This is a genomic window from Lutibacter oceani (assembly GCF_003384935.1).
GTDB lineage: Bacteria > Bacteroidota > Bacteroidia > Flavobacteriales > Flavobacteriaceae > Lutibacter > Lutibacter oceani.
Window position 1 is genome coordinate 115344 of record NZ_QTTQ01000010.1, and the last position, 115343, is coordinate 230686.

Genomic DNA, 115343 nt, shown 5'->3' on the forward strand with positions numbered 1-115343 from the left:
CCAACTCTTTCAACCCTGCCATAATAATCATAATAAATAGGAATATTTTCTATTTGAATTATTGCTCCAAAGTCATCATATTGAACATATGCATCATAATTATAACCGGAGTTATAACTTATATTTATTCCATTTCCTTGATAACTGGCATTAAATCCGTTACGTGGGTTAATGTAAAAATCAAATTCCCCATTTTGAAAAACAGAAAATGTAACACCATTTTCAACAAAAGTGAATGAATTTCCATAATTATTATAATATGGATTTAAGGTTGTTGAATTTAAATTAGTTGTGTTTGAAGCTATAGCTCCTAAGCTTACTAATAAAAATGTTGCGAATAAAAATAATTTGTTTTTCATAATATTGGGTTTTAATTGTTAATACTAAATATGCTGGTTAGCATTATACATTTTTGTAATTACAAACAACGTGCCATAATTTTACTTAATTTTTAGTTGATTGAATATCAGCATTTTAAAATAATTTTAACTAAAAGTTGGAATTTTAAGGGTTTAAAATATTCAAATAATTATTTTTGTAGTAACTATTAAATCTATCAATTACCATTAATTATATAAACGTAATATTACCAATTCCACTTCAAAAGTTATTTACCTATAAAATAACTGAAGCAGAAGCAACTTTTTTAAAGCCTGGTATGCGTGTAGCTGTAGAATTTGGAAAATCAAAAATATTTACTGCATTAGTTTATGAAGTTCATAAAACAGCACCAATAGGTTATGAAGCCAAGGAAATTCATCAAATTTTAGATGAAACTCCAATAGTGAATGAAATTCAATTAAAACATTGGGATTGGATTGCGAGTTATTATATGTGCTCTTTAGGTGAAGTATTTAGAGCCGCATTGCCTTCTGCTTTTTTATTAGAAAGTGAAACAGAAATCCAATTAGTTACAGGTTTTTCTAAAGAAAATGAACTTTCCGATGATGAATTTTTAATTTTTGAAGCATTACAGCACCAATCTCAAATTTCTATTTTTAAAATTATTGAAATATTAGGTAAAAAATCTGTATTTCCCATTATTAAAGAGTTGATTGAAAAAAATGTAATTGTTGTAAAAGAACAAATTTATGAACAATATAAACCTAAATTAGTAAAATATATTCGTTTAACTGATAAGTGGAATTCAAATGATAAGCTTGCTGAATTATTAAATTTATTGAATAGAGCTAAAAAGCAACGAGCACTAATTTTAAGCTTTTTTCAATTGCAGTCGGCAAAGAAACCAATTAAAGTTTCTAAACTTCAAGACACCTCAAATTGTTCTATTGCAGTTATAAAATCTTTAGTTGATAAAGGTATTTTTGAATATTATTATATTCAGAAAGATAGAATTAATTTTAATGGGAAATCATCTGAAATAAAAGAGTTAACCAGCTATCAGGAAACTGCCTATTCAGAAATTAAAGATACTTTTAAAACAAAACAAGTAACACTATTAAAAGGAGTTACAAGTAGTGGTAAAACAGAAATATACGTAAAGTTAATTAAAGAATTACTTAAGGAAGGGAAACAAGTACTTTATCTACTTCCCGAAATTGCATTAACGGCACAATTAATAGAAAGATTACAATATTATTTTGGTGAATATTTATCTGTATTTCATTCAAAATATTCAATGAATGAACGTGTTGAAGTATGGAATAATGTTTTGGCAAATAAACAAAAAGCACAGCTTATTTTAGGTGCCAGATCGTCATTATTTTTACCTTTTTCTAATATTGGTTTAATTATAGTTGATGAAGAACACGAACCTTCATTTAAACAGTATGATCCTGCTCCACGTTATCATGCAAGAGACGCTGCAATTGTATTAGCAAAAGAATACAATGCAAAAGTTTTAGTTGGTTCGGCAACTCCAAGTATTGAAACGTATTTCAATGCCCAACAGGGAAAATATGGTTTGGTTGAGTTAAATAGGAGGTTCGGAGATGTTTTATTACCTGAAATTGAACTGGTGGATATAAAAGAAAAGCACCGAAAAAAAAGAATGAAAGGTCATTTTTCTGATCGTTTAATTGAAATGATTACGGATGCATTAAATGAAAAGGAACAAGTTATTTTATTTCAGAACAGGAGAGGATTTGCTCCTGTTGTGGAATGCGAAACATGTTGTGTTTCACCGCAATGTCCTCAGTGCGATGTAAGTTTAACTTTTCATAGCTTTAGAAATGAATTACGCTGCCATTATTGTGGTTATAAACAAGCAATGCCACATAATTGCAGAGCGTGTGGTAGTGAAAAATTAAATACCAAAGGTTTTGGAACGGAACAAATAGAGCTTGAATTACAGCAGTTATTTCCAGATTCCAATATTGGAAGGATGGATTTAGATACAACGCGTGGAAAGTATGGTTATCAAAAAATTATTGGTCAGTTTGAGGCTCAAGAAATTGACATTTTAGTAGGTACTCAAATGCTTTCTAAAGGATTGGATTTTGCAAATGTTTCGTTAGTTGGAATCTTAAACGCTGATAATATGCTAAATTTTCCTGACTTTAGATCACATGAACGCAGTTATCAATTAATGGTGCAAGTTGCAGGTAGGGCAGGTAGAGCACAAAAAAGAGGGAAAGTGGCAATACAAACCTTTAATCCTTACCATCAAATATTACAGCAGGTTTCAACAAATTCCTATGAGGAAATGTTTAAAGAGCAGCTTGATGAACGTTGGCAATATCATTATCCGCCTTTTTATAGAATAATTAAAATAATTTTACGACATAAAGATTTTAATAGAGTTGAAGAAGGTGCAAATTGGTTAGGTAAATCTTTAGTTTCAATATTTAAAGAGCATGTTTTAGGACCTACAACTCCTGGAATTTCTAAAATCCGTAATTATTACATCAGACATATTATTATTAAAATTCCACAAAAACAGTCCTTAGGAGTTACCAAAAATAACATTATTCGAGTTAAAAATTCATTCCAGGCTATTAAGGAATTCCGATCAATTAAGTTTAACATTGATGTTGATAATTATTAGTCTAAATGTATTCAAAAGATAAAATTTCACTCAATTACACACATAAATACCTGATAACTAATGCATGATACTAATTATTGTATTCAGGTGTTTTTTTACAAAATTAGTACTTGTCAATTAAGTAAATAACTGTATATTTGCACCCTTAAAAGTAAATTTAAAATAAACAATTATGAATCATTACGAAACTGTTTTCATTTTGAATCCCGTTTTATCTGATATCCAGATAAAGGAAACAGTAAAGAAGTTCGAAGACTATCTTGTTTCCAAAGGTGCCGAAATGATCTCAAAAGAAGATTGGGGGCTAAAAAAATTAGCTTACACAATTCAAAACAAAAAAAGTGGTTTTTATCACTTATTTGAGTACAAAGTTGATGGACAAACAATTAATCCATTTGAACTAGAATTTAGAAGAGATGATAGCGTTATGCGTTATTTAACTGTAAGTTTAGATAAACATGCAGTGGCTTGGGCTGAAAAAAGAAGAGAAAGAGTTAAATCAACATCTAAAAAATAAGAGCTATGTCTATAGAACAACAAGCAAAAGGAGGAAAACAAGGTGAGGTTCGTTACCTAACTCCATTAGATATTGACACTAAACAAGTAAAAAAATACTGTCGTTTTAAAAAGAACGGTATCAAATATATTGATTATAAAGATGCTGATTTCTTGTTATACTTAGTAAATGAACAAGGTAAAATTTTACCTCGTCGTTTAACAGGAACATCATTAAAATTTCAACGTAAAGTTTCTGTTGCTATTAAAAGAGCACGTCACTTAGCTTTAATGCCATACGTTGGCGATATGTTAAAATAAAACTGAAAGGAATCATGGAAATTATATTAAAACAAGACATAGAAAACTTAGGTTTTATAGATGATGTTGTTACTGTAAAAAATGGATACGGACGTAACTATTTAATTCCTCACGGATTTGCAGTATTAGCGACAAGTTCAGCAAAAAAAGTATTAGCAGAAACTTTAAAGCAACGTGCTTTTAAAGAAGAAAAGTTAATAAAAGATGCAACTAAAATTGCTGATGCAATAAAAGAATTAGAAATTAAAATCACTGCTAAAACTGGTGATGGTACAAAATTATTCGGTTCTGTAAATAACGGAAATGTATCAGAAGCATTAGCTGCTGCTGGTCATGAAGTTGATAAGAAATTTATTAAAGTTGAAGGTGGAAACATTAAAAGACTTGGAAAATACAACACTTCTATAAGATTGCATAGAGCAGTTGTTATAGAATTACCTATTGAAATTATAGCTGAAGCATAGTAATTAACAATAGAAAGTTAATAAACTTATTAAAAGCTCACTTATACAGTGAGCTTTTTTTTTATTTTTAATAATCAAAAATTAACTCAAATTTTAACAAAAAACAAATGAAAAAACAATTACTATTTACATTGTTAATCACTTTATTTTATGTTGCTACAGGTTTTTCACAAGTAACAACATCTAAAATTCAAGGTGTAGTTACTGATGACACTTCAGCCGGTTTATTTGGCGCAAATGTAGTTGCAAAACACGTTCCTACAGGTACAATTGCAGGTACAATGACATTGGAAGAAGGAAGATTTTCTTTACCAAACTTACGGGTAGGTGGACCCTATACCATAACTTTTAGTTTTGTTGGTTTTAAAACAGTAGAGTATACAGATGTTTATTTAGATTTAGGTAAAACATTTGACTTAAATGTAAAAATGACTAATGAAAGTGAACAATTAAGTGAAATTGTAATTACCGGTGGTAGAAATTCAACCTTTAATAATGATAGAACTGGAGCAGAAACTAGTGTTGGTAAAAGAGAATTAACTAATTTACCAACAATTTCAAGATCTGCTTCTGATTTTACACGTTTAGATCCTTCTGCTTCAGGTGGTTCGTTTGGTGGGAGAAACGATCAGTTTAATAATTTCACGTTAGATGGCTCAATTTTTAATAATCCTTTCGGATTAGATGCTGCAACTCCTGGTGGACAAACTGATGCTCAACCAATTTCATTAGATGCTATTGAACAAATTAGTGTTTCTACAGCTCCTTATGATGTAACTTTATCTGGTTTTACTGGTGCTTCAATTAATGCCGTTACAAAAAGTGGTACTAATAAAGTTTCAGGAACCGTATATGGTTTTTTTAGAAATCAGGATTTAACTGGTGGTAAAATTAAAGGCGAAAGTATATTTGTTCCAAAATTAGAACAAAAACAATACGGTTTTAGCATTGGTGCTCCAATTATAAAAGACAAATTATTTGTTTTTGCAAATTTTGAAAAAGATGAAAGATCAGATCTAGGTCAATCTTGGCTTCCAAATAGAAATACAGGTGCTATAAATGAATCTAGAGTTTCAGTTGACGATTTAATGACTGTTCAGTCTGCTTTAAGAAGTATTGGATATGAACCTGGTGAATATGAAGGTTATTTACACAACTCTGAGAGCACAAAAGGGATTCTAAAATTAGATTGGAATGTAAATGAAGACAATCGTTTAGCTATAATTTATAATTTTTTAGATGCTTCAAAAGATAAAACTGCGCACCCTACAGCTTTAGGATTTAGAGGTCCGAATTCTCAAATTTTACAATTTGAAAATGCGGGTTATGAAATAAACAATAAAATTCAATCATTACTGGTTGAATTAAATTCAACATTAGCTGATAATGTTACCAATAAATTACAAGTTGGTTATACGCATTTTGATGATTTTAGAAATGCAAAATCTACTCCAATGCCTGCTTTTAGAATTCAGGATGGTAGTGGAGGAAATTATATAGTTGCAGGGCACGAACCTTTTTCTATTCATAACACGTTAGATCAAAAAGTATTTCAATTAACCAATAATATGAATATTAGTAAAGGAAACCATAATTATACAATTGGTTTTTCTTTTGAAAAGTTTCAATTTGATAATTCATTTAATTTAGGAGCTTATGGATATGGAGATGCTAGAGGTTATGTAGGTGCTTTCTTTGGAGATTTTGCAAATATGGGAGCATTTAACGATGCTATTGCAAATGGGTTTTTAGCAGATGCAATGGCAGCTGCAGAAGGTATTTACGCTACAAATAACGCAAATGACTCTTGGGCTTTAGCTGAGACAAATGTTGGTCAAATGGCATTTTATTTACAAGATGAGTGGAATGTAAATGACAATTTTAAATTGGCTTATGGTGTAAGATTTGACAAACCTTTATTCTTTGATTCTGCTGAAAAGGCACAAGAAGTAATTGATAGAGGAGCAGTATATGTTCCAGAAATACCATACATTGATCCTGCAACAGGAGAAACTGTTTTCTTTGATTCAACAAAAATGCCAAATAATAATTTCTTAATTTCACCAAGAGCTGGATTTAATTGGGATGTTAATGGAGATAAAACAATGCAGTTAAGAGGAGGAACAGGTTTGTTTACAGGTCGTTTTCCTTTTGTATGGTTAGGAAACCAAATTGCTAACCCAAATGTTTATTATTATCAAGTTGTTGATCCAGATTTTAAATTTCCACAAGTTTGGAGAACTAGTTTAGGTGCAGATAAAAAATTAGAAAATGGTATAGTACTTACTACAGATTTGTCTTATACTAAAGATATTAATGGAGCACATGTTCAAAATTGGGGGTTAAACAATCCTTCTGGAACTCTTTCAGGTGTTGATAACAGAAGAGTATATACCGCTTCTGATAAAGGAAATACTGCGTATGTATTTACAAATTCAGATAAAGGAAGAACATTTAATGCAACGTTTAAAGCTCAAAAATCTTTTGTAAATGGTTTATATACAAGTTTAGCGTATAACTATTTAAATTCTAAAGACGTAAATTCTATTGAAGCTGAAATTACTGGAGATGCATTTGATTTTAACCCAGTTCTTAGTAATGCTAATGATGCTACTTTGGCTTATTCTAAATATGGAGATACGCATAGAGTTTTAGGGATTGTTAGTAAAAACTGGAAGTATGGTGCCGATGATAAATGGGGAACTACAATTTCTACTGTTTTTGAATATGCGCAAGGAGGAAGATTTAATTATACCTATGCAGGAGATATAAACAATGATGGATCTTCATTAAACGATTTAATATATGTACCAACTTCATCTGAAATTGGCCAAATGCAATTCTCTGGTGCTGGTCAAGCTGAAGCTTTTGAACAATTTATTCAACAAGATGATTATTTAAGTGGAATAAGAGGAGAATATGTTGAACGTTATGGTGCTTTAGCTCCTTGGAGAGGAAGATGGGATGTTAAAGTATTACAAGATTTAAAAGTTTCAGAAGATAATTCATTACAGTTTAGTATTGATATTTTGAATTTTGGTAATTTAATTAGTTCAGACTGGGGCTTAGTTCAACAGCCAAATGCTGTACAACCAATTGGTGTGTCTGTAGATGAAACAGGAACTCCAACATATACATTTAGTTCAGATTTAAAAGATACTTTTGTGTATGATGCTAGTTTATTATCTAGGTGGCAAGTGCAGTTTGGATTGCGTTATACGTTCTAAATTTAAAAAAATAGTATATTTGAACCGCCCAATTAGGGCGGTTTTTTTATTCCTTAAAATATGAAATACAGACAATTAACAAAAGAACAGCTTTTAGAATTACCCAAGGAATTTTCTGCATTTTTGGCAACTCAACAAATTGATGCAAAAGAGTGGGAAAGCATTAAAAAAGAGAAACCAACAATGGCTGAAGAAGAATTAAATATTTTTAGCGATGTTGTTTGGGAAGATGTTTTATCCAAAACGGAATATTTAGAGCATATTTCTGAAAATGACATTAATTTATTTAAATGTACTTCAAAAGAAATTATTAGAATTTACATTAAATTGAATGATAAATCAAGAAGCTTTTTAAATTATGAAGATTTTAAATGGTTTATTAATAATCCAATTAGTAATAGTATAGATTACTTTAAAGCTGCTAAAAAATATACAAAAGAGCGTAATTCAGAAATTTTTCAACTAATTGAAATGGGAAGTGTAATTTCTAAAGGGGAACTTTTTAAATCTATAAGTCAATTAATTCAGTAACTACTTTTACAACTCCAACAGAAGCTTTTTCAGCTAAAACAGTTAAGTTTTTGAAATAGTTTTTTTGTATTGATGGTTTTGGATCAATAAAATAAACGGGTATTTTGGGTTTTATAAAATGTATCAAATTTGCTGCAGGATAAACCTGCATAGAAGTTCCAATTATAATTAAAATATCTGCTTTTGAAGTTATTTCAATAGCATTATCAAATAGAGGTACAGCTTCACCAAACCATACAATATGAGGCCTTAATTGTGAATTTTCTTCGCAAAAATCACCTATTAATAAATCTTTTTCCCAATTATAAATTAACGCAGGATTTTTAATACTTCTAACCTTTAATAATTCTCCATGCAAATGTAATACGTTTTTACTACCAGCTCTTTCATGTAAATCATCAATATTTTGAGTAATTATATCTACCTGGTATTTTGCTTCCAGTTTTACCAAAGACTTGTGAGCTAAATTTGGTGAAACCTGAATTAATTGTTTTCTTCTTTTGTTATAAAAGTTTAATACTAATTGCTTGTTTTTTTGCCAACCAATTGGCGAAGCTACTTCCAAAATATCATGACCTTCCCATAGTCCATTTGCATCTCTAAAAGTGTTAATTCCACTTTCAGCGCTTATTCCTGCTCCGGTAAGTATTACAATCCTTTTCATTTAGATATATTTTCACCAACCTGTTTTTTTTAATTATTCATTTCGGTTGGAAGTATTTAATTTTTAAGAAATGCCCATTATATGCATTCATTAATCAAAAGTAAAATTTTATCTTTGAAAAAATACAATTTAAATGGTTGATCAAAAATATATTGAATTTTTAGAACAATTTGTAACTGAAAAAAGAAGAAATTTATTTCAAGAAGTTTTGGAAAATAGGACTAGACATTTTACGGTAGCAATAGAAGATATTTTTCAACCACATAATGCAAGTGCCATTGTAAGAAGTTGTGATGTGTTTGGTTTACAAGATTTACATGTTATTGAAAGTAAATATGAATTTTACGCTTCAAGGTTAGTTGCAAAAGGAGCTCAAAAATGGATAGATTTTAACATGTACAATCAAAAAGATACAAATAACACATTAAATTGTATAGATAATTTACGGTCAAAAGGGTATAAAATTATTGCGACAACACCACACAACGATTCTTGTTTGTTACAAGATTTTGATATTTCTCAAAAATCAGCTTTCTTTTTTGGAGTTGAAAAACAAGGACTTTCAAAAGATGTTATGGATAATGCAGATGGTTTTTTAAAAATTCCAATGGTTGGTTTTACTGAAAGTTTAAATATTTCAGTTGCCGCGGCAATTATTCTTCAAAATATGAATGAAAAGCTTAAAAAATCAGCTATAGATTGGAAACTTACAGAATATGAGCGAACTGAAAAATATCAGGAATGGCTAGAAAAATCAATAAAAAGTATCAAAAAAATTAAAGCAAAATATTATTACGAAATTTCTAGTTAATACTTATACTTTTAATTATTGCTGAAGAATTACAGTTAATTACTGTTAAAGTAATGTTTTTTAATTCCTTTTTTCCTTTTATATTATATTGGTATAAACAACTATCCAATTTTATTTTATTCATTAAATCTACATTTCCATTCTTAAGAATTTGTGAAATAATAACTGTATCAATTTCTGAAGAAGTATTTAAAATTTTAAGAGCATCTTCGGAGAAGATTCTTTCTTTAACTCTAAGGGTTTTTAGTACGCGAGCATTTGGACCATAATCAAAAGAAGTATTTTTTTTACCAAATACAAATATTACAATAATAATTCCAATAGTTAATCCGCCTAAAAAAAAAGGTAATCGTTGTTTAAAAGTCATATTACAAAAATAGTAAATTTATATCTCTAAATGGGATATTAAACCAGTCTGCAACTGTTTTATTAGTTAAAATTCCGTGGTAAAAATACATTCCTTTTTGCAAACTTTTGTCAAAACGCACAGCATTTTCAAATCCACCTTCTTCAGCTATATTTGAAAGGTAAGGAGTAAAAATATTACTTATTGATACAGAGGCAGTTCTGGAATATCTAGATGGTATATTTGGAACACAATAATGAATAACTCCATATTTTTCAATAGTTGGATTTTTATGTGTTGTAACTTCAGAAGTTTCAAAGCATCCACCTCTATCAATACTTACGTCAACAATTACGGATCCTGTTTTCATTTGTTCAACCATTTCTTCAGTAACAAGAACTGGGGAGCGAGAGTTTCCTCTTACAGCTCCAATAGCTATATCGCACCTCATTAATGCTTTTTGCAGGGTTTTAGGCTGTATTGTTGAAGTGTAAATTGGTCGCCCTAAATTATGTTGTAAACTTCTTAGTTTGGTTAAAGAGTTGTCGAAAACTTTTACATTTGCACCTAATCCAATTGCTGAACGAGCTGCAAACTCAGCAACAGTACCAGCGCCTAGAATTACAACTTCAGTAGGAGGAACCCCACTAATATTCCCTAATAGCAATCCATTTCCTGCATTATCTTTACTCATCATTTCTGCGGCAATTAAAATTGATGCAGTTCCGGCTATTTCACTTAAAGATTTTACAACTGAATAAATACCGTGTTCATCTCTAATATAATCAAACGCAACAGCTGTAATACGTTTGCTAGCAAGTGCTTCAAAATATTTTTTTGATTGTGTTTTTAGTTGAAGCGCTGAAAACAGTATACTTTGTGGATTTATTAATTTAATTTCATCTAAAGATGGCGGTTCTACTTTTAAAATAATATGGCATGCAAAGACTTCTTTAACATCATAAGAGATTTTTGCACCAGCTTCTGAATATTCATTATCAGAAAAATTTGCCCCTTCACCTGCACCAGTTTCTATAATAAATTTATGACCTTGATTGGTTAAAGCAGCAACTGCATCCGGAGTTAAACAAACTCGTTTTTCCTGATAATGTGTTTCTTTGGGTATACCAATAACAAGTTCTCCTTTTTGTTTAATAACTTCTAAGGTTTCCTCTTGTGGTATTAGCTCATGTTTGCTAAATGGTGAAGTAATTTTTTTACTCATTATTTATAACCTCTATAGTTCTTAGTTGATTGCTATTTTGTGTAATTGTAATATTTACTGACTTTAAAGGTACTAAATTTTCAACTTTATTTGGCCATTCTACTAAACACCAGTTATTACTATAAAAGTATTCTTCAATTCCCATATCCAAAGCCTCTTCTTCATTTTCAATTCTGTAAAAATCGAAATGAAATATTTTTTTATTTTCTGTAGTACAATATTCATTAACCAAAGAAAAAGTGGGTGAGCTAACGTTATCTAATACTCCTAACTGTTTAACTATTTCTTTAATAAGGGTGGTTTTTCCAACTCCCATTTCTCCATAAAAAAGCAATACTTTATGTTTTGAATAATTTATAACCTCTTTAGCAATTTCGGGTAATTGTTGTAAAGTGTAGTTTTTAATCATAAATAAACTATTTTGGTACAAATATAGCACAAGGAATTATCATTTCCTCTAAAGAAATACCACCATGTTGGTAGGTGTTTCTATAATATTTTACAAAATGATTATAATTATTAGGATATGCAAAAAAGTAATCTTCTTTTGCAAAAATAAAAGAACTATTCATATGCAGTGAAGGAAGTAAAATATCTTTTGGATTTTTAACTGCATATACTTCTTTTTCTTCAAACGAAAGGCTTTTACCTGTTTTGTATCTTAAATTTGAACTGATATTTTTGTCTCCAATTACTTTTGAAGGTGTTTTTGAATTAATGGTACCGTGGTCTGTTGTTATAATTAATTTTAAACCTAATTTTTGTGATTTTTGAATCATTTCTAATAAAGGTGAGTTTAAAAACCAACTATTTGTTAAAGATCTGTATGCTTTATCATCACTTGCTAATTCTTTAATAACTTCCATTTCTGTTTTTGCATGAGAAATCATATCAACAAAATTATAAACAATAACAGTTAAATCATTTTCTTTAATTGAATTGAAATTATCTGATAATTGTTTACCGGATTTTAAATTGGTAATTTTGTAATATTCAAATTTAAGAGGCTCTCTAAGTCGTTGTAATTGAGCTTCTAAAAATTCTTTTTCATATAAATTCTTACCACCTTCATCGGTATCATTTTTCCATAAATCAGGATGTTTTTGCTCCATTTCCAAAGGCATTAATCCAGAAAAAATTGAGTTTCTTGCATATTGGGTTGCAGTTGGTAAAATAGATAAATAAGGAACTTCAACTTGCTTTTTGTAATATTTATCAATGGTTTTTTCTATAATATTATATTGATCATAGCGTAAGTTATCAATTACAACTAAAAGTGTTCCTTTTGAATTTTTAACTTCAGGTAAAATTATTTCTTTAAATAAATTATTTGATAATACAGGAGCATCTTCAGCATTATGTATCCAATCTTGATAGTTCTTTTTAATGAATTTAAAAAACAGTGAATTTGCTTCTTGTTTTTGACTTTCAAGAATTTCAATCATTCCAGAGTCATTTATATTCTCAAGTTCCAACTCCCAGTATACAAGCTTTTTATAAATATCAATCCATTCTTCATAAGAATTTACCATTGCTAAATCCATAGCAATTTTTCTAAATTCCTGTTGATAATTTGAAGTTGTTTTTTCGGATACTAAACGAGAATGATCTAAATTCTTTTTTAAACTTAGTAAAATTTGATTCGGATTAACAGGTTTAATCAAGTAATCTGCTATTTTATTTCCAATAGCATCTTCCATAATATATTCTTCTTCACTTTTAGTAATCATAACAACTGGAAGATTTGCATGTTTACTTTTGATTTCAGATAATGTTTCTAAGCCACTTAAACCTGGCATATTTTCGTCTAAAAAAACAATATCATAATTATTTTCGTTACATAAATCAATAGCATCAGCGCCATTATTGCATTTTGTAACTGCATATCCTTTTTTTTCTAAAAATAAAATATGTGGTTTTAGTAAATCAATTTCATCATCCACCCATAAAATACTTATTTCACTCATATTGTTTGTTATCTTTGTAATACTATTAATAAATAAATTGTTTTGAACGAAAAAAAAACGAACAAACTTAAAATATTAAACGATCCAATCTACGGATTTATTTTGATTCCTAATGCTTTAATATTTGACTTGATTCAACATTCTTATTTTCAGCGTTTAAGAAGGATTTCACAAATGGGATTATCACATTTAGTATATCCAGGAGCGCATCATACAAGGTTTCATCATGCACTAGGATGTATGCATTTAATGCAAAAAGCAGTACGAATATTAAAATTTAAAGGTGTTGAAATTTCTGATGAAGAGGCAAATGCACTTTATATAGCCATTTTATTACATGATATTGGGCATGGACCGTTTTCACATGCATTAGAACAAAGTATTGCTACTGGAATTCATCATGAAGCTATTTCTTTGAAATTTATGGAGGCTTTAAACGAGGAATTTAAAGGTGAATTATCTTTAGCAATTACTATTTTTAAAGGTGAATATCATCGTAAGTTTTTATATCAATTAATTGCTAGTCAGTTAGATATGGATAGGTTAGATTATTTAAAGCGGGATAGTTTTTATACTGGAGTTTCTGAAGGAAATATTAATTCTGAACGTTTAATTACCATGTTAAATGTTGCGAATGATTATTTGGTTGTTGAAGAAAAAGGTATTTATTCAGTAGAAAAATTTATTGTAGCTCGTCGTTTAATGTATTGGCAGGTTTATTTACATAAAACAGGATTAGGTGCTGAAAAATTATTAGAAAAAGTGTTGGTTCGTGCAAAAGAATTAGTATTAAAAGGTACCAAATTACCAGTAAGCAAAGCCTTTGAATATTTTTTAACTAACCAGATAAATGAAGAGAATTTTACAGATAAAACATTAAAAATGTTTTCAAAGTTGGATGATTATGATGTTTTGGGCTCAATTAAGGAATGGATTTCAAATGATGATTTTATTCTCTCTACACTTTCTGAAAGTTTAATAAATAGAAAATTACCAAAAGTAGAATTACAAAATGAACCCTATTCAAAAGACGAAGTTTTAGCAATAAAAGAGGAAGTTAAAAAAAGGTTTAAGTTAAATAATTCAGAAGTTAATTACTTAGTTTATAATGGTAAAATTAGTAATCAAGCTTACGATTCAACACAAAATACTATAAAGTTGTTATTTAAAAACGGTGAAGTAAAAGATGTTATTAAAGCTTCTGATCACTTAAATATACAAGCACTTTCTAAACCTGTATATAAGTATTATATGTGTTATCCTAAGAAATAGGTATAGTTATTCTTTTTTTTTACTTTTGCAACAATGAAATTTACAGCAAATCAAATAGCGAAAATTTTAGATGGTGATATAGTTGGTAATGCAGATGTGGAAGTTTATAAACTTTCTAAAATTGAAGAAGGAGAACAAGGTTCTTTAACTTTCTTATCTAATCCAAAGTATACACCATATATATATTCTACAAAGGCTTCTATTGCAATTGTAGGCAAAAATTTTATTCCCGAAAAGGAATTTAATACAACACTAATTAAAGTTGATGATGCATATCAATCTTTTGCTTTATTATTAGAATATTATAATCAAGCAAAATCACAAAAAAATGGTATTGAAGAGCCTTCATATATTTCTGAAACCAGTGTAACTGGAGATGCAATTTATATTGGTGCTTTTGCTTATATTGGAGCGCAATCAATTATTGGAAATAATGTAAAAATATACCCCAATGTTTATATTGGAGATAATGTAAAAATTGGAGATAATACCATTATTTTTTCTGGAGCAAAGATATACTCTGAAACCGAAATTGGAGAAAATTGTGTAATAAATTCAGGTGCTATTATTGGTGCTGATGGTTTTGGTTTTGCACCTAGTGAAGATGGAACTTATGGAAAAGTTCCTCAAATAGGGAATGTAATTATTGAAGATTTTGTTGATATAGGAGCAGCCACAACAATTGATAGAGCTACGTTAGGATCAACAATAATAAGAAAGGGCGTAAAATTAGATAATCAAATTCAAGTTGCTCATAATGTTGAAATAGGAAAAAATACAGTAATTGCAGCTCAAACGGGAATTGCAGGTTCATCTAAAATTGGTGAAAACTGTATGATTGGTGGTCAAGTTGGGGTTGCAGGGCATTTAACTATTGGAAATAATGTTAGAATACAAGCGCAATCTGGTATTGCTAAAAATATAAAAGATGATGAAATTATTCAGGGAACGCCAGCATTTGGATATACCGATTTTAATAAATCATATGTATATTTTAAAAAATTACCTAGCCTAATGGCTACAATAAATATGTTAGAAAAAGAAGTTAAAGCTTTAAAGGAAAAATATGAGTACTAAACAAAAAACAATTAAGAATGAAGTAACCCTTTCTGGTGTTGGTTTACATACCGGAAATAAAGTTACTATGACTTTTAAACCTGCACCAATTAATCATGGGTATGCTTTTGTTAGAATTGATTTAGAAGGAGAACCTATAATTGAAGCAAGTGCTGAATACGTTGTAAACACCCAGCGAGGTACAAATTTAGAAAAAAGAGGTGTTTTTGTAAATACATCTGAGCACGTTTTGGCAGCAGTTGTTGCTTTAGATATTGATAATATTTGTATTGAAATTAATAGCGCAGAACCTCCAATAATGGATGGTTCATCTAAGCATTTTGTTGAGGCACTTGAAAAAGCAGGTATAAAAGAGCAAGATGCAGAAAGAGAAGAATATGTAGTAAAAGAAATTATTTCTTACAAAGATGAAGAAACAGGAAGTGAAATTATTTTAATGCCTTCAACTGAATACCAAATTACTGCAATGGTAGATTTTGGCACTAAAGTTTTAGGTACTCAAAATGCAACTTTAAATTCACTTAAAGATTTTAAAGATGAAATTTCTGATGCACGTACCTTTAGTTTTTTGCATGAATTAGAAATGTTGCTAGACAATAATTTAATAAAAGGTGGAGATCTAAATAATGCTATAGTTTATGTAGATAAGGAAATTTCTGAAGAAACTATGAACAAATTAAAGAAAGCTTTTAATAAAGATTCTTTAACAGTTAAACCAAATGGTATTTTAGATAATTTAACATTACGTTGGGCAAATGAAGCTGCAAGGCATAAATTGTTAGATGTAATAGGTGATTTAGCTTTAGTTGGCACAAGAATTAGAGGTAAGGTAATTGCTAATAAACCTGGACATTTGGTGAATACAGTTTTTGCAAAAAAACTTCAAAAAATAATAAAACAAGAGAAAAGAAACAAAGTACCTTCTTTTGATTTAAATCAGCCGCCATTAATGGATATTCATGAAATAATGAGTATTTTACCACACAGACCTCCATTCTTATTAATTGATAGAATTATTGAGCTTTCTGATAAGCATGTAGTTGGAATGAAAAATGTAACCATGAATGAAGACTTTTTTGTAGGACATTTTCCTGGTGCACCTGTAATGCCAGGTGTTTTACAAGTAGAAGCTATGGCGCAATGTGGTGGTGTTTTAGTGCTGAGTACTGTACCAGATCCAGAAAATTACCTGACATATTTTATGAAAATGGACAATGTTAAGTTTAAACAAAAAGTATTACCAGGCGATACACTTATTTTTAAAGCTGAATTAATATCTCCTATTAGAAGAGGAATTTGTCATATGCAATCTTATGGATATGCAAATGGAAAATTAGTAGTTGAAGCAGAATTAATGGCGCAAATAGCAAAAAAACCTAAAGAATAATGAATCAACCTTTAGCTTATATTCATCCCGGGGCAAAAATAGCTACCAATGTAGTTGTAGAACCTTTTACAACAATACATAATAATGTAATAATTGGTTCTGGAACCTGGATAGGTTCAAATGTAACAATTATGGAAGGCGCTAGAATTGGAAAAAATTGTAGAATTTTTCCAGGTGCTGTAATTTCAGCAATTCCGCAAGATTTAAAATTTGATGGAGAAGATTCTTTAGCAGTTATTGGAGACAATACTACTATTAGAGAATGTTGTACCATTAACAGAGGTACTAAAGCATTGGGTAAAACTCAAATTGGAGACAATTGCTTAATTATGGCAACATCGCATATTGCACATGATTGTATTATTGGTGATAACTGTATTTTGGCTAATGGATCTGTTATTGCAGGACATGTTACAGTTGGTGATTTTGCAATTTTAAGCGGATTGGTTGCCGTGCATCAATTTATTCATATTGGAGAACATGCAATGGTTTCAGGTGGTTCTTTGGTAAGAAAAGATGTACCTCCTTATGCAAAGGCTGGTAAAGAACCACTTTCATATATTGGTATTAACTCAATTGGATTAAGAAGAAGAGGGTTTGATACTGAAAAAATTAGAGAAATTCAGAACATTTTTAGAATATTATATCAAAAAAATTACAATACCACTCAGGCTTTAGAAAAAATTGAAGCTGAAATGGAGGCTACAAAAGAAAGAGATCAAATTATTCTTTTCATTAAAAATTCTCAGCGTGGAATTATGAAAGGATATCAAACAAGTTAATTAAACAAATTTTATGGCAACAACATCAGATATTAGAAACGGATTATGTATTAAACATAATAATGATATTTTTAAAGTAGTAGAATTTTTACACGTAAAACCTGGTAAAGGTCCTGCATTTGTGAGAACAAAACTAAAAAGTTTATCAACAGGAAAAGTACTTGATAATACATTTCCTGCAGGTAGAAAAATTGAAGATATTAGAGTTGAAACAAGAAAGTATCAATTTTTATATCCAGAAGGTGATATGTTTCACTTTATGAATACAGATGATTATAATCAAATTACCTTAAACAAGGAAACACTTGATACACCAGAACTTTTAAAGGAAGGAGAAATAGTAACGGTTATATTTAATACTGAAGATAGTATGCCTTTATCTGTTGATATGCCAACAAGTGTTATTTTAGAAGTAACACATACTGAACCTGGAGTTAAAGGTAATACAGCAACAAATGCAACCAAACCTGCAACAGTTGAAACAGGTGCACAAATTAATGTGCCTTTGTTTATTAATGAAGGAGACAAAATTAAAATTGACACTTCAAAAAGCTCTTATTTAGAACGAGTTAAAGAATAATGTTATGAAATTTCCCCGTAAATTCAGTTTACTAGAAATTGCAAAATTATTGGAAGTTGAGTATGTAGGATCAGAAAATTTTCCAATTTTAGGTTGTAATGAAATTCACGTTGTTGAAGAAGGAGATATCGTTTTTGTAGATCATCCAAAATATTATGATAAAGCTTTAAAATCTAAAGCTTCTGTAGTTTTAATCAATAAAAAAGTAGAATGTCCTGCTGGTAAAGCATTATTAATTTCAAAAGATCCTTTCACTGATTTTAATAAACTTACAACTCATTTCAATCCATTTAAGCAATCTAATTTATTAATTTCAGAATCAGCAAAAATTGGAAAGAATTGTATTATTCAACCTAATGTTTTTATTGGCAATAATGTTTCTATTGGTGAAAATTGTGTAATTCACCCAAATGTTACTATTTATGATGATTGTAAAATTGGCAATAATGTAACCATACATGCGGGTACAATTTTAGGAGCTGATGCTTTTTACTATAAAAAGCGCGATACAGGCTATGATAAATTATTATCTGGCGGAGGCATTATAATTAAAGATAATGTTGATATAGGTGCTTTATGTACAATTGATAGAGGTGTTTCTGGAAATACTACAATTAATAAAGGAACAAAAATTGACAATCAAGTTCAAATAGGCCATGATACTATTATTGGTAAAAATTGTTTAATTGCTTCTCAAACAGGTATAGCTGGTTGTGTAGTTGTGGAAGATAATGTTACAATTTGGGGACAAGTAGGTACTAATAGTGGAATTACTATTGGTGAAAAGGCAGTAATATTAGGTCAAACTGGTGTAACAAAATCAGTTAAAGGCGGTCATACTTATTTTGGAACACCTGTTGAAGAGTCTAGAAAAAAGTTAAAGGAAATGGCAGAAATTAAACAGCTTTTAAAAAATAAAAAAAAGTGAGTTTTTTTAATTTCAAACTTAGAAAAAAATTACTTTTGTAATAATTAAAGTCTTTAATATAAAAACATATATAAATGAGCGTATTAGTAAATAAAAATTCAAATATTATTGTACAGGGTTTTACAGGTAGTGAAGGTACTTTTCATGCTACTCAAATGATAGATTATGGCACCAATATAGTTGGTGGTGTTACTCCGGGTAAAGGAGGTCATTTTCATTTGGATAAGCCAGTTTTTAATACGGTTCAAGAAGCTGTTGATAAAGTATCAGCAGATACTTCAATTATATTTGTACCACCAGCATTTGCTGCAGATGCAATTATGGAAGCTGCCTCTGCTGGAATTAAAGTAATAATATGTATTACTGAAGGAATTCCAGTTGCAGATATGGTGAAAGTAAAAGCTTATATTGCAAATAAAGATTGTAGACTTGTAGGTCCAAATTGTCCTGGTGTTATTACTCCAGAAGAAGCTAAAGTAGGAATTATGCCAGGTTTTATTTTTAGAAAAGGAAATGTTGGTATTGTTTCAAAATCTGGAACTTTAACGTATGAGGCTGCCGACCAGGTAGTTAAAAAAGGTTATGGAATTACTACTGCAATTGGTATTGGTGGAGATCCAATTATAGGAACAACTACCAAAGATGCTGTTGAATTACTTATGAATGACGATGAAACTGAATGTATAGTTATGATTGGTGAAATTGGTGGTCAGTTAGAGGCAGAAGCAGCGCAATGGGTAAAAGCAACTGGGAATAAAAAACCAGTAATTGGTTTTATTGCTGGTCAAACAGCTCCAAAAGGTAGAACAATGGGACATGCAGGAGCTATTGTTGGAGGTAAAGATGATACTGCTCAAGCTAAAATGGCCATATTAAGAGAAAATGGAATTTATGTTGTTGAATCACCTGCAAAAATTGGAGATAAAGTTGCGGAAATTTTAGGCTAATTAATAGTATAAAAAAAATTATTAGATAATATTATTTAGAGCCTTTGATTTTAAAGGCTCTTTTTTTATTTTTAAATTGTAAGTAAAAGGAGTTATAAACAACTATTTCTTAAAAATAACATAATGAATTTAAAACTAAATAGAAAATCCATTTCAAATATTGTATTTGTAATAGCAGTAGTCGTATTATTATACCCACCATCTCGAGAATGGTTTATGCGTCAAATTGCTTTTGCTCCTTCAATTGAAAATTTGGAAAATTCAGAAAAAATTAATTCTTACAATTGGCAATTAAGAGGTTTAAATACTGAAAATATTAATTTTAATGAACTTGAAAATAAAGTAGTTTTTGTAAACTTTTGGGCAACTTGGTGTCCACCTTGCAGAGCCGAAATGCCAATGATTCAAGAATTATATAATGATTATAAAGATAAAATTGAATTCGTATTTGTTACAAGTGAAAGTTGGGAAACTGTAGAAAAGTTCTATGTAAAAAATAATTACAATTTGCCTAGCTATAATTCTATAAGTTTGCCTCCAGAAAAGTTTACAGAAACAAATAGTATCCCCGCAAGCTATTTAATTGACAAAAAAGGAAATATTTTAATCTCTAAAACAGGTTCAGCAAATTGGAACAGTGATAAAGTTAGAGATTTATTGGATGAATTAATTCTTAAATAATTACATTTTAAATTTTAATGTAGCGTTTTAAATTGTTTATACGTATTGAAATTAGAATAGGGTTAATAGCTTATTTAATTTAATAATAAATAAAACGTTTAAAATGAAAAAAAATACATTATTACTTTTAATATTAATTTTTACAATTTCCTGTAATTTAAGTAATGACTGTGGAGAATGCTTTACACCTCCAAGACAATTTAATTTTGATTTTGTTGATAAGGATACAGAAGAAAATTTGTTTGTAAATGATACTTTTGACAAGGATGCTGTAACTGTTTTTGATGAGAATGATGAAGATGTAAATTTTCAAATGGTATTTTATAACGAAAAATATATTTTATCCATTGCTGAAATAGGCTGGAACACAGAGCCTAAAACTTATACAATTAAATTAAGTGATGATGTGCTAATTGTGTTTGAATTAGATATGAGTACAGTTAGTTCAGATTGTTGCACTTATTTTGAAGTGGAAAATTTTACACTTCAAACTTATGAACATACAGAATCACCAACTACTGGAATTATTCAGGTTAAGATTTAGTGAAAATGAAAAAAATATTTTATACACTTTTATTACCAATTTTAATACTGCTTTTTAATGTATCATGCTCAAATGGTGGTGATAGTGTTGATGCATATCAATCACCAGGAGATCTTTTTTTAAACGATGCGCTTTCTGGTTCATCAACCTCAAATGCGGTATTAAGAATTAATAAAGATGTATTTGATACAATAAACAGTAATCGCTTAAATAATTTAAATGAAGGTGATTTTTACACAATAAATGAAGTAAATCGAGAGGGTGATTTTATTCAAATTAATTTATCCTATGCTGGGGGTTGTGAGCAACATGATTTTCAAATTATTTGGGATGGGATAGTATATACGGATAATCCTTGCCATATGAATTTATTATTAATTCATAATGCTAATAATGATTATTGTGAGGCTTTAATTACTCAGACTGTTTATATTAATTTAAAAGAATTGGTAGGCGAGGTTTCTTATAAAGATAGTTGTGCATATTATATTTTCAGCACTTTTAATTCAAGTGAAGAAGCGGACGCTATAATTAACTAATTATATGTTTAATTAAAATATTAAGTATGTATTTAGGTGAACCAAATTTAATTTGGAACGGGAGATAGATAAAAAAATAAATATTGAAAACCTTATAACCCAATGTAAAAAAGGTAATGTATTGCATCAAGAAATGTTATACAAGCATTTTTATGGCTATGCCTTAAGTATTTGCAGGTTATATACATATTCTAATGATGATGCTGTTAGTATTTTAAACGATAGTTTTTTAAAAGTTTTTTCTTCAATTGAAAAAAATGGATACAATAATTCAATACCATTTAAAAATTGGCTAAGAAGAATATTAATTAATACTGCAATTGATAATTATCGTAAAAATTCTAAACATTTATATCATTTGGAAATTGAAGAAACAAATAGTATTCAAGTAAATATAAATGCAATAGATAATTTAAATGCAGAAGATATTTTAAAACTATTAGATTTTTTACCTGAAATGCATCGATTTGTATTTAACTTATATGAAATTCAGGGTTTTAATCATAAAGAAATTTCTTTAAAATTAAATATAAGTGAAAGCACATCTCGCGTATTTTTAACAAGAGCAAAAAAGAAATTAAGAGTTTTATTTAATAAAAACTTTTAGGAGATATGGAAGATAAGTTTGATAAAATATTTAGTGCGAAGGTTAAGGAGGTAACTGAAAATAATGAGGCTCCTTACAATCCTGAACATTGGAATTTGCTATTAGCTAAAAAGAAGAAAAATAAGAGAAGAGTGCTGTTTTATTGGCCAGTAGCAGCCTTTTTAATAATTGCAGTTTTAGGTGGTTTAGGGAAATATTTCTTTAGTAATTCGGATTTAAAACAACAAATTAATCCAAAAATTATTTTAGATAGTAAAAATGATTCTTTGAGAATAGATTCTTTAAAAAATAATGATAAAATTTATATTTCATCAAGTGAATTTGATAGCCTAAATAATTCCAATACAATAATTAGTGAAATTGATACTGTAAATGCATATAGCAAGAATAAATCTACTAAAAACGGATATTCTAAGGCAAAGGAAGTAATTGTTTCTAATGAAATTAAAACCAAAGATGCTATTATTTTAAAAGATAAAATTTCAAAAAAAATAAACGATTCGGTAAATGTGGATATTCATAAAATTTTCAATAATCTAAATAATGAGAATAAACAAATAACTCAAATTATTGACAAAGAGTTGAATAATGATTCAATTACAAATAATAATGCTATTGTAATTACCAATCAAAAATTAAAAAAAGATTCATTAAACCTTAAAAAAGATATTTCATTACTTGAAGATAATGAGGTTATAACCGAAGCTAATAGTAAAAAACCTATTAAATTAGGTGTTGATTTAGCACCATCATACAATTATAATCAGGAAAGTGAAAGTTCTAATGTTGGGTTTGTTGGTGGTATTACCGTTGATATTCCAATTTCAAATAAGTTTGATATTAATACAGGTATACTTTATGCAGATCAAACAATTAATTTAAATAAACCAGCAAGTAATTTGTCTGATATTGTGAGTTCTAAAAGTTCCAGCCAAATAATTGAAAAACAAGCAATTATTAAGGGGATTGAAATACCATTTAATTTAAAATATAACTTTTCAATTGATAAAAAAGATTTATTTATAGCTGCAGGAATAACTTCAACTACCTATATTAAAGATAATATTGAAGAAATATATTTAGTTAATAATAGAGCTGAATCAAGCAGCTTAGATGCTTATGGAAATAATATTGTTAGGTATGAATTAATACAAACAAACAATAAAGTTGTTACACCAAATGATTCAAATAATTTTAATATTGCAAATATTCTAAATTTTTCTTTTGGTATAGAACTTCCAGTAAATATGAAACAGCAATCCATTATAATTGAGCCATATTTTAAATATTCATTAATGCCAGTTACAAAGCAAAATCTTGATTTTTCTAGTGTTGGTGTTCATTTACGTTATAATTTTAGTTTAAAAAATAAAAACTAAAATAAAAGTGTAGCGTTTTTTTAAGTTGTTACGTATAGAGGGTAATAGGTTATAATTTAAATTTACAATTTAATTGCATGTTATAAAATCTCACTGCTTATCTTGAAAAGGATAGGCAGCGGTTTTATAAATTTTTATCAATATATTTCTTGTAGCTAAAGATGCATAAACTGAAATGGCTATATAATGAAACTTGGTAAAAGTAAAAAACCTATAGAATTTTTTCTATAGGTTATAATTAAGTTTTCATAAGTGTAAATTTGATTTTTTAATAAGCGTATAATCCGTATCTTCTAAATCTGTCCCATTGTATTCTTTTTGTGTTTGTATAATTTACAATATGAGTTTTTTTCTTTTTTTGTTCTGGTGATGTTAAGTTTAAAGTTTTCATAATATTTGTTTTTAATTAGTTACTGTACACTTAAATGACGTCTATATTTAAGTTTTGTTACGCTATTGTGCATAACATAGTACTATATTAACAGATATTTAACAAATTGCTAGTAACTTTTTGTGCTTTTGTTAATAGAAAGTTAAGGTAAGTGGTTAGTAATCAGCTAAAACTTCGTTAAGTGATTCAATAATTATATTACAGCCTTTATAAAGTTCGTTATCAGAAATGGTTAGGGGAGGTGTTATTCTAATAGCTCTTCCTTCAAATAATAGCCAAAAAAGTAATAAACCTTTATTTAAACATTTTAAAATCACTTTAGAAGCAATTTCAGTAGTTTCAACTATAGCAGCTAACATTAAACCTTTTCCTCTAATTTCAGAAACTAATGGATGAATAAGTAATTTTCTAATTAATTTTTCTTTGGCTAAAGAGTCTTTAATTAAATTTGAATTCAATAACTCCTCTAAAGTAGCTTTTCCAGCAGCAGCAATTACTGGATGTCCGCCAAAGGTTGTTATATGACCTAATTTAGGATGTTTGGTTAAGCAGCTCATTATTTCAAAAGAAGCAATAAAAGCTCCTATAGGCATACCACCGCCTAAACCTTTTCCGGTAACAATAATATGAGGCACTACGTTGTAATTTTCAAAACCAAATAATTTTCCAGTTCTACCAATTCCAGATTGTATTTCGTCTAAAATTAGTAAAGCTCCAACAGCATCACATTTTTCCTTTACTTTTTTTAAATAATCATTTTTAGGTTCAATAAAACCAGCACCGCCTTGTATAGTTTCTAAAATAACTCCAGCAGTTTTGGTAGTAATTTTATCAATATCTACAAAATTATTGTATTCAATAAATTTTATTCCAGGAATTAAGGGTCTAAATGCACTATTCTGTACTTCAGCACCACAAACACTCATAGCGCCTTGTGTATTACCGTGATATCCATTTTTAGCAGCAATTATTTCACTTCTGCCAGTAAAACGTTTAGCTAATTTTAAAGCACCTTCTGTAGCTTCAGTTCCGGAGTTAGTTAAATAAACAGTTTTTAAATTTTCAGGTAAATTATCAGCAAGTATTTTGCAAAGCTCCAATTGTGGTTGTTGTATAAATTCTCCATACACCATTACATGTGTATATTTATCAACCTGATTTTTAATGGCTTGAGAAATTGTTGGATGATTATGCCCAAGTGTGTTGGCTGAAACTCCAGCAATAAAATCTAAATAAGCTTTTTTATTTGAATCGTACACATAAGAACCATTTGCATGTGAAATTTCTATTGCTAATGGGTATGGACTTGTTTGTGCTTGGTATTTAAAAAAATCTTCTTTCAAGTTAATTTTATTCTTTCTTTGGAATGATTTGTTTAGGTACTTTTTTTGAAATTGAATCAGTTCCTTTTAAAACTTCTTTTGAAGCTGTTTCTTTTATTTCTGAGGAAACTAATTCTTCGTCTTTAATAAAAATATCATCTTTAGTTAAAGGTCTTTCATCTTCTCGCCAAACAAATCCCTTTAAAGTTTTTTCGTTTTCTTTTAATTTTTCAAACTCAGAAGGTGGATATGTTTTTCCAGTTATCATATTATAATAATCGATGCTTTTTACATCGTTATTTTCTAAAAGGATTAAAATATGATCACTACATTGTTTTTTATCAATTCCAAAAAGTTTTTGTTTTTCATCTCTTAAGAAGAATAGCGTTTCACTATTTCCAATTGCATCTAAAGATTCTAAATTATTATTTTTAAACTTTCCATACATGTTTTTACCTTTTAATTGACTATAACCTGCAGAATCTTTTTGAACCATTAAACCATCATTCAAAATTTTTAAAGAATCAAGTTGTTCTGTTTCTGTATTTGATAAAAAATGTATTGTATCACCAGTAATTTGGTTTCCTTCAGCCCAAAGTACAGGATTTGTAAATAATTTAGTAAGTCCAGTTTTTTCTTCGGTTACCAAAGAATCACATTTTCCTTGTAAATCAGATTTAAAAATTTTCACACGTTTAAATGCTTTAATAATTCTTTCTTCTGGTTTACCTGTTACCATTAATTTATCGCCGTGAACATATATAGAATCATTTTCCATTTTTGAAATAGCAACAGCTCTATCTGTTATATATACAGAATCTTTTAATTTAAAATATTCTGCAAAGCCTCCTTTTATTACAGATTCGTTTACCGTATCTAAAACTATAATATTTCCTGTAGCAGCTGCATATTCAATATTTTTATTGTAATACAAGCTATCACCTTTAATAGTTCTATCACCATAATATATTTTTGAGTTTTTTAGAAAATGAGAAATATTAGTTTTAGAATTATGGTGACCTTTTTCGGTATAAATTGAATTTTCAGCACTAGTAATAGTTGAAGGTCCAAATAATTCGGCAATTCCTGTACTTGTATAATAATCTAAATGATCTGAAACTAATTTGCTATCCTTATTTACTACATCTACTTTATTAAAAGCTTGAAATTTATTTGTACGCAGGTAGTAATTACCTACTTTACTTTTAAGTAAATTTGTTGTGTCTTTAATTGTTCCCCAGCTTTTATAAAATAAATGTTGATTTTCTCTATCAAAATATAAAGTATCAGTTCTTAGGGTCATTAATTCATCCTTTAAAACGACATCACCCCAAGAAGTTGCTAATTTTTTTTCACCATCATAATCAACATATTTACTATATTGAATAATGGTATCACCTTGATTGATAATAACATTACCCATTGCTTTAATCATTTTAGTTTCTTGATAAATATATGCTTTATTACATCTTAAAGTGGCACCTTCATGTTCTACAAAAACATTTCCTAAAACAATTGTTGCACCTGGATATTCTTGTGGTTTTACAAATGTATTGTCAGCTTTTAAGATTTTAATTTTTTTTGATTGTGAAAACCCTAGAAGACTAAATAGTACAATTATTACAAATAAAGTATTTTTCAAGATTTATAAATTTAAACACAAAACTAACTAAAATGTAGTTTGTAAATTATAATATAGTGTTAAAAAAAAGCTTCAAATATTGAAGCTTTTTTAATGTTATCTCATTATTGTTTGTTTCCTATCAGGACCTACTGAAACAATTTTCACAGGTACTTCAACAAAGTCTTCAATAAATTTAATATAATCAGATAATTCTTTAGGTAATGTAGCTTCACTTGTCATAGTTGTTAAATCTTCTTTCCAACCTTTAAACTCAGTGTAAACAGGAGTTACATTATGTTCTTCAATATTATATGGTAAATGCTTAACTTCAGTTCCTTTATATATATATGAAGTACAAGCTTTTAAAGTATCAAATCCAGATAAAACATCTCCTTTCATCATCATTAATTGAGTTACACCATTAATATCAACAGCATATTTTAAAGCAACCAAATCTAACCAGCCACATCTTCTTGGTCTTCCTGTTGTTGCTCCAAATTCATGACCAACTTTAGACATTGTTTCACCATCTTCATCAAATAATTCAGTAGGGAATGGTCCAGATCCAACACGAGTTGTATATGCTTTAAAAATTCCAAAAACATCTCCTATTTTGTTTGGTGCTACACCTAAACCTGTACAAGCACCAGCTGCAGTAGTATTGGATGAAGTTACAAAAGGATAAGTTCCAAAATCAATATCTAATAATGAACCTTGTGCACCCTCTGCTAAAATAGTTTTACCATTTCTCATGGCATTGTTTAAATATTCTTCACTATCTATAAAAGTAAGTGCTTTTAATTCATCAATAGCTTCACAGAATTCAGCCTCCAATTCTTTTAAATCATATTCAATATCAACATCAAAAAAGTCAATCATTTTAATATGCTTTTCAGTTAAAGCTGCGTAACGTTCTTTCCAATCTTCAAGTTCTAAATCACCTACACGCATACCATTTCTACCAGTTTTATCCATATATGTAGGCCCAATTCCTTTTAATGTAGAACCGATTTTAGCTTTTCCTTTAGATGCTTCACTTGCAGCATCTAATAATCTATGGGTTGGTAAAATTAAATGTGCTTTTCTGGAAATCAATAATTTTGATTTAAAATCTAAGTTGAAATCTGCTAAATTATCTAATTCTTTTTTGAAAATAACAGGGTCAATTACAACACCATTACCAACTACATTTACAGCATTTTTATGAAAAATACCAGAAGGAATAGTATGTAATACATGTTTACGTCCATCAAAAATTAATGTATGCCCAGCGTTTGGTCCTCCTTGAAAACGAGCAATTATATCATAATTAGAGGTAAGAACGTCTACAATTTTACCTTTACCTTCGTCTCCCCATTGTAGTCCTAATAATAAATTTACAGCCATGTTGTATTGCTTAATAATTTTGTTAGTTGTTTTTTTGTTTTTTTATTCCGTAGAAATATAGTGAGTGATTTTGAATATCTATATTAAAAGTATCCTCAATCGTTTTTTTAATTATTTGAATTCGCGGATCACAAAACTCTATAACTTCACCTGTGTCAGTTAAAATTACGTGATCGTGTTGTTTGTCGAAGTAAGATTTTTCGTAATGTGCCTGACTTTGACCAAATTGATGTTTTCTAACTAATCCACATTCTAAAAGTAATTCTATAGTGTTATAAAGCGTTGCTCTACTTACTCTATAATTTTTATTTTTCATTTGTATATAAAGTGATTCTATATCAAAATGTTCATTTAAATCATAGATTTCTTGAAGAATTGCAAAACGTTCTGGTGTTTTTCTATGACTATTTGTTTCTAGAAATTTAACAAAAACGCTTTTTACAATTTTTTGATTTTCATTACTCATAAAAATGCTTATTTTAATAAAAAATTAAACAACAAAGTTAACTCTATTTTTTTTTAAAAATACTGGATATATTTATATTTATTAACTTTAATTGTGAATAAACTAGTGTTTGTATATTCTGTCAACTTTATCAATTCCTTCTATTTTTTTTATGCTGTCACTTAATTTATCAAGTTGAGTTTTATTTTTAACGCTTACTGTAATTTTACCTTCAAAAATTCCATCATTTCCTGAAATATTTAAAGTATGAATATTTACACTCATATTTTTTGAAATAACTTGTGTAATTTCATTTACTAAACCAACATGATCAACTCCATGAAGTTTTAAAATTGCTTTAAATTCTTGATTTGTAGAATCAATCCATTTTGCACTTAAAATTCGATACGCATAATTAGCTTGAAGACTTATTGCATTCGGACAATCTTTTTTATGCACTTTTATACCATCATTTATTGTTACAAAGCCAAATACTTTATCACCGGGAATAGGATTGCAACATTGCGACATTTTAAAATCCAAACGTTCTTCTTCAATTCCAAATACTAAGGAATCGTAGTTAGCAATTACTTCATCTTTATCTATGTTTTCTTGTTTATTAGCGCTTCTTTTAATTCTATTTTTAAAGAAACTAACAAAGGCGTTATTTCGTTGTGATACAAACTCTTTAAGCTGATTATTTTCTATAGAACCATTACCCATTCTAAAAAATAAATCTAAACTTGTTTTAAGTTTAAAAAAGACAACTAATTCATTTACAACTTTTTCGTTTAATGTAATTTTTAAATGTTTTAACTTTCTAGTTAAAACTTCTTTACCTTCTTCAGCAATTTTCTTTTGGTCTTCTTTTAAAGCGTTTTTAATACGTGTTCTTGCTCTTGAAGTAATTACAAAATCTAACCAGCCAATATTTGGTTTTTGGTTTTTTGCAGTAATAATTTCAACCTGATCACCACTAAATAATTCCTGACTGATAGGTTTTAATTTTCCATTAATTTTTGCACCTCTACAATTCATTCCTACTTGTGTATGAATTGAAAATGCAAAATCTAAGGCAGTAGCATTTTTAGGAAGTGCTTTTAAATCGCCATTTGGTGTAAAAATAAATATTTCTTTTGCATAGAGATTCAATTTAAAATCCTCAACAAAATCAATTGCATTTGCATCAGGATTTTCAAGTGATTCTTTTATTTTATTTAACCAATCATCTAATCCTGTTTCTCTCTCATTTTGGTTTTTATATCTGTAATGTGCAGCATATCCTTTTTCAGCAATTTCATCCATTCTTTCAGAACGAATTTGAACTTCTACCCATTTTCCTTTTGGTCCCATAACAGTAATATGGAGCGATTCGTATCCTGTAGATTTAGGTTGACTTATCCAATCTCGCAGTCTACTTGGGTTTGGTCTAAAATGATCTGTTACAATGGAATAGATTTTCCAGGCATCAAATTTTTCGTTTTTTAGTGTAGATTTATAAATAATTCTAATAGCAAACTTATCGTAAATTTCATCATAGGTAACACCTTGTGAAAGCATTTTTTTTCGAATAGAATAAATAGATTTTCTTCGACCTTTAATGTTATAAACAAAACCTTCTTTATCTAATGATTCGCGTATGATATTAGAAAAGGTTTCAATATAAATATTTTGCTCTTCTTTACTCTGAGTAATTTTATCTAAAATATCATTATAAACTTCAGGTTCGGTGTACTTTAATCCTAAGTTTTCAAGTTCAGATTTAATATTATAAAGCCCTAATCTATGTGCTAATGGAGCATAAATATATAAGGTTTCAGATGAAATTTTAATTTGTTTATCGTGCGGCATTGCATCCATAGTTTGCATATTATGCAACCTGTCAGCAATTTTTATCAAAATAACTCGTACATCATCATTTAAAGTTAATAACATTTTTCTAAAATTCTCAGCTTGCACCGAGGCATCCTGATCTTTTTTTAAGTGAGATATTTTAGTTAATCCATTTACAATTCGAGCTACGTTTTCACCAAATAAACGTTCTATATCCTCTAAAGTATAATCAGTATCTTCAACAACGTCATGTAATAATGCGGCAATAATAGAAGTAGTATCCAGCCCAATTTCATATGCAACAATTTTTGCAACAGCAATTGGATGAAATATATAAGGTTCTCCAGTTTTTCTTCTTTGAGAGCTGTGTGCTTCTAAGGCAATATCAAATGCTTTTCTAATTTCTTTTTTATCTGCATCTGTAAATGATTGGTACGCACCTTTTAGCAAACCTTTATATCGTTTTGCTATTTCTTTATTTTCTTCTTCTATGCTTAAATTATATGTCATCGCTTAAAAATAGTACTTTTAAATTGACTAAACAATGGATAAAGTTTATTTTTTTAGGTTTAAAATTCGTTGTAATAAAGTAGGGTGAGAGTAGTGAAATTTAACATATAAACTACTTGGTGTTAAGTTACTTAAGCTGTTTTTAGATAATTTTTTTAATGAAGTGATTAATGCATCTGCATTAAAATTATGTTTGGCATAATCATCGGCCTGATATTCAAATTTTCTAGATACTATATTCATAAGTATACTTGTTATTTCTGAAATAGGGCTGTATAAAATTCCGAAAGCTATTAAACCAATATGAAAACTTGTTATATTAACGCTTAATGCTTCTGAAAGTAAATTGTTACCAATTAATAATGATAAAATATAAAATGTAAAGCCAGTTAAACCTAAAGACATTATTAAATTGTAGATAATATGTTTTTTCTTATAATGTCCTATTTCGTGAGCTAAAACAGCTACAATTTCATCGGTTTCTAAATCATTAATTAGTGTGTCATATAAAGTAACTCTTTTTTGAGAACCGAATCCTGAAAAATACGCATTTGCTTTTGTAGAACGTTTTGAACCATCAATTATGTAAATATTATCTAATTTAAAACCTACTTTTTTCCCAAATGAATCTATTGCTGTTTTTAATTCTCCTTCTTCAAGTGGAGTCTGTTTATTAAATATTGGAACTATTAATTTTGAGTAAAATAGGTTCATAAATACTGTAAAAAAGGCAATTAACCCCCAAGCATATAACCAAAATTTAGTAGTTGTTAATTGATAAAACCAAGCTAATAAAGCTAATATTCCGCCTCCAATTATAAGCATCATTAGCCAACCTTTAACTTTATCAAAAATAAATGTTTTTACAGTTGATTTGTTAAAACCGTATTTATCTTCAATTACAAATGTTTTATAATAAGAGAATGGTAAGGTTAGTAAATCACTTGCAAATAAAATAATTCCAAAGAAAATCAAGGTAATTATTATTTCGTTGTTTGAAATATTTCTAGCAATCTGATCAACAAAAGCAAATCCTTCAAAAAGGAAAAACAAAATGGTTAGTAAAACCGAAAATGAACTGGTTAAAAGTGAAAATTTATAATTTTCTTTTTTGTATTCTTGAGATTTTTGATATTCTTCTTCATTATAAATGCCATTTAATTCTTTAGGAATTTTATCATTAAAATGTTTTGCATTATTGGCATCTAAAATTGTATCAAAAATAAATTTTGCAACAATTATTCCAATCAATAAATAAAATAGGATTTGTGGTGTCATTTTTAAAATTTAGAGGTTTCTTTGTCTTACAGCTTCAAAAAGTATAATGGCGGCACTTACGGAAACATTCATACTATCTATGGCACCGCGCATAGGAATAATTATATTTTTTGTGGTATTTTTTAACCATTCATCTGTTAACCCTGTTGCTTCTGTACCAACAATAATAGCGCTTGGTTGTTTATAATTTATTGTTTGATACTCAACTGAAGCAGTTAAAGCAGCTCCATAAATTTGAATATTTTTTTCCTTTAAAAAAGAAATTATCTCGGAAGTTGTACCGGTAGCAATAGTTGTAGTAAATAAACACCCAACACTAGATCTTATAATATTCGGATTGTAAAGATCTGTTTTTGGATTTGCAATAAAAACGGCATCAATTCCAGCAGCATCAGCTGTTCTTAACAAAGCGCCAATATTACCAGGCTTTTCCGGCGCTTCAGCAACTAAAATTAATGGATTCTCAGTTTTAAAATCAATGGATTCTAATGATAAATCCTTGGAGTTTGCAACTGCCAAAATCCCTTCGGTACTTTCTCTAATTGCCAGTTTTTTATATACATTATTCGAAATTTTAATAACTTCTATTTCTGATTTTGAAGATGTTAGTAAGCTTTCTATTTCAAGTTCTGTTATTTTTGAAAAATCAACTAAAATTGTTTTAATAGTATAATTGCCTGCAATTGCTAATGAAATTTCACGCAAACCTTCAATTAAAAAAGTATGAGTGCTTTTTCTAATCCGTGATTTTTCCTTTAACTGAAAAAGTTCTTTGATAAAGCTATTGCTGGGACTGGTAATTTCTTTGTACATTTTTTAAAAATAAACCACAAAGATAGTGATTAATAAAATCTTAAAAAACGTGAATTTTTCATGGAAAAGCTGTCTAAAAAGTATTGAAATCCTTCAACCTGAACTTGTTTCGGTTCCTTATACTAATTGATTATCAGTATGGTGAGATTCTGAAACTAGTTCAGAATGACAAAGATTTTATTTTTTAGACAGCCTTATGTAAATTTAGTTGTTTTTGTATTTTTCAGAATACCGTTTCCATAATTCCGTTTGATGCGTTTCTAAGCTAATCATTCTTCCATCTATAAAAGCATGGGTTAATTTATTAGTTCTCATGTCTAAAGCATCTCCTTCTGAAATAAATAAGGTTGCACTTTTACCAACTTCTAAGGTTCCGTAATTTGCATCTATTCCTAAGATTTTTGCTGTATTTGAAGTTATTAATTCCAGTGCTTTTTCTTTATCCAGACCTTGTCCAACAACCTGACCTGCATAAAATGGTAAATTTCTTGCCTGAAAATCAGAATTTGATCCATTTTGAATTCCAACTAAAACTCCGGCATCAACTAATAATTTTGCTAATTTATATGGAAAATCGTAATCATCGTCATTACTTGAAGGTAAACTTTGGGTGTGATTTACCAAAACAGGAATTTCTTGTTTTATTAACAAATCGGTAATTTTATTGGCCTGATAACCACCAACTATTACCATTTCTTTAATGGAATTATTCACTTTAAAATTAATAGCATCTATCATTCCTTTTTCATCATTCACATGTACATATAATTTTTTGGAACCATCAAAAAGACCAGTCATTGCTTCAAAAGGTAAATTTTTAATTGTCTTGTTTCCATAGTTATAAGCTTTAGATTCATTAATAAATAAATTAATTTTATCAATTTCTTCAGCATATTTTTTATTCACTTCTGTTGTTCCTGCTCTCCAATTTCTAGAAAAAGCATTTGGCCAATTTAAATGGATTCCATCATCAACTTTCACTGCAGCATCTTCCCAATTCCAAGCATCAAATTGAACAATACTTGAAGTACCAGAAATAACACCTCCTTTTGGTGAAATTTGGCCTAAAAGTACACCATTTGGTCTCATAGATTCCACTACTTTAGATTCAGCATTATATGCTATTAAACTTCTAACATGTGGAATCATATCTCCAATTTCGTCTTTGTCATCACTTGCTCTAACCGCTTCAATTTCAACCAAACCCATTGATGAATTTGTTGCAATAATCCCTGGGTACACATGTTTTCCTTCAGCATTGATAATTGTTCCCTTTAAAGAATTTGAATTGTTTGAATTTGAAATGCTTGTAATTTTTCCATTTTCAAAAATAATAGTGCAATTTGAGATCACTTCACCGTTACCAATATGGGCTGTTACTCCAGTTATTGTAATAGTTTCACTTTGTTTTGAAGCTGGTGTTTGTTGTGCTAAAATGGTTCCGAAAAAACATAAAAGCAGTACTGTTATTTTATATTTAACTATTTTCATAAGTTCAAGTTTATTAGTATAAGGTATCACAATGCAAAGCTTCTTTTACTCGTTTTTTAGCCGATTGTGTAGGAGCTCCATTCTTTTTTTCGTTTAACATCATATTCACTAATTCTGTTCGTTCCTTTTTTATAGAATTTCTCATTTCTAAGTCTTTTTCTAAATCAAAATAAACTTTACCTTCAATTAATGTTTTTTCTGCTTTCGCATAAACGGATAAAGGATGATTGTTCCATAAAACCAAATCGGCATCTTTTCCAACTTTAACGCTTCCTACTTTATCATCAATATGCAATAATTTTGCAGGATTTAAAGTAACAAACTTCCAGGCTTCTTCTTCAGAAACATCGCCATATTTAACGGTTTTTCCAGCTTCCTGATTTAACCTCCTGGACATTTCTCTGTCATCAGAATTTATAGCTACGGTAATACCAACATTGTGCATAATTGACGCATTGTACGGTATTGCATCATTAACTTCAAATTTATAAGCCCACCAATCGGAAAAAGTAGAACCTCCAACGCCGTGTTCCAACATTTTATCAGCTACTTTATAACCTTCTAAAATATGTGTAAAAGTGTTGATTCTAAAATTGAATTTATCAGCCACTTTCATTAACATATTTATTTCACTTTGAACGTAAGAATGACAACTGATAAAACGCTCTTTGTTTAAAATTTCAGCCAATGTTTCTAATTCTAAATCTTTTCTATAGGGCTTTCCACTTTTTTTAAGAATGTCATATTCTTTTGCTCTTTGAAAATAATCCGTAAAAACCTGTTCAACTCCCATTCTGGATTGTGGAAATCTGACTTTTTCAGCAGCTCCCCAATTAGATTGTTTTACATTTTCTCCTAAAGCGAATTTTATAAATTTTGGAGAATTTTTATAAATCATTTCCGGTCCAATCTCTCCCCATTTTAACTTAATTATTGCCGATCTACCACCAATAGGGTTTGCAGATCCGTGTAATATTTGCATAATGGTAACACCACCGGCTAAATTTCTATACAAGTTTATATCTTCATAATCTATGGTATCTTCCATTGTAACTTCTGCAGTAGAATTTTGCCCTACTTCATTTGAAGAAGTTGCAGCAATATGAGAATGTTCATCTATAATACCAGATGTTAAATGTTTTCCTGTGGCATCTATAACCGTTGCATTTCTATCTGATAAATTAGTTCCTATTTTTGCTATTTTACCATCTTTTACAAGTACATCTGTATTTGTTAAAATCCCTTCTCTTTCATTTGTCCAAACTGTGGCATTTTTAAATAGAATTGTTTCTTGATCTGGCTTTTCCTTAAATCCGTATCCAACGTTTGGAAACGTAAGCGGAACTATATTAAGCGCCGAAATTTCCTTGGCATCAGATTTGTCTTCATCCTTTTTTGGTTCCTCCTTTTTCTTGGCAGACCAATTTGCAAAATTTCCATCAGCAATAATGGCATTTCCACTTAAATTATCAGAATCATTTAAAATTCTTCCTTTTAATTTATACACACTATCAGATTCATTTATTATAATTCCAATCCAATTATCAGCATATTTAATTGAACCGGACAACTTTAAAGAGTCTTTTTTAACAACAATTTTATGTTTGCTAGGTTCTCCGGTAATTTCCATTGAAAATTGTTGATCTGCAATGGTTAATTCATAATTTCCTTTTAAATCTTTAACATTCATGTCTTCAATCACATTTTTTGTTCCCTGAACCCAGTTTTCAAAAAGTGTTGTTTTTTTATCAAAAATATCTCCTGAAGTTATTAAAAAGTTAGCTTGTTTCCCTTTTGATAATGTTCCAATTTCCGATTCTTTTCCTAAAATTTTAGCAGGAATAGTTGTAAGCGCCTCCAAGGCTTTTGTTTTGTCTAAGCCATATTTAATTGACTTTAAAACATTAGTTTTAAATGTTGACAGGGATTTTAATCCATAAGGTGTTAGTGAAAACTGAATCCCATTTTTGACTAAAACTCCTGGATTAGAAGGTGCTTGGTTCCAATATCTCATATCTTCCAAGCTAACATAATCAGCTTGAAAAGGGTTTTCAACATCAAAAGCTGCCGGGAAATTTATTGGAATAATTAAAGTAGCATTTGTTTTCTTTATTTCTGAAACCAGCTCATATTCATTTCCTCCACCAACAATGGTATATTGAATGTTAAATTCATCTCCAATTCTATCAGCTCTTAAAATATTTAATTTATCACCGGCATAAAAGAGTTGCTTTAAGTTTATATTATTGTTTAAAGCTTCCAGCGATAAATCTTTGTTTTCAGTAGCACCAGTTTTATACCAATTAGCATCTAAATAAACCTGTCTTAATAAAGCCATTGAACCCATTAATGAACTTGGATACACCTGATTTGATTTTGCGCTTTTTGAAAAAGATAGGTATTGCCCAGATTTGTCATTAAGCAATCTTTCAGAATTATTTCCTTTGGAATTTAATGCAACCAAAATTCCGGTTCCTCTCATAATTCCATCTTCTATATGAGTATTAACAACTCCAAATCCAGCTTTTCTTAATTCTGATGCTTTTTTCTCGTCAAATTTAAATTCATTTAAAGCATTGTTTTCAGGCATTATATGATCGTTCCAATAATAGCCTTCGCGTTTAGAATCGTATTGTGGACTCGCTGAACGTCTATTTGTTCTTTTTGGAGTTTCTATTCCAAAGTTAGAATAAGCATCTATAAAAGAAGGGTAGATACTTTTACCAGATAAATTAATGATGGTAACATTTTTTGGGATAGTTATTTTAGTTCCAACATCAATAATTTTTCCGTTTTTAATTAACAAAGTTCCGTTGTTAATTGTTTCAGTTGGACTTACAATTATTTTAGCGTTTTTAAAAGCTAAATAATTGGTATTTGTAGTTTTAACTCCAGTACTCACAGGAAAATATTCCTGTGAATAAATTGATATAGAGCATAATAAAACTAATGAAAGCAGTGTTTTTCTCATATTTTGTTAGTTAAATTAGTAAAAAACAAGTCAATTAAAATTGAATTATTTTTCTAAAAATAGTAATTAAAATGAAAATTTTTAAAAAAGTGTTAAATAAAACCCGAAATAAGATATTTTAGAAGAGGAAATAGTTAAAAAATTATAATTTTTCTGTTTTATAGTAATTTATTAATAGGGTAACCATTTTACTATAACCTTGAATACCATCTTGCTGTTTATTTGCTTTTAAATAGTTATCATAAAATGTTTTAAAGTATATTTCGGTCCAATTATTATAAGATTCCCAAAAATCCTGACTTTGCTGCATATCTTTTAAAATTCCTTTATTAATCATTTTTTTAAGTGCTTCAAATTGTTTTGGATCTTTTCTGTAAACTTCCGAAATACAATAGCGCAATGCCATTAAATAGCCTGAATAATTAAAATATTGATCTTTTGAATTTATGGATGCTAAAAAACCTACAAAATTGGCTTCACTTTCCGAAGCAATTCCAACCTGATGCGCAATTTCGTGACATACTGTTGCAGCATAATTATTTTTCGGAATTAATGAATTTACCTGTGCTTCATTTGTAATAGGGTTTAAATAACCCGCAAAACCCATAAATGTTAATGGTGTACTAAAAATTGAATATTTAACTTTTGGGTTTTTATAAGCAAATTGAGGATATTTTAGTTGTAATTGTTCATAAGCCAAGTGAGAGTCAGCATTAATTTCTTTTTTACTTAAGGGATTTTCAACTATTAAAGTGTCGTTTTTAGTAATTGAAGTTTGAGTTTCATTTGTTTTATAAATTAGTTTTTTAGTAAAATTTATAAGTTCATCATTTGTATAATTTTTATTTTTAATATTTAAAGTTTTGTATAAAGGCACTCTAAAATAATTTAGTCCCCAATTAAAATGGAAAAAGAAAAAAACTATAGAAATTATTCCTGCAATTTTAAAAATGGTGTTTTTTAGATTCAATTTTCTTTCTTTAAAAAACTTAAATATTGAGACAAGTATTAATACTATTAAAAAAATATATAAAATATCACCCATTGAAAAAGGAATCCAACCAAGTGTAATTCTCAAAAATCGTGAAACATACAAATACAATCCTTTTGAGTAGTAGGTTTCTATAAAGTTTGGATATTGGGCAATAATTTGTATAAATGCCCATTGCATTAGCAATAGAAGCGTAAGGATTTTATATGTTTTTTTTGTATTCATTCATCAAAAATATAAAATAAATAAGCAAAAATGATGCTAAAAAAAAGTTGTTAACAAGGTTTGGTTTATTTTTAACAAAATTTTGTTCAAAAAATAAATTTAAAATTTACATTATACTTTGTCTATTAAAAATTACATTTGCTTTTATCAAAAAAATAATCAAAATTTCATAATTTTATTTTATTAAAAATAGTTTTTTGAAATTTTAAGATTGTATATTTAAATCAATAAAATTACCTATAGTCCTGTGAAAAATTTACAACCAGTACCAGCTAAAAAATTTAAAAAAAGTGCAGTAATAAGTCTTGAAAAAGGTAAGTTACCACCGCAAGCACTTGATTTAGAGGAAGCTGTATTAGGAGCTATGATGATAGATAAAAAAGGTGTTGATGATGTAATTGACATTTTGCATCCAGAAGTTTTTTATAAAGAAACACATCAACATATTTATGAAGCTATTTATACATTGTTTCAAAATTCAGAACCAACAGATTTATTAACAGTTGCAAATCAATTACGTAAAACTGGTAATTTAGAATTAGTAGGTGGTGATTTTTATTTGGTAGGTTTAACACAGAAAGTATCTTCTTCAGCGCATATAGAATTTCACGCACGTATTATTCTTCAAAAATATATTCAACGTAAATTAATTTCAATTTCTGCAGAAATTATTGAAGAAGCTTATGATGAAACCGTTGATGTATTTGATTTGTTAGATGATGCTGAAACAAAACTTTTTGAAGTAACTCAAGGAAACCTTAAAAAAGGGTCTGAAGACGCCCAAGGGCTTGTTAGTCAGGCAATAAAAAAAATTCAGGAAATATCCAACAAACAGGGGATGAGTGGTGTTGCAACAGGTTTTAATCGTTTAGATGAGTTAACATCTGGATGGCAACCATCAGATTTAGTGATTTTAGCTGCGCGTCCTGGTATGGGAAAAACAGCATTTGTAATGTCTATGGCAAAAAATATGGCTATTGATTTTGATACGCCTGTTGCCATATTTTCATTAGAAATGTCATCAGTTCAGTTAATTACGCGTATGATTTCCAGTGAAACTGGAATTTCTTCTGGGAAGTTAAGAAAAGGAAATTTAGAACCACACGAATGGGAACAACTTAACGTTAAGGTAAAAAACTTATCAAAAGCACCTATTTTTATTGATGATACACCATCATTATCAATTTTTGATTTACGTGCAAAAGCGCGCCGTTTAGCATCGCAACACGGTATAAAAGTTATTGTAATTGATTATTTACAATTAATGACTGCTGGTAGTTCTTCTGGAGGAAATCGTGAACAAGAAATTTCAACCATTTCACGTAACTTAAAAGCACTCGCAAAAGAATTGGCTATTCCGGTTATTGCACTTTCTCAGTTATCCAGGGCAGTTGAAACGCGTGGTGGAAGTAAACGTCCATTATTATCCGATTTACGTGAATCTGGTGCAATTGAACAAGATGCTGACATTGTTTCCTTTATTTTTAGACCGGAATACTATGGTTTAACTGAATGGGATGATGAAGAAAGAACACCTTGTGAAGGACAAGCCGAATTTATTGTTGCAAAACATAGAAATGGTGGTTTAGAAAATATCAGGTTAAAATTTACTGGTCATTTAGCACAATTCAGCAATTTAGATGAGGATTTTGGAAACGAATTCCATTCTAAAATGAACAGTGCAATTTCTGCAGGAAATATGACCAGCCCACAAGATGCTTTTGGTGCACCAGATAATTTAGATGATGGTGATGTACCATTCTAAAACTTATAATATTTGAGAAAATTAAACGTATACATTTTCAAAAAAATAATAGTAATAATTGTATTGCTATGTACATCTTCAATATATGCATCTTTTATATTGATTCCTATGGATGCAATTACCCAAACAAATCATTTAAAAGCTTATGGAATAACCTATTGGTCACTTCAAAAAGGAAATACAGCAAAATGGTTATTAAATTATGAAGGTGGTTCTTTTTTATTGGAAGATAATGAAGCAACCAGAAATGAATGTAAAATTAGAGGTGTTACATACCAGGTAATTTCAGATACGCAAGCGGAAATTATTTTAGAAGAAATTAGTAGCCCTTCAAAAAATATGGAAGCTGTTTTACTTGAAAAAGCTCCAAAAATTGCAGTTTATTCACCAAAAGATAAAATGCCTTGGGATGATGCCGTAACAATGGTTTTAACTTATGCGGAAATTCCTTTTGATGTAGTTTATGATGAAGAAGTATTGGATGAAAAGCTATTGTTGTATGAGTGGTTACATTTACATCATGAAGATTTTACAGGGCAGTTTGGTAAATTTTATGGTTCATACCGAACAGCACCTTGGTATATTGAACAAAAAAAATCGGCTGAACAACTAGCAACCAAATTGGGCTACTCAAAAGTATCACAAGAAAAATTAGCAGTTTCATTAAAAATTAGAGACTTTGTAATTGGAGGAGGATTTATGTTTGCAATGTGCTCAGCTACGGATAGTTTTGATATTGCCTTAGCCGCTGAAGGAGTGGATATTTGTGAATCAATGTTTGATGGTGATCCTTCGGAAATTGATTATCAAAATAAAATAGATTTTAATAAAACCTTTGCTTTTAAAGATTTTACTCTAGTTAGAAATCCTGTAGAATATGAGTTTTCTTCAATTGATATGACTAGAAAAAGGCAACAAATTAAGCGTACAGCAGATTATTTTTCATTGAAAGAATATTCAGCAAAATGGGATCCAATTCCAACAATGTTATGTCAAAACCACACCCAATTGGTAAAGGGTTTCATGGGGCAAACAACCTCTTTTGATAGAGATGAAGTAAAGTCTAATGTGCTGGTAATGGGAGAGGTAACAGCTAACAGGGAAGCGCGTTATATCCACGGAGTAAAAGGAAAAGGAATGTTTACTTTTTACGGGGGTCACGATCCTGAAGATTATCAGCATAGAGTAGGTGACCCAAAAACAGAATTGGATTTACACCCAAATTCTCCAGGATACCGTTTAATATTAAATAATGTATTATTTCCTGCAGCAAAAAAGAAAAAACAAAAAACATAATAGTTGTTAATAACACACTAAAAACTTTATTAAAAAAAGTTATTGTTCCATAGCTCTAAAGTAGTATTTTTGCCCTTTAAATAAATAAATAATTAAGATGTCAACTACACAACAACTGCAAGATTTTGCACAACAAGTAAGAAGAGATATAGTTAGAATGGTACATGCTGTAAAATCTGGACATCCAGGTGGTTCTTTAGGATGTAATGAATTTTTAACTGTTCTGTTTCAAGAGGTAATGGAATATTCTACAGATTTTAAAATGGATGGAATTAATGAAGATTTGTTCTTTTTATCAAACGGACATATTTCACCAGTATATTATAGTGTTTTGGCAAGAAGTGGATATTTTCCAGTAAAGGAGCTAGCTACTTTTAGAATCTTAAATACTCGTTTACAAGGGCATCCAACTACACACGAAGGCTTACCTGGTGTTAGAATTGCTTCTGGATCTTTAGGTCAAGGTATGAGTGTTGCTTTAGGAGCAGCACAAGCTAAAAAATTAAACGGCGATACTAAATTAGTTTATTCTTTACACGGTGATGGTGAATTACAAGAAGGACAAAATTGGGAAGCTATAATGTATGCTGCTGGTAAAAATGTTGATAATTATATTGCTACTATTGATTATAATGGACAACAAATTGATGGTTCAACCGATCAGGTAATGCCAATGGGAGATTTAAAAGCTAAATTTGAAGCTTTTGGATGGATTGTTTTAGATATTGAAAAGGGAAATGACATTGAAAGTATTAAAAATGGATTAGCAGAAGCTAAATCTCTTACCGGACAAGGAAAACCTGTTTGTATTTTATTACACTCTGAAATGGGTAATGGTATAGATTTTATGATGCACACACACGCTTGGCATGGTAAAGCTCCAAGTGACGAACAATTAGAAGAAGCGCTTAGACAAAACCCTGAAACTTTAGGAGATTATTAATAATTAATGTTTATTATTTATTTAAACGTCTAATTGTTAGCTAGTTTAGTTTATAAAAAGATTTGAAAACCTCTTTCTTAAAATTTGAAAGAGGTTTTTTTATGATATATTTATAATTTTCAGTTCAGTTTATTGTAAGATTACTTTTATATTTACGTCTGTTCAATTATACATTTTAAAATTATTAAATGAAAATAGGAATTGTTTGTTATCCAACTTTTGGGGGAAGTGGAGTAGTAGCTACTGAATTAGGAATGGCATTGGCTCAAAAAGGGCATCACGTACATTTTATAACGTATAAACAGCCCGTTCGATTGGATTTTATTTCAAACGATATTCATTTTCATGAAGTTTTTGTAGAAGAATATCCTTTATTTCAATTTCAACCTTATGAATTAGCTTTATCAAGTAAAATGGTTGAAGTTGTTCAAATGTACAATTTAGAGATTTTACATGTTCATTATGCAATTCCACACGCATATGCTGCCTATATGGCAAAACAAATGCTGAAAGAAAAAGGGATTGACATTAAGGTTGTTACAACTTTACACGGAACAGATATCACGTTGGTTGGAAGTCATCCAAACTATAAAACAGCCGTTGAATTTAGCATTAATAATTCTGATGTAGTTACAACTGTTTCTGAAAGTTTAAAAAAGGATACCTTACGCTTATTTAATATTAGAAAAGAAATTCATGTAATTCATAATTTTATTGATTTTGAAAAATATCCACAAATAGAAGCACCTGAATGTCAAAGAAGTTCAATTGCAAAGGAGAATGAACGGATAATTACTCATGTTAGTAATTTACGCCCTGTTAAAAGAGCAGCTGATGTAATTGATATTTTTTATAAAATTCAAAAAAAAATACCATCAAAGTTGTTATTAGTTGGTGAAGGTCCAGATAGAGAACATATTGAGTGTCAGGCAAAAGATTTAGGAATATTAGATAAAATTCTTTTTTTAGGAAATAGCAATGAAGTTAATAAACTACTGTGTTATTCCGATTTATTTTTGTTGCCTTCAGAAACCGAAAGTTTTGGATTGGCCGCATTGGAAGCAATGGCTGCAAGAACTCCTGTTATATCAACAAATTCAGGTGGTTTACCAGAAGTTAATATAAATGGTGTTACTGGATTTTTAAGCAATGTTGGTGACACCGATGATATGGCTAAAAACGCAATTTATATTTTAGAAAGTGACGAACGGTTGCAGCAATTTAAAGAAAATGCGTTAAACCAAGCAAAACAGTTTAGTTTACAAAATGTGTTACCTGCATATAAAGAAGTATATAAAGAAGTTTTAGTAGGTTGTTGTTAAGAGTTATAAAAGTTTAAAGCTTCAATAAGTAAGTCTTTTTCAACTTTGCAATCTAATTTAAACATTTCAAAATCAGTTAGTAAAACAAAATTTACACGTCCGCCTACATTTTTTTTATCGTGAATTAATAATTCTATAATTGGGTTGTAATCAGATGTCTCAATCAACGTTTTACCGTATATTTCAATAATAAGTTTTTTAATTTCTTTTAACTTTTCAGAAGGAAAATTCAATAGTTTTTCTGAAATATAAGTTTCAGTAATCATTCCTATTGCAATGGCTTCACCATGAGTTAAATTTTCTTTGGAATCAGATTCTAAAAAATACGATTCAATTGCATGTCCTAAAGTATGTCCGAAGTTCAAAATTTTTCTTAATCCGTTTTCTTTAGGATCTTCAGTAACAACTTCATTTTTTATTTCAATTGATCTATGAATTAATGAACTTATATTTTTGGTATTAAGCTCATTAAAGCTGTTTATGTTATCCCATAGTTTAATGTCGTAAGATAAACCGTATTTAATAATTTCAGCCAATCCTGAACGAATTTCACGTTCAGTTACTGTATCTAAATAATGTGTATCAATAAGTACCATTTCAGGATCAGAAAACAATCCAATTTGATTTTTTAAAACTCCTAAATCAACTCCTGTTTTTCCGCCTACAGAAGCATCAACCATACTTAATAAAGTGGTAGGAATATTTATAAAAGCAATACCACGCTTAAAACAAGAAGCAACAAAACCTCCTAAATCGGTAATAACACCACCACCTAAATTAATGAGTAAACTTTTTCTATCAGCACCTAATTCTGTAAGCGCATGCCAAACGCCTGAACAAGTATCTAAATTTTTATTTTCCTCACCAGATTCAATTTCAATAATTTCAATATCTACAGTAGTTTCAAGAGTTTCCATTAAAATTGGTAAACAATGTTCATGGGTGTTTTCATCAACCAATACAAAAATCTTAGAAGGTGTATTTGAAGCTATGTATTCGTTCAATTTTGAATAAGCATCTTCTTGAAAGTTTACGTAGTAATTATTGGATAATATAGGTGTCATTTTGGATAATATTTTTGTGCAAATTAAAGGCAAAAATATGAGAAAATAAACTGTTTGTAATTATCTTTGATTAAATATATTGTACAATGGAAAATTTATTTGATAATACAGAAGTTGCTTTTGCAATTAAATCAAATTCAGAACTAGATAGAGCGTATTATTTGTTTGAAATGATAAAGCGCGAACCACTTGTTAAAATTGGTACAGCAGTTACCAAATTTGCCTTAAAAACACATTTACCTGTAGAAGGAATTATTAGAGCAACTGTTTTTGATCATTTTTGTGGTGGAGTAACAGAAAAAGATTGTATGCCTGTAATAGATAAAATGTATACCAAAAATGTACATTCCGTTTTAGACTATTCCGCTGAAGGAAAAGAAATTGAAGAGCAGTTTGATTTAGCAATGGAAAAAACATTAAACACCATTAAATTTGGTACTGAAAAGCCTAGTATTCCGTTTGCAGTATTTAAACCAACTGGTTTTGGTAAATTTAAAATATATCAAAAAGTTACAGAGGGTAAAAAATTAGATGCTCATGAAGAAGTAGAGTGGAAACGCATTAAAGAAAGGTATGACATTGTTAGTAAAGCTGCTTTTGACAGAAACGTACCCTTATTAATTGATGCTGAAGAAACTTGGATGCAAGAGGCCGCGGATGATTTAATTGAAGATATGATGCGTAAATACAATACAAAAAAAGTAATTGTATTTGGAACTTTACAGCTATACAGATGGGATAGATTGGATTATCTTAAAAAATTACACGAACGTGCTAAAAAAGAAGGCTTTAAAGTTGGTATGAAATTGGTGCGTGGTGCATATATGGAAAAAGAAAGAGAGCGTGCTAAGGAAAAAGGGTATAAAGATCCTATTTGTGTAGATAAAAAAGCTACCGATAAAATGTTTGATGATGTATTGAGATATATGTTTAAAAATATTGATGATATGGCTATTTTTGCAGGAACACATAACGAAGAAAGTAGTTATTTATTAATGGATTTAATTGCAAAATCAGGATTGGATAAAAATGATAAAAGATTGTGGTTTGGTCAACTTTATGGTATGAGTGATCATATAAGCTACAATTTGGCAAAATCTGGCTATAATGTTGCCAAATATTTACCATTTGGACCTGTACGTGATGTAATGCCTTATTTAATTAGACGTGCAGAGGAAAACACTTCAGTAGCAGGACAAACAAGCAGAGAACTAAGGTTATTAAAAGAAGAAAGAGAAAGACGAAAAGTATAATTTCTATTATTCTTAAATATAATGAATAAAAAAATCTAGGCTTTAACCTAGATTTTTTTTATTTTTATAAGACTACTTCTTAGTTATCGTTTTGCAACTTTTTCAGCTTTTTTACTTTCAGAATAATCATAAAAACCTTCACCTGTTTTTACACCAAGTTTGCCAGCTTTTACCATATTTACCAATAAAGGACAAGGAGCGTATTTAGGGTTTTTAAATCCGTCATACATCACATTTAAAATAGAAAGGCAAACATCTAAACCAATAAAATCTGCTAATTGAAGTGGCCCCATTGGATGTGCCATGCCTAATTTCATAACTGTATCTATTTCATAAACTCCGGCAACACCATTATAAAGTGTTTCTATAGCTTCATTTAGCATTGGCATTAAAATTCTGTTTGCTACAAAGCCAGGATAATCATTTACTTCTACAGGAACTTTTTTTAAGTTTTCTGAAAGTTTCATAATTGTTTTGGTAACTTCATCAGAAGTATTAAAACCTCTAATAATTTCAACTAGTTTCATTATTGGAACAGGATTCATAAAATGCATTCCAATAATTTTATCAGGTCTTTTGGTTACAGCAGCAATTTCAGTTATTGAAATTGAGGAAGTATTTGATGCTAAAATTGCCTTATCGGGAGCAGCGTCATCCAATTGCTTAAAAATTTTTAATTTTAAATCTACATTTTCAGTAGCAGCTTCAACCACCAAATCCACATTTTTAACACCTAAAGCAATGGATGTAAAAGTGTTAATATTATTTAATGTTTGTATTTTTATTTCGTCTGTAATTTTTTCCTTAACTAAAAGTCTGTCTAAGTTTTTAGTTATTGTCGCTAATCCTTTTTCTAGGGCTTCTTGCGAAATATCAATTAAATTTACATTATAATTGTTTTGTGCAAATACATGTGCAATACCATTTCCCATGGTTCCTGCTCCAATAACAGCTATATTTTTCATAATTAATTGTTTTATATAATTATTTTACCTTTTAAATAAGTTTTTGCCTGTCCACTCATTTCAACACGTTCATTTAAATAGGTGCACTTTAAAAAGCCACTTCTTTTTGAAAGTTGAATAGCTTCTAAGCTGTTTTTAACTAGCTTTTTAGCCCAGAAAGGAATTAATAAGGTATGTGCCGAACCTGTTACTGGATCTTCATTAATACCAATTTTAGGTGCAAAAAAGCGTGAAACAAAATCTGTTTTTGTTCCTTTTGAAGTTACAATAATACCAGGAGCTTCAAGTTCGGTTAATTTTGAAAAATTTGGTGTTAAATTTTTTACAACTTCTTCATTTTCCAATAAAACTAACAATTTCCATTTTCCTTTAAATGTTTTTAAAATAGAAACATTTAAGGCGTCTTTTAAAATTTGTGGTGTGATAATTTCTTTAATTTCTTCTGAAGGGAAGTTTAAGGTGTACCAATCTACATTTTTTTCAACAGTTAAAATACCGCTTTTTGAACTGAATGTTAAGGTTTTTTCTTTATAATTCAATTCAGTAAAAATTATATGAGCAGCTGCAAGTGTAGCGTGGCCGCACAAATCTATTTCACATGAGGGAGTAAACCATCGAATTTCGAATTGACTTTTATTATTTACAAAAAAAACAGTTTCAGATAAATTATTTTCTTCGGCAATAGCTTGCATTAAATCTTCAGAAATCCATTTTTTTAAAGGGCAAACGGCTGCTGGGTTTCCTTTAAATATTTCATTCGTAAAAGCATCAACCTGGTAAAGTTTCATTTTAAAAATCGTTTATTATCATATGTGCAACACGCAATGCTTCAGTTCCTTGTTCAAGGGTTACAATTGGCGTTGTATTATTTACAATTGCATCGGCAAATGTTTCTAATTCATCTAAAATAGCATTATTAGCTTCAATTTTAGGGTTTTCAAAATAAATCTGTTTTTTTACACCTTCAGCATTTTGTAAAATCATATCAAAATCTCCAGGAGTTTTTGGAGCATCTTTCATTTTTACCACTTCAGTTGCTTTTTCAAAAAAGTCCACAGCTATATAAGCATCTTTTTGAAAGAAACGAGATTTACGCATATTTTTTAATGAAATTCTACTTGCGGTTAAATTGGCTACACAACCGTTTTCAAATTCAATACGGGCATTTGCAATGTCTGGAGTATCACTAATTACTGATACACCACTTGCGTGAACACTTTTTACTTTTGAATTTACGACACTTAATATAACATCAATATCATGAATCATTAAATCTAATACAACAGGGACATCAGTTCCTCGAGGATTAAATTCAGCTAACCTGTGTGCTTCAATAAACATTGGAGTTTTTATAGAATTTTTAACAGCAGTAAAAGCTGGATTAAAACGTTCTACATGTCCAACTTGTCCTTTTACATTATGTTTTTTGGCTAATTTTATAATTGTTTCGGCTTCTTCAACTGTTTTTGTAATTGGTTTTTCAATAAAAATATGTTTGCCTTTTTCAATGGCTTCTTTTGCACAATCAAAATGAGAAAGAGTTGGTGTAACAATATCAATAACATCAACAGCATTAATTAATTCTTGTACTGAATTAAACTTTTTATATCCAAATTCTTCAGAAACTTTATTTGCGTTTTCTTCAATAGGATCAAAAAAACCTACTAATTCATATTTGTCTGATTGATTTAATAATTTTAAGTGAATTTTGCCAAGGTGACCGGCTCCTAATACTCCTGCTTTTAGCATCATAAGAAAGTTTATTTTTATGTAAACAAAAGTAACAATCTTTATGCATTTATTCCTATTTTTAGCATCTCAAATTTAAATTATTAGTGAAAGATACGCACAAACATCAAGGACTTAGAAATCAGTTAGTAAATATAATTGTAAAAAAAGGGATTAAAGATAAAAATGTATTAAAAGCTATTTCAGCAGTACCAAGACACTTATTTATGGATTCAGGTTTTGTTGATTTTGCGTATCAAGACAAAGCTTTTCCAATAGCAGCAGACCAAACAATTTCTCAACCTTATACAGTTGCTTTTCAAACGGAATTATTAGAGGTTAAACCCAACGATTCAATTTTAGAAATTGGTACAGGTTCCGGTTACCAAACAGCTGTATTACTTGAAATGGGAGCTAAAGTTTATACTATTGAACGTCAAAAAGAACTATTTAAAAAAACTAAATTATTTTTACCAAAATTAAATTACAAACCAAAGAAAATTATTTTTGGTGATGGTTATAAAGGGTTGCCTGAAAATGCTCCTTTTAATGGTATTATTGTAACTGCAGGTGCGCCTTTTGTTCCAAAACCATTGTTGGCACAATTAAAAGTAGGAGGGAGATTGGTAATTCCAATTGGTGATGAATTGCAAACAATGACGTTGTTTGTTAGAACAAGTGAAAAAGATTTTGAAAAACATGAATTGGGTGATTTTAAGTTTGTACCTATGTTAAAAGAGCGTAATTAAAAAATGAAAAAAATCCTCATATTTTTCTTTTTAAGTTCGTTCTGTTTTGCTCAAAATAATGAAAAATATGATGCTTTAAATTTTAGTCCTGAATTATTTTTCGGACAAACTTTTCAACCAAACAGCTGGTTTCCAAAATTGAAAAGTCATTATATGTTAGGGTTTAGTTTTGAGAAAAATAATAATATCTTTAAAAATAAGTGGAGTAATACTATAAATTTATCATCTACGGGAGTTGGTTTATATTTTTCCAGTTTAGGAAATCAAGAAGTTGTTGGAAATGCCATTTCTATACTTCCATTTGTTGAAATAAATTTAAACAAAAAAGAATCATTTTCTACCAAATTTGGATTGGGAACATCTTACTTTACTACTCAATACCATCCTGAAAACAACCCGTTAAATACAGCTGTTAGCACCAAACTTACTTGGGCTTTTCAAACTTTTGTTTATTATAAATTTCACTTAAAGAATAAACGAACATTAAAAATTGGTGCAGGATATTTTCATCATTCTAATGGTCATACTCAACTTCCTAATTCAGGTTTAAATACAGCATTAGCAAGTGTTTCTACTAGTTTTAAATTGAATAAAAAGCAATTTAAAGAGAATCATAATTTAACTACTGATTTTAAAAAATACAAGGCATTTTATGCTTTTAGATATGGACAAGGAATCCAAAAATTTATAGACCATGAAAGTACTGTAAAAGCTATTAATGCAATTGAATTTAAAGGAGGTTTTTTTTATAAAGATATATTAAAGTTTAGTGCGGGTATAACATATAATTTTTACCGTCATTACTATGATTATATTAAAGAAAATGAAGTAGATCCCTATTTTGAAAGACCTATTTTAAATGCTTCAAATATTTATTTATCAATTGGTGTGGAAGCCTTGTTTGGAAATATTGGTATAGATTGGGAGGGTGGTTTAAATGTTTATAAACCATTTTATAAAGAGCATTACATTTTACAAGATGAAACATTAAATAATATTTACAAGTTAAAAAAGTTATTTTTAGGGAGGTTAGGTTTAAAATTATACGTGATAAACACTTTAAAAAAACCTAAAAACAATTTTTATATTGGTGCACATATAAAATCTAATTTAAGCCAGGCAGATTTTACTGAATTAAGTATTGGATTTGTGCATAGAATTTTTAAATAGTTAACAGCAGTTAATCATATTTAGCATCAAATTGGCTGTTCCATTTACCTTGAACTTTTAATACTTGCTCAATTACATCACGAACACAACCAAGTCCACCTTTTTTTTGTGAAATATATAAAGAAATATTCTGAATTTCGGAAACAGCATCTTTAGGGCAAGCAGGTAAACCAACCTTTTTCATTACCTGATAATCTGGAATATCATCACCCATAAATAAAATATTTTCAGGGTTTAGATTATTTTCGGCCACATATTCCTCAAATTGTTCCATTTTATTGTGCGTTCCTAAATAAATATCTGTAACTCCTAAATTTTTTAATCTAACACGCACACCTTCATTACTTCCTCCAGAAATTACACATACCTTAAATCCTTGGTTTATGGCCGTTTTAAGAGCGTAACCATCTTTAATATTCATTACTCTTAGTAGTTCACCAGTAGTTGTAATAGTTATGTTTCCATTTGTTAAAACCCCATCTACATCAAACATAAACGTGGTTATTTGTGGCATAATTTCTTTATAGCTTTTTTCCATAGGTGGCATAAATTGATTTTGTTAGCAATGTATAAATTTCTTTTTGATGCTTAGTTAAAATTGTTTTATGATTTTTTATTGTTTTTAAATCGTTTCTTTTTGCAGGTCCTGTTTGAGCTTCAAAAGGAGATAAGGATTCAATTTTAACAGCTGTTTCTTTAATTATAGGTAATAATATTTCGAATGGAATATTATTTTTATCACAAATTTCATTTCCTATATAATATAAATGATTTACAAAATTATTTACAAATACGGCAGCTACATGTAATTTTTTACGTTGTTCAGAATTAATGTAATAGCAACTTTTTGAAATAGTTTTTGCAAGTTTTTCTAATAAAAGTAAGTTGCTTTTTGAATCAGCTTCAATACAAATTGGAATGCTAGAAAAATCTATTTTTTTATCTTTTGAAAATGTTTGTAAAGGGTAAAAAACACCTTTATATGATATAGATTTTAGTTCGTTTAAATTTGCAGCTCCAGAAGTGTGTACAACTAATTTGTTTTTTACATTTAATTGAGCAGAAATTTTAGAAATTGCATCGTCAGAAACAGCAATAATATAAATATCAGCTTCTTTTAACTCTTCTAAATTGTTTGTAATTAAAGTTTTACTTTTCAAATACTCAATTTTAGTAATACTTCTATTATAAACTTGAACCAATTGAATATTTTTAGTATCTAACAAACAATTTGTTAAATGAAATGCCAAATTACCTCCACCAAGCAGTATAACTTTTATCATAATGCGAAGATACTTTAATTGATGTATATAAAAAACCCATCTTTTTAAAAAGATGGGTTTAAATACTAATTAAAAAAACTATTTATGCTTGATTTTTAATTGATGCTTGAGCAGATGCTATACGTGCAATTGGAACTCTAAATGGAGAACAACTTACATAATTCATTCCGGTATTATAACAAAACTCTACTGAACTTGGCTCACCTCCATGTTCACCACAGATACCAACTTTTAAATTTGGTTTTGTACTTCTACCTTTTTCTGTACCCATTTTTACTAACTGGCCAACACCTTCTTGATCTAATACTTCAAAAGGATCTACTTTTAAAATACCTTTTTCAATATAAATTGGTAAGAATTTACCAGCATCATCTCTAGAATAACCAAATGCCATTTGAGTTAAATCATTTGTTCCAAATGAAAAGAATTCAGCTTTAGCAGCTATTAAATCTGCAGTTAAAGCAGCTCTAGGAATTTCAATCATTGTACCTACTAAATATTCAACAGAATCATTGTATTCTTCAAAAACCTTATTTGCAGTATCTCTAATTATTTTTTCTTGCATTTCAAATTCTTGAACTGTACCAATTAAAGGAACCATAATTTCTGGTTTCGCTTCAATTCCTCTTTTCTTTAAGTTTAATGCAGCTTCAATAATTGCTCTTGCTTGCATTTCAGTAATTTCAGGATATGTATTTCCTAATCTACAACCTCTATGGCCAAGCATTGGATTAAATTCTTCTAATTCAACAATTTTACTTTTAACAGCGTCTAAAGAAATATGCATTTCTTCTGCCAATTCTTTTTGTTGTGCTAAAGCGTGAGGTACAAACTCATGTAAAGGTGGATCTAATAAACGAACTGTAACTGGTAGGCCAGCCATTGCTTCAAAAATTCCTTCAAAATCTTCACGTTGCATTGGTAATAATTGATCTAATGCTTGTTTTCTACCTTTTACAGTATCAGATAAAATCATTTCACGCATTGCTTTAATACGATCAACTTCAAAGAACATATGTTCAGTTCTTGTTAAACCAATACCTTGCGCTCCAAAACTACGAGCTACTTTGGCATCTTTTGGAGAATCAGCATTTGTTCTAACTTGCATAGTTGCATATTTGTCTGACAACTCCATTATTTCGGCAAATTCACCGCTTAATTCTGGTTCAATAGTTGCAACTTTTCCTTCAATAATATTTCCTGTAGAACCGTTTAATGAAATCCAGTCACCTTCATGATATTCGTGACCATCAACAGTTAAAGTTCTATTTTTATAGTTGATTTTTAATGCACCAGCTCCAGAAACACAACATTTACCCATACCTCTAGCAACAACAGCTGCGTGAGAAGTCATACCACCACGAGCAGTTAAAATACCTTTAGCGATATTCATACCTTCTAAATCTTCAGGAGAAGTTTCTATACGAACTAAAATACTACTTTTGAATTTTGAAGCCTCATCAGCAAAAAATACAATTTGACCTGTTGCAGCACCAGGAGATGCAGGTAAACCTTGAGCTATTACATTTGAAGTTTTTAATGCTTTAGGGTCAAAAACAGGGTGTAATAATTCATCTAATTTATTTGGTTCAATACGTAGTATTGCTTCTTTTTCATCGATAGAACCTTCTTTTAATTTGTCCATTGCAATTTTAACCATTGCAGAACCAGTACGTTTACCATTTCTAGTTTGTAAAATCCAAAGTTTACCATCTTGCATAGTAAACTCCATATCTTGCATATCTTTATAATGATTTTCTAATTTTTGTTGGTAATCATTTAATTCATTATAAATAGCAGGCATTAATTCTTCAAGTGAAGGATAATTTGCCAACCTGTCTTCTTCTTCAACTTTAGCTAACTCAGCCCAACGTAAAGAACCAATTTTAGTAATTTGTTGTGGAGTTCTTGTTCCAGCAACAACATCTTCACCTTGTGCATTGATTAAATATTCTCCATTAAATAGGTTTTCTCCAGTTCCGGCATCACGCGTAAAACAAACTCCTGTTCCAGAATTGTCACCCATATTTCCATAAACCATAGCTTGAACGTTTACAGCAGTTCCCCATTCAGCAGGATACCCGTTCATATTACGATAATAAATTGCTCTTTCGCTATTCCAACTATTGAAAACTGCTACAACAGCACCCCAAAGTTGATCCCAAGGATTTGTTGGAAAATCATGTCCTGTTCTTTTTTTAACAGCATCTTTAAAATCGTACACTAAATCTTTTAAATCTTGAATTGTAAATTCTGTATCTAATTCAATATTTCTTTTATGTTTAAGAGCCTCCATTATTTCTTCAAATGGATCAATATCTTCTTTAGATTCTGGTTTCATGCCTAAAACAACATCTCCATACATTTGAATAAATCTTCTGTATGAATCCCAAGCAAAACGTTCGTTACCTGTTTTAGCTGCTAAACCTTCAACAACTTCGTCATTTAAACCTAAGTTTAAAACTGTATCCATCATACCTGGCATAGAAACTCTTGCTCCTGAACGAACAGATACTAATAATGGGTTTTCTTTGTCGCCAAATCCTGCGCCCATTATACTTTCAATATTTTCAATAGCTTGTTCTACTTCAGGAACTATCATACCAACTACGGCATCTTTTCCAAGTAAATTATATTCTGTACATACTTCTGTAGTAATTGTGAAGCCAGGAGGAACCGGGATTCCTATTAAACTCATTTCTGCTAAATTAGCACCTTTACCTCCTAAAAGGTTTTTCATTTTGCTATTACCATCCGCTGTTTTATTACCGAATTTGTAAACTCTGGTTTTGACTTCTTGTATCGTCTCCATCTTAATTAAATAATTTATTGTTTATCTTTAGTTTTAATGACAACAAATTTAAGTACAGTAATTTAAGTTTATTATGATTTTTGTCATTGAAATAGGCTATTTTTATAAAATGTAATTTTTGTTACTTAAAAAAATAATTTAATTCTATTTGTAACAATTTGTATATTTAGAAGTCTATTAATAAAAGTCTACACAATTTTTAAAACACTAATTTTAAATGTTTGATTTAGATCGCTGGCAAGAAATATTTGAAACTATTAGAAAAAATAAGCTTCGTACATTTCTAACAAGTATTTCTGTGGCATCTGGTATTTTTATTTTAGTTATTTTATTGGGTTTTGGTCAAGGAATGCAAAATGGTATTCAAAAAGAGTTTGAGGCTGATGCAACAAACCGTATTTGGGTTTGGAGTGAAGTTACAACAAAGGAATATAAAGGACTAAACCCTGGTAGAAGAATTCAATTTAGAAATGAAGATTATAATAATTTAACTTCAATATATAATAAGGAGATAGAGTATAAATCTGATTTATTTAGAGTTTTTGGGGTAACTATAAATTATAAAGAGGAAGTTGTTTCTTACGGAATTCAAGGGATTAGCCCAAATTATCAACAAATTGAAAATCAAAAAATAGTTTTAGGCCGTTATATTAATTATGCCGATTTAGAATCTAAAAATAAAGTAATTGTAATTAGTAATAAAATTAAAAATGAATTACTAAAAGGCGTTGAGAATCCATTAGAAGAATACCTGCAGCTATCAGGAATAAACTTTAAAATTATTGGAGTATATACGGATGAAGGTGGAGATCGTGAAGAAGATAGGGTGTTTATTCCAATAAGTACTGCTCAAAATATATTTAATGGCTCAAACAGAATTGCAAACTTGGCTTTTACATTAAAACCTGAAAAAGATTTTGAAACAGCTTTAGCAGTATCGAAGCAATTTACCGAAGAAATAAAACAATATTTAAAACAAGTACATACTGTTGCTCCAGATGATAGTGCTGTTAATGCATTTAATGTTATGGAAGAAGCCAAACGCTATTATACATTAACTAGTAATATTGCATTTTTTTTCTGGTTTGTTGGTATTTGTACCATTATTGCTGGTGTAGTTGGAGTTAGTAATATTATGCTAATAATAGTAAAAGAACGTACTCGCGAAATTGGCATACGAAAAGCCCTAGGAGCAAAACCTTGGTCTATAATTTGGATGATTATGCAAGAATCTATTTTTGTTACCTCTGTTGCTGGTTTTGCTGGCTTAATTTTAAGTATGGCATTATTAGAAGTTGTAGGGCCTAATATTGAAGTGGATTATGTATTAAACCCTTCAGTTAATTTTTCAATGGCAATTACTATGGTAATTGTTTTAATTGTAGCTGGAGCTTTGGCAGGTTTTTTCCCGGCTTGGAAAGCGGCAACAATTCAACCAATAAAAGCATTAAGTCACGAATAATATAATATATGTTTAGCAGAGACCGTTGGAACGAAATTTTAGAAGTACTCTCCAGTAATTGGGTGAGAACTGTATTAACGGCTTTTGGTGTATTTTGGGGAATATTTATTTTAATTTTATTACTTGCTGCTGGAAAAGGATTAGAAAATGGTATAAAACAAGATTTTGGTGATATTGCTACCAATACGATGTTTATGTGGACTCAAACTGTTACTAAATCTTATGAAGGTATGGTAAAAGGTAGGCGTTTTAGTTATGATTTAGATGATGTTGAGGACATACGAGAAAATGTCCCAAATTTAAGATTTGTTTCACCACGCAACCAGTTAGGTGGATTTAGAGGCGCAAACAATGTAGTGAGAGGTTTAAATGTAGGTGCTTTTAATGTTTATGGAGATTATCCTGAAATTATTAAACAAGAACCAATGGATATAACATCCGGTAGGTTTATTAATTATGCAGATATAAATGAGAAAAGAAAAGTAGCAATTATAGGAGAGGGAGTAAAAAGTAGTTTGTATAATATAGGTGAAGAAGTTATTGGAACTTATATAAAAATACAAGGTGTTAATTTTATGGTAATTGGAACCTATAAGAAAAAAACTACTGGCGGTGATGGTGAAGAAGATCAAAAACAAATTTATGTTCCATTTACTTCATTTTCACAGGCATTTAATAGAGGAGAACGTGTTGGTTGGATGGCAATTACAGCAAATGATGGAACTCCAATAACAGCCATTAAGAATGATATTTTTAATATTGTTAAAAAGAACCATAAAATTCACCCAGATGATACCAGGGCAGTAGGTCATTTCGATTTGTTTCAACAATACAACAGGGTGGAGTCGTTATTTATGGCGCTTAAAGTAATTGCTTATTTTGTTGGAACTTTGGTGTTGTTATCAGGAATAATTGGAGTTAGTAATATTATGCTAATAGTTGTAAAAGAACGTACAAAAGAAATTGGAATTAGAAGGGCTTTAGGTGCTTCACCAGGAAATATTAGGGGGCAAATTCTTACAGAATCAGTATTTTTAACAATTATATCAGGAATGGCAGGAATCGTTTTTGGTGCTTTATTTATATACCTTATTAATTACATAATTGTATTATCCGGGCCAATAGATATGTTTGCAAACCCTAGCGTTAATTTAGGAGTAATAATAACAGCATTAACAATATTAATAGTTTCAGGTTTGATGGCGGGCTTAATTCCAGCGCAAAATGCTATTAAATTAAAACCTGTTGAAGCTTTACGAAATGAATAAATATCAATTTAACAATACAAAAAATCAATGAAAAAATCAGTAACAATTTTTGTTTTAGTTTTTATAGTAATCACTTTTAGTGCTGCTATGTATTATTTATATCAAAAAAATGCAGAAGATCCAGTTGTTTATAAAACTGAAAAGGCTTCCTTTCAAAATATTGTTAAAAAAACAGTAGCTACTGGAAGTATTTTACCATTGGAAGAAGTGTTGATAAAACCTAATATTTCTGGAGTTATTGAGGAAATTTACGTAGAGGGTGGTGATCTATTAAAAGCAAATGATTTGATTGCTAAAATTAAAATAATTCCAAATTTATCTTCATTAAATAATGCTAAAAATGCCATTCAAACGGCAAAAATTTCTTTAGATAATGAAACACAAAATTACAATCGTCAGAAAGGGTTATTTGATAAAGGAGTTATATCAAAACAAGCTTTGGAAAGGGTAGAAGTTACTTACAATCAGGCAAAACAAACTTTTAAAGCTGCAAATCAAAATTACGATATTGTAAAAACAGGTTCAACAAGTGGTTTGGGGAATTCAGCAAATACATTAATTCGTTCAACAGTTTCAGGAATGGTTTTAGAAATGCCTGTTGAAGTTGGGAATCAAGTTATTGAAAGCAATAATTTTAATGAAGGAACTACAATTGCTGCATTGGCTGATGTTAATAAAATGATTTTTGAAGGAAAAGTTGATGAATCTGAAATTGGTAAAATTAAAGAAGGTTTACCATTAGAAATTACTGTTGGAGCTATTGAAAACACAAAATTTGATGCTGTTTTAGATTATATAGCTCCAAAGGGAAAATTAGAAAACGGTGCTGTTCAGTTTGAAATTAAAGGTACTTTAAGTAAAGAAGACACTACGTTTATTAGAGCTGGTTTAAGTGCAAACGCTTCTATAATTTTAGCAAAAGCAGATAGTGTATTGGCTATTAAAGAAGCTTTGGTACAGTTTGATCCGGAAACTAAAAACCCTTTTGTAGAAATAAAAAAAGGTGAAAAAGATTTTGAACGAAAAGATATTAAAACAGGTATAAGCAACGGAATTTATGTGCAAATAATTGAAGGAATTTCTTTAGAAGATGAAATAAAAGTTTGGAATGCAATTAAACCTCAAGGAGCTAATTAAAAATTAGTAATTTATTCACTAATAACTTAGGAATTGTTTATAATTTACTATAAAAAAAGCAACTTTTTGATAATATACAGCTAGAACACTTGGAGTTTTTAGACAAACACACTTTTGCATCGAAATCCAAAATTCCCCAGTTAATCTTTTTAATAGCAGTATGATTAACAACTTTTTTTGATAGTTCTTGTAAATAAGAATCACGCCTTATTTCCAATTTTTTTCTAGGACCAAAATACCTTTCTAAAACTCGCGCCATATTTACATCTAAAAGAGGCTTCGGTTTTTTAAAAATAAAAAGCTCTATAGCATTCGAAATATAGTTCCCTATTGCAGGTAATTTTTCAATTTCCGAACGATCTTTTGGAAATCTACCGTGAAGTTTATTCATTTCTTGTGCCAATTTATGCAATCCTGTTCCTCTTTGTTTATATAAGCCCAAAGGTTTTAAACAGTTTTGTAATTCTTGCTCTGTTGCATTTCCTAGCTGCTTCCAAGAAGGGTACTTTTTAATGAATGCATTGAAGAATTTTGATACTGTTTCAGCTTTAGTTCTTTGAAGTAAAATTTCAACAATTATAAGTTCGTAATTAGTTGCCGATTTCTTTCTCCAAGGAAAATACCTGCCATTTTCTTTATACCATTTCAATATTTTATTTTGAAATCTTTTTATTTCTTTATTTGAAATTTCAGTAGGCATATTACAAAGTTACTATAAACGGTCTAATAAATTTTTGTTAATATTAAAGTGTAACTTTTATTAAAATGAAAACTTTATACTAAAAAGTTACTTCTACAATGTTAATGAAATCGACTTTAGGAGATTCACAAGTACTTATTTAAAAAATAATAGAGTAGCGAGTAAACACTTTTTATGCGAAGCGACGTAGGAGGGAAGTGTAATGTGTGTGGAATGGATTTTATATTAACACTTATTCTACTTAGTAACAATAAAATGTTAAAAACTAATTCGTTAAAAGGTTAATTAATCTTTTTTAGTATTCTAAATTTGAAATAAAAAAATGAAAAAAAATAAACAAAACATTATTTCGACTTCTCCCTCTGAAAAAGATTCATTCATAAAAAGCTTTTTTTCTAAATTAAAAAGACTTCAATATAGTTTTGTACAAATATTTTTTAAAGAAAAAGAGAAACCTGAACAAATTTCTTCTTTAGCTGCAAAAGTTCTTAAATCTAAAAAAGAAATAGATAAAATTAGACCTTACCTAAATAGACTCAATAGTGCGCTTTCAAGCGAAGGTATAACAAACATTGCACTTACAGGAACATATGGCTCTGGTAAGAGCACGGTAATTAGGACTTTTCAAGATATACACAAGGCAGAAGACCCAAATAATGATTTTGATTATTTAAACATTTCTTTAGCGTCGTTTAAGGACGAAATAATAGACGAGGAGGAAAGTAAATCACAAGGAAATAACAATATTCATTTTCAACAAAGTCAAGATAACTTTGAAAGATTGTTAGAGGTTAGTATTCTACAACAAATGATTTATCATGTAAAACCGTCTAGAATTCCTGATTCTCGTTTTAAGAGAATAATAAATTTAACAAACAAAAAATTAATAGTTACTGCACTCGGTTTTGTTATATGGCTTATTTCTGCTTTATCTATGTGGAAATTTGGTGTTTTTAGTAAAATAAACCCTTTAACATGGACATTTTCGTTTAAAGACTTAGACTTTACTTCATTTCTAATAATTGGTATTTTTCTTAGTGGATTGGCTAATATTATTTTTAGGTTTATAAGAACGTTTGGTAATTCACGTATAAGTAAAATAAATATTAAGGGAGAGCTGGAACTTGGTGAAAATGTGGACAAGTCCATACTAAACCAACATCTAGACGAAATTATTTATTTCTTTCAAAAGACGAAATTTAATGTAGTAGTTATTGAGGACTTAGATAGATTTAGAAGTACGGAAATTTTCACCAAATTAAGGGAAATCAATTTGCTGTTAAATAATAGTGAGCTTATTCAAAGAAAAATTGTTTTTGTTTATGCTATCAGAGACGACATGTTTCAAGGGAAAGAAAGAATTAAATTCTTTGATTATATAATACCTATTATTCCATTCATCAATCCTTCTAACGCAAACGATAAACTTACGGAACTGCTTGAGGAAGAGGGTTTAATTAGTGTCTTTTCACAAAGTTTCATTGATGACGTTGTTACATTTATTGATGACATTGATATGCGTTTGCTAACAAATATCTTCCAAGAATATTTAGTTTATAAAGAAAGTCTTCAACATGAGCTTACTCAGGACAATCTACTTGCAATAGTTATTTACAAGAACATTTATCCAAGAGATTTTGCAAGATTACATAAAAATGAAGGAGACTTGTATAATTTTATAGCTAATAAAGACGTATTTATTAAAGACTTTATTTCAAAATTGGATGAAGAAATTGCTCTAAATCAAACAGTCATTACAAACATTGAAAAAGACAAAATAGATAATGAAAAAGAGTTAAGAGATGTTTATATATTCGCCCTATTAAGTAAGCTAAATAATCCTTATAACGTTCTTATCGAAGGTAAAGATGTTACTTTAGATAAGCTTTCTGAGGAAGATAATTTTAATGCCTTAATGGATGAACAAGATATTAAATATAACTCATTCGTTTATAATAGTTCTTATAGAATGTATAATCCGACTAAAACGTCTTTAGGTAAGTCATTTTCTGATGTTGAAAAAGAGATAAATAATCGTCACACTTTTAGCGAAAGAATCGAACTAATAAATAATCTTAATGACGGTTATTTAGAGGAATTGAAACAACAAAATGAAATACTTGATGAACGAAAAGAAGAGATAAAAAGATGGGACATAAAGCGAATTTTTCAGAATCAAGACGTTAGTAATTATCTAGGGGAATTTGAACATAGTCTATTAATGAGAAGTTTATTGGTTAATGGGTATGTTAATGAAAATTACTTAGATTATATTTCTCTTTTTCATGAAGTAAGTATTACAAAAGGAGATTATACTTTTATTAGAAACGTTAAAACTGGTTCAAGTTTAGATTTCGATTATAAGCTTGAAAAGTTAGAGAATGTAATAAAAAAAATTAATGAAAATCATTTTGAAAAAGTCGCTATTCTAAATTATCAAATTGTAGAGTATATTTTAAATAATAAAAATCAATACGAAACTAGATATAAGTCTCTAAAAAAACTTCTTAAATCTGAGCACAAAATAGTTATTGAGTTCATTGATAGTTATAAAAGAAGTAATCAAACAGATAATAGTATTTTATTTACAGAAATACCTAAGATATGGCAAGGATTTTGGAATTTCATTGTTAAAAAAAGTAATAAATTCTCAGAGAAAAAAATTAACGAATATTTTCAACTTATTCTTACTCATTCGACTTTACCAGATATAAATAAATTAAACAATATAGAATCTTTCAAGCAGCATTTTTCTGTATTATCCAACCTTGGCGATTTAATTAAGGATAAAAATAATACAGCAAAATTAAAATCCATTATAAATAGCTTTAACACCAAGTTTAATGACATATCTGAATTACATTATAATAGTGAAGAGCTATATGACTTAGTATTAAGTAATGACTATTACGAAATTAATACTACTAATTTATTAGCTATTGCGACCCACGAATCTGTAAGCGAAAATAAATTTAATAGTTCAAATTACACTACCATAAGGAATTTGGATAACGAATTCACAATAGCTTATATTGATAAAAAAATTGAAATTTATGTAACATCTGTTTTATTAGCTTTAGAAGAGAATACTTCAGAATCGGCCAAATCGCTTATATTGCTTTTGAATAATTCTGACTTGACTGTTATGACAAAAAAGTTAATTTTAGAATCGACTTTGCCCGTTTTCCAGTATCTATCTGAATTTGATGAAATTGAAATAAAAGAAGAAATTTTAAATCAATTTGCAATTACACCGAGTTGGGAAAATGTAATGGATTATTTTAATAGTTACGAGAATGAAAATTTAGATAGTATTTTAATCAACTATTTAAATAATAAAGATGTTTTTAAAGAATTAACTAAGAGTAATTTATCATCGTTAAAAGATGATGATGAAACTAAGAAGAAACTTGCTTTGGCAATAATCTATTGTGACGATTTAGACTTAGAAAGTCATAAATCCCTAAGAAAATGTTATCATAGCTCATGGAGTAAACTATTAGCGTTTGAAAAGCTTTCTTATGAGAAGGTAGAGTCCATGATTGAATCTAAGTTTATTACCTTATCTGTAAATCACTATGATAAGACAAAAGATAATTTTTCTGACCTGCATATTAAGTTTATCGAAAGAAGTTTTTCAACTTATATAAAAGCGTATGATGAATATGAAATGGATGAAGAAGACCATTCATCTATCTTACAGTCTACAATTTTAATTGATGCACAAAAAAAACAATTTTTAGATACTTTGGCTGAAAATGATATAATAGAGAATACTGTAATTGCTACTTCAGCGACTAAAGTATATGTAAATGAAAAAGTTAGCGGTTTAAGTTATAGTCTTCTGTATGGTTTATTTACTAAAAGTAATTCTAATGAATATAGAATACAATTATTTAATTTGAATGCAAATAGCCTAGATAGGAGTGAAGCTAAGAACTTAATAGGCCAATTAGGTTATCCATATAATAGACTCATAAAGTCTAGGAAACAGGCTAAGATTAGTAGTAATCCTATTAACTTAGAATTCACAAATATCTTATTAAGTTTAGGAATAATAACATCTAATAGAGAAGTTAAAGGTATGATTAAAGCTGTTGCAACTGCTTAATACGAGATGTTCCATTGTAATCTAAATCAAGTTAAGAGATTTTATTATGTAAAATACTTGGCCTCATAAAACTTTGGCTAAAACAATAGGCGAGTGAGCGTACATATTTTAGGGATTTAGTAATGCATATTGTTGGTTATTAGAATTTTACAGCTAGTTTAAAATAAAATTAGGTATTCAAATGTTTCCTAAAATATAGCGAGTAAGCCGTTAATTGTTTCCAAAGTTTTATGCAGCCTTGATTTTTTTGTTTCTTTTTTTATCAAGAAAAAAAGATAGGCATAATGAAAGAAGCTTGTTTGGAACTAAATTTAAGCAAGTGTTTAGAAATTATCTGGCACAGTAATTTTAAACTGTTGCGCCAACAAAACTAAAAACATTCTGAAAACTTTTAGAACGAGAATATTCAATTTTAATCAGAGCGTAATTATAAAACTAAAAGTATTGCTTTTTTTGGCGTTGGCAAGCGGCTGCAAATTGTGTGTAAAATAAATTGTGATAACAATTTGGTTTTACAAAACAATAAAGTGATTGACAGCGGCAATTTAGCATAATGGCAAATTATAATTACAAATTGAGTTAAAATGCTACTATCCTTAGAATCACGTATTTGAAATTTTCTTTACTCAAGTACTGAATATCGTAAAGAAATAAGAAGCTTCTGGGATATTTAACATAATATTCAATTATAACTTACAAATGGCTAAACCACTGTATAAATGAAAATGTCATAATTTGTATTATAATTTATATTATGTTAAATAGAGTTTTTATATTATTAACCTACTATTATAATATAAACTCAACTTCTAACTTTCTGAATCGTAAATTAAAACCCGCTCCCATAAATTAGAAGCTTCCGAAATAAATAATTTATGTGCTGGTTCAACTTGGTATAAATCGTGTTCTTCCAAATTATTAAAAGTAACTTTTAAACAATATGTATAACTGTTATCAATAACTGGTCTGTTGGTATTGGCTGGTTTTCCAAAATGTTTGTTTTTTGCATAAACTGAAGAATTTAAAAACTTATTCATAGAATTTTCAAATTCCTTTCTATCATTCTCATCGTTTGGGTTTTTCAGCCAAAAGAAAACTACGTGAATAAATTTTTCTTCAATTGTATTCGTTGATTTCATAAAGTATTTATTTTTCTTTTTTAGTAAGTTAATAACCACACTTTTATATTTGCAAATTACAAATTCTTATTGAACTATCATTTTTAACAATAAAAAAATACATTCGTTAAAACACATTTAATGTACATTTGCAAAATGTTAAAAAAGAATCCTTCCCAATTAGAATTTATTGCATTAATGGCCTCTTTAATGTCCGTTGTGGCTTTAGCCATAGACGCTTTATTACCAGCACTGGATTTAATTGGAATCTCAATTGGTACTGTTAATGTAGTTGATAATCAGCTATTAATAACTATGATTTTTTTAGGACTTGGACTTGGGCCATTAGTTTTTGGTCCTATTTCAGATAGTTTAGGTAGAAAACCCATTGTTTATATGGGGTTTGGTATTTTTATTATCGCCAGTTTTATTTGTGTTTTTTCAGAAAGTTTAGAAATGATGGTTGCTGGAAGAATTTTACAAGGAATTGGACTTTCTGCACCAAGAACTATTAGTATTGCAATGGTACGTGATACTTATAACGGAGATTATATGGCACGAATTATGTCGTTTATAACTGTAGTTTTTCTATTAATACCTATCATTGCCCCTGCCATGGGAAAATTTGTACTTGATCATTATAATTGGCAAGCAATATTTTATATTCAGCTGATATTTAGTGCTTTAGTTTCTTTTTGGTTTTGGAAAAGACAACCGGAAACTTTACATATTGAGCAACGGATAAAATTTACAAGTCATATTTTTGTTAACGGTTTAAAGGAAATTTTAAAATCTAAAGCAACTGTTGGATATACCATTATTTCTGGGTTTATTACAGGTTCTTTTATGGTGTATTTAAGTACAGCACAACAAGTTTTTCAAATTCAATACGATTTAAAAGAGCAATTTCCATATATATTTGCTGGGATTGCAATTTCCATAGGAACTGCTACTTTTTTAAATGGAACCCTTGTTTTAAAATTTGGAATGGAAAAAATGGTAATCTATTCACTTATTGCATTTTTTGGTTTGTCTTTAATTTATAGCGTTTTATTTTATAGTACTCCTAATCCGAGCATCGTTATTTTATTAACCTTTTTAGGGTTGCAATTTTTTGCTATTGGTTTTTTGTTTGGGAATTTAAGAGCACTGGCAATGCAGCCTATTGGACATATTGCCGGAATTGGAGCCGCAATTACAGGGTTTATTTCAACAATAATGGCTGTTCCAATAAGCACCTTTATTGGCAGGTTTGTTTCAGGTACAGCTTTACCTCTATTTATGGGGTTCTTAATTTGTAGTGCTTTATCTATTGCTATACTTTTTTATTTAAGAACAGTTAAGGAACAAACTAAAGCTATGGTTGAAAATACCAATTAATACCCCTCCTATTAATTTTTGTTTTGTAACTTTAAGTATTACTAAAAAAATACTAAAATGAAAAAATCATTCAATGATATTATCAATCAAAAAGTTCCTGTTTTAGTTGATTTTACAGCAGATTGGTGTGGACCTTGTAAATCTATGGCTCCTGTTTTAAAACAATTAAAGTCTGAACTAAAAGACAAGATTAGTATTATAAAAATTAATGTAGATGCAAATCAGGCTTTGGCAGCAAAATATCAGGTTCAGGGAGTTCCTACATTTATCGTTTTTAAACAGGGAAAACAAGTTTGGAGACAATCTGGAATGCAATCTGTTTCTCAATTAAAACAGGCTATTGGTATTCATTAATTTTACTGAAATACTATTGCTCTATACTATTAATTTCTAAATTAATGAGTTCTCCATTTTGAAAAAGAGGATTAATTTCAATAGGATTGCAGCAAACTTCGCAATCTTCAATATATTGTTGATTTCTTATTGAAGTATCAAATAACATGGAAATTTCTTCCCAACAATACGGACATTGAAAAAAGTATTCTTCCATTTTAATTCAATTTATTTAAAAAGAATTACGAGTGCTCCAACAGCAGTTACTATTAAAATAAATTTGCGGTATGCTTCATTATTAATTAATTTAACAAGTTTTACACCTGCAAAAAATCCTAAAATAATTCCTGGAATTAACAGTACATTTATTAATAAACTCTCTTTAGAAACCGTTTTCCAAATAAAAAAATGAAACGGTAATTTAAATACATTAATTACAAAAAATAACCAGGCAGCCGTACCAATAAACTCATTTTTTGGTAAGCGCATTGCTAAAAAATAAATGTTTGAAAATGAACCCGCTAAATTTCCTATCATTGAAGTAAAACCAGCTAAAAGCCCAATACTATTAGAAAAAAAACGATTTTGTGGCACCACATCAGATTTTTTTCGATCCATAAAAATCATTAAAATAACAATACCTAGTATTAAAACAGCCATTAATTGTTTAAAAACAGCATCTGAAATATCGTTACCAAACCAAACACCTAATAATACACCTATTACCATTGTTGGTAACAGTTTTACTAAATATTTCCATTGTGTATGCCTGTGATAATAAATTACAGCAAAAATATCAGCTAACACCATCATTGGAATTAATACACCTGTTGATGGTTTTCCACCAAAAACAATTGCCATTATAATAACAATAACCACTCCAATTCCTTTAATACCAGCCTTACCTACACCTAATAAAAATGCACCTAAAAATGCTAAAAATAACTCAAAATTGGACAATTGTATTGTGCTAAAATAGCTTAATATTTCTGCTGACATATTTAAAGAAAGTATCGAAATTTAATTCAAAAAAAAAATTGTTTAAAAAGTACTTTATCATATAAATGTTTAGTTACTTTAAAAACAACTTTTTCAGTAATCTATTTAATTAGTTTGTACCTGCTTCTTTTTTAGCATCTTCTTTCATTTTTTCGTTTGGTAAAATTGCAATATTTACCCTTCTGTTTTTAGAACGACCTTCAACAGTATTATTATCTGCGATTGGTTGTTCTTCACCAAACCAGTTTGTTGTAAATCTAGTTGCGGCTAATCCTTTAGTTTGTGTAAAATAATTGGTAACAGCAAATGCACGGTTTTTAGAAAGTGTCATATTGTATTCATCAGCTCCTGTACTATCTGTATGGCCAACAACCAAAACGTTTGTATCTGGATACTCTAACAATATACCTGAAAGTTTATTTAATAATACTTCAGAATTTGCATTAATATTGTATTTGTTTGTGTCAAAATAAACACCACTGTTTTCATCAAAAGTAATTACAATACCATCATCTATACGTTCAACCACTGCACCTGGAATTTCTTCTTCAATTTGTTGTGCCTGTTTATCCATTTTTTTTCCAATAAGGATACCGGCTCCTCCACCAACTACTCCACCAATTACAGCACCTAATTCTCCACCACTACCTTTTTTTCCAACATTGTTTCCAATTATAGCACCAAGAATAGCTCCTCCAGTAGCCCCAATTACACCACCTTTTTGAGTATTACTTGCGTTTTTTGTTGCTTCACAACTACTTAAATTTATCATTAAAAATAATGATAATGTGATACTTAATATATTTTTTATTGTTTTCATTATTCGCTTATTTTATTAAAATTCATATAAATTATAAATGGTTTTCCTGCTAACATAATAGTTTGTTCCCATTGCATTGTTGTATCTGATAATTGCGTTAAATTTAATCTAAACCCTTTATTGTCAGCAGATTTATTTTTTGAATCTGTAGGCTTTAATAAAAAATCATACAAACCAGTTTCTTTGTCAACTTCTTGAATTGTAAACACAAAATTACGATCACCAATTAAACAAGTTTCGTTATTTATTGTATATAAACCCGTATTGTTATTTGGTATAAATCTCCAAGTACTTCCTTCAAAACAAGTAGATGAAGCATCATTTAATAAGGAAACATTATAGTTTCCACTTTCACTGTATGAAATAGTGTTTAAAGACCAATAGCCCTTTATTACTTTTTTAGATTGAATTACTGTTTTTGGAGTTCCACAAGAAATAAGTGTGAAAACCATTACAGCAAATAGTACTGTTTTTTTCATTTTCTTTTTTGTTAAGTTATTTTTTTTAGTTAAATACTTTTATCAAAGGTATACAATTCCTTAATTCATTTTATTTTTTGAATAAATTTTTTATGTTAAAATTCAACCTTTTGAAAGTGTATATTTGCTGAATGAAAATTGAAATTCTTTTTGAAGATTCCTATATTATTATAGTAAATAAACCTAATAATGTTTTAATTCATAATTCATACTACGCTAGAAATATTAAAGATGATACTTTATTAAATTTACTAAAAAAACAGTTTGGAAATGACTTTTATCCTGTACATAGGCTGGATAGAAAAACTTCAGGTGTATTGGTTTTATCTAAGCAAAAAGAACATGTTTCCGTTTTTCAGGAATTGTTTAATTCAGATACTATTGAAAAAACCTATTTTGGCATTGTACGTGGTTTTTTTAAAGAAAATGTGTTGTTAAATTCTCCTGTAAAAAATCCTGATACTAAACTTTATAAAGAAGCTGAAACATATTGTGAACCATTACAAAATATTGAACTTAAAATACCTGTACATCCGTATAATAATTCCAGGTACAGCTTAGTTAAATTAAAACCTTCAACTGGAAGAATGCATCAACTAAGAATTCATATGAATAAAATTAGCCATCCTATTGTGGGAGATTATAAATATGGTGATCGTTTTCATAACCGCATGTTTGAAAATGAATTTAATTGTTCAAATTTATTTTTACACGCTTTTGAAATAAAATTTGTGCATCCTTTTAATAAAAATGTAATTTTAATTAAGGCGAGTTTTCCTGATAATTGGAAATTTATTTTTGAAAAATTTAACTGGAAGGTTCATTAAAAAAAACCGTTTTTAAGTCTTTATCTGTTTATTAATTGATTGCTGAATTTTGTATAGTATCTACTAAATTTGTCAACTTTCACCCCAATAAATCAACAAATTTATTAGATTAAAATAAATAACTCACACATCTTTTAATTAAATATCACGTACATATTTAATTATTATTAAAGATTTGTTAATTTTTTATTATACAATTTCCCAAAGACCAAAAACCTAAAAACGGTACTATTAACTTTTATATTTTACTAAACCGTTTTCAAATTTTAATTTTATAATCAATAATTGAATTTCGTACAAAACATTTACTAAATTAATTAATTTTCACCCCAATAAATTAATTAATTTAAAACGTTTAAATAAATAACCTACGCATCTTTTAATTAAATATCACGTACATATTTAATCATTATAAAGACTTGTTAGTTTTTTATTACACAATACATCAAAGATCAAAACCTAAAAACGGTTATTTTACTTTTGTTTTTATTAAACCGTTTTCAAATTCTAAGATCATTTTTATTATTTTCAAAATAAATATAAAAGACAATTATAAAAAATTTATTATCCCAATGTATTATCTTTTTATAATAATTATAACTCAAGTTTTTATCATCATTCCCACCACTTTAAAAAGAAATATTTGAAGTAAATAACTGATTTTTTTATATTAATTTCAAAGAACTAAAATTTAAAAACGGCTAGCATATTAGTGCTATATTTTTATTTCATTAATAATTTTTGTTTTTTATCTAATTTCATTATAAACAAAACTAATTCAAATACTTGCTGTTTTATGTATTTAAAATTTTGTATATAATTTTTTACTTCATTTAATAAAAGTTCATGTGTTTTTCTAAAATCATTCTCTTTTTTTAAATAAATATTTTCAAGAAGCAAAGCTAAATTCATTCTATGGTCTTTTATAGATTTTTTCAACTCACTTCCTAATTTACTTTCGTGAGCTATACCATTTAAAAACAGTTTTGCTTTATTAAAATTGTCAGTTTCACATAAACCTATAATATAATCTGTAAGTAATTCATTTAAAAATTCTTGCTCTATTTTTATGAATTCAATTTCTGATAGCCAATCGTTTGTTTCATTTTGTAGCTGTTCAATACTACTATTGTAAAATGACTTGTTTTGTTTTGGGATAATTTGTTTCATAATTCATTAATTTTAAGAGTTTAAAGAATCCGAAAGGTTTATTTTCAGAACCCTTCGGATTCATTAAAGAAGATTAGTTAACTTGAATTACTTTTTTTGTGCCTTGTAGGTTTTCAAAACATTTAATCCAAAAACATCTAAATTTTTTGAGATACACAATCAATTCTCCATATTCACTCTCACCCTAATGTTCCAACTAAAATAAATACTTTTTGGTAAAGTATTTATTACTAATGGAGTTTTAAAATTCGAGCTATAAAACCTTCTTCTTTTTCTTTTTACAAACCTTACTTAAGTAAAACCTATAATTGAACTTAATTTATGATACTAAAGTAGTTTAGCGAATAACTAATTGCAATGACCACAATCATTTTTTAGACTGATTGTAATCATATTTAATAAATAATTATTGAATTTTTTGAAGCTTGTGCTTATTAATTACTTTAATCGTTTTTGGAGTTATATCAATCAATTTTTCTTCTTTAAAATCAGATAGCGTTCTTATAAGTGTTTCTTTAGCTATACCTATGGAACTAGCTAAATTACTGCGACTTATGGTTAGTTCGTTATCAAGTTTTAAAGGATATTTTTTTAATAAATCTAAAATTGTTGTAGCTGTTTTTTTTCTAACAGAATCATAAGCCAGTAATAAACATTTCTCATTTGCACCAATTAAATTTTCTGCCAGTAAATCAATAAAATTATAAATAACATGGGGATTGTTGTTTATTATAGCACTTATTTCGTCTTTACTAATTTTGTATAATTGGGTACTAGTAATTGCTTTTGAATTTTCAAAGTGAGGCATTTTTTTAACAAAAGATAAATACCCAAAATACTGTTTATCTTTATAGTACCCGGTAATATATTCTTTTCCTAATTCATTTATTTTGTATGTTTTAACCGCACCTTTTTTAATTAAAAATATAAAGTTACTTTGGTTGTCTTCGCAATAAATGGTTTCGTTTATTTTATATTTAAATACTTTTTTTTGCTTTAAAAAAGTATCAAAGTTTTTAATATTTTTAAAAATTGGAGTTTGAGAGTTCAATTTTTCAGGTTCAAATTGTTTTTTGTTTTCAAACACTTCAACTCTTTTTATTCTACTTTCAATAGCTCTTAAAAGTTCAGATTCTTCAAAAGGTTTGCATATATAATCATCAGCTCCAAACTCCATTCCTTTTCTTAAATCGTCATGATGCGTTTTAGCTGTTAAAAAAATAAATGGGATTTGCTTTAGCTTTGGGTTTTTAGAAATAATTTGAAGTACTCCGTACCCATCTAAAACAGGCATTAAAATATCGCAAATAATAATATCAGGTAAAAAGGATGATGCCAAAGTAATTCCCTTTTTACCATTTTCTGCGGTTTTAACACGGTAATTTGCAAGTTCTAATATTTCAGCAGTATTTTCCCTTACAATTTTATCATCTTCAATTAACAATACCTTTTTGTTCATAGCTTTCAATTTTAGGTAATTGTACATAAAAAGTTGTACCTTTTTTTTCTATACTTTTAAAAGAAATAGTTCCTTTTAAACAATTTATATAGCCCTTAACAATATTAAGACCTATTCCAGTTCCGGGATAATAACCTACATTTCTTGCCCTAAAAAATCTTTTAAAAATTAGGCTTTGCTCGTCTTTTGGAATTCCTATCCCATTATCATTAATACTTATAAGTATCCCTTTTTTGTTTAAAAAGCAATCAATCTTAATTTCACTTTTTCCACTTGAATATTTTATAGCATTATATAATATATTTGTAATAATTATTTTGAAAATATTTGCATCTTGAAAAACGGTTACATTACAATTATTAATAAAAATAATTTTTTGATTATTTAATAATAATGGTTTTGCATTTGTAATTAATTCGTTAATTAAATCACCTAAATTAAAATATGAAAAGGAAGGAATAATATTTCCAGATTCAATATTCTCCAGTGTTAACAAGCTGTCAATCATATTATTTAAATGGGTAATCATCATTTTAACTTTTGCTAAATGCTCATCTCTTTTTTCTGTTTTATCTAAATCTGCATATTTAACAATTAGTTCTGAGGAAGTTAAAATAGCACTTAACGGAGTTTTAAATTCGTGTGAAGCAAGTGTAATAAATTTAGTTTTTAAATTGTTTAGTTCTTTTTCTTTATTTAAGGAAACCTTTAATTTTTTGATAGCATTTTCTAATTCAATATTTCTAAGTTTTACTTCTTCTTCTAATTTTACATTCAAATTGTCAATTTCAATTTCTTTATGTTTTCTTTTACTAATATCAGAAATTAAAGCCTTGTAATAAGGCTTTTTATCGTATTCAATTTTTCCAAAGCTAAGTTCAATTGGTATTTTTACTCCATCTTTATTAATAACATAATCTTCTAAAAGTGATTTGAATTTAATTTTTTTAGGGTGCTCTATAAATTCGTTCAGCAGTGAATTATTAGCAAATAATTCATCTGTGTTTTTAGCATAAATTTCCTCTGTAGTGTATCCAAAAATTTCAGATAATGGATTATTGCTCAACACAATTTCTTTCTTGCTATTACAAACAAGAATTCCAACTTGCATAGAGTCGAAACAAACTTTATAAAAGGCTTTTTTATCCTTTAGCATCATAACAATTATAATTTATGATGCTAAAGTTATTGGTTACAGTTCTTCTATAGTATGATTTAAATCAGTATTGAAGTATTTAAATTGGTTAAAAATTCAATAAATACATAATCTCATCATATATTTTATCTTTAGGAAGAAAATTATTTTCTAAGTTTTTAGCGAAAGGAATTGGTGTTTCTAAACTTCCTATGCGTTTTATTGGAGCGTCTAAATATTCAAAGCAATTCTCGGAAATTAATGCTGAAATATCTGATGCAATACCTCCAAACAAAGTATCTTCTTGTACAATTAATACTTTATTTGTTTTTTTTACCGAGTTATAAATAGTTTCAGTATCAAGTGGTTGCAATGTTCTTAAATCTATAATATCTGCAGAAATATGATGTTTGTTTACAACTTCTAAAACCCAATGTACTGCTACTCCATAAGCAATAACACTAATGTGAATTCCTTCATTTAAAATTGCTGCTTTTCCAAAAGGAATGGTATAATAACTTGTTGGAACGTCCTGATATATTGTTCTATATAATAGCTTGTGCTCAAAAAATAATACAGGGTTTTCATCTTCAATTGCTGTTGCTAATAATCCTTTTGCATCAAATGGAAAAGCTGGATACACTACTTTTAAACCTGGAGTTTTTGTAAACCAAGCCTCATTGGTTTGACTATGAAACGGTCCTGCATTTACTCCTGCTCCACACGGCATTCTTAAAACAACAGCTGCTTTTTGCTGCCATCTATAATACGATTTTGCCAATAAATTTATTACAGGGTTAAAACCAGAAGTTACAAAATCTGAAAATTGTAATTCTACAATAGCTTTAATGCCACCGTTTATTGAAAGTCCATACGCTGTTTCTATAATGCTGGATTCACAAATAGGTGTATTTCTAACTCTTTCTGCCTCAAATTCTTCTAAAAAACCTTCAGTGATTTTAAAAACTCCACCGTATTCAGCAATATCTTGCCCCATGATTACAAGTTCGTTAAAACGCTGCATACTTTGTTTTAAACCCAACGAGATTGCATCAACCAAACGCATGTTTTTACTTTCATTACTTGGTTTAGTTTCAATAAAATTAACGTGTTTGTAAACATCATTTATTTCATTTTCAACAGAAGATGAAATTTCTTCTTCATTAAACGCAATTTTTAAATGCTCATTAATTTCAATAATAATTTGCTCTTTTATTAAAACGTCAAGTTTTTCTGAAAGTATTTTTTCTTTTTTTAAAAAACTATGAAAGTTTTCTAAGGGATCTTTTCTTCCCCATCTGTCTAATAAATCTTGTGGAACATATTTAGTGCCACTAGCCTCTTCATGGCCTCGCATTCTAAAGGTTTTAAATTCCAATAGAACGGGGCGCGGTTTTTTACGAACGCTTTTAGCAATTTTATTTACAGTAGTAAATACTTCTAAAATATTATTACCTTCAATAATATGGCTTTCAATACCGTAACCAATGCCTTTATCTGCTATATTTTCACATTTAAATTGCTGGTTTGAAGGTGTTGATAAGCCATAGCCATTATTTTCTATACAAAAAAGTACTGGTAAATTCCAAACTGCAGCAACATTTAGAGCTTCATGAAAATCACCTTCACTTGTGCCTCCTTCTCCACTAAATACAGCAGTAACTTTTTGTTCTTTTCTAAGTAAACTTGCCAAAGCAATTCCATTTGCAACTCCTAATTGAGGACCTAAATGGGAAATCATTCCTACAATTTTAAACTCTTGAGTGCCAAAATGAAATGAACGATCTCTCCCTTTTGTAAAACCACCTTTTTTTCCTTGCCACTGAGAAAAAAGTTTATGTAAAGGAATTTTTCTTGAAGTAAATACACCTAAGTTTCGGTGCATTGGTAAAATATATTCATCAGGTTTTAAAGCTGCAGTAATTCCAACTGAAATGGCTTCTTGTCCAATACCTGAAAACCATTTAGAAATTTTTCCCTGCCGAAGTAAAATCAACATTTTTTCCTCTATTAAACGAGGTTTCAACATTAATTTGTATAATTCAATTAATTGTTTGTTAGAATAATCTTTTTTATTAAAAACTAATCTTTTAATTGATTTATTAGTAGCTCTCATTAGTATATTGGCATAAATAAAATGTAATGATAACCGAATAAAAAAACACCTTATTATTGAGTAATAATAAGGTATTTAATTAAAATATTTCTTTATTTAAATTTCTCTAAATATTGAATGCATCAATCGAGTTTTATCGTTAATGCTTTCTTCTAAAGAAATCATTGTTTCTGTTCTGGAAACTCCATCAATATCATCAATTTCAAAAATTATCTCTTTTGCATGTGTAGTATCTCTTGCTCTAATTTTACAAAAAACATTGTATTTACCAGCTGTAATATATGCAACTGTAATATTAGGAATTTTCCTTAATTCATTAACAACCTGCTTTGTTTTAGAAGTTTTAGCTAAGTAAATACCTACATGTGATATAAATGAATATCCCATTTTTTCATAATCTAAAGTTAAAGTAGATCCTTTTATAATCCCTTCATCCTCCATTTTTTTAACCCTTACATGGATAGTACCTGCTGAAACTACTAACTTTTTTGCTATATCGGTAAATGGAGTTCTAGCATTTTCGATAAGAATATCTAAAATTTGATGATCAATTTCATCTAAAATGAATTTTTTCATGATTTGTTTTTAATAGAAAATAAAAATAATTAGACAAATTTATTAAAAAAAATGGATTATAGCATAAATTATTTACGAATTTGATAATTTTAATTCATAAAAATTCAATTTTTCTGCATTTATGATGTTATACGTGTGAAAATTAGTGAGCTCTCCAATTTTTTCTATACACTTATACTTTATAAGCTTATTATTTTCGACTTTAAATTTATATTGAATCCCTACATCTGTAATGGTTTCAGAATTATTTTCAGGAACTTTTAAATTTTTATAAATAATGTCTAAAAACATTTTATCATTATTTGGAATTTTAAAGTAAGGCTTAAAATTTGTGAAATTATTTGTGGTAGCAATAAAATATAAGCCATTTAACAAGGCATAAAAGTTATATTTCCTTGTAATTTCTCTTGAATAATCATCTTTAAAATGTCCAGCTTCAATTAAAATAGTGTTATGTCCTAATTTTTGAAAATTATCTCCTGTAGCTGTTGGGTAAAATTCATCGGTATATCTTCCTATACAATTAGGGATAAACTGCTGCAGGAAATCATTCATTGCAACAATTACGCTCATGGTCTCCATTCTACCTTTAGTAATAGTTCTTTCAACATCTTCTGAAGGTGCTAAAAAAGATATTGTAGCTGGGTTTTGGGTACCCTCAACATTAAAAATATTCCGCTGATCGTGTAAATTGAAGCAAAATTTAGGATTAAAATTGTCTAACGTTGTTCTTAATAAATTGCTTTCAACAGCCTTTCTATCAACAGCATCTCTATTTAAATCAATTTTATTAGCATTTTCTCTTGTAAAGTTAATAGCTCCATCAGGATTTAATAATATTATAAATTGTAATGTACAACGTTTTAGAATGTGCTCTTCAATAGCTTTTAAATCACCACTATTCTCAAAAAAGTTAAATAAATCAAATAATGCTTTTGTTCCTGTACTTTCGTTCCCATGCATTTGAGACCATGAAAGTATTTTTATTTTACCATTACCAATTGATATTTTATAAATAGGTATATTATTTTCAGAATATCCAATAATCTCTTTTTTAAATTTATTGGATAGTTTTTCTATAAGTGGTTTTATATCATTAAATAAAACCCTTCTTCCTGAAATATTTTGTTCAAAATTTAAGCTATACCAGTGCTCAATCTTTTGTTTGTTTATCAAATTCATTTTACAAATGTAAATAATCAAAAGTTTACATTTGTATACAGATAATGTTTTGAAAGAATATACAATTGTAATTAATTTTTGTGCTATTTATTATATAGTCAAACGTTCTTAAAATTCAATATAGGGATTCTTTATTAAAATATCTTAAAATACTAATTACCATATATATAAGAAATCTTATGTAAAGTATGTATTTAGTATTTTTTTGCATTTATATTAAATTAACCAAACAATACTTTGTGTTTTATTTTAAATAATTTACATTTGTAATATTAAATATAATTTACAATGGTAAACGTTGAAGAGTTTGCAAAAAGGCTGAAAATAATTATAGATTATTACGAAATTTCTGCAGCTTTATTAGCCGAAAAAATTGAAGTACAACGCTCAAGTATTTCTCATATTCTATCAGGTAGAAATAAACCTAGTTTAGATTTTGTTTTAAAAATATTAAAAGTTTTTCCTGAAGTTGAATTGTATTGGCTTTTAAATGGTGTTGGTAAATTTCCTAAAGAAATAGAAAATAAGGCAAGTACTCCTAGCCTATTTCCAACAAATGAATCAGGAACAATTATTAAAGAAAAAATGATACAAGAACCAAATTCTTCAGTAGAAATTGATAGAATCGTTATTTTCTTTAAAGATGGGACATTTAAAAATTACAAAAATTAGTTATTTCCTTTTTTAAATATGAGATTTAATTAAACAAAAAAGCCTCTAATTAATTAGAAGCTTTTTGTTAAATTTTAATACTATAAAATAAGGTTTACTCAATTAACTTAGCCATTCCAGTTTTTAAAATTACAATCAATTCTTCTTTATTTGTATTTGTAGTTTGCTGTTGCATATATACAATTTGATTTAACATATTAATAGCCATTTTATCAAAATTGTATTTTTTATACTGCAATCCTAATTTCACAAAATCATTTGTAAGGTTTTCTATAGCTTCTTTATTGTCGCTTTCAGCAATCCATTTAAAAGCTTCTCCATAAACTTGTTGTGTTCTTGGGTTTTGAGTTAAAAACATTCCTTTTAATACATGATTTGCTATAAAAGGTAATTTTGTTTTATCCTTTTCCTGAATGTAAATTGTTGTAATAGCATCAGCTAAACTTTCTTTTATATCAGCGCTTAATGAATTTATTTTAGCAATTGTTGCTTCTTTATCAATTTGATATAATGAAGTTAATGAACTACCTATAAGTGCATACGATTCGCTTTCAAAACCTCTTTCAAATAAAGGTTTATAAATAGGTTCAACTAATTTTCCTAAAACTCCAATTGCTGCTGCTCTTACTAAAGTTTTCTCATCGTTTTGAGCAAGTTTTTCAACTTTAGCAATAATATCTCTTTTATTATACTTTTGAAATAAATCTAAATTATCCAACGCAAAAACTCTTATTTCATAATACGGATCGTTAAAAGCCTTTACAACTGTATTTAAAGCTTCTTTATTATCTTTTTGATGTTTAACAATTTCTTCTAAAGCCAATCTCCTGTCTAAATAATGAGGTGCATTATTAAACTGAAAAATAAAATTATCCAAAGTTTTGTTTTCAGTAAATTCAGCTAATAAAACGTGTTTTGCATCAATATTAATTAATTTAGGCATTTTATTAATCGGAAATGTAAAAGAATTCTGTGTATTATCTACCCAAACATTATGGCTGGTTTTACCATTTTCTTCATAAATATCTATTGACAATGGAAATGTAAATGTTTTTTCTTGTTGATTAATATTAACAGTAACTGTTTTATTAATTGTATTATAATCATATGTAACTGTTGCTTTTATATGTCCGCTTCCGTAATACCACTGGTTAAAAAACCAGTTTAAATCTTTACCACTTACTTTTTCTAAAGCCAATCTAAGCTCATGAGCTTCAGCTGTTCCAAATTTATGATCGTTTAAATATTTTTGTAATCCCTGAAAAAAAGCAGCATCACCCAAAACATCACGCAACATATGTAAAATAGCATTTCCTTTGTGGTAACTTACCGTATCAAACATATCTTCTTTATCATGGTAATTAAAGCGAACAAGTATTTTATCTTCACTTTCGCTTTCCAAATAAGTTTGTATATCTTCATACATATGCGCCGCAGCTTTGTCTTTCCCATATTTATATTCATACCATAAATACACGCTATATGTTGCAAAGGATTCATTTACAGTTAAATTAGCCCAGCTTTCTGTAGTTACTAAATCTCCAAACCAATGATGAAATAATTCATGTGCAATTGTTCCTTCCCACTCATTATTATCAATTAATTGCCCTTTTTTTTGTTGAGCATTTTCAGCATGAACGACTGCTGTAGTATTTTCCATAGCACCACTCACATAGTCTCTCACAACAATTTGACTGTATTTATCCCAAGGGTATTGAATTCCTGTTAAATCAGAAAAAAACGTTATCATTTCAGGTGTGTTTCCAAAAATATCTTTTGCTACTGATGCGTATTCAGGTTCAACATAATAATCCACTTTTTTACCATTCCAAGAATCATTTATGATACTAAACTCTCCAACACCCATAAAAAATAAATATGGAGCATGTTTTTCATCCATTTTCCAATAATCGGTTCTGGTACCATTATTATTGCTTGTTTGAGACTCTAAAGTTCCGTTTGAAAGTGTGACAAATTTTTCAGGAACAGTCATATAAATTTCTTGTGAAGTTTTTTGATTTGGTGCATCTATTGTTGGGAACCAGCAACTACTTGCCTCCGTTTCACCTTGTGTCCAAACTTGTGTAGGTTTTTCAGGATCTTCTTCTTTAGGATCTATAAAATACAATCCTTTTGCTTCTTTAATATTAGCACTTCCTTTTTGCGTAACTTCTTCTGGCCTAGCAATATAATTTATGTAAACAGTATATTCTTCTCCTTTTTTATAGTTTTTTCCAAGTTCTATAGTTAATTCATTATCTGAATAATTAAATGCTGCTTTAGTGTTATTTACTTTTACTTCATTTATTTTAAATGCTTTAGCATCTAAAGTAACTTTATTTATTGGGTAAAAATGTGGTGTTAAAGTTATCCAGGCTTCACCATTTAATTGACTTTTTTCAAAATTAAAATCGACTTTTAATTTGGTATGAATTAAATCATTAATTTTTTCTCTTTCAGGTTGGTAAGGGTTGTTTTGAGCATTTGCGAAAAAAGCAAAAAATATAACTACCAGAAATACTATTTTTTTCATTTGTACTGTTTAAATTAAGGCATCAAAAATACTATAAAAATTGTTTTTGTTAGTTAATAGATAGTTAAAAAGCCATACTTGAATCAAGTATGGCTTTTTTTAAAATATTTTAGTGATGGTTTATTTTAAGCTACTAAATAAACCACCTAATTGTTTTAATTGATCCGAATCTCCGTCTAATTTAATATCGTTTGCCATTTTCATAATATCATTTGGATTCATATTTTCTCCTATAACCCTAACAACAGCAAAACCTTTATTATTGTCTGATCCAAATATAACAATTTCATCAATTGCATTTTCTTCACCTAAATAATTAACACTTACACTGCCTTTTCCCATATTCATACGCATTAATTGTTTGTATTTAGGGTTCTTTAAAATTGCGTTTACTTTTGCTTTTTCAGAAACATACAAATCTTTGTTAGTTTCATTTAATTGCAATGCTAAAAAGTTTACCTTTTTAATAGTCTCTAAAGTAGTTTTAATATCTTCTGAAACTTCATCATTTTTTAATTCTAAAATATTTGCAGGTAAATCAATAGAAATAAACTCGTTATTCTCTTTACTGTCTACATAATATTTTTGTAATGAAGGATTACTATCACACGCAATAAATGTGAAAGCAAAAATTAGTAATAATCCTGTGTATTTTATAATTGATTTCATCTGTTCAAATTTATTTTTTAGTTAGTTTATAAAAATTAAAACAAAAATCAGTTAATTATTAACCGATTTTTGTTTTTGTTAAACTATTGTTTTTTTAGATGCTTACTACTGTTTGGAATATGCGAATCTGTAAGTTCTGAAATTTTGTTTAAATCAATTTCTCCGGTTAAAGACAATATTACAGATTCAGCTTTTACAGGGCTATCAGAATCTTTCATATATTTTCCTGCACCACTTACAAACATTAAAAGTTCACTTACATGGTCTTCATCTTTACCTTGACGTACATAAATTTTAACATTTGTATCATCATCTTTTACACGCATTAATTCAACCAATTTAGATGATTTTAAATATTTAGAAACCACGTCATTCATTTGTTGTGCAACTTGGAGATTTTCAGTTGTAAATACTCTAAATGATTCTAAATTTTGAACCATTTCCAGGTATTCCTGACCTTCTTCTCCTCCACCTTTAAATTTTGCAAGCATTCTAAATGCTTCTTTGTTAACTATTACAGATGAAACATCGTCCATATCTTCAAATTTATCGAAAATTGAATTTTGAGCGTATGTACCAAAAGACATAAAGGCTACTGCGAATAATACTATTAATTTTTTCATTTTTTTAATTTTTAGGTTGTTTAAAAACTTTGTTTTTTGTGTTCTCGAAATATTGCAATTGTGCAATGGCAACATTTCCTTTGTTTAAATTTGCTGCTAACATACCAAAAGCCATTTGGGTTTCTTGGTATATTTTTTCAGCCTTTTTTTGTTGGTTATTTTGATAACCGGTGTAAACACTTACCAGTAAAACTACTGAAGCTGCTACGGATAACCATTTCCAATTCACCTTTTGACTTTTTAATTGGATGGTTTTTGTAAACCGTTCATTTTTATTAGTTGAAAAATATCCAAACATCGATTGATATTCTTGTAAATGCGGTGCTACATTATCGCTTAAAAAATAACTTTTTAACTGTTTTTCTTCTGCAATGGTAGTTTCTGCATCCAGATACTTTTCCAACAACTTTTCTATGTTAGCTAATTCCATAATTATGTTGTTTTGTTAATTGTTCTCTAATTGTTTTTCTTGCTCTTGATAATGTTACTCTTACTGCAGTAGGTTGCATATTTAATTGCTCTGCAATTTCATCAAACTCATATTCTTCAATATCTCTAAGCTGTATAATTAATTTTTGTTGCTCTGGTAAGTTGTTAATCAATTTATGAACCAAACTTACACTGTCATTAAGTTCCACGCGCCTTTGTAATGGCGTATCTTTTTCTTGATAATTACTATGAACCAACTTTAAATTACTCGCTTGTTTAGATTTTAATCTATCAAAACAATAATTTTTTGTCATTGTCATAGCAAATGCTTCAACACTTTTATAGTCTTTTAATTTAGACTTGTTTTTCCATAACTTAAAATACAGTTCTTGGGTAGCGTCTTCAGCTTCTTCTGTAGACACAAGTAGCCTTTTTGCTACTCTAAACACTTTATCTTTAAAAGGCATTACCGTTTTTAAAAACTCTGACTGCTTCATTTTTAAGTTTAGTTATTTTAACTTTTTTTGGTGTTGTTACAATTATGACGACTATGTTTCGTTTTTGTAACACGCACATATATAAATTTGTAATTAAATTTAATATATTGCGACGAAATATACGTATAATACATTTTATAATATGAAAAGAATAAGCCCCTTATTAACAATTTTTCTATTTGTAAGCATTGTTTTTGTTAGTTGTAATAAAGATGATGACTACATAAATCAAATCGAAACTGGAAATGAAATTGATTTTTCATCAGTTGAAATTCAAGATTTTATTTGGCAAGGATTAAACACCTATTATTTATGGAAAGATAATGTTCCTAATTTAGCTGATAGTCAAATTACTGATAAACAAAATTATTTTGATTTATTAAGTAGTTACTCTAATCCAGATGATTTTTTTGAAAGTCTTATATATAATAGAGAAAATACAGATAAATGGTCTTGGATTGTAGATGATTATATTGCTTTGGAAAATTCTTTTCAAGGTATTGTAAAAAGTAATGGCGTAAAATATGGCTTATCTTATGAATCCGGTAGTGATACAGATGTTTTAGGATTTGTAAGATATGTTTTACCAAATTCAGATGCTTCTGGAAAGGATGTTGAACGAGGATATATTTTTGATGCTATTGATGGACAGCAATTGACCATAAATAATTATCAAAGTTTATTGGCTCAAGATACTTACACCATGAATTTTGCAGATTTAAATGGTGGAAACCCAATTTCAAATGGAAAATCTGTCGAATTAACTCAAGTTGAAAATTTTGTTGAAAACCCCGTGCATATTGTAAAAACCATAGATATTAACGGATTTAAAATTGGTTATATTATGTTTAATGGATTTGATGCTGGTTTTGAAGATGAATTATCAAATGCTTTTGCCCAAATAAAAGCAGATGGAGCAACAGAATTAATCTTAGATTTAAGATATAATTTAGGCGGTTATGGATATATTGCTGGTGATATAGCAAGCTTAATAACAGGTCAGTTTAAAAATCAAGTTATTTCAAAAGAAAAATGGAATACGGAATTACAAAACTGGTTTGAAGAAAATCATCCAGATTGGGTAGAAACCTATTTTACTGATAAATTTTATAAAACTGGAGATGCTATTACAGGAATGAATTTAAATAAGTTATATGTAATTACAACAGGTAGTACAGCATCAGCAAGTGAACTTCTAATAAGCGGATTAGATGCATATATCGATGTATCAACGATTGGAACAACAACTTCAGGAAAATATACTGGGTCTATAACTATTTACGATTCAGATAATTTTAGTAAATCTGGAGATAATTTAAATACAAATCATACTTGGGCTATGCAGCCAATTGTTTTACAGTATACAAATAATAATGGTGATACTGTTAAAGGAGGAATTGAACCTACTGTTGAAGAAGTTGAATATATTTCTGAATTTACTGAATTAGGAACTGTTGACGAGCCTTTATTAGCTAGCGCAATTTCCTATATTACTGGAAGTGGTAAGCCTTTAAAAAGTAAAAAGAATTTAATAAAGCTTAAACAATTAAATAATAATCTAGAAATAAATATTAAAGAAAATGCTGTTATTTTTGATAAAAAAATACCTATAAATTTTATAAAACGTTAATTAATAGCTTACTTTTTAAAAACAAAAAGCTTCTAACTAAAAATAGAAGCTTTTTTAATTATATATGAAGAGTAAGGAATAACCTTACTTTTTTCATTGTAAACCATCCTTTTTATAAAAATAATCTATTTAAATTTGCATATAACATTAAAAAAACATTATGAAAAAAATTACTTTATTGCTTCTATTAAGTATTGTCTTTAATTACAATATTAATGCTCAAGATTATAATTTAAATGAAATAACATCTACCATTTCAAAAATTTACAGTGGTGATTGTATTAGCGAGATAACAGTTGATTTTAGCATCCCAACTCTTTTAAAGTGATCTAGGAATTGGAGTTACTCTGATTATTTTTATGAACTTGAAATTGAATTATGGGGTCATAAGAAAAATGGAGCTAATCAATTATTAAATACAGTTACAAAAAAGACTTATAATTATACATTAATAGCTGGTCAATATTATGTTTATAGAAACTTTTTTTCCCTTAATGGCTATGACTTTAGCAATTTCGAGTATGTATATTCTCGATTAAGAATACGATATTACCAATATAATAATAGCCCTGATTTTGGAGCTTATCTTCCAATGTCTTCGGATTATAAATTGAGTAATAATGAAAGTGTCATTCATGAATGCATTCTTAATGGTAGTGATACTAGACAATCTGATTTAAAACTCACAAATCTAAGATTTAAGATACAAGGTGATGATACAACAACATCAGCTACTTCTGGAACACTAAAAATAAAAGAAAACAGAGATTTAGACATATATGTTGATTTAAAAAACGATGATGATGGTGTTGCAAATTCTTCATATTTTGAAATGAGAATTTCCCAATATGCTTCCACTTCTCCTCAATATTCCTCAGATAATTTTATGACAGGAAATGGTGGTAGTATTCCTGCGAATAGTAGTAAAACAGTTAGTCTATCAACATATATTTATGATTATGTTGGTTCTATTTATTTTACCAATGGTACAACATATTATATTATACTTGATATAGACCCTAATAATGATGTTGATGAAACATATGAAAATAATAATATTGAAATTATTCCTTTCAAATTTGAATCAACTTCTTCAAAACCTCCCAAAGATGGTGGATTCGAAATACAACAGAAAAGTAGTATTCCTATTGAAAGCCCATATTTAATAAGTATTCATAATTTTTCAGGGGTAAAAGTGCTTGAAAAAAAGATACAGAATAAAACTTATGAAAATGAAATAATTAGTAACTTACCAAAAGGATTTTATATATTAAATAGTATACATGGTTCGAGAAAAATTTATGTTAAAGAGTAGATAAATTTATAGTTTATTTAATAAAAAGGTAGGGAAACCCTACCTTTTTTAGCTTAAAATATCAGCCCTAAATTCATTCATTGATTCGTCGTCTTTATTTTTAGCATACTTAAATCCTGCTTTCCACCATTCTGCCATCAATTCATTATCAAACACTAAAGAATTAGTTGTTAAAACAGTTGGTGTATAATATAAATTTAGTTTAACATCATTGTGTTTTGCCGATAATTTACCAATTGTAATATTGTGTCTTTCAACATGTTCAAGCATAAAATCGAATACATTAAATAATAAAGAAAATGCATTTTTAGATTGCATTCTATTAATTTGGTTAACCTCAGTTTCTAAAATAATTGCATCTATTTCTTTAGCACCACGCAAAATAGCTTCTTTTATTGGTACTAAACATCCAAAACCACCATCAGCATATTGACAACCATCTTTCACTAGTAAACTCATAAAAGGCACATAATTACAAGAAGCCCAAATCCAATCGCAAAAATCATTATAACTACAATCGTTAATAGATTTGTATTCAACTTGATTTAAAGATAAATTTGAAACTGTTACAATGGCATTATTCTCACTGTTTTTTATTTCAAAAAACATTTCTTCACTAATATTTTCTCTTATAAGTTTCCTTAAATTTTTACTTTCACCAAAGGTTTTTCTTCCATTTAAAAAATTCCATAAGGTATTTAAGTGATTGATACTTATAACTTTTTCGCCGTGTATTTTCTTAACAATAAAAGGATTGTTACTAAATATAGAGTGTTGATTAACTGAAGTGTATATTTTTTTTAATGCATCCACTTTTCCCAATGCCAAATGTGAAACCATTAAACTGCCAGTTGAAGAACCTAAAAACAAATCGTACTTTTTTTGCTTATTTGTAATTAAATATTGTGCAACTCCACCTGCAAATGCACCTTTACTACCACCACCAGAAATAACCAATGCTTTTTTCATTAAAATATCAATGATTTAATTAATTTAGACGCATAAAAATATCAAAAATGAAAAGAATCGCATTACTTTTTACAATCTTAATTTTTTTATTTTCTTGTGAAGAAGCATACAAGCCAAGAGAATTAGTGAAAATTTCCATTGAAAAATTCAAAATGGATAGCATAAGCATTAGAGCTATTGAAATTGTAAATGACTCTTCAATTGTGTATGCAGGATCTAAAGGAGATATAGGAATAATTACAAATTCAGGTAAATTAGTTGGAACAAAAAAAATAATTACAGATACTATTATTCCACATTTTAGAGCTTTGGCATATACTAAGAAGGCTGTATTGGCCTTAAATGTTGGTAATCCTGCCCTACTTTATAAATATCAAAATAACAACATTGAAATTGTTTATAAGGAAGAAAATGAAAAGGTTTTTTATGATTCAATGCAATTTTTTGATGAATTAAATGGTATTGCAATGGGAGATCCAACTGATGAATGTTTATCAATTTTAATTACGCGTGATGGTGGAAATTCCTGGGGTAAAATGGGTTGTGAATATTTGCCAAAAATTATGGAAGGTGAAGCTGCATTTGCTGCAAGTAATACAAATATTGCTGTTTTTGGAGAAAATGCCTGGATTGTTACAGGAGGTTTAAAAGCGCGTGTTTTTCATACCTCAGATATGGGATTAACCTGGAATGTTTACAATACACCAATTATACAAGGAAAAAGTACAACAGGAATTTATTCGGTCGATTTTTACAATGAAAAACAAGGAATTATTTGTGGTGGTGATTATTTAGATAAATTTGGGAATTCTGCTAACAAGGCAATTACAAAAGACGGTGGAAAAACTTGGGAAGTAGTTGCTGAAAATTCTGAGCCTAAATATGTTAGTTGTGTTAATTATGTTCCTAAAACTCAAGGGAAAGAAGTTTTTGCAGTTTCCACGAATGGTATTTTTTATTCAAATAATTATGGATATGAATGGAAAAAAGTGAGTGATGAAAGTTTTTATACCATTCGTATTTTTGATAAAAATACTGCTTGGTTATCAGGAAATAATGTAATTGCTAAAATGAAAATTGAATAAGTTTATAAATGAAAAATTATATTTTTTTATTATTTGTCTTAACTGTTTTATCAAGTTGTAAAAAGCAATCAGAATTAAATACTATTTTCAATTGTGATACTGTAAATTTAAAGAACGCAAGCAATTATTCAGATTTTAAGCAAAACTTTAAAATAGCTATCCCAAGTAATTGGAAAACAGAATTATACTACGATGAATTTCAATCTGAAATATTTACTGCAGACACTATAAAACAGTTAACTGCAACATTTGTGTTAGATACTTCTTTTAATTATGGAAATTTAAAATTTAATGATGATTTTCATAAAAAAACAGATTCAATTATAGCTGTTTCAAACCTTCAAAAAATAAACCATGGAAATCTCTTTTTTAAAGAAAAACCAGCATTTTGGTATCTTGTAAAAGGAACAAAAAAAGGATTTAATTACCATCAATTCAATTTAATGGCTAAACTATCAGAAGACACTTATTTTACAGCTTATACAGAGGTTTATGGAGATTTCAATGTAAATGAACGTATTTGTGAATCAATTGCAATATTAGATAAAATTGAATTTTTACAATAAATTAAGAAATTTAGATTGCAAATCCTTAATTGAATAGTTACTTTTGGTAAAAATTTAAATATAATGCAAAAAATAATAGATCGTTTCGTAAAATATATTACAGTAGACACCCAATCGGATCCAGATAATCCAGCTTTTCCAAGTACAGAAAAACAATGGGATTTAGCTCACATTTTAGTGGGTGAATTAAAAGAAATTGGAATGCAAGATGTTACTATAGATGACAATTGCTATATAATGGCAACTCTCCCTTCAAATGTAGATTTTAAAGTTCCTACAATTGGTTTTATTGCACATATTGATACAAGTCCAGATTATACAGGAACAAATGTAAAACCTCAGTTTCACCCTAATTATGATGGGAAGGATATTGTTTTAAACAAGGAAGAAAACATTGTATTATCTCCAAGTTATTTTGATGATTTATTGTTATATAAAGGTCAAACTTTAATTACCACAGACGGAACTACATTATTAGGTGCAGATGATAAAGCAGGTATTACCGAAATTGTTTCAGCAATGGAATATTTAATCAATCATCCTGAAATTAAACACGGAAAAATTAGAATTTGCTTTACCCCAGATGAAGAAGTTGGTAAAGGTGCTCATATGTTTGATGTTGAAAAATTTGGTGCAGAATGGGCCTATACTATGGATGGAAGTCAGGTTGGAGAATTAGAATATGAAAACTTTAATGCAGCTGGAGCCAAAGTTACAGTTAACGGTAAAATTGTGCATCCTGGTTACGCAAAAGGAAAAATGATAAATTCAATGCTAATTGCAAATGAATTTATTGCTGCCCTTCCAAAAAATGAAATTCCTCAGGAAACTGAAGGCTATGAAGGTTTTTTCCATTTACATGGAATGGAAGGTGAGGTTGAAAAAACAACCTTGGAATATATAATAAGAGATCACGATATGGAACTTTTTGAAGGTAGAAAAGCACTATTTCAAAAGGTTGCAGATGATTTAAATGAAAAATTAGGCAGTAAATTGGTAGAAGTTGAAGTTAAAGATCAATACTTTAATATGCGTAAGCAAATTGAACCTGTTATGCATATTGTTGATATTGCTGAAGAAGCTATGAAACAACTTAATATAAAGCCAATAATTAAAGCAATTAGAGGAGGTACAGATGGTTCACAGTTATCTTATAAAGGGTTGCCTTGTCCAAATATTTTTGCTGGAGGACATAATTTTCACGGACGTTATGAGTACGTTCCTGCTGAATCTATTCAATTAGCAACAGAAGTAATTGTGAAAATTGCTAAAATAACTGCTGAAAGAGCTCAATAAATACATTTATTCACAAAATTATAACTCCTTTTAATGCTTTTAAAAGGAGTTTTTTTGTACAATTTAACAAACTGTTAAATATTGTTATTTTATAAAATTATATTTTAATAATTAAAACCGTTTCATACTTTTGGAACTTCTAAAAAAAGAATGAATGGATAATCAGTTATTAGTATCACTTACCGAAAAATACGGTAGTCCGCTTTATGTTTATGATGCAGAAAAAATAGTTTCGCAATACAATCGTATTACAAATGCGTTTTCTGGTGTTAAAAATTTAAAATTGAACTATGCAGTAAAAGCAAATACAAATATTAGTATTTTAAAACTATTTAAAAAATTAAATTCTGGGATTGATACAGTATCTTTTCAAGAAGTAAAATTAGCTTTAGAAGCGGGTTTTGAACCAGAAAATATCATATTTACTCCCAATGGAGTTTCGTTAGGTGAAATTGAACAAGTGGCTCAATTAGGCGTTCAAATTAATATTGATAACATTTCTATATTAGAGCAATTTGGTAACCACTACCCTAACATTCCTGTTTGTGTACGAATAAATCCACATATTATGGCAGGTGGAAACCATAAAATTTCTGTAGGTCATATAGATTCTAAATTTGGAATATCCATTCATCAAGTTCCGCTAATTAAGCGTGTTGTTGAAAATACAGGAATGCATATAAATGGGATTCATACACATACTGGTTCAGATATTTTGGATATAGATGTGTTTTTAGCAGCTACTGAAATTATTTTTAATACGGCTAAAGACTTTCCTAATCTGGATTTTATAGATTTAGGAAGTGGTTTTAAAGTTCCTTATAAAGAAGGAGATATATCAACCAATATTGAAGAATTAGGAGAGCGTTTAACTAAAAGGTTTAATAAATTTTGTAAGGATTATGGAAAGGATTTAACCTTAATGTTTGAACCAGGAAAATTTTTGGTAAGTGAATCAGGTTCATTTTTGGCACATGTTAATGTTGTTAAACAAACTACTTCAACTGTTTTTGCGAGTGTAGATTCCGGTTTTAATCATTTAGGACGCCCAATGATGTACGATTCTTACCACCATATTCATAACATTTCAAATCCTAATGGAAGAGAACGTTATTATTCTGTAGTTGGTTATATATGTGAAACGGATACATTTGGTTCAAATAGACGAATTAGCGAAATTAGAGAAGGTGATGTTTTATGTTTTAACAATGCAGGAGCATATTGTTTTTCAATGGCATCAAATTATAACTCACGCTATAGACCAGCAGAAGTTTTAGTTTATGAAGGCGAGGATTATTTGATAAGAAAACAAGAAACTTTTGAAGATTTATTAAAAAATCAAGTAATAATAGATTTAGAATAGATGAAAACTCCGAAATATAATTTCGGAGTTTTTTATTATTCTCAAAAAGTACTTTGATATAATGTTTATTGTATAGTTGTATTTAATTTTAATTGATAATTCATTAAAATTTTTACAAAAGCTTTCTTTTTTTGAAAAAAAAGTTACTTTTGCTGTATGCAAATAGCAAAATCACATAAGTTAATTCCAAACGCAATTATAATGCGCAGCTTAATTATTGCTACTACTACAACTATTACAATTACCCTTTAGGGGTTCTATTCTATTCATATCGTCCGTATATTATATTCATTTTTCATAAGTTTATGAAATTAGGGATATTAAAAAATAAATTGAAATAAACATATTAAATTAATACCAATGAAAGTATTAAAATTTGGAGGCTCATCGGTAGCATCTTCAGAAAACATAAATAAAGTAATAAACATTGTTAAAGAAAGTTCTTATAAAAATAACATTGCAGTAGTTGTATCTGCATTAGGTGGCATTACCGATTTATTATTAGAAGCTGGAAAATTAGCATGTAATGGTGATGAAAATTACATAAAAAGCCTGAAAACTATTGAAGACAGACACCTACAAGTGGTTAGGGAATTAATTCCTGTTAACAATCAAAGTGGGGTTTTAGGGCAAATTAAAAAAATGTTAAACAAATTAGAAAATACTTTAGAAGGTGTTTTTTTAATTAATGAATTGTCTAACAAAACATCTGATAAAATAGTTAGTTTTGGGGAATTATTTTCTTCATATATTATTGCTGAGGCAATGAAAAACAATAGTTTAGATGCAGAACTTAAAAATTCTCAAGAATTAATTGTTACAAATGAAAATTTTTCTAATGCTGCCGTTCTATTTGAAAAAACATCAAAAAATATTGCGGATTTCTTCAAACAAAATAGCCATAAAATAGTTGTTTTACCTGGTTTTGTAGCAAAAACTGAGAATGGTGAAGTTTCAACTTTAGGACGTGGTGGTTCGGATTATACTGCAGCTATTATAGCTGCAGCTACAAATGCATCAATTTTAGAAATTTGGACAGATGTTAGCGGTATGTATACTGCAAATCCGAATTTTGTGAGTGAAGCCTTTCCTATTAAAAATATATCTTATCAGGAAGCTATGGAACTTTCGCATTTTGGTGCTAAAGTTTTATATCCACCAACAATTCAACCAGTGTTAAAAAAGGAAATTCCAATTTGTATAAAAAATACATTTGATGCAAAAGCTGAAGGAACCTTAATAACTAAAGTATCTTCAAATACAAATCCAATTAAAGGAATTAGTCATATAGAAAATATGGCACTAATTACTTTAGAGGGAAGTGGAATGATTGGAATTCCAGGAATTTCTAAGCGTTTATTTGAAGCTTTGTCATTAGAAAAAATTAGTGTTTCTTTAATTACTCAGGCATCTTCAGAACATTCAATTTGTTTTGCAATTAGTAATAATGATGCCGAAAAAGCAAAAACTGCTATTGATACAGAATTTAGTTACGAAATTGAACAACATAAAATTGAACCATTAATAGTTGAAAAAAATAATGCAATTATAGCTTTAGTTGGTGACAATATGAAAAGTCATCAAGGTATTAGTGGTAAAATGTTTAGTACTCTCGGTAAAAACAATGTAAATATTAGAGCAATTGCTCAAGGTGCTTCTGAAAAAAATATTTCTGCAGTAATTGCACATAAAGACATAAAAAAGGCTTTAAATACATTGCATTCAGAATTTTTTGAAAACCAAACAAAACAGTTAAATTTATTTGTTGTTGGTGTTGGAAATGTTGGTGGCAAATTATTAGATCAAATTAAACAACAACAAACATATTTATTAAAAAACTTAAGGTTACAAGTACGTGTAATTGCACTTACTAATTCTAAAAAAATGGTATTTAATGAAGATGGAATTGATTTAGATAATTGGAAACCACAATTAGAAAAAGGTGAAAAATTGAATATGGACTTGTTTCATGAAAAAGTAACAGATTTAAATTACAGAAATAGCATTTTTGTGGACAATACCGCTAATGAAAATGTTTCTAAATTATATGCAGATTATTTAAAAGAAAGCGTTGCAGTTGTAACGTGCAATAAAATTGCCTGCTCATCAAATTACACTAACTATTTAAACTTAAAGCAATTAGCACGTGAGTACAATGCTCCTTTCCTATTTGAAACAAATGTTGGTGCAGGTTTACCTATTATTGATACGCTTAAAAATTTAATTGCTTCAGGAGATAAAGTATCTAAAATACAGGCAGTTTTGTCTGGTAGTTTAAACTTTGTTTTTAATAATTTTAATGAAGAGAATTCATTTTATAATGTTGTTGAACAAGCAGGTATTCAAGGTTATACAGAGCCAGATCCACGTATAGATTTAAGCGGTGTAGATGTAATGCGAAAAATTTTAATATTAGCTCGTGAAAGTGGGACAAGATTAGAATTGGACGATATTAAAAACGACTCATTTTTACCAAAAGCTTCTTTAGATGCTGTTACAGTGCCTGAATTTTTAGAAACTTTAAAAACAGAAACAGCTCATTTTAATAACATTTATCAAAAAGCGGCAGCAAATAATTGTAGACTTAAATTTGTTGCTGAATTTGACAATGGAACTGCTAAAGTTGGCTTAAAAGAAATTGCATCAGATCATCCATTTTATAATTTGGATGGAAGTGATAATATTGTATTGTTTTTTACTGAAAGATATCCAGTACAACCCTTAATTATTAAAGGAGCAGGTGCAGGTGCAGATGTTACTGCATCAGGTTTATTTGCAGATATTATTAGGATTGGTAATAATTAATATGATGAACGAAATTAAAATATTTGCTCCTGCTACAATTGCCAATGTTTCATGTGGTTTTGATGTATTAGGATTGGCACTAGATACTGTTGGTGACGAAATGGTAATTAGGAAAGTTGCTAAGCCAGGTGTTACAATAACAAAAATAATTGGTCAAAATTTACCACTGGAAACACATAAAAATGTTGCAGGTGTTGCAGCTTTGGCCTTGTTGGCAGAAACTGAAAGTGATTTTGGATTTGAAATTGAAATTGATAAACGTATAAAGCCAGGAAGTGGAATTGGAAGCAGTGCTGCAAGTTCAGCTGGTACGGTTTGGGCAATAAATGAATTGTTAGGAAAACCATTTTCAGTCTCAGATTTAGTGCGTTTTGCTATGGAAGGTGAACGCTTGGCAACAGGTGTTGCGCACGCTGACAATGTAGCTCCTGCCCTTTTTGGTGGGTTTACTTTAGTTAGAAGTTATGAGCCTTTGGATGTTATTAGCATAAATACTCCAAATGAATTATATGCAACTGTTATTCATCCACAAATTGAAGTTAAGACTTCTGATGCTCGTGAAATATTAAAAACAACAGTTCCATTAAAAGATGCAATTAAGCAATGGGGAAATGTTGGCGGACTAATAAGTGGCTTATATACTGAAGATTACGAGTTAATTGGTCGTTCTTTGGAAGATTATATTATTGAACCCATCCGTTCTATTTTAATACCAGCTTTTGATGCAGTTAAACTTCAATCTATTAAAGCGGGAGCTTTAGGTTGTGGAATTTCAGGTTCCGGACCTTCTATTTTTGCATTAAGTAAAGGTAAGGAAAACGCATTAAAAGTAGTAGACGCAATGAAATCTGTTTATAAAAAAGTTGGAATAGACTATGATATTCACATTTCAAAAATAAATAAACAAGGAATAAAAATTTTAGAAAGTAACTAATATGAAATTTTTTAGTTTAAACAAACAAGCTCCAGATGTATCTTTTAAAGAAGCTGTTATAAAAGGATTAGCACCTGATAAAGGATTGTATTTTCCAGAAAGTATAACTCCTTTAGATAAAGATTTTTTCAGTCACATTGAATATTTTACAAATAATGAAATTGCTTTTGAAGTAATAAAACAATTTGTTGGTGATGAAATTCCTGAAAAAGAGCTGAGAGAAATTATTGATGAAACATTAAGTTTCGATTTTCCAGTTGTTTCCATTCAAGAGAATATTTCAACCTTAGAATTATTTCACGGTCCAACAATGGCTTTTAAAGATGTTGGTGCGCGTTTTATGGCACGCTGTTTTGGATATTTTAATAAAGAGAAAAATGCTGAAAAAGTAACTGTTTTGGTTGCAACATCAGGTGATACTGGCGGTGCTGTAGCAAGTGGTTTTTTGGGTGTTGATGGCGTTGATGTTGTAATTTTGTATCCAAGCGGAAAAGTAAGTGAAGTACAAGAAAAACAGTTAACTACATTAGGACAAAATATAAAAGCTTTAGAAGTTAATGGGACTTTTGATGATTGTCAGGCTATGGTTAAAAAAGCATTTTTAGACACAGAATTAATTTCAAAAAGAAATTTAACATCTGCAAACTCTATTAATGTTGCGCGCTGGTTACCACAAATGTTTTATTTCTTTTTTGCTTACAAACAAATACAAAATAAAAAACAAGAATTGGTATTTTCAGTGCCAAGTGGAAATTTTGGAAATATTTGTGCCGGAGCAATGGCTCAAAAATTAGGTTTACCTATAAAACAACTAGTTGCAGCTACAAATGTTAATGATATTGTTCCAAATTATTTAGAAACAGGGATTTATATTCCAAAACCATCAAAACAAACTATTTCAAATGCCATGGATGTTGGTGACCCTAGTAATTTTATTAGAATTCAGGAGATTTATAAAAATGATCTTAAATTAAAAGAAAACCTTTCCTCCTATTCATTTACAGATATTGAAACCAAAGAAGCTATGAAAGAAATTAAAAAGGTTTCTGGTTATGTTGCCGATCCTCATGGAGCAGTTGGATATTTAGGCTTAAAAAAATATTTTGAAACAAATAATAATGGTCAAGGTATATTTTTAGAAACTGCACACCCAGTAAAATTTTTAGATGTTGTAGAACCTGTTTTAAATGAAACCATTGAATATCCACAACAAATATTAGATGTTATTGATAAAGAAAAAGTTTCAATAAAAATTTCGACATATGAAGAACTAAAACAATACTTAGTTACTACATAGTAATTGTTTATCTTAATAAATATAATTAGTTTAGCTAGGCAATTTTAAATGTATCAAATGAAAAATTTTCTAGCTATTTTATGTTTTATAATTTCATTTAATCTTATATCGCAAAATACCTTAAAAATTGACCCCTCTAAAAATAGTGTAAAAGCTTCTATAAATGATGTTTCTTGGATTGCTGGTTATTGGGTTGGTGAGGCTTTTGGTGGACATACAGAAGAAGTTTGGACTACTCCTTTAGGTAATTCAATGATGGGGTCTTTTAAATTAGTGGTAAATGGTAATGTTGAATTTTATGAGTTATGTACTATTTCTGAAGAGAATGAAACCTTATATTTCCGTTTAAAACATTTCCATAACAACCTAAAAGGTTGGGAAGAAAAAGATGAAAGACTGCAAGCTCAGTTATTAAAAATTGAAGAAAATAAAGTTTATTTTGAAGATTTTACTTTTGAAAAAGTAACTGAAAACGAATTAAATATTTATGTAGTTTTTACCAATGATACTGGACATGAAGAAGAAATGAAATTTAATTATAAATTAAAAAAATAATGCATCCAAAGTTTGAAACAAGAGCTATAAAAAGCACGGAAAATACCTTTAACAATGCAAAACCTGTAAGCACACCTATTTATTTATCAAGCACTTACGAGCGTAATGCTGATGGATCTTACGCAGATAATTTAGTATACTCCAGAAACAACAATCCAAATAGGGCAATTGTTGAGCAAAGCATAGCACAATTAGAAAATGGAAAATATGGGTTTGCCTTTTCTTCTGGATTAGCTGCAATTAGTGCAGTTTTTCAAAGTTTAAAAAGTGGAGATCATATTATTTTACCAGACGATATTTATTATGCTATTAAAAAATTAATGGAACAAGTTTTTAAAAGATGGAACTTATCTTATGATTTAGTTGATATGAGTAATTTATCAGCTATTGAATATGTTATAAAACCAAATACGGCTATGATTTGGATTGAAACTCCTTCAAATCCACAATTAAAATTAAGCGATGTTAAAGCTATTGCTGAAATTGCTCATAAAAATAATATTCTTTGTGCAGTTGACAATACCTGGTTAACACCCGTTTTTATGAATCCATTAGATTTAGGAGCTGACATAGTTGTGCACTCAACAACAAAATATTTTGGAGGACATAGTGATGTATTAGGTGGTGCATTAGTTTTAAATAATGATAAAGTAGCTGATAAAATTAAAGATATTCAATTATTATATGGTGCTGTTCCTTCTCCTTTTGATTGCTGGTTAATCGCACGGGGAATTCAAACGTTACATTTAAGAGTTTCAAAACAAGCTGAAAATGCTTTCAAATTGGCTCAGTTTCTAGAGAACCATCCTAAAATTGAAAAAGTTAATTACCCTGGATTAGAAAGTCATCCACAGCATTTAATTGCTAAAAGTCAGCAAAATAATGGTTATGGAGCTATGTTATCTATTTTAATAAAAGGGAATGAAAAAAAAGCTTTTAATATTTCAACAAAATTGAAATATTTCACCTCGGCTACCAGTTTGGGAGGCGTTGAAAGTTTGGTTGAACATAGAAAATCTGTTGAAGGTCCTGAAAGTAATACTCCTGAAAATTTAATTAGAATTTCAGTTGGAATTGAGCATATTGATGATTTAATTTCAGATTGGGAAAATGCATTATCAATAAATATGTCTTAATTTTATATTTAAGTATATTTCAAATTTAAAAATCGGTATTTTTTATTTTTAGTAGTTCTACTTAATAAATTATGATATTGGCAGTGTAAATTTAAATAGGCTTCCTTTATCTTTATTATTTTCAACCCATATTTTACCATGGTGTTTCTCAACAAAATCCTTACAAACAACCAAACCTAAACCAGAACCTTTTTCATTTGCAGTTCCTATTTTAGTTTTATTATCGTTAATAGTAAATATCTTAATTTTATCTTCATCATCTACACCAATTCCATTATCTGAAACTGTTACTTCAATAAAATCTCCAATTTCAATTGAATAAACTTCTACCAATCCATTATTGTACGTAAATTTAATTGCATTTGAAATAAGATTCCTTAAAATTACTTCCAACATATTTTTATCGGCATTAATACTTAAACCTTCAGGATAAAAACTTTTAATGGTAATATTCTTCATTTGAGCTGTTTCTTTTAGTTGCTCAATAACTTCGTCAGAGATTTTCCCAATATCACAATGAGAAAGGTTAAATGCTAATTTACCAGATTGATTTTTTGACCAGCTTAATAAATTATCCAATAAACTATAAGTTTTCTTTGCTTGGGTATTCATTTCATAAATGAATTTCTCTAACTTTTCAACTTCATAATTTCTTAGGTTTCTTTTTAAAATATCAGTAAATCCTAATATAGAATTAAAAGGACTTCTTAAATCATGTGCAATAATTGAAAACATTAAATCTTTGGTTTCTAACGCACTTTTTAATTCCTGTGTACGTTCTTCAATAATTGTTTCAAGTTCTAAATTATATTCTGATAAATAATTATATAGTTCATTTCTAAAAACCAATCCTATAAATTTACCATCTTCACTAATAGGCAACACATCTGTATTTGTAATCTTCATTTCGGAAAGTACTTCTTGAACAGATTGTCCACAATCCACCATGTTTTTAATTGATAAACAGTCAATTACCAAAACTTTTGGATTTGTTACTAAATCATTAGTTGTTAAAACACCATAAAATTGATTTTCATCTTTTACAACCAATGCTGTTCGTTTTAACAATTCCTTTTTAATTGCATTTATACCATAAAAAGGATTAATTGTTAAAAAATCTCTTCGTATTAAATGCGATATTTTCATAATTTAATTAATCGTCCTCGACTATAGTGTATGATATCTTCACTTTAAAATCAACTTTAATAATTTCCTTTTCAGAAACATATGGAAAAACATTATTAGTTAATATTTTTAAAATTCTTTCTTTAGGCATTTTTGTTAAAATTCGTTTATTAACAAATACGCAATCTACATTGCCATGATCTGTTTCAATAATTTCAAAGCCATTTGGAATTAACAATTCAAAAGATCTTGAAATTCCTTGCTTTCCATGTGGAGAGTTTTTACCTAATACCAAAATTTCTTCAAAAGGAGGTAATTTTATTTCTTCAAAACTTAAATTAACAGAATATTATACACTGTTATTTTTCATGTATAATTCAATTTATATTTAGTTATTAATTAATTAATTAATTAATAACTAAATATAATCATAAAATTCTAATTATAATAGGGAATTTCTAATAGAATGATTTTAAATTAGTCGTTTAACTTTGGTAAATTAAAATTAGTTAAAACACTTGGTAATTTCATAACTTCTTCAATTTCTTCAGAAGTTCTTGGTGCCATAGCTGATAAATTTATGGGACCGTTTTTAGTTATTAAAATATCATCCTCAATTCTAATACCTATTCCCCACCATTTCTCATCACAATTACTACCATAAGGAATATAAATTCCAGGTTCCATTGTAACTACCATATTTTCTTCAAACTTTTTGAAGTTTCCAGGATCGTGAACATCCAAGCCAATATGGTGTGAAGAACCATGAGGAAAAAATAGATGCTTTGATTTTGCAGTATTAATTATACCTAGTTCGGCTAATCCTTCATTAATTATTTTTCGAGCAATATTGTTTGGTTTAGACATGTTTGTTCCTATTTGATATGCTTTAATTCCTTCTTCTTGAGCTTTATAAACCAAATCATAAATTAGTTTTTGTTCTTTGGTAAACTTACCGTTTGCTGGAATTGTGCGTGTTACATCTGCTGTATATCCGTGATACTCTGCGCCTAAATCCATTAAAACCAATTCACCGTTACCTACAACAGTTTTATTATTTTCAATATAATGTAAAATACAGCCATTTCCTCCTGCTCCAACTATTGATGGATATCCTTCATATTCAGCTCCATATTTTTTATAAACAAATTCGTGAATGCCCTGCACTTCAGTTTCAGACATTTCAGGATGCATTGCTTTCATAATTTCCAATTGGCCAACTGCAGAAATTTCAACAGCCTTTTTTAATAAAACCAATTCATCTTTAGTTTTAACTTCTCGCAAAGTAGCCATAATGCTACTCAGTTTTTTGGAATCAAATTTTTTAGCAGATTCCTCTTCAATTTTATCTGAAGTAGGGTTATTTAAATTAATTAAATCGTAAGAAATTTTTTCTTTAAATAATTTTATTAAATCATATAAATCACCTTCATTTTTTGAATCTCTAACATCGTTGTTAAAATTTTTAAATAGTATTTTGTCAAATTTCGAAAAATCAATATCATAACTTTTAAACTCACTTCCATTAAAAACAACTCTAAAACCTAAATCATCCTGAGTTCCTTTTATACCCAAACGTTTTCCTGTCCACATTTCGGCATATTCATCTTTTTCTTGAACAAAAATGACTTCATTTATGGTGTTATCACCAACTTTTTGGTCTTCTTTAAAAACCAATAATAATGCGTGAGGCTCTTTATAACCTGTTAAATAATAGAAATTTGGGTCTTGATGAAACACATATTCAACATCGTTAGATCTGTTTCTAACAGCATTTGCAAAAAATACAGCAACACTGTTGTTAGGCATTTCATTTCTTAATGCATTCCTTCTACCTTTATGAAATTCTTTAGATAAATAGTCTTGTGGCAATGCACTGTTTTGAGCATAAATTAAAACTATAAAGAAAGAAAATGAGATTGCTAATATTTTTTTGAGGTTCATATGCTTTTACTGATAAAGATTAAATAAAATCAAATATAGTAAAAAGAAAAAAATAGCTTAGCAACATTAAAACATTAACTAATAAATTGTAGATATTATGTTTTTATGGTAAATTAATACCAATTCCCTGATTGAGAATTTATTAATTTTGCATATCAAAAATAGTAAATAATGAAGAATACTGCTTTAACTCACATTCACGAGTCTTTAGGTGCAAAAATGGTACCATTTGCTGGTTTTAATATGCCTGTACAATATGAAGGAATAAACATTGAACATGAAACTGTTAGAAATGGTGTTGGTGTATTTGATGTTTCACATATGGGAGAATTTCTTTTAAAAGGAGAAAATGCGTTGGCATTAATTCAAAAGGTTACTTCTAATGATGCATCTATGTTATTTGATGGAAAAGTTCAATACAGTTGTTTGCCAAATAATGAAGGAGGAATTGTAGATGATTTATTGGTTTATAGAATAAATGAAAAAGAATATATGCTGGTTGTTAACGCCTCCAACATTGAGAAAGATTGGAACTGGATTTCCATGCATAACGATTTAGGTGTTGAAATGACTAATGTTTCAGACGAATACTCTTTACTTGCTGTGCAAGGTCCAGATGCTTCAGAAGCCTTACAACCTCTTACGGATTTAGATTTATTTTCCATGGAATATTACACCTTTAAAATTGGTGATTTTGCTGGTTTTAAAGATGTTATTGTTTCTGCAACTGGTTACACAGGTTCTGGCGGATTTGAAATTTATGTTAAAAACAAAGATGCAGAAGCTGTTTGGAATGCAATTTTTAAATCAGGTACTGATTTTGGAATAAAACCTATTGGATTAGCTGCCCGTGATACTTTGCGTTTAGAAATGGGATTTTGCTTATACGGAAACGATATAAATGATAGTACTTCACCTATTGAAGCTGGTTTAAGTTGGATAACAAAGTTTACTAAAGACTTTGTAAATTCTGAAGCTTTAAAAAAACAAAAAGAAGAAGGTGTTTCTAAAAAATTAATTGCTTTTGAAATTACAGGTAAAGGAATTCCGCGTCACGGTTACGAAATTGTAAATGCTAAAGGAAAAATCATTGGGGAAGTTACATCAGGAACTATGAGCCCTTCTCTAAAAAAAGGTATTGGAATGGGATATGTAACTAAAGAGTATGCGAAAAAAGATACTGAAATATTTATTCAAATTCGTAACAAAAATATTCCTGCAAAAGTGGTAAGATTGCCATTTTATAAAGGATAAAAATATAACAAATTATTAAAAAAGGTGTTAAAACTAAAGTGTTAACACCTTTTTTTTATGCTCAAAATCACTCCTTTTACAAATTAAAATTTTCAGGAATTTTACCTTTTACTCCTTTAAAATATTGATATATTATTTTAAAATCTTCGTCCATATTATCTGATAAGAATAATGGTTCGGAGATTTTAACCTGCTTATTTTTAAAATCCATAGCAACCATAATAATAGGTACATTTGCTCCTTTTGCTATATAGTAAAATCCTGTTTTCCAAGGATTAATTAGTTTTCGGGTACCTTCTGGAGACATTCCTAAAATAAATTTATCTCTACTGTTGAAAATTTCAACTATAGCATCTACTTTATTATTACTTTTAGTTCTATCAACTGGAGCACCTCCTAACCATCTAAAAATAAAACCAAAAGGAGGTTTAAATAAAGAGGCTTTTCCTATATAATTTGCTGGTAAACCTTCAGCATACTTTATTGCAACTCCTAAAGGAAAATCTAGCCAATGTGTGTGTGGTGCTGCAATTAGTACATATTTTTTTAAATCTTTTGGAAAGCTACCAACAGTTTTCCAACCTAATAATGTATATAAAATAAATCGAGCAAATGCTTTCATACAGTTGTTAATAACTCAGCCTTATATTTAAATGGCTGATTATGGCAACAAATATAAAAATCTTACTTTTATAAACTAATTTTATAAGTTATAATAGTTACTTATTAAATAAATTGAACTACTTATTATGAAAAAATATATTGTTGTATTTCTAGTTTTTACTTGTTTTTCTAACATGAATTCTCAAATTATTAAAGATTTTGGAGACGTTTTTGAAGTTGAAAATCCAGAATTACTTTTAGCTGAAAATACCGAGTATAAAGTAATTTTCGACATTTACACCGATTATTCAAATGGAGAAAAAATAAATCCGCTACTTAATACAGTGGCGCGGTTTATAAATATGCATGCACAACAAGGTATTTTATTAAAAAATATGAAGATTGCAGTTATTTTACATGGTAAAGCTACCAAAAGTGCTTTATCTAATTTTTCTTATAAAACATTATATAAAACCAATAACCCTAATTCAGAATTAATTGAAGCACTAAAAAATGCTCATGTTGAAGTTTTTGTTTGCGGACAATCTTTTATGGCAAGTAAGTATGATGCAAAAGACAAATCTGAAAATGTAAAAATGGCGCTTTCAGCATTAACTGCTTTGGTTGAATATCAAAAAAATGGCTATCAAATTATAAATTTTAACTAATAAATGGAACAATATATTATCATTTTAATTATTGCTATACTTACATTAATTGTAGGCTTTATTATAGGTAAATTAATCACCAAAAATAATTATGAGAAAATTTCTTCTGAACTGGAAATAAAAAATAAACTTTTACTTCAAGATAAAGAATCTAATTTAAACAATATCAATATTTTAAATGAAGAAAAAAAACTATTGATTAACGAAAAACATGAAATAGATTTAAGGTACACACAAAAAGTTTCAGAGCTTAAAAGTTTAGAGGAAAAATTAACTGAAAACAAAGCTGAAGTTGGTAAATTACAGGAAAAATTCACTAAAGATTTTGAAATTTTAGCCAATAAAATATTAGAAGAAAAATCATCAAAGTTTACAGAGCAAAATAAAGAGAATTTAAAGACTATTTTAAATCCATTACAGGAGAAAATCCAAACTTTTGAGAAAAAAGTTGAAGATACCCATAAAGAAAGTATTGATTATCATGCAGCATTACGTCAACAAATTTTAGGTTTAAAGGATTTAAATTTACAAATGAGTAAAGAGACCCTTAACTTAACAAAAGCCTTAAAAGGAGATAGTAAAACACAAGGAAATTGGGGTGAACTGGTGTTAGAACGTGTTTTAGAGAAGTCTGGATTAGAAAAAGATAGTGAATATTTTGTGCAACAAAGCTTTGTAAATAACGAGGGTAAAAGAATATTACCAGATGTTGTAATTCATTTGCCGGATGACAAAAAAATGATTATCGATTCAAAAGTATCCTTAACTGCTTATGAACAATATATTAATGCTGATGATGAAATTGAAAAAGAACAAGCAATAAAAGAACATGTAAATTCTTTAAAACGCCATATTGAACAATTAAGTGAGAAGAACTATCAAGATATTTATCAGATTGAATCACCTGATTTTGTATTACTTTTTATTCCTATAGAACCCGCTTTTGCAGTAGCTTTAAACAATGACAATCAGTTATATAACAAAGCATTTGAAAAAAATATTGTAATTGTTACTCCTACTACTCTATTAGCAACATTGCGTACAATTGATAGTATGTGGAATAATGAAAAACAACAAAAAAATGCGATAGAAATTGCCATTCAGGCTGGAAGATTATATGATCAGTTTGTGAATTTAACCAACGATTTAATTAAGGTTGGTAATCAATTAAAAACAGTACAAGGTTCCTATGATACTTCAATGAAAAAATTAACAGGAGCAGGTAATCTTATTAAAAAAGTTGAAAGCATTAAAAAATTAGGTGCAAAAGGTTCCAAAAACTTTAATGATAAATTATTAGAACGAGCTTTAGAAGATGAAGATTAATACTTTTTAAAGAACAATTAGTTTAACTAATTATAAAGATAATGTCAAACTAAGTTTGTCGAAATTCTATTTAACTTGTTAATAATTAATATATCACGACAAGCTCAGTTTGACAAAATTATTTTAAGCTTACTTTTTTAGAACTTTTTCTAAAACTTTGTCTTTATCTAATTTTCTAGTGCAGAAATACCAGTCCTTACATTCCATATCTTCTTTACCTTGCATTCTGTTTTCAGCAGAACCACAAGAACCCGCAGGACCTATAATTACATCATCTCCAGGCACCCAATCTGCAGGTGTTGCAACACCAAATGCATCCGCTGCTTGTAAAGCGATTACTACTCTGTATAATTCATCAAAGTTTCTTCCTAAACTTAATGGGTAATAAATAATAGCTCTAATTATACCATTTGGATCAACAAAAAATACAGCGCGTACTGCTTTTGTAGAATCTTCATTTGGTTGAATCATTCCATATTTTTTGGCAACCTCCATGGTAATGTCTTCAATTAACGGGAATTTTACTTCTACATTTTTCATCCCTCTATATTCAATTTTATCTTTAATGGATCGTAGCCATGCAATATGACTATACAAACCATCAATAGATAAACCTACTAATTTACAATTTGCCTTTAAAAACTTTTCTTCCATTGTGGCAAATGTCATAAATTCAGAAGTACATACAGGTGTAAAATCGGCGGGGTGACTAAATAAAATTACCCAATCTCCTTTATAATCATTTGGAAAATGAATATCTCCCTGTGTAGTAACTGCTTTAAATTCTGGTGCTTTATCACCTATTCTTGGCATTGACGTAATTTCTTGTTGTGTTTCCATATTAACTATTTTTTAAATTTATAACTATTTAATATTCTTTTTTCACGCTATTTAACACCTAAAGTTATAACATGTTTGCCGGAAAATTGTAACTTAAATAGCTTAATACCGTTAAAATTAGGTTAAAAAAAATCCTGCAATTGCAGGATTTTAATAATTATATGTATCGTTTGTTTACCAAGTAAATAAAGGTCTGTGAGACATCATATCATTCACTTTTTCTGCAATATTTTCTAAAGCAATTTCATCTTGATGATTTGTAATTACTGCATCAACCAAATCAACAATAGTTTTCATATCATTTTCTTTTAAACCACGTGTAGTAACAGCAGCTGCACCTATTCTAATACCAGAAGTAACAAAAGGAGATTTATCATCAAAAGGAACCATATTTTTATTAACAGTAATATCAGCTTTTACCAATGCATTTTCTGCATCTTTACCACTAATATTTTTATTTCTTAAGTCTATTAACATACAATGGTTATCTGTTCCGCCTGAAATAATTTTATACCCTTTTTCAACAAAAGCATCTGCCATTGCCGAAGCATTTTTTTTAACTTGAATTTGATAATGTAAAAATTCATCTGTTAAAGCTTCTCCAAAAGCAACTGCTTTAGCAGCAATAACATGTTCTAATGGTCCTCCTTGATTTCCTGGAAACACAGCCGAATTTATTAACATCGACATTTTTTTAAGACTTCCATTTTTTAGTTTTAAGCCAAAAGGATTGTCGAAATCTTTGCCAATCATAATAATTCCACCACGTGGCCCACGTAAAGTTTTATGTGTTGTTGTAGTTACAAAATGACAATGAGGTATTGGATCGTTTAAAATTCCTTTTGCAATTAAACCCGCAGGGTGAGAAATATCAGCCATTAATAAAGCTCCAACTTCATCTGCAATTTCTCTAAATTTCTTAAAATCTATATCTCTGGAATATGCCGATGCACCAGCAATAATAAGTTTTGGCTGTTCTTTTTTAGCAGTTTCAAGAATTTTATCATAATTTAAAACACCTGTAGCTTCTTCAACTCCATAAAAAGAAGTTTTATATAGTTTTCCAGAAAAATTTACTGGTGAACCATGTGTTAAATGTCCACCGTGAGATAAATCAAAACCTAAAATTTTATCTCCTGGATTTAAAACAGCATGATAAACAGCCGCATTTGCTTGTGATCCAGAATGCGGTTGCACATTTACATATTCCGCACCAAATAATTCCTTAGCTCTATCTATTGCAATTTGTTCAACAATATCAACAACCTCACAACCGCCATAATAGCGTTTTGTAGGGTATCCTTCAGCATATTTGTTTGTTAAAACAGAACCTGTTGCTTCCATAACTTGCTCACTAACAAAGTTTTCTGAGGCAATTAATTCCAATCCATTTGTTTGTCTTTCTTTCTCTTCTTGAATTAAATCAAAGATAATTTGGTCACGTTGCATTCGATATTACTTTTTAAAAGTTAAATTAATCGCAAAAATAACAAATTCATTTTTCTTTTAAGTAGAAACTTATATATTTGATTAGAAAATTTAATTGAAAATAAAAAGAATTTAAAGATATGGAAATAACAGCTAATAATCCACAAAGAAAATCTTGGCTACATGTAGAACAAGGTTGCGACTTTCCAATTCAAAATATACCTTTTGGCGTTTTTATTACAAAAGATGATATTATTACTATTGGAACAAGAATTGGTGAATATGCCATTGACTTAGGAGCATTTCATCAATTAGGATATTTTAATGGAATACCATTGACAGATGATATTTTTATGCAAGATTCTTTAAATGATTTTATTGCAGACGGAAGAAAAACCTGGAGATTGGTGCGTAATAGAATTGCCGATGTTTTTGATATTGAGAATAAAACCTTACAAAATAATACCAAACATAAAGAAGTAATTATTTTTGATGTAAATGAAGTTGAAATGTTATTGCCTATTCAGGTTGGCGATTTTACTGATTTTTTCTCAAGTAAAGAACATGCAACCAATGTTGCTAAAATATTTAAATTACAAGAAGAACCTTTAAATAATAATTGGTCTCATATGCCACTTGGTTTTCACAGTAGAGCATCCTCGGTAGTTGTTTCAGGCACACCTATAAGAAGACCTTTAGGGCAAACACAACAATTGGGGCAAGATAAACCTGTTTTTGGACCTGCAAAATGTATTGACATGGAACTAGAAACAGCCTTTGTTACTACAGACGTTAACCAGTTTGGAAAACCTATTCATATTAATGAAGCTAAAGAAAATATTTTTGGAATGGTGTTATTAAACGACTGGAGTGCAAGAGATATACAAAAACAAGAATCTAAACCTTTAGGTCCATTTTTAAGTAAAAGTTTTGCTACAACAATTTCAGCTTGGATAGTAACAATGGATGCCTTAGAGCCTTTTAAATGTGAAGGGCCTGAACAAGAAAATGTTGTAAAATATCTTAAACATAAAAAAAACAAAAATAGCTATGATATTAAACTAAAAACATTTGTTGAAACACCAAACGGTGATATAAATGCTTTAAGTGAGTCAAATTTCAAAAACTTGTATTGGACAATGACTCAGCAATTAACACATCATACAATAAATGGTTGTAATGTTAGAGCAGGAGATTTAATAGGAAGTGGTACAATTTCAGGTTCTACAAAAAACAGTTATGGATCTATGCTAGAATTAACTTGGAATGAAGAAGAACCTATAACATTAAAAGATGGCAGTACACGTACTTATTTTAAAAATGGTGACCATGTAATTATTAGAGGTTATTGCGAAAACAGCCAAGGAAGAATTGGTTTTGGTAAATGTACAGGAAAAATTTTACCAGCAGTTAAATATAATCTTCCAGAATAACAGATGAAATAATGTCGTAATGAGAATTATGTGTTACTACTTTACCATTTTTTATTAATAATACTTGTGGAGATTGGTGATAAACATTAAAATTTGAAGCAATTTCGTTTGAAATATTTCTATATTTCAATAAATCTAAATAATAAAAGGCAACATTTTCTAAAGAAGAATCTGTTGCTTTTTCAAATTGCGAAAGCACTCCTCTACTTATCCCACATCGAGTACTGTGCTTAAAAATTACAATTAATTTTGTATTCGACAATTCAATTATTTCTTTTAACTGATTCATTTCAGTTAATGAAATCCAATTAAAAACAGGCTTATCTATTTCGTTTTTATTTGCCCCTAAAATATTACTAAAAATACTCATTTTTATTTTTTGATTACTTAGCTGTCATTCACATAATGTTTTTTTAGAAAGACAAATTGTCGTTAACTACCTAAAAAAATAAGACAAAATGACCTGAAATACTTAGTTTAATTTAATTGGACTATTATTTGAAGCTGCAAATATAGAAAACAAAAAAATAACACGTTATGAACTTTAATAATTTTACAATAAAATCACAAGAAGCTATCCAAAAAGGACAGCAAATTGCAGAAAGTTTTGGACATCAACAAATAGAAAATTCTCATATTTTAAAAGGAATATTTGAGGTTGATGAAAATGTTACCCCGTTTATTTTTAAAAAATTAGGTGTTAATATAGATTTACTAAAAAGTTTAATTGACAAAACCATTGAAAGTTATGCAAAAGTGACAGGAGGCGGAGATACTACCCTATCCCGAAATGCATCAAAAATGTTAAATACAGCGGCAACTGAAGCAAAAAAATTAAAAGATGAATACGTTTCAATAGAACATTTGCTGTTAGCTATTTTAAGCACAAAAGATACAACATCACAAATATTAAAAGATCAGGGAGTTACAGATAAAGGATTGCAATTAGCTATTTCAGAATTAAGAAAAGGAAGTAAAGTAACTTCTCAAAGTGCAGAAGAAACTTATAATTCTTTAAATAAATATGCTAAAAATTTAAATCAACTTGCTAAAGATGGTAAACTAGATCCTGTAATTGGTAGAGATGAAGAAATTAGAAGAATTTTACAAATTTTATCACGTAGAACCAAAAACAATCCAATGTTAGTTGGAGAACCTGGAACGGGTAAAACAGCTATTGCTGAAGGTTTAGCACATAGAATTGTAAAAGGAGATATTCCTGAAAATTTAAAAGATAAACAAATTTATTCTTTAGATATGGGAGCACTAATTGCAGGTGCAAAATATAAAGGTGAATTTGAAGAACGATTAAAATCTGTTATAAAAGAAGTTACTTCTGCTGAAGGTGAAATTGTACTTTTTATAGATGAAATTCACACTTTGGTTGGTGCTGGTGGCGGACAAGGTGCTATGGATGCTGCAAATATTTTAAAACCAGCGTTGGCCCGTGGTGAATTGAGAGCTATTGGTGCAACTACTTTAGATGAATATCAAAAATATTTTGAAAAAGATAAAGCTTTAGAGCGTAGGTTTCAAAAAGTAATTGTTGATGAGCCAGATACAGAAAGTGCTATTTCTATTTTACGTGGTATTAAAGAAAAATATGAAAATCATCATAAAGTACAAATAAAAGATGAAGCAATTATTGCTGCTGTGGAACTATCTCAACGTTATATTTCTAATCGTTTTTTACCAGATAAAGCAATTGATTTAATGGATGAAGCAGCTGCAAAATTACGAATGGAAATAAATTCAAAGCCTGAAGAACTTGATGTTTTAGATCGAAAAATTATGCAGATTGAAATTGAAATTGAGGCTATTAAACGTGAAAAAGATGAAAAAAAATTAGCTTCACTTAAAAAAGAAGTCGCAAATTTAAAGGAAAACAGAAATGAAATAAATGCTAAATGGGTTAGTGAAAAAGAATTGGTAGATGCAGTACAAGTTAGTAAAGAAGCAATTGAAAATTACAAATTAGAAGCCGAACGTGCTGAACGTGAAGGTGATTATGGCAAAGTTGCTGAAATTCGTTATGGAAAAATAAAAGAAGAACAAGAACATTTGGATGAGCTTCAAAAAGAAATGGCTACTGATCAAGAATCTGCTTTAATAAAAGAGGAAGTTACGCGAGATGATATTGCCGAAGTTGTTGCAAAATGGACTGGAATTCCTGTAACAAAAATGTTACAAAGTGATCGTGAAAAATTATTGCATTTAGAAGATGAATTACACCACAGAGTAATTGGACAGCAAGAAGCAATTGTGGCTGTTGCAGATGCTGTTAGGCGCTCTAGAGCCGGATTGCAGGATACTAAAAAACCAATGGGAACATTCTTATTTTTAGGAACAACTGGTGTTGGTAAAACTGAACTTGCAAAGGCTTTAGCTCAATATTTATTTGATGATGAAAACTCAATGACAAGAATTGATATGAGTGAATATCAAGAGCGTCATGCTGTTAGTAGATTGGTAGGTGCACCTCCTGGTTATGTAGGTTATGAAGAAGGTGGGCAATTAACAGAAGCCGTAAGACGTAAACCATATTCTGTAGTTTTATTAGACGAAATTGAGAAAGCACACCCAGATACGTTTAATATTTTATTACAAGTATTGGATGAAGGACGACTAACTGATAACAAAGGACGAGTTGCTGATTTTAGAAATACTATAATAATTATGACTTCAAATATGGGAGCTCATATTATTCAAGAAAGGTTTGAAAAAATGGACATGGAAAAACGTGATAATGTTACAGAGGCTACAAAAGAGGAAGTAATTGCGTTATTAAGACAAACTATTAGACCAGAATTTTTAAACAGAATTGATGAAATTATAATGTTTACTCCTTTAAATAAAGATGAAATTCAACAAATTGTAAGATTACAACTTAATGGTTTAATTAAAATTTTGAAAGAAAAAGAAATTGAACTTGAGTTCACTGAAGATTTAGTTGAAGCATTAGCAGAAAAAGGGTTTGACCCACAATTTGGTGCAAGACCTGTAAAAAGAGTTATTCAGAAAGATGTGCTAAATGAACTTTCAAAAGAAATTTTATCAGGAAAAATAACAGCTACAAGTAGCATTTTATTAGATGCATTTGATGATAAAATAGTATTTAGAAATAAATAATGTAATTTATTAAAATGTAAAACTCCTTATCTTATAGACAAGGAGTTTTTTGTTTATATTCGTATTTATTAAATATTTTCAAAATGAAAAAATTACTTTTTTTACTATTTATATTTATTTATACGACCAATAGTTTTTCTCAAAAAAATGAAATAACCACCTATTATTTCATTAGACATGCCGAAAAAGATAGAACAGATGCGTCTAATAAAAACCCTAATTTAAACAATACAGGAAAGCTACGTGCAGCTAATTGGGGTTCTGTATTTTCAAATATTGATTTTGATATGGTTTTTTCCACAAATTATAATAGAACCATACAAACAGCAACTCCAACCGCGAAAAATAAAGATCTTGAAATTCAATTTTACAATCCAAGAGATTTATTTAGTAAAGATTTTCAATTAAAAACAAAAGGTAAAACAGTATTAGTTGTTGGACATAGCAATACCACTCCTCAGTTTGTAAATAAAGTTTTAGGCAATGAAAAATACCTTGATATTGATGATAGCAATAATTCCAATCTTTATATAATTACTATTTCTAATAAGAGTATTACTGATATTCTGTTGAAAATTAATTACTAAAAAATTACAACCTACTCTCTTTAAAGCAATATTATTTACTAATTGATTAATATCATTGCTAATAATTCTAAATGAAAATAACTTTAATAGTAATTAATATAAAAATTACTATTATGAAAAATTTAATAATGTTAATATCAATAATTTTTTTATTAACAAGTTGCAACAGTCAAAATACAAACAAAAAGGAAGAATTAACTAAGAACGATACAATTAAGCCAATTGAAAAAACAAAGGTTATTAAAGAATATGATGACCAAGGAAATTTAATAAGTATAGATTCCAGTTATTACTATTTTTATTCAACTATTAAAAATGATACACTCTTAGAAAAGGAAATATTTGATAAATTCAGAAACGATTTTAACCTTCAATTTAAATCGATTGACTCTATTTTAAAAAATGAATTTTTAATTAAATCGCCTTTAAATTTAAACGATTTTTACACAGACGATTTTTATACGAAACATTTCAAATTTAATAATAATGAAATAGAAAAGTTATTTAAAGAAATGGATTCAATAAAAAATAAATTCTATAGTAAGCAGCAAAATAGTAAGCTATAAATAATATTAAAAACCATAGGTAAATACACCAAATTATTTAATAATATTATATTTATAATTTAATCTTCCCATTGTTTACATAATTGAAATAATTCAGATTATTGCTAATTAAATTTATTTCAAACTTTTATAAAAATAAAAAGTCTAAAAGATAGTACAACAAAATAAAGTGTACTTATAAATTAAATTTTTTATAATGAAAAAATTAGCAATATTTTTAATTTTTATGGTTCTAGGAACCGAAGGGTTGGTTGCTCAAGAAAAAAAGCAACATAAAAATCAATTACAAGAACAAGTTCAGCCAGAAGGACAACCCGAACTTCAATTACAGGATCAAGAGTTATATCAATTTCAAGATGGTACATTGGTAATTGCATTAGAAAATGGTACTACAATAGAAATATTGATGGATCAAATTCAGACAAAAGATCAGTTAAAAGATCAAATTAAATTACAATTACAAGATGGTTCCTGTATGGATGGAACAATTGATATGTTAGTAGATAAAATTCAACTTAAAACACAAGCCAAATTACAAGAAGGCTCATGTTTAGATTCAGAAAGTATTTTACAACAATTTTTAAATTTATTTGGAATCTAAGCTAAATATTATTTAATATTTTTATTTCATAATAAAAATTTGCGTTTAAATCCAAATTTGATGTATTTGTCTAAATAATCAAATTTGGGTTTTATTAATTTATATTTTACCCTTCTATTATATTAACTAATTATTAGCATACTTTATTATATGATAATTATCATGTAATCACTTGTTGTAAATCATTTCATAATTCTATTTATTTTAAGTTCTTTAAACTATTAAATAAAAAATTCGTTAAGCAGTTTGAAAACAATGCCCCAAATGAATATAAATTTAATAACTTAAAAACGCAAAATTATGAAATTAGAAAAATTTGTATTAAAAATAAGCCTACTTGCGCTTATTTTTGTTTTTGCTCAATGTAATGACGATGCATTAATTGATGATGTATTAGTTATTGATGATACTACAGTTGAAATGAGCTCTAAAGGAAAACCTGACACAACAGGAGAAACATTTGGCAACAATTTATCTTTCCCAGTAATTTGGTCAGATGGAGTGACAAAAGCCCTTCAAGGTGTTGAGGGAGAATATTCTATTACCGGAGAGTGGTGGGGTGTTTGGAATGAAGACCCAATAGATCCACAAGCACCGCTTTATAGTTGTGGACCATATATTGGTGATGATGAACCTTGTATTGATGCTGAATATAGAGCATATGTACAGAAAGATGAAAATAATGTTTGGCAAGCCTCTAATGGATTTCCAGATGAATTTGGTAAAAGCACTATAAATGTTGATTTTATTGATTGGGGAGATAATTTAGAATCTGTTGACTGGTACACAAAATCTCAGGTACGAGTTGAAGTTGTATTGTTAGAAGGTTTGGCAACACCAGTTACGCAATTTGCTATGAGACATGTTGATAGTTGGGGTGCCGATGAAGTTCATGGACTTCAAACCTCATTAGATGGTACAACTGTCATGTATGGACTAGGCGATCAAGCAACTGTTTATTCTCCAAATGCGAGATTTACTATTCAAAAATTGAATGTGGATAAAAATGATGGTCGATTAAATTCATTAGAGTGGATACCTGAAGTTGGTTGGAATGAACTAGGTGGATCTTTAGATGATTTGGTGAATGATGCTATTTTTAACGAACAGGCAGGTGCAGAAGTTAATGTAAAAGGTAAAATTATTTATGGAACAACTTGGAATGTTAGAAGTTTTAATGAAGGTGAAGGATATTACAGGCTTACTTTTAGCTTTGACCCTAATACAAATTTAAACACGTATTTTGATGCTACAACTGAAATTATTATACCAGAGGAAGAAGAAGAATTATCTGCTAAATCAGAGGCTGAAGGTGGAGATTCAGGAGGAGGAACTGCTGTAAAAAGAGAAGACCATAACTTAACCTACATGGATATTTTAATAAAAGCTAGAGGTACTGGCCAAGGCGGTGGAAATAGCGGCGGCGGTGTTGGTTCAGGTGGTGGTGTTGATGGCAACCATGGAGGAGGAACTGGAACAGTAGGAAGTGGAAATGGCTCAGGTAGTGGTTCAGGACATAATTAAAATAACTTAAAACTTTAAAATTAAGCCCATATAACTAATTATTAGCTATGTTATATGGGCTAATTTATTTGATTTATTAAAACTTTCATTTTTAAAAAAGGTCTAATTACATAAACAATTAGAATAAATAAATGAGTATATGAATCTGATAATTATCATGTTAACATCTGACAGTCATCATTATAATAACTTTCTAATTTTTAACCGCTTAAGTATTTCCACAACATGAAGCAACAATTTTAATAATGAAACTGTAGT

General features: G+C 28.7%; 103 protein-coding genes (1 of these 103 only partly in view). 54 read left to right on the forward strand and 49 right to left on the reverse strand.

Translation table 11 applies throughout. From position 1 onward, the window contains the following. Positions 1-359, reverse strand: partial view of a hypothetical protein gene (locus BX611_RS06025; protein WP_115879209.1) — the 5' end (the start) only. The gene continues 829 nt to the left of window position 1, outside the view; 359 of the gene's 1188 nt are visible here — the first part of the coding sequence; it begins with the start codon at positions 357-359; its stop codon lies beyond the left edge, outside the window. 206 nt (positions 360-565) lie between these two features. On the opposite strand from BX611_RS06025, the gene priA reads away from it, so the two are divergent. The 6 genes from priA (at position 566) to BX611_RS06055 (ending at position 8045) form a co-directional block, all read left to right on the forward strand. Then, positions 566-3007, forward strand: a complete 2442-nt coding sequence (gene priA, locus BX611_RS06030; RefSeq protein WP_162879993.1) for a replication restart helicase PriA — start codon at positions 566-568, stop codon at positions 3005-3007. A gap of 172 nt (positions 3008-3179) precedes the next feature. After that, complete coding sequence (rpsF, locus tag BX611_RS06035; RefSeq protein WP_115879213.1) at positions 3180-3524, forward strand: 30S ribosomal protein S6; 345 nt, start codon at positions 3180-3182, stop codon at positions 3522-3524. Positions 3525-3529: 5 nt separating this feature from the next. Beyond that, a complete protein-coding gene (rpsR, locus tag BX611_RS06040) occupies positions 3530-3823 on the forward strand; it encodes a 30S ribosomal protein S18 (RefSeq protein WP_089377153.1) in 294 nt (97 codons plus the stop codon). A 14-nt stretch (positions 3824-3837) separates the two neighbouring features. Beyond that, positions 3838-4287 (forward strand): 50S ribosomal protein L9, encoded by a 450-nt coding sequence (rplI, locus tag BX611_RS06045; protein ID WP_115879215.1) that lies wholly within the window; start codon positions 3838-3840, stop codon positions 4285-4287. A 107-nt stretch (positions 4288-4394) separates the two neighbouring features. Continuing rightward, complete coding sequence (locus BX611_RS06050) at positions 4395-7514, forward strand: TonB-dependent receptor (protein ID WP_115879217.1); 3120 nt, start codon at positions 4395-4397, stop codon at positions 7512-7514. Positions 7515-7574: 60 nt separating this feature from the next. Next, positions 7575-8045 carry a DUF6495 family protein gene (locus BX611_RS06055; RefSeq protein ID WP_115879219.1) on the forward strand — a complete coding sequence of 157 codons (471 nt, stop codon included), beginning with the start codon at positions 7575-7577 and terminating at the stop codon, positions 8043-8045. Here the strand turns inward: BX611_RS06055 and BX611_RS06060 are convergent. Further along, positions 8023-8709, reverse strand: a complete 687-nt coding sequence (locus BX611_RS06060) for an SIR2 family NAD-dependent protein deacylase (protein WP_115879221.1) — start codon at positions 8707-8709, stop codon at positions 8023-8025. The two genes, BX611_RS06055 and BX611_RS06060, sit on opposite strands and share 23 nt — an antisense overlap. Before the next feature lie 133 nt (positions 8710-8842). Between BX611_RS06060 and BX611_RS06065 the strand changes: the two genes are divergently transcribed. Then, positions 8843-9520, forward strand: a complete 678-nt coding sequence (locus tag BX611_RS06065) for a TrmH family RNA methyltransferase (RefSeq protein ID WP_115879223.1) — start codon at positions 8843-8845, stop codon at positions 9518-9520. Here BX611_RS06065 and BX611_RS06070 read toward each other — a convergent pair. The 4 genes from BX611_RS06070 to porX are packed head-to-tail and all read right to left on the reverse strand — an operon-like array spanning position 9513 to position 13058. Beyond that, entirely contained in the window at positions 9513-9887 is a 375-nt protein-coding gene (locus tag BX611_RS06070) for a hypothetical protein (RefSeq protein WP_115879225.1), read from the reverse strand. The genes BX611_RS06065 and BX611_RS06070 overlap by 8 nt on opposite strands. Position 9888: 1 nt before the next feature. Beyond that, the gene (locus BX611_RS06075; RefSeq protein WP_115879227.1) at positions 9889-11091 is read right to left on the reverse strand and encodes an alanine dehydrogenase; all 1203 of its coding nucleotides are present in this window, start codon (positions 11089-11091) and stop codon (positions 9889-9891) included. After that, a complete protein-coding gene (gene tsaE / locus BX611_RS06080) occupies positions 11084-11500 on the reverse strand; it encodes a tRNA (adenosine(37)-N6)-threonylcarbamoyltransferase complex ATPase subunit type 1 TsaE (protein ID WP_115879229.1) in 417 nt (138 codons plus the stop codon). The genes BX611_RS06075 and tsaE overlap by 8 nt, the downstream gene beginning before the upstream one ends. Before the next feature lie 7 nt (positions 11501-11507). Then, the gene (gene porX / locus BX611_RS06085; RefSeq protein ID WP_115879231.1) at positions 11508-13058 is read right to left on the reverse strand and encodes a T9SS response regulator signal transducer PorX; all 1551 of its coding nucleotides are present in this window, start codon (positions 13056-13058) and stop codon (positions 11508-11510) included. A 42-nt stretch (positions 13059-13100) separates the two neighbouring features. Between porX and BX611_RS06090 the strand changes: the two genes are divergently transcribed. The 12 genes from BX611_RS06090 (at position 13101) to BX611_RS06145 (ending at position 23781) form a co-directional block, all read left to right on the forward strand. Further along, a complete protein-coding gene (locus BX611_RS06090) occupies positions 13101-14330 on the forward strand; it encodes an HD domain-containing protein (RefSeq protein WP_115879233.1) in 1230 nt (409 codons plus the stop codon). Between the two features lie 33 nt (positions 14331-14363). Beyond that, positions 14364-15407 (forward strand): UDP-3-O-(3-hydroxymyristoyl)glucosamine N-acyltransferase, encoded by a 1044-nt coding sequence (gene lpxD, locus BX611_RS06095; protein WP_115879235.1) that lies wholly within the window; start codon positions 14364-14366, stop codon positions 15405-15407. Next, the gene (locus tag BX611_RS06100) at positions 15397-16794 is read left to right on the forward strand and encodes a bifunctional UDP-3-O-[3-hydroxymyristoyl] N-acetylglucosamine deacetylase/3-hydroxyacyl-ACP dehydratase (protein WP_115879237.1); all 1398 of its coding nucleotides are present in this window, start codon (positions 15397-15399) and stop codon (positions 16792-16794) included. The genes lpxD and BX611_RS06100 overlap by 11 nt, the downstream gene beginning before the upstream one ends. Further along, on the forward strand, positions 16794-17576 hold the full coding sequence (gene lpxA, locus BX611_RS06105) for an acyl-ACP--UDP-N-acetylglucosamine O-acyltransferase (RefSeq protein WP_115879239.1): 783 nt from the start codon (positions 16794-16796) through the stop codon (positions 17574-17576). The genes BX611_RS06100 and lpxA overlap by 1 nt, the downstream gene beginning before the upstream one ends. 13 nt (positions 17577-17589) lie before the next feature. Beyond that, a complete protein-coding gene (gene efp / locus BX611_RS06110) occupies positions 17590-18156 on the forward strand; it encodes an elongation factor P (RefSeq protein ID WP_115879241.1) in 567 nt (188 codons plus the stop codon). 4 nt (positions 18157-18160) lie between these two features. Further along, entirely contained in the window at positions 18161-19084 is a 924-nt protein-coding gene (locus tag BX611_RS06115; protein WP_115879243.1) for a UDP-3-O-(3-hydroxymyristoyl)glucosamine N-acyltransferase, read from the forward strand. 74 nt (positions 19085-19158) lie between these two features. Next, positions 19159-20031, forward strand: a complete 873-nt coding sequence (gene sucD / locus BX611_RS06120; RefSeq protein WP_115879245.1) for a succinate--CoA ligase subunit alpha — start codon at positions 19159-19161, stop codon at positions 20029-20031. Positions 20032-20154: 123 nt separating this feature from the next. Beyond that, complete coding sequence (locus tag BX611_RS06125; protein WP_115879247.1) at positions 20155-20712, forward strand: TlpA family protein disulfide reductase; 558 nt, start codon at positions 20155-20157, stop codon at positions 20710-20712. A 103-nt stretch (positions 20713-20815) separates the two neighbouring features. Then, positions 20816-21256, forward strand: a complete 441-nt coding sequence (locus BX611_RS06130) for a hypothetical protein (protein ID WP_115879249.1) — start codon at positions 20816-20818, stop codon at positions 21254-21256. A 5-nt stretch (positions 21257-21261) separates the two neighbouring features. Continuing rightward, complete coding sequence (locus tag BX611_RS06135; RefSeq protein WP_115879251.1) at positions 21262-21795, forward strand: hypothetical protein; 534 nt, start codon at positions 21262-21264, stop codon at positions 21793-21795. A gap of 52 nt (positions 21796-21847) precedes the next feature. Continuing rightward, positions 21848-22402 carry an RNA polymerase sigma factor gene (locus BX611_RS06140; protein WP_205417104.1) on the forward strand — a complete coding sequence of 185 codons (555 nt, stop codon included), beginning with the start codon at positions 21848-21850 and terminating at the stop codon, positions 22400-22402. Between the two features lie 5 nt (positions 22403-22407). Then, positions 22408-23781 carry an outer membrane beta-barrel protein gene (locus BX611_RS06145; protein WP_115879253.1) on the forward strand — a complete coding sequence of 458 codons (1374 nt, stop codon included), beginning with the start codon at positions 22408-22410 and terminating at the stop codon, positions 23779-23781. A 268-nt stretch (positions 23782-24049) separates the two neighbouring features. Here the strand turns inward: BX611_RS06145 and BX611_RS15250 are convergent, their stop codons facing one another. From BX611_RS15250 to BX611_RS06195, 11 genes are all read right to left on the reverse strand, one after another. Then, the gene (locus tag BX611_RS15250; protein ID WP_262510555.1) at positions 24050-24172 is read right to left on the reverse strand and encodes a hypothetical protein; all 123 of its coding nucleotides are present in this window, start codon (positions 24170-24172) and stop codon (positions 24050-24052) included. Between the two features lie 155 nt (positions 24173-24327). Next, on the reverse strand, positions 24328-25515 hold the full coding sequence (locus BX611_RS06150) for an aspartate aminotransferase family protein (RefSeq protein ID WP_115879255.1): 1188 nt from the start codon (positions 25513-25515) through the stop codon (positions 24328-24330). A gap of 7 nt (positions 25516-25522) precedes the next feature. After that, positions 25523-27136: an OstA-like protein gene (locus BX611_RS06155; RefSeq protein ID WP_162879981.1), complete on the reverse strand. Its 1614-nt coding sequence runs from the start codon at positions 27134-27136 to the stop codon at positions 25523-25525. Between the two features lie 96 nt (positions 27137-27232). After that, the gene (locus BX611_RS06160) at positions 27233-28504 is read right to left on the reverse strand and encodes an adenylosuccinate synthase (protein WP_115879259.1); all 1272 of its coding nucleotides are present in this window, start codon (positions 28502-28504) and stop codon (positions 27233-27235) included. Between the two features lie 22 nt (positions 28505-28526). Continuing rightward, on the reverse strand, positions 28527-28970 hold the full coding sequence (locus BX611_RS06165) for a Fur family transcriptional regulator (RefSeq protein ID WP_115879261.1): 444 nt from the start codon (positions 28968-28970) through the stop codon (positions 28527-28529). A gap of 102 nt (positions 28971-29072) precedes the next feature. Continuing rightward, complete coding sequence (locus tag BX611_RS06170) at positions 29073-31292, reverse strand: RelA/SpoT family protein (RefSeq protein ID WP_115879263.1); 2220 nt, start codon at positions 31290-31292, stop codon at positions 29073-29075. Positions 31293-31337: 45 nt separating this feature from the next. Further along, the gene (locus BX611_RS06175; protein ID WP_115879265.1) at positions 31338-32570 is read right to left on the reverse strand and encodes a M48 family metallopeptidase; all 1233 of its coding nucleotides are present in this window, start codon (positions 32568-32570) and stop codon (positions 31338-31340) included. 9 nt (positions 32571-32579) lie between these two features. Further along, on the reverse strand, positions 32580-33383 hold the full coding sequence (locus BX611_RS06180; RefSeq protein ID WP_115879267.1) for a TrmH family RNA methyltransferase: 804 nt from the start codon (positions 33381-33383) through the stop codon (positions 32580-32582). Between the two features lie 204 nt (positions 33384-33587). Then, a complete protein-coding gene (locus BX611_RS06185) occupies positions 33588-34874 on the reverse strand; it encodes an amidohydrolase family protein (protein WP_115879269.1) in 1287 nt (428 codons plus the stop codon). 13 nt (positions 34875-34887) lie between these two features. Continuing rightward, positions 34888-37845 carry an amidohydrolase family protein gene (locus tag BX611_RS06190; RefSeq protein ID WP_115879271.1) on the reverse strand — a complete coding sequence of 986 codons (2958 nt, stop codon included), beginning with the start codon at positions 37843-37845 and terminating at the stop codon, positions 34888-34890. 142 nt (positions 37846-37987) lie between these two features. Next, entirely contained in the window at positions 37988-39061 is a 1074-nt protein-coding gene (locus BX611_RS06195) for a DUF3810 domain-containing protein (RefSeq protein ID WP_115879273.1), read from the reverse strand. Positions 39062-39308: 247 nt separating this feature from the next. Here BX611_RS06195 and dnaB point away from each other — a divergent pair, with 247 nt between their 5' ends. The 4 genes from dnaB (at position 39309) to bshA (ending at position 44387) form a co-directional block, all read left to right on the forward strand. After that, a complete protein-coding gene (gene dnaB / locus BX611_RS06200) occupies positions 39309-40826 on the forward strand; it encodes a replicative DNA helicase (RefSeq protein ID WP_115879275.1) in 1518 nt (505 codons plus the stop codon). Between the two features lie 33 nt (positions 40827-40859). After that, positions 40860-42122, forward strand: a complete 1263-nt coding sequence (locus tag BX611_RS06205; RefSeq protein ID WP_115880451.1) for an asparagine synthetase B — start codon at positions 40860-40862, stop codon at positions 42120-42122. 97 nt (positions 42123-42219) lie between these two features. Then, positions 42220-43065: a transketolase gene (locus BX611_RS06210; RefSeq protein ID WP_115879277.1), complete on the forward strand. Its 846-nt coding sequence runs from the start codon at positions 42220-42222 to the stop codon at positions 43063-43065. 188 nt (positions 43066-43253) lie between these two features. Then, on the forward strand, positions 43254-44387 hold the full coding sequence (bshA, locus tag BX611_RS06215; RefSeq protein ID WP_115879279.1) for an N-acetyl-alpha-D-glucosaminyl L-malate synthase BshA: 1134 nt from the start codon (positions 43254-43256) through the stop codon (positions 44385-44387). Here the strand turns inward: bshA and aroB are convergent. Continuing rightward, on the reverse strand, positions 44384-45451 hold the full coding sequence (aroB, locus tag BX611_RS06220; RefSeq protein WP_115879281.1) for a 3-dehydroquinate synthase: 1068 nt from the start codon (positions 45449-45451) through the stop codon (positions 44384-44386). The genes bshA and aroB overlap by 4 nt on opposite strands. Before the next feature lie 86 nt (positions 45452-45537). On the opposite strand from aroB, the gene BX611_RS06225 reads away from it, so the two are divergent. Next, complete coding sequence (locus tag BX611_RS06225) at positions 45538-46704, forward strand: proline dehydrogenase family protein (RefSeq protein WP_115879283.1); 1167 nt, start codon at positions 45538-45540, stop codon at positions 46702-46704. 83 nt (positions 46705-46787) lie between these two features. Here the strand turns inward: BX611_RS06225 and BX611_RS06230 are convergent, their stop codons facing one another. The 3 genes from BX611_RS06230 to BX611_RS06240 are packed head-to-tail and all read right to left on the reverse strand — an operon-like array spanning position 46788 to position 49418. Then, positions 46788-47669 carry a 3-hydroxyacyl-CoA dehydrogenase family protein gene (locus BX611_RS06230; RefSeq protein ID WP_115879285.1) on the reverse strand — a complete coding sequence of 294 codons (882 nt, stop codon included), beginning with the start codon at positions 47667-47669 and terminating at the stop codon, positions 46788-46790. Between the two features lie 11 nt (positions 47670-47680). Beyond that, entirely contained in the window at positions 47681-48457 is a 777-nt protein-coding gene (locus BX611_RS06235) for a PhzF family phenazine biosynthesis protein (RefSeq protein WP_115879287.1), read from the reverse strand. Between the two features lies 1 nt (position 48458). After that, positions 48459-49418, reverse strand: coding sequence for a Gfo/Idh/MocA family protein (locus tag BX611_RS06240; protein ID WP_115880453.1), 960 nt, complete (start codon positions 49416-49418; stop codon positions 48459-48461). Positions 49419-49504: 86 nt separating this feature from the next. Between BX611_RS06240 and BX611_RS06245 the strand changes: the two genes are divergently transcribed. Both BX611_RS06245 and BX611_RS06250 read left to right on the forward strand, forming a co-directional pair. After that, positions 49505-50146 (forward strand): protein-L-isoaspartate(D-aspartate) O-methyltransferase, encoded by a 642-nt coding sequence (locus BX611_RS06245; protein WP_115879289.1) that lies wholly within the window; start codon positions 49505-49507, stop codon positions 50144-50146. A 3-nt stretch (positions 50147-50149) separates the two neighbouring features. Beyond that, positions 50150-51316, forward strand: a complete 1167-nt coding sequence (locus BX611_RS06250; protein ID WP_115879291.1) for an acyloxyacyl hydrolase — start codon at positions 50150-50152, stop codon at positions 51314-51316. A gap of 10 nt (positions 51317-51326) precedes the next feature. On the opposite strand, the gene BX611_RS06255 is transcribed toward BX611_RS06250, so the two are convergent. The 3 genes from BX611_RS06255 to ppdK all read right to left on the reverse strand — a co-directional run bounded on the left by BX611_RS06255 (position 51327) and on the right by ppdK (position 55411). Beyond that, the gene (locus tag BX611_RS06255; RefSeq protein ID WP_115879293.1) at positions 51327-51854 is read right to left on the reverse strand and encodes a KdsC family phosphatase; all 528 of its coding nucleotides are present in this window, start codon (positions 51852-51854) and stop codon (positions 51327-51329) included. Beyond that, complete coding sequence (locus BX611_RS06260; protein ID WP_115879295.1) at positions 51838-52599, reverse strand: Rossmann-like and DUF2520 domain-containing protein; 762 nt, start codon at positions 52597-52599, stop codon at positions 51838-51840. Before BX611_RS06260 ends, BX611_RS06255 begins: the two co-directional genes overlap by 17 nt. Before the next feature lie 82 nt (positions 52600-52681). Next, a complete protein-coding gene (ppdK, locus tag BX611_RS06265) occupies positions 52682-55411 on the reverse strand; it encodes a pyruvate, phosphate dikinase (RefSeq protein ID WP_115879297.1) in 2730 nt (909 codons plus the stop codon). Between the two features lie 217 nt (positions 55412-55628). On the opposite strand from ppdK, the gene BX611_RS06270 reads away from it, so the two are divergent. Genes BX611_RS06270 through BX611_RS06280 form a run of 3 tightly spaced genes read left to right on the forward strand, consistent with a single transcriptional unit; the run spans position 55629 to position 59278 of the window. Next, positions 55629-56873, forward strand: a complete 1245-nt coding sequence (locus BX611_RS06270; RefSeq protein ID WP_115879299.1) for an ABC transporter permease — start codon at positions 55629-55631, stop codon at positions 56871-56873. A gap of 8 nt (positions 56874-56881) precedes the next feature. Beyond that, a complete protein-coding gene (locus BX611_RS06275) occupies positions 56882-58141 on the forward strand; it encodes an ABC transporter permease (protein WP_115879301.1) in 1260 nt (419 codons plus the stop codon). Between the two features lie 27 nt (positions 58142-58168). Then, the gene (locus tag BX611_RS06280; RefSeq protein ID WP_115879303.1) at positions 58169-59278 is read left to right on the forward strand and encodes an efflux RND transporter periplasmic adaptor subunit; all 1110 of its coding nucleotides are present in this window, start codon (positions 58169-58171) and stop codon (positions 59276-59278) included. 37 nt (positions 59279-59315) lie between these two features. On the opposite strand, the gene BX611_RS06285 is transcribed toward BX611_RS06280, so the two are convergent. Then, entirely contained in the window at positions 59316-59978 is a 663-nt protein-coding gene (locus BX611_RS06285) for an HhH-GPD family protein (RefSeq protein WP_115879305.1), read from the reverse strand. 322 nt (positions 59979-60300) lie between these two features. On the opposite strand from BX611_RS06285, the gene BX611_RS06290 reads away from it, so the two are divergent. Next, entirely contained in the window at positions 60301-64089 is a 3789-nt protein-coding gene (locus BX611_RS06290; protein WP_115879307.1) for a YobI family P-loop NTPase, read from the forward strand. Between the two features lie 809 nt (positions 64090-64898). Here BX611_RS06290 and BX611_RS06295 read toward each other — a convergent pair. Then, a complete protein-coding gene (locus BX611_RS06295) occupies positions 64899-65228 on the reverse strand; it encodes a Dabb family protein (protein WP_115880455.1) in 330 nt (109 codons plus the stop codon). Between the two features lie 135 nt (positions 65229-65363). Between BX611_RS06295 and BX611_RS06300 the strand changes: the two genes are divergently transcribed. Both BX611_RS06300 and trxA read left to right on the forward strand, forming a co-directional pair. Beyond that, complete coding sequence (locus tag BX611_RS06300) at positions 65364-66587, forward strand: multidrug effflux MFS transporter (protein ID WP_115879309.1); 1224 nt, start codon at positions 65364-65366, stop codon at positions 66585-66587. A gap of 57 nt (positions 66588-66644) precedes the next feature. Continuing rightward, complete coding sequence (gene trxA, locus BX611_RS06305; protein WP_115879311.1) at positions 66645-66941, forward strand: thioredoxin; 297 nt, start codon at positions 66645-66647, stop codon at positions 66939-66941. A gap of 13 nt (positions 66942-66954) precedes the next feature. Here trxA and BX611_RS06310 read toward each other — a convergent pair whose 3' ends face one another. From BX611_RS06310 to BX611_RS06325, 4 genes are all read right to left on the reverse strand, one after another. Next, positions 66955-67137 (reverse strand): CPXCG motif-containing cysteine-rich protein, encoded by a 183-nt coding sequence (locus BX611_RS06310; protein WP_115879313.1) that lies wholly within the window; start codon positions 67135-67137, stop codon positions 66955-66957. Positions 67138-67148: 11 nt separating this feature from the next. Then, the gene (locus BX611_RS06315; protein ID WP_115879315.1) at positions 67149-67919 is read right to left on the reverse strand and encodes a sulfite exporter TauE/SafE family protein; all 771 of its coding nucleotides are present in this window, start codon (positions 67917-67919) and stop codon (positions 67149-67151) included. Positions 67920-68028: 109 nt separating this feature from the next. After that, the gene (locus BX611_RS06320) at positions 68029-68739 is read right to left on the reverse strand and encodes an OmpA family protein (protein WP_115879317.1); all 711 of its coding nucleotides are present in this window, start codon (positions 68737-68739) and stop codon (positions 68029-68031) included. Continuing rightward, positions 68739-69218: a lipocalin family protein gene (locus BX611_RS06325; RefSeq protein WP_115879319.1), complete on the reverse strand. Its 480-nt coding sequence runs from the start codon at positions 69216-69218 to the stop codon at positions 68739-68741. Before BX611_RS06325 ends, BX611_RS06320 begins: the two co-directional genes overlap by 1 nt. A 131-nt stretch (positions 69219-69349) precedes the next feature. Between BX611_RS06325 and BX611_RS06330 the strand changes: the two genes are divergently transcribed. Continuing rightward, the gene (locus BX611_RS06330; protein WP_115879321.1) at positions 69350-70045 is read left to right on the forward strand and encodes a pseudouridine synthase; all 696 of its coding nucleotides are present in this window, start codon (positions 69350-69352) and stop codon (positions 70043-70045) included. 723 nt (positions 70046-70768) lie between these two features. On the opposite strand, the gene BX611_RS06335 is transcribed toward BX611_RS06330, so the two are convergent. The 6 genes from BX611_RS06335 to BX611_RS06360 all read right to left on the reverse strand — a co-directional run bounded on the left by BX611_RS06335 (position 70769) and on the right by BX611_RS06360 (position 77683). Then, positions 70769-71215, reverse strand: a complete 447-nt coding sequence (locus BX611_RS06335; protein WP_115879323.1) for a hypothetical protein — start codon at positions 71213-71215, stop codon at positions 70769-70771. Positions 71216-71621: 406 nt separating this feature from the next. After that, on the reverse strand, positions 71622-72674 hold the full coding sequence (locus BX611_RS06340) for a response regulator (RefSeq protein WP_162879982.1): 1053 nt from the start codon (positions 72672-72674) through the stop codon (positions 71622-71624). Further along, a complete protein-coding gene (locus BX611_RS06345) occupies positions 72649-73833 on the reverse strand; it encodes a PAS domain-containing sensor histidine kinase (RefSeq protein WP_115879327.1) in 1185 nt (394 codons plus the stop codon). The genes BX611_RS06340 and BX611_RS06345 overlap by 26 nt, the downstream gene beginning before the upstream one ends. A gap of 85 nt (positions 73834-73918) precedes the next feature. Next, on the reverse strand, positions 73919-75925 hold the full coding sequence (locus tag BX611_RS06350; protein ID WP_115879329.1) for an alpha-ketoacid dehydrogenase subunit alpha/beta: 2007 nt from the start codon (positions 75923-75925) through the stop codon (positions 73919-73921). Positions 75926-76021: 96 nt separating this feature from the next. Continuing rightward, positions 76022-76501, reverse strand: a complete 480-nt coding sequence (locus BX611_RS06355) for an Lrp/AsnC family transcriptional regulator (RefSeq protein WP_115879331.1) — start codon at positions 76499-76501, stop codon at positions 76022-76024. 72 nt (positions 76502-76573) lie between these two features. Beyond that, a complete protein-coding gene (locus BX611_RS06360; RefSeq protein ID WP_115879333.1) occupies positions 76574-77683 on the reverse strand; it encodes a M14 family zinc carboxypeptidase in 1110 nt (369 codons plus the stop codon). Between the two features lie 288 nt (positions 77684-77971). Between BX611_RS06360 and BX611_RS06365 the strand changes: the two genes are divergently transcribed. Further along, positions 77972-78355, forward strand: coding sequence for a helix-turn-helix domain-containing protein (locus BX611_RS06365; RefSeq protein ID WP_115879335.1), 384 nt, complete (start codon positions 77972-77974; stop codon positions 78353-78355). Positions 78356-78449: 94 nt separating this feature from the next. Here BX611_RS06365 and BX611_RS06370 read toward each other — a convergent pair whose 3' ends face one another. The 5 genes from BX611_RS06370 to BX611_RS06390 form a co-directional block, all read right to left on the reverse strand. Next, a complete protein-coding gene (locus BX611_RS06370; protein WP_115879337.1) occupies positions 78450-80888 on the reverse strand; it encodes a M1 family metallopeptidase in 2439 nt (812 codons plus the stop codon). A 120-nt stretch (positions 80889-81008) separates the two neighbouring features. After that, entirely contained in the window at positions 81009-81557 is a 549-nt protein-coding gene (locus BX611_RS06375; protein ID WP_115879339.1) for a DUF4252 domain-containing protein, read from the reverse strand. Positions 81558-81640: 83 nt separating this feature from the next. Next, a complete protein-coding gene (locus tag BX611_RS06380; protein ID WP_115879341.1) occupies positions 81641-82180 on the reverse strand; it encodes a DUF4252 domain-containing protein in 540 nt (179 codons plus the stop codon). 4 nt (positions 82181-82184) lie between these two features. Continuing rightward, positions 82185-82610, reverse strand: coding sequence for a hypothetical protein (locus BX611_RS06385; RefSeq protein ID WP_115879343.1), 426 nt, complete (start codon positions 82608-82610; stop codon positions 82185-82187). Further along, positions 82597-83106, reverse strand: coding sequence for an RNA polymerase sigma factor (locus BX611_RS06390; protein WP_115879345.1), 510 nt, complete (start codon positions 83104-83106; stop codon positions 82597-82599). Before BX611_RS06390 ends, BX611_RS06385 begins: the two co-directional genes overlap by 14 nt. A 142-nt stretch (positions 83107-83248) precedes the next feature. Here BX611_RS06390 and BX611_RS06395 point away from each other — a divergent pair, with 142 nt between their 5' ends. Beyond that, complete coding sequence (locus tag BX611_RS06395; RefSeq protein ID WP_115879347.1) at positions 83249-84736, forward strand: S41 family peptidase; 1488 nt, start codon at positions 83249-83251, stop codon at positions 84734-84736. 610 nt (positions 84737-85346) lie between these two features. Beyond that, the gene (locus BX611_RS06400; RefSeq protein ID WP_147296402.1) at positions 85347-86051 is read left to right on the forward strand and encodes a T9SS type A sorting domain-containing protein; all 705 of its coding nucleotides are present in this window, start codon (positions 85347-85349) and stop codon (positions 86049-86051) included. A 48-nt stretch (positions 86052-86099) separates the two neighbouring features. Here BX611_RS06400 and BX611_RS06405 read toward each other — a convergent pair whose 3' ends face one another. Continuing rightward, entirely contained in the window at positions 86100-87020 is a 921-nt protein-coding gene (locus BX611_RS06405) for a patatin-like phospholipase family protein (protein WP_115879351.1), read from the reverse strand. Between the two features lie 47 nt (positions 87021-87067). Here BX611_RS06405 and BX611_RS06410 point away from each other — a divergent pair, with 47 nt between their 5' ends. The 9 genes from BX611_RS06410 (at position 87068) to BX611_RS06450 (ending at position 98057) form a co-directional block, all read left to right on the forward strand. After that, the gene (locus BX611_RS06410; RefSeq protein WP_115879353.1) at positions 87068-88105 is read left to right on the forward strand and encodes a WD40/YVTN/BNR-like repeat-containing protein; all 1038 of its coding nucleotides are present in this window, start codon (positions 87068-87070) and stop codon (positions 88103-88105) included. An 8-nt stretch (positions 88106-88113) separates the two neighbouring features. After that, complete coding sequence (locus BX611_RS06415) at positions 88114-88671, forward strand: hypothetical protein (RefSeq protein WP_115879355.1); 558 nt, start codon at positions 88114-88116, stop codon at positions 88669-88671. A gap of 63 nt (positions 88672-88734) precedes the next feature. Continuing rightward, positions 88735-89967 carry a peptidase T gene (gene pepT / locus BX611_RS06420; protein ID WP_115879357.1) on the forward strand — a complete coding sequence of 411 codons (1233 nt, stop codon included), beginning with the start codon at positions 88735-88737 and terminating at the stop codon, positions 89965-89967. A 154-nt stretch (positions 89968-90121) separates the two neighbouring features. After that, positions 90122-91330: a diaminopimelate decarboxylase gene (gene lysA / locus BX611_RS06425; RefSeq protein WP_115879359.1), complete on the forward strand. Its 1209-nt coding sequence runs from the start codon at positions 90122-90124 to the stop codon at positions 91328-91330. 360 nt (positions 91331-91690) lie between these two features. Then, positions 91691-94135, forward strand: coding sequence for a bifunctional aspartate kinase/homoserine dehydrogenase I (gene thrA, locus BX611_RS06430; protein WP_115879361.1), 2445 nt, complete (start codon positions 91691-91693; stop codon positions 94133-94135). 4 nt (positions 94136-94139) lie between these two features. After that, the gene (locus tag BX611_RS06435) at positions 94140-95069 is read left to right on the forward strand and encodes a homoserine kinase (protein WP_115880457.1); all 930 of its coding nucleotides are present in this window, start codon (positions 94140-94142) and stop codon (positions 95067-95069) included. 1 nt (position 95070) lies between these two features. Continuing rightward, positions 95071-96366, forward strand: a complete 1296-nt coding sequence (thrC, locus tag BX611_RS06440) for a threonine synthase (protein ID WP_115879363.1) — start codon at positions 95071-95073, stop codon at positions 96364-96366. 57 nt (positions 96367-96423) lie between these two features. Beyond that, on the forward strand, positions 96424-96921 hold the full coding sequence (locus BX611_RS06445; protein ID WP_115880459.1) for a DUF6265 family protein: 498 nt from the start codon (positions 96424-96426) through the stop codon (positions 96919-96921). Then, positions 96921-98057 (forward strand): trans-sulfuration enzyme family protein, encoded by a 1137-nt coding sequence (locus tag BX611_RS06450; RefSeq protein WP_115879365.1) that lies wholly within the window; start codon positions 96921-96923, stop codon positions 98055-98057. The genes BX611_RS06445 and BX611_RS06450 overlap by 1 nt, the downstream gene beginning before the upstream one ends. Before the next feature lie 69 nt (positions 98058-98126). Here the strand turns inward: BX611_RS06450 and BX611_RS06455 are convergent, their stop codons facing one another. From BX611_RS06455 to BX611_RS06465, 3 genes are all read right to left on the reverse strand, one after another. Then, entirely contained in the window at positions 98127-99203 is a 1077-nt protein-coding gene (locus tag BX611_RS06455) for an ATP-binding protein (protein WP_115879367.1), read from the reverse strand. A 7-nt stretch (positions 99204-99210) separates the two neighbouring features. Then, on the reverse strand, positions 99211-99477 hold the full coding sequence (locus BX611_RS06460) for a hypothetical protein (RefSeq protein WP_205417105.1): 267 nt from the start codon (positions 99475-99477) through the stop codon (positions 99211-99213). Between the two features lie 182 nt (positions 99478-99659). Continuing rightward, on the reverse strand, positions 99660-101126 hold the full coding sequence (locus BX611_RS06465) for an aminopeptidase P N-terminal domain-containing protein (RefSeq protein ID WP_115879369.1): 1467 nt from the start codon (positions 101124-101126) through the stop codon (positions 99660-99662). Between the two features lie 171 nt (positions 101127-101297). On the opposite strand from BX611_RS06465, the gene gcvT reads away from it, so the two are divergent. Next, positions 101298-102380, forward strand: a complete 1083-nt coding sequence (gene gcvT / locus BX611_RS06470; protein ID WP_115879371.1) for a glycine cleavage system aminomethyltransferase GcvT — start codon at positions 101298-101300, stop codon at positions 102378-102380. 76 nt (positions 102381-102456) lie between these two features. Here the strand turns inward: gcvT and BX611_RS06475 are convergent, their stop codons facing one another. Beyond that, a complete protein-coding gene (locus BX611_RS06475) occupies positions 102457-103002 on the reverse strand; it encodes a 1-acyl-sn-glycerol-3-phosphate acyltransferase (RefSeq protein WP_115879373.1) in 546 nt (181 codons plus the stop codon). A 127-nt stretch (positions 103003-103129) separates the two neighbouring features. Here BX611_RS06475 and BX611_RS06480 point away from each other — a divergent pair, with 127 nt between their 5' ends. Both BX611_RS06480 and rmuC read left to right on the forward strand, forming a co-directional pair. Beyond that, a complete protein-coding gene (locus BX611_RS06480) occupies positions 103130-103651 on the forward strand; it encodes a DsrE family protein (protein ID WP_115879375.1) in 522 nt (173 codons plus the stop codon). Between the two features lie 3 nt (positions 103652-103654). Continuing rightward, on the forward strand, positions 103655-104977 hold the full coding sequence (gene rmuC / locus BX611_RS06485; protein ID WP_115879377.1) for a DNA recombination protein RmuC: 1323 nt from the start codon (positions 103655-103657) through the stop codon (positions 104975-104977). Between the two features lie 129 nt (positions 104978-105106). Here rmuC and BX611_RS06490 read toward each other — a convergent pair whose 3' ends face one another. Beyond that, a complete protein-coding gene (locus tag BX611_RS06490; protein WP_115879379.1) occupies positions 105107-105817 on the reverse strand; it encodes a peroxiredoxin in 711 nt (236 codons plus the stop codon). A gap of 174 nt (positions 105818-105991) precedes the next feature. Next, positions 105992-107266: a serine hydroxymethyltransferase gene (glyA, locus tag BX611_RS06495; RefSeq protein ID WP_115879381.1), complete on the reverse strand. Its 1275-nt coding sequence runs from the start codon at positions 107264-107266 to the stop codon at positions 105992-105994. 119 nt (positions 107267-107385) lie between these two features. On the opposite strand from glyA, the gene fahA reads away from it, so the two are divergent. Further along, positions 107386-108678: a fumarylacetoacetase gene (fahA, locus tag BX611_RS06500; RefSeq protein WP_115879383.1), complete on the forward strand. Its 1293-nt coding sequence runs from the start codon at positions 107386-107388 to the stop codon at positions 108676-108678. On the opposite strand, the gene ytxJ is transcribed toward fahA, so the two are convergent. Next, positions 108656-109048 (reverse strand): bacillithiol system redox-active protein YtxJ, encoded by a 393-nt coding sequence (ytxJ, locus tag BX611_RS06505; RefSeq protein ID WP_115879385.1) that lies wholly within the window; start codon positions 109046-109048, stop codon positions 108656-108658. The genes fahA and ytxJ overlap by 23 nt on opposite strands. Before the next feature lie 167 nt (positions 109049-109215). Here ytxJ and clpB point away from each other — a divergent pair, with 167 nt between their 5' ends. From clpB to BX611_RS06530, 5 genes are all read left to right on the forward strand, one after another. Continuing rightward, entirely contained in the window at positions 109216-111807 is a 2592-nt protein-coding gene (gene clpB / locus BX611_RS06510) for an ATP-dependent chaperone ClpB (protein ID WP_115879387.1), read from the forward strand. An 83-nt stretch (positions 111808-111890) separates the two neighbouring features. Further along, positions 111891-112394, forward strand: coding sequence for a histidine phosphatase family protein (locus BX611_RS06515; protein ID WP_115879389.1), 504 nt, complete (start codon positions 111891-111893; stop codon positions 112392-112394). Positions 112395-112507: 113 nt separating this feature from the next. Beyond that, positions 112508-112960 (forward strand): hypothetical protein, encoded by a 453-nt coding sequence (locus tag BX611_RS06520; protein WP_147296403.1) that lies wholly within the window; start codon positions 112508-112510, stop codon positions 112958-112960. A gap of 196 nt (positions 112961-113156) precedes the next feature. Then, positions 113157-113561 carry a hypothetical protein gene (locus BX611_RS06525; RefSeq protein WP_115879393.1) on the forward strand — a complete coding sequence of 135 codons (405 nt, stop codon included), beginning with the start codon at positions 113157-113159 and terminating at the stop codon, positions 113559-113561. A 300-nt stretch (positions 113562-113861) separates the two neighbouring features. Beyond that, the gene (locus tag BX611_RS06530) at positions 113862-115085 is read left to right on the forward strand and encodes a hypothetical protein (RefSeq protein ID WP_115879395.1); all 1224 of its coding nucleotides are present in this window, start codon (positions 113862-113864) and stop codon (positions 115083-115085) included. Positions 115086-115343 lie beyond the last annotated feature (258 nt).

Excerpts from the sequence above, each read along its gene's own strand:
- BX611_RS06170 (WP_115879263.1), bottom strand. The coding sequence starts at position 31,292 with ATGACATATAATTTAAGCATAGAAGAAGAAAATAAAGAAATAGCAAAA.
- BX611_RS06375 (WP_115879339.1), bottom strand. The coding sequence starts at position 81,557 with ATGAAATCAATTATAAAATACACAGGATTATTACTAATTTTTGCTTTC.
- BX611_RS06475 (WP_115879373.1), bottom strand. The coding sequence starts at position 103,002 with ATGAAAGCATTTGCTCGATTTATTTTATATACATTATTAGGTTGGAAA.
- BX611_RS06255 (WP_115879293.1), bottom strand. The coding sequence starts at position 51,854 with ATGGAAAAAAGCTATAAAGAAATTATGCCACAAATAACCACGTTTATG.
- pepT (WP_115879357.1), top strand. The coding sequence starts at position 88,735 with ATGCAAAAAATAATAGATCGTTTCGTAAAATATATTACAGTAGACACC.
- BX611_RS06235 (WP_115879287.1), bottom strand. The coding sequence starts at position 48,457 with ATGAAACTTTACCAGGTTGATGCTTTTACGAATGAAATATTTAAAGGA.
- BX611_RS06210 (WP_115879277.1), top strand. The coding sequence starts at position 42,220 with ATGTCAACTACACAACAACTGCAAGATTTTGCACAACAAGTAAGAAGA.
- BX611_RS06180 (WP_115879267.1), bottom strand. The coding sequence starts at position 33,383 with ATGTACAAAGAAATTACCAGTCCCAGCAATAGCTTTATCAAAGAACTT.
- BX611_RS06075 (WP_115879227.1), bottom strand. The coding sequence starts at position 11,091 with ATGAGTAAAAAAATTACTTCACCATTTAGCAAACATGAGCTAATACCA.
- BX611_RS06065 (WP_115879223.1), top strand. The coding sequence starts at position 8,843 with ATGGTTGATCAAAAATATATTGAATTTTTAGAACAATTTGTAACTGAA.
- BX611_RS06135 (WP_115879251.1), top strand. The coding sequence starts at position 21,262 with ATGAAAAAAATATTTTATACACTTTTATTACCAATTTTAATACTGCTT.
- BX611_RS06395 (WP_115879347.1), top strand. The coding sequence starts at position 83,249 with ATGAAAAGAATAAGCCCCTTATTAACAATTTTTCTATTTGTAAGCATT.
- trxA (WP_115879311.1), top strand. The coding sequence starts at position 66,645 with ATGAAAAAATCATTCAATGATATTATCAATCAAAAAGTTCCTGTTTTA.
- BX611_RS06270 (WP_115879299.1), top strand. The coding sequence starts at position 55,629 with ATGTTTGATTTAGATCGCTGGCAAGAAATATTTGAAACTATTAGAAAA.
- BX611_RS06310 (WP_115879313.1), bottom strand. The coding sequence starts at position 67,137 with ATGGAAGAATACTTTTTTCAATGTCCGTATTGTTGGGAAGAAATTTCC.
- BX611_RS06340 (WP_162879982.1), bottom strand. The coding sequence starts at position 72,674 with ATGAACAAAAAGGTATTGTTAATTGAAGATGATAAAATTGTAAGGGAA.
- efp (WP_115879241.1), top strand. The coding sequence starts at position 17,590 with ATGGCAACAACATCAGATATTAGAAACGGATTATGTATTAAACATAAT.
- lpxA (WP_115879239.1), top strand. The coding sequence starts at position 16,794 with ATGAATCAACCTTTAGCTTATATTCATCCCGGGGCAAAAATAGCTACC.
- BX611_RS06515 (WP_115879389.1), top strand. The coding sequence starts at position 111,891 with ATGAAAAAATTACTTTTTTTACTATTTATATTTATTTATACGACCAAT.
- BX611_RS06250 (WP_115879291.1), top strand. The coding sequence starts at position 50,150 with ATGAAAAAAATCCTCATATTTTTCTTTTTAAGTTCGTTCTGTTTTGCT.
- BX611_RS06405 (WP_115879351.1), bottom strand. The coding sequence starts at position 87,020 with ATGAAAAAAGCATTGGTTATTTCTGGTGGTGGTAGTAAAGGTGCATTT.
- BX611_RS06450 (WP_115879365.1), top strand. The coding sequence starts at position 96,921 with ATGCATCCAAAGTTTGAAACAAGAGCTATAAAAAGCACGGAAAATACC.
- BX611_RS06320 (WP_115879317.1), bottom strand. The coding sequence starts at position 68,739 with ATGAAAACAATAAAAAATATATTAAGTATCACATTATCATTATTTTTA.
- BX611_RS06435 (WP_115880457.1), top strand. The coding sequence starts at position 94,140 with ATGAACGAAATTAAAATATTTGCTCCTGCTACAATTGCCAATGTTTCA.
- BX611_RS06060 (WP_115879221.1), bottom strand. The coding sequence starts at position 8,709 with ATGAAAAGGATTGTAATACTTACCGGAGCAGGAATAAGCGCTGAAAGT.
- BX611_RS06335 (WP_115879323.1), bottom strand. The coding sequence starts at position 71,215 with ATGAAACAAATTATCCCAAAACAAAACAAGTCATTTTACAATAGTAGT.
- BX611_RS06290 (WP_115879307.1), top strand. The coding sequence starts at position 60,301 with ATGAAAAAAAATAAACAAAACATTATTTCGACTTCTCCCTCTGAAAAA.
- BX611_RS06380 (WP_115879341.1), bottom strand. The coding sequence starts at position 82,180 with ATGAAAAAATTAATAGTATTATTCGCAGTAGCCTTTATGTCTTTTGGT.
- BX611_RS06240 (WP_115880453.1), bottom strand. The coding sequence starts at position 49,418 with ATGCTAAAAGCAGGAGTATTAGGAGCCGGTCACCTTGGCAAAATTCAC.
- BX611_RS06360 (WP_115879333.1), bottom strand. The coding sequence starts at position 77,683 with ATGAATTTGATAAACAAACAAAAGATTGAGCACTGGTATAGCTTAAAT.
- BX611_RS06345 (WP_115879327.1), bottom strand. The coding sequence starts at position 73,833 with ATGATGCTAAAGGATAAAAAAGCCTTTTATAAAGTTTGTTTCGACTCT.
- BX611_RS06355 (WP_115879331.1), bottom strand. The coding sequence starts at position 76,501 with ATGAAAAAATTCATTTTAGATGAAATTGATCATCAAATTTTAGATATT.
- BX611_RS06465 (WP_115879369.1), bottom strand. The coding sequence starts at position 101,126 with ATGAACCTCAAAAAAATATTAGCAATCTCATTTTCTTTCTTTATAGTT.
- BX611_RS06330 (WP_115879321.1), top strand. The coding sequence starts at position 69,350 with ATGAAAATTGAAATTCTTTTTGAAGATTCCTATATTATTATAGTAAAT.
- thrA (WP_115879361.1), top strand. The coding sequence starts at position 91,691 with ATGAAAGTATTAAAATTTGGAGGCTCATCGGTAGCATCTTCAGAAAAC.
- fahA (WP_115879383.1), top strand. The coding sequence starts at position 107,386 with ATGGAAATAACAGCTAATAATCCACAAAGAAAATCTTGGCTACATGTA.
- BX611_RS06195 (WP_115879273.1), bottom strand. The coding sequence starts at position 39,061 with ATGAATACAAAAAAAACATATAAAATCCTTACGCTTCTATTGCTAATG.
- BX611_RS06365 (WP_115879335.1), top strand. The coding sequence starts at position 77,972 with ATGGTAAACGTTGAAGAGTTTGCAAAAAGGCTGAAAATAATTATAGAT.
- thrC (WP_115879363.1), top strand. The coding sequence starts at position 95,071 with ATGAAATTTTTTAGTTTAAACAAACAAGCTCCAGATGTATCTTTTAAA.
- BX611_RS06050 (WP_115879217.1), top strand. The coding sequence starts at position 4,395 with ATGAAAAAACAATTACTATTTACATTGTTAATCACTTTATTTTATGTT.
- lpxD (WP_115879235.1), top strand. The coding sequence starts at position 14,364 with ATGAAATTTACAGCAAATCAAATAGCGAAAATTTTAGATGGTGATATA.
- rmuC (WP_115879377.1), top strand. The coding sequence starts at position 103,655 with ATGGAACAATATATTATCATTTTAATTATTGCTATACTTACATTAATT.
- rplI (WP_115879215.1), top strand. The coding sequence starts at position 3,838 with ATGGAAATTATATTAAAACAAGACATAGAAAACTTAGGTTTTATAGAT.
- BX611_RS06480 (WP_115879375.1), top strand. The coding sequence starts at position 103,130 with ATGAAAAAATATATTGTTGTATTTCTAGTTTTTACTTGTTTTTCTAAC.
- BX611_RS06455 (WP_115879367.1), bottom strand. The coding sequence starts at position 99,203 with ATGAAAATATCGCATTTAATACGAAGAGATTTTTTAACAATTAATCCT.
- BX611_RS06370 (WP_115879337.1), bottom strand. The coding sequence starts at position 80,888 with ATGAAAAAAATAGTATTTCTGGTAGTTATATTTTTTGCTTTTTTCGCA.
- glyA (WP_115879381.1), bottom strand. The coding sequence starts at position 107,266 with ATGCAACGTGACCAAATTATCTTTGATTTAATTCAAGAAGAGAAAGAA.
- BX611_RS06100 (WP_115879237.1), top strand. The coding sequence starts at position 15,397 with ATGAGTACTAAACAAAAAACAATTAAGAATGAAGTAACCCTTTCTGGT.
- BX611_RS06130 (WP_115879249.1), top strand. The coding sequence starts at position 20,816 with ATGAAAAAAAATACATTATTACTTTTAATATTAATTTTTACAATTTCC.
- BX611_RS06445 (WP_115880459.1), top strand. The coding sequence starts at position 96,424 with ATGAAAAATTTTCTAGCTATTTTATGTTTTATAATTTCATTTAATCTT.
- BX611_RS06300 (WP_115879309.1), top strand. The coding sequence starts at position 65,364 with ATGTTAAAAAAGAATCCTTCCCAATTAGAATTTATTGCATTAATGGCC.
- bshA (WP_115879279.1), top strand. The coding sequence starts at position 43,254 with ATGAAAATAGGAATTGTTTGTTATCCAACTTTTGGGGGAAGTGGAGTA.
- sucD (WP_115879245.1), top strand. The coding sequence starts at position 19,159 with ATGAGCGTATTAGTAAATAAAAATTCAAATATTATTGTACAGGGTTTT.
- BX611_RS06260 (WP_115879295.1), bottom strand. The coding sequence starts at position 52,599 with ATGATAAAAGTTATACTGCTTGGTGGAGGTAATTTGGCATTTCATTTA.
- rpsF (WP_115879213.1), top strand. The coding sequence starts at position 3,180 with ATGAATCATTACGAAACTGTTTTCATTTTGAATCCCGTTTTATCTGAT.
- BX611_RS06410 (WP_115879353.1), top strand. The coding sequence starts at position 87,068 with ATGAAAAGAATCGCATTACTTTTTACAATCTTAATTTTTTTATTTTCT.
- BX611_RS06350 (WP_115879329.1), bottom strand. The coding sequence starts at position 75,925 with ATGAGAGCTACTAATAAATCAATTAAAAGATTAGTTTTTAATAAAAAA.
- BX611_RS06225 (WP_115879283.1), top strand. The coding sequence starts at position 45,538 with ATGGAAAATTTATTTGATAATACAGAAGTTGCTTTTGCAATTAAATCA.
- BX611_RS06325 (WP_115879319.1), bottom strand. The coding sequence starts at position 69,218 with ATGAAAAAAACAGTACTATTTGCTGTAATGGTTTTCACACTTATTTCT.
- ytxJ (WP_115879385.1), bottom strand. The coding sequence starts at position 109,048 with ATGAGTATTTTTAGTAATATTTTAGGGGCAAATAAAAACGAAATAGAT.
- clpB (WP_115879387.1), top strand. The coding sequence starts at position 109,216 with ATGAACTTTAATAATTTTACAATAAAATCACAAGAAGCTATCCAAAAA.
- BX611_RS06165 (WP_115879261.1), bottom strand. The coding sequence starts at position 28,970 with ATGAGTAATGAAAATCAAAAAATTGTAAAAAGCGTTTTTGTTAAATTT.
- BX611_RS06385 (WP_115879343.1), bottom strand. The coding sequence starts at position 82,610 with ATGGAATTAGCTAACATAGAAAAGTTGTTGGAAAAGTATCTGGATGCA.
- BX611_RS06275 (WP_115879301.1), top strand. The coding sequence starts at position 56,882 with ATGTTTAGCAGAGACCGTTGGAACGAAATTTTAGAAGTACTCTCCAGT.
- BX611_RS06115 (WP_115879243.1), top strand. The coding sequence starts at position 18,161 with ATGAAATTTCCCCGTAAATTCAGTTTACTAGAAATTGCAAAATTATTG.
- BX611_RS06070 (WP_115879225.1), bottom strand. The coding sequence starts at position 9,887 with ATGACTTTTAAACAACGATTACCTTTTTTTTTAGGCGGATTAACTATT.
- porX (WP_115879231.1), bottom strand. The coding sequence starts at position 13,058 with ATGAGTGAAATAAGTATTTTATGGGTGGATGATGAAATTGATTTACTA.
- BX611_RS06280 (WP_115879303.1), top strand. The coding sequence starts at position 58,169 with ATGAAAAAATCAGTAACAATTTTTGTTTTAGTTTTTATAGTAATCACT.
- BX611_RS06055 (WP_115879219.1), top strand. The coding sequence starts at position 7,575 with ATGAAATACAGACAATTAACAAAAGAACAGCTTTTAGAATTACCCAAG.
- aroB (WP_115879281.1), bottom strand. The coding sequence starts at position 45,451 with ATGACACCTATATTATCCAATAATTACTACGTAAACTTTCAAGAAGAT.
- BX611_RS06160 (WP_115879259.1), bottom strand. The coding sequence starts at position 28,504 with ATGGCTGTAAATTTATTATTAGGACTACAATGGGGAGACGAAGGTAAA.
- lysA (WP_115879359.1), top strand. The coding sequence starts at position 90,122 with ATGGATAATCAGTTATTAGTATCACTTACCGAAAAATACGGTAGTCCG.
- BX611_RS06315 (WP_115879315.1), bottom strand. The coding sequence starts at position 67,919 with ATGTCAGCAGAAATATTAAGCTATTTTAGCACAATACAATTGTCCAAT.
- BX611_RS06190 (WP_115879271.1), bottom strand. The coding sequence starts at position 37,845 with ATGAGAAAAACACTGCTTTCATTAGTTTTATTATGCTCTATATCAATT.
- BX611_RS06525 (WP_115879393.1), top strand. The coding sequence starts at position 113,157 with ATGAAAAAATTAGCAATATTTTTAATTTTTATGGTTCTAGGAACCGAA.
- tsaE (WP_115879229.1), bottom strand. The coding sequence starts at position 11,500 with ATGATTAAAAACTACACTTTACAACAATTACCCGAAATTGCTAAAGAG.
- BX611_RS06520 (WP_147296403.1), top strand. The coding sequence starts at position 112,508 with ATGAAAAATTTAATAATGTTAATATCAATAATTTTTTTATTAACAAGT.
- ppdK (WP_115879297.1), bottom strand. The coding sequence starts at position 55,411 with ATGGAGACGATACAAGAAGTCAAAACCAGAGTTTACAAATTCGGTAAT.
- BX611_RS06390 (WP_115879345.1), bottom strand. The coding sequence starts at position 83,106 with ATGAAGCAGTCAGAGTTTTTAAAAACGGTAATGCCTTTTAAAGATAAA.
- BX611_RS06490 (WP_115879379.1), bottom strand. The coding sequence starts at position 105,817 with ATGGAAACACAACAAGAAATTACGTCAATGCCAAGAATAGGTGATAAA.
- rpsR (WP_089377153.1), top strand. The coding sequence starts at position 3,530 with ATGTCTATAGAACAACAAGCAAAAGGAGGAAAACAAGGTGAGGTTCGT.
- BX611_RS15250 (WP_262510555.1), bottom strand. The coding sequence starts at position 24,172 with ATGAAAACTTTAAACTTAACATCACCAGAACAAAAAAAGAAAAAAACT.
- BX611_RS06295 (WP_115880455.1), bottom strand. The coding sequence starts at position 65,228 with ATGAAATCAACGAATACAATTGAAGAAAAATTTATTCACGTAGTTTTC.
- BX611_RS06415 (WP_115879355.1), top strand. The coding sequence starts at position 88,114 with ATGAAAAATTATATTTTTTTATTATTTGTCTTAACTGTTTTATCAAGT.
- BX611_RS06530 (WP_115879395.1), top strand. The coding sequence starts at position 113,862 with ATGAAATTAGAAAAATTTGTATTAAAAATAAGCCTACTTGCGCTTATT.
- BX611_RS06145 (WP_115879253.1), top strand. The coding sequence starts at position 22,408 with ATGGAAGATAAGTTTGATAAAATATTTAGTGCGAAGGTTAAGGAGGTA.
- BX611_RS06185 (WP_115879269.1), bottom strand. The coding sequence starts at position 34,874 with ATGAAAATAGTTAAATATAAAATAACAGTACTGCTTTTATGTTTTTTC.
- gcvT (WP_115879371.1), top strand. The coding sequence starts at position 101,298 with ATGAAGAATACTGCTTTAACTCACATTCACGAGTCTTTAGGTGCAAAA.
- BX611_RS06230 (WP_115879285.1), bottom strand. The coding sequence starts at position 47,669 with ATGAAAAATATAGCTGTTATTGGAGCAGGAACCATGGGAAATGGTATT.
- BX611_RS06125 (WP_115879247.1), top strand. The coding sequence starts at position 20,155 with ATGAATTTAAAACTAAATAGAAAATCCATTTCAAATATTGTATTTGTA.
- BX611_RS06175 (WP_115879265.1), bottom strand. The coding sequence starts at position 32,570 with ATGACACCACAAATCCTATTTTATTTATTGATTGGAATAATTGTTGCA.
- BX611_RS06285 (WP_115879305.1), bottom strand. The coding sequence starts at position 59,978 with ATGCCTACTGAAATTTCAAATAAAGAAATAAAAAGATTTCAAAATAAA.